This is a genomic window from Rubrivivax sp. JA1026 (assembly GCF_011065555.1).
In the GTDB taxonomy this organism is placed as follows: domain Bacteria; phylum Pseudomonadota; class Gammaproteobacteria; order Burkholderiales; family Burkholderiaceae_C; genus Rubrivivax; species Rubrivivax benzoatilyticus.
The window spans coordinates 1-112,653 of sequence record NZ_JAALCQ010000008.1 but is presented as its reverse complement, the minus strand read 5'-3'; the positions used below and the strand labels follow the sequence as shown (position 1 = coordinate 112,653).

The following is a 112,653-nucleotide window of genomic DNA, read 5'->3' as shown; positions in this document are numbered from 1 at the left end:
GGAACAGGAACAACGGCATCCACAGCCCGCCCAGCACCGCCAGCGCCAGGAACACCAGGTTGGTCACGGCCATCGCCGCCTGCGCGGACAGGCGCAGCCCGATGAGCAGCCCCAGCAAGCCCGTCGGCAGCGCCGCGCCGATGTGCACCGCGGCCAGCGCTGCCCAGGCGACACGCGGCAGCACCACGCCGGCGCCCCAGGCGGCCAGCACGTACAGGCCGACGACGACCAACGCCGTGAACCCCAGGCAGACGGCGAGCTTGGCGCCCAGGAACAGCGACACCGGCAGCGGCGCGATCTGCTTGAGCGCCAGTTGCCCGGACTCGCGCTCCTGCGCGACGCCGGCCCCGAAGGCGAACAGTGCCGGGCCGAGCGCAGCGAACACGCCGTAGGTGGCCAGCAGGTAGGCGGCGTTGCCGCTGCCGGGGCGCATCAGCACGATGGCGAACAAGGCGTAGAAGGCCAGCGGCAGCGCCAGCGTCGGCACCACGAAGGCGGGCTGGCGCCAGGCCTTGAGCCATTCGGCGTGCGTCTCGGCGGCCAGCAAGGCAGCGGCGCTCACCGGGGCACCCTTGGGCCTGGCAGCCGGTCCCGTCGCGCGGGAACGAGCCCGGACGGGTCCTGAGGGCTCACTGCGGCCGGGCGGTGCAGCAGGTCAAGCACGGCGTCCTCCAGCCGGGTGGCACCGAGCTCGAGCTCGCTCACCGTGTCGTCGGCCGCCAGCAGCGCACGCAGCGTCGTTTCGGCGGCCTGGGTGCGCAGCGCGACGCGCCGGCCGCGGGCTTCGGCCGCCGTCACGCCCGGCAGCGCGCGCAGCCGCTCCAGCGGCAACGCACTGCGGCACTGCAGCGACTGCCCCGCCACCTGGGCGCGGATGCGCGCCGGCGAGTCGTCAGCCAGACAGCGGCCGCAGGCCAGCAGCAGCACGCGGTCGGACAGCGCCTCGGCCTCGTCCAGCAGGTGCGTCGTCAGCAGCACGGCCGCGCCCTCGTCAGCCAGCGCGCGCACCGCCTGCCACAGCGCCCGGCGCGACTCGGCGTCCAGCCCGGCGCAGGGCTCGTCGAGCACCAGCACGCGCGGGCGGCCGCACACGGCCAGCGCGAACTGCACGCGGCGCTGCTCGCCGCCCGACAGCGCGCCATAGCGGCGGCTGGCCAGCGCTTGCAGCCCGGCCAGCGCCAGCGTGCGCTCCAGCGGCCGCGCACCACGGTGGTAGGCGGCCTGCAGCCGCAGATGCTCGGCCACGGTCAGCTGCGGGGCCAGCGCCGCGCTCTGCAGCATGGCGCCGGTGGCCGCACGCGCCGCGAGGCTGCCGGGCCGCAGGCCGCAGACCTGCACGCGGCCGGCCTGGGGACGCCACCGGCCGAGCAGCAGGCCGACGAGAGTGCTCTTGCCGGCGCCGTTGGGGCCTAGCAGGGTGGTCACGCTTGCGGACTCCAGCGACAGGCTCAGGCCGTCCAGCGCCTTCACCGGGCCGTGGCAGTGCACGACATCGCGGGCCTCGACGGCCGCCGCCTCCTCCATCGCCGCTCTCCTGGGCTTCGACAGGGTGCCAGTGTGGCCGGGCGGCGCGGCGCGCGACAGTGAACGGTGTCAGGCGCCTGGCATGACAGATGTCATCCAGGGCGGCGCCGTTCAGCCCGGCTCGCGCAGCCGCCTGGCCGCCGCCACCATCTGCTCCAGCGCCGGGATCACCTCGGCCCACTGGCGCGTCTTCAGGCCGCAGTCGGGGTTGACCCAGAGCCGCTGCGGCGGGATGCGCCGCGCCGCCTTCTGCATCAGCGCGACGATGTGCCCGCAGCTCGGGATGTTGGGCGAGTGGATGTCGTAGACGCCGGGGCCGATCTCGTTGGGGTAGTGGAAGTGCTCGAAGGCGTCGAGCAGCTCCATGTCCGAACGCGAGGTCTCGATCGTGATGACGTCGGCGTCCATCGCCGCGATCGCCGCGATGATGTCGTTGAACTCCGAGTAGCACATGTGGGTGTGGATCTGCGTCTCGTCGCGCACGCCGTTGGCGGTGATGCGGAAACACTCCACCGCCCAGTCCAGGTAAGCCGGCCAGGCCGAACGCCGCAGCGGCAGGCCTTCGCGCAGCGCGGCCTCGTCGATCTGGATCACGCGCACGCCGGCGCGCTCCAGGTCCAGCACCTCGGCGCGCATCGCCAGCGCCAGCTGGCGGCAGGTGTCGGCACGCGGCTGGTCGTCGCGCACGAAGGACCAGTTCAGGATCGTCACCGGGCCGGTCAGCATGCCCTTCATCGGCCTGGCCGTCAGCGACTGGGCGTAGGTGCTCCAGTCCACCGTCATCGGCCGGGGGCGGGCGATGTCGCCGAACAGGATCGGCGGCTTGACGCAGCGCGAGCCGTAGCTCTGCACCCAACCGAAGCGGCTGAAGGCATAACCGTCGAGCTGCTCGCCGAAGTACTCGACCATGTCGTTGCGCTCGGCCTCGCCGTGCACCAGCACGTCCAGGCCCAGCGCCTCCTGCACCTGCACCGCATGCGCGATCTCGGCGCGCATCGCGTCGCGGTAGGCGCCCTGCTCCAGCCGCCCGGCCTTGAACTCGGCGCGCACGCGGCGGATCTCGGCGGTCTGCGGGAACGAGCCGATCGTCGTCGTCGGGTACGGCGGCAGTTTCAGCCACTCGGCCTGGCGCTCGGCCCGCACCGGATATGCGCTGCGGCGGCGGCCCATCCCGGCGTCGATCGCGGCCACGGCCGCGCGCACCTCGGGCCGGCGCACGCGTGCCGAGGCCCGGCGCGTGGCCGCCGCGTCGCGGTTGGCCTGCAGCTCGGCCTGCACCGCGGCGCGGCCTTCGCGCAGCGCGCGGCCCAGCAGCCGCAGCTCGTCGAGCTTCTGCAGCGCGAACGCGAGCCAGGACTTCAGCTCGGCGTCCAGCCCGTCCTCGATCGACAGGTCCACCGGCACGTGCAGCAGCGAGCACGACGGCGCCAGCCACAGGCGCTCGCCCAGGCCGGCGGCCAGCGGCTCCAGCCAGTCGAGCAGCGCCGTCAGGTCGGTCTTTCAGATGTTGCGGCCGCTGATCACGCCCAGCGACAGCACGCGTCCGGCGGGCAGGCGCGCCGCCAGGGCCTCGGCCTCGTCGCGCGCGGCGACCGCGTCGACGTGCAGCCCGGCCACCGGCAGGCCCAGCACGAGCTCGGCGTTGTCCTGCAGCGGGCCGAAGTAGCTGGCCAGCAGCAGCCGCACGCCGCAGTCGGCGAAGGCCGCGTAAGCCGTGCGCAACGCGTCGCGCCAAGGCGCGTCCAGGTCGGTGGCCAGCACCGGCTCGTCGATCTGCACCCAGGCCACGCCGTCGGCGGCCAGGCGGCGCAGCAGCTCGGCGTAGACGGGCAGCAGCGCCGGCAGCAGTGCCAGCCGGTCCGAGCCGTCCTTGGACTTGCCCAGCGCGAGGTAGCTGACCGGCCCCAGCAGCACCGGCTTGGCGGCCACGCCCTGTGCGCGGGCCTCGGCCAGCGGGGCCAGCAGCCGCGAGGCGTCGAGCACGAAGCGCGTGCCGGCGTGGAACTCGGGCACGATGTAGTGGTAGTTGGTGTCGAACCACTTGGTCATCTCGCCGGCAGCGACACCGCCGGCGCAGCAGCCGGCTTCGGCCGCCGGGGCAGAACGCCCGCGCGCGACGCGGAAGTAGACGTCCAGCGCCTCGCCGCCGTGTCCGCGTGCGCGCTCGGGCACGTTGCCGAGCATGAAGCTCGTGTCCAGCACCTGGTCGTAGAACGAGAAGTCGCCCACCGGCACCAGGTCCAGGCCGGCCTGCTGCGCCCAGTGGCGCTGGCGCAGTTCGGCACCCAGCGCCTGCAGGGTCTCGGGCGAGGACTCGCCCTTCCAGTAGGCCTCGAGCGCGAACTTGAGCTCGCGCCGGGCGCCGATGCGGGGGAAACCGAGGTTGTGCAGCGTGGTCATGGAAGTCGGGAGGTCGTGATGGAGCGGGCGCATCCTAGGCAGCGCCATCCATTACGTAAAATGGTCATTCCTCACCGATCCATGAGCCACATTCACCGATCATGATCGAGCGCATCCACCTCGCCATCGTGCTGGAGGTCGAGCGCCTGGGCTCGCTGACGGCCGCCGCCGAGCGCCTGTGCCTGACGCAGTCGGCACTCAGCCACAGCATGCGCAAGCTCGAGCAGCAGCTGGGCACCGACATCTGGCGGCGCGAGCACCGCAGCCTGCGCCTGACGCCGGCCGGCCAGCAGGTGCTGGCGCTGGCGCGGCGCGTGCTGCCGCAGCTGGAGCAGGCCGAGGCGCAGCTCGGCCGCATCGCACGCGGCGAGCGCGGCACGCTGCGCATCGGCATGGAGTGCCACCCCTGCTACCAGTGGCTGCTGAAGGTCGTCGAGCCCTATCTGGCGGCGTGGCCCGAGGTCGACGTCGACGTCAAGCAGAAGTTCCAGTTCGGCGGCATCGGCGCGCTGTTCGGCTACGAGATCGACGTGCTGGTGACGCCCGACCCGCTGTACAAGCCCGGGCTGCGTTTCGAGCCGGTGTTCGACTACGAGCAGGTGCTGGTCGTGCACCGCGGCCACCGTCTGGCCGGCGCGCGCCAGGTGCAGCCCGGCGACCTGGCGCAGGAGGTGCTGATCACCTACCCCGTCGCGCCCGAGCGCCTGGACGTGTTCACGCGCTTTCTGACGCCGGCCGGCGTCGCGCCGCGCCAGCACAAGACGATCGAGACCACCGACATCCTGCTGCAGATGGTGGCCAGCGGCCGCGGCGTGACGGCGCTGCCGCGCTGGCTGCTGCCCGAGGCCGCGCCGCAACTGCCGCTGGTGGCGCTGCGCCTGGGCGACCGGGGCGTGCACAAGCAGATCCACCTCGGCGTGCGCGAGGCCGACGCCGACGTCGGCTACCTGCGCGGTTTCGTCGACCAGTCGCGGGCGGTGGCGGGCGGCTGATCGCCCGGGCGCCGGCAGGCGCTAAGGCGGCAGCGCGCCGGCAGGCGCTAAGGCGGCAGCGCGCCGGGTGCCGGCGGCGGCAGGCCGGCCTGCCCCAGGCGCAGCCGCTGCTCGGCCAGATTCAGCATGCGCAACAGCAGTGGCGAGCCGGCCGACGCACCGCGCGCGGCGGCGTGTTCCAGCAGCAGCCGGCGCAGTTCGGCCGCCTCCTGCAGCTCCTGCGGCTCGACGACCGTGACGGCGACGCCACGGCGCACCCAGGCCTGCAGCAGGCCTTCGTGCTGCAGCACCTTCATCGCCTCGCGCACCGGCGTGCGGCTGACGCCGTAGTCGCGCGCGATCGCGAGTTCGTCCAGCGCCTCGCCGGGCGCCCACTCCAGCGCCAGCACACGCGCGCGCAGGCTCTCGGCGATCGCGTCGCACAGCGCCGCCCGCGGCAGGCGCGGCACGTCGGCCCTGGTCTCGTCCATCGGTGGCAAGGCCTCAGACATAACGCCGCTCCAGCGCGTCCCACTCGGGCTTGCCGACCAGACGCTGGCGCTCGGCGAACGGCGTCACCAGCCCGCTCGACTCATGCAGCTGGCGCGTGTCGCGCAGCGCCGTCAGCGCGCGCTGCATGCCGAGCACCGCGCCCTGCAGCGCCGCGTTGGCGTAGAGCACCAGGCCGTAGCCCAGCCCGGCCAGCTCGTCGGCGCCGAAGATCGGCGTGCGCCCGCCGATCACCATGTTCATCAGCTGCGGCAGGGCCAGCCGCTGCGGCAGCGCACGCACCTCGTCGGCCTGGGTCACCGCCTCGACGAACAGCAGGTCGGCGCCGGCCTCGGCAAAGGCCTGGGCCCGTTCGACCGCGGCCTCGAAACCCTGGGTCGCGGCGGCGTCGGTGCGCGCCATGATCAGCAGCCCGGGGTCGCGGCGCGCGTCGACGGCAGCCTTGATCTTGCCGACGGCCTCGTCCAGCGGGATCACGTCCTTGCCGGCGAAGTGGCCGCAGCGTTTGGGCGCCACCTGGTCCTCCAGCTGGATGCAGTCGGCACCGGCACGCTCCAGCGTGCGCACCGCGTGGTGCACGTTCAGCGCGTTGCCGAAGCCGGTGTCGGCGTCGACGATCAGCGGCAGCTCCACGGCATCGCGAATGCGCGCGGTGTGCTCGGCGATCTCGGCCAGGCCCATGAAGCCCTGGTCGGGCAGACCGAACCACATGTTGGTGACGCCGGCGCCGGTGACGTAGACGGCCTCGAAGCCGAGGTCGGCGACGATGCGCGCGGACAAGGCGTTGAAGGCGCCGGGGACGAGCACGCCGCGGCGGGCCTCGGCCAGCGCCCGAAGGCGGCTGCGGGTGGACATGGTGGACCTCAGAAGCTGTCGGCGGGCACGCGGACCCGGCCTTCCATCAGGATGCGGGCGCTGCGGCTCATCACCGCGCGCGTGACGAGCCAGCGGCCGGCCTCGGTGCGCACCTGCGCGCCGACACGCAGCAGACCCGCCGGGTGACCGAAACAAAGGCGCTCGCGTGCGCCGCCGCCAGCGGCGCGGCTGACCAGCGTGCCCGGCACCGCGGCGGCGGTGGCGATGGCCACCGCGGCGGTGCCCATCATCGCGTGGTGCAGCCGGCCCATCGACAGCGCACGCGCCAGCAGGTCGATCTCGGCGGCTTGCACGCGGCGCCCGCTGGACGTCGTGTAGTCGGCCGGCGGCGCGACGAAGACGATCTTGGGCGTGTGCTGGCGCAGCAGCGCGTCCTCGGGCGAATCGATCAGCCCCATGCGCAGCGCGCCGGCGACGCGGATGGCCTCGAAACGCGCCAGCGCCGCCGGGTCGCCATTGATCGCCTCGCGCAGCTCGGTGCCGCGGCAGCCGACCGCCTGGGCCTCGACGAAGACGGTCGGGATGCCGGCGCTGATCAGCGTCGCCTGCAGCCGGCCGACGCCGGGCACCTCGATTTCGTCGACGAGGTTGCCGGTCGGGAACATCGCGCCGTCGTCGGCGGCCGGGTCCAGGAACTCGAGCACGATCTCGGCGGCCGGGAAGGCGACGCCGTCGAGCACGAAGTCGCCCTCCTCGCGGACCTGGCCACCGGCCACCGGCACCTGCACCAGGATGGTCTTGCCGATGTTGGCCTGCCACAGGCGCACGGTGCAGATGCCGTCGTGCGGCACCCGCTCCGGCGCGACGTAGCCGGCGTGCACGGCAAAGGCACCGGCCGCGGCCGACAGGTTGCCGCAGTTGCCCGACCAGTCGACGAGGTCGCGTTCGATCGCGACCTGGCCGTAGAGGTAGTCGGCGTCGTGGCCGGGGCGCGTCGATGGCGCCAGGATCACGCACTTGCTGGTGCTGGACGTGGCGCCGCCCAGGCCGTCGATCTGCGTGCCGTAGGCGTCGGGGCTGCCGATCACACGCTGCAGCAGCCGGTCGCGTGCGGCGCCGGGCACACGCGCCGCCTCGGGCAGGTCCTCGAGGCGGAAGAACACGCCTTTGCTGCTGCCGCCGCGCATCACCGTGGCGGGAATTCGCAGCGTTGCCGCGGTCGTCATCGTTGGGTCTCCAGGAAGTCTTGCGCGAAACGCTGCAGCACGCCGCCGGCGCGGTAGATCGAGACGTCCTCGTCGGAATCGAGGCGGCAGCGCACCGGCAGCATCTCGCTGCGGCCGTCGCGGCGCTCGATCAGCAGTTCGAGCCTTGCGGCCGGGGCCGGCTCGCCGACCACGGTGTAAAGCTCGCTGCCGTCCAGGCCCAGCGTCAGCCGCGTGTCGCCGGGCTCGAACTCCAGCGGCAGCACGCCCATGCCGACGAGGTTGCTGCGGTGGATGCGCTCGAAGCCTTCGGCCAGCACGACCTCGACACCGGCCAGGCGCACGCCCTTGGCGGCCCAGTCGCGCGAGCTGCCCTGGCCGTAGTCGGCACCGGCGACGACGATCAGCGGCTGGCGGCGCTGCTGGTAGGTCTCGATGGTCTCCCACATGCGCATCACCCGGCCTTCGGGCTCCAGCCGCGCCAGCGAGCCGCGGCGCACGCTGCCGTCGGCGGCGCGCACCATCTCGTTGGCCAGCGTCGGGTTGGCGAAGGTGGCGCGCTGCGCGGTCAGATGGTCACCGCGGTGGGTGGCGTAGGAGTTGAAGTCCTCGTCGGGCAGGCCCATGCGCGCCAGGTACTGGCCGGCCGCCGAGTCGGGCGTGATCGCGTTGGACGGCGACAGGTGGTCGGTGGTGACGTTGTCGGGCAGCACGGCGAGTGCACGCAGCTGCGCCAGCGTGCGCTCGCCGGCCAGCGCGCCGTCCCAGTACGGCGGGCGGCGGATGTAGGTCGACCGCGGCCTCCAGGCGTACAGCGGGGCGACCTTCGAGCGCTCGCGCGCGCCGAACATCGGCCGGTAGACCTGCACGAACTGCTCGGGCCGCACCGCGCGCGCGACCAGCGCGTCGACCTCCTCGTCGTCGGGCCAGAGGTCCTGCAGCCGGATCTCGCGGCCGTCGACGACGCCGAGCACGTCGTGCTCGATGTCGAAACGGATGGTGCCGGCGATCGCGTAGGCGACGACCAGCGGCGGGCTGGCCAGGAAGGCCTGTCGCACCTGCGGGTGGATGCGGCCGTCGAAGTTGCGGTTGCCCGACAGCACCGCGGTGGTGAACAGGTCGCGCTCGGCGATCTCGCGCCGGATCGCCGGCTCCAGCGCGCCCGACATGCCGTTGCAGGTGGTGCAGGCGAAGCCGACGATGCCGAAACCCAGCGCCTGCAGCTCGGCCAGCAGCCCGGCTTCGCGCAGATACAGCTCGGCGACACGCGAGCCCGGCGCCAGCGAAGTCTTGACCCAGGGCTTGCGCACCAGCCCCAGCCGGCGCGCGTTGCGCGCCAGCAGCCCGGCAGCGACGAGGTTGCGCGGGTTGCTGGTGTTGGTGCAGCTGGTGATCGCGGCGATGACGACGGCGCCGTCGGGCAGCTGCCCGCGAGCCTCGGCGGCACGGGCCTCGTCCAGGCCGGTGGCGATGCCGCGCGCCTTCAGCGCCGTCAGCGGCAGCCGCCGGTGCGGCTGGCTGGGCCCGGCCAGCGTGCGCTCGACGCTGCCGAGGTCGAAGCTCAGCGTGCGCTCGTAACGCACCGCCGCCAGCGTGTCGGCCCAGAGCCCGGCAGCACGCGCGTAGGCCTCGACCCGCGCCACCTGCGCCGGCTCGCGCCCGGTCAGGCGCAGATAGGCCAGCGTCTGTGCGTCGATCGGGAAGATCGCCGCGGTCGCGCCGTACTCGGGCGCCATGTTGGCAATCGTCGCCCGGTCGCCGACCGACAGCGCGGCGGCGCCTTCGCCGTGGAACTCGAGGTAGGCGCCGACGACCTTCTCGCGGCGCAGGAACTCGGTCAGCGTCAGCACGATGTCGGTGGCGGTGATGCCCGGGCGGCGGCGGCCGCACAGGCGCACGCCGACGATCTCGGGCAGCCGCATCCACGAGGCGCGGCCGAGCATCACGTTTTCGGCTTCGAGCCCGCCGACGCCGACGGCGATGACACCCAGCGCGTCGACGTGCGGGGTATGCGAGTCGGTGCCGACGCAGGTGTCGGCGAAGGCCAGCCCGTCCTGCACCTGGACCACCGGCGACATCGCCTCCAGGTTGAGCTGATGCATGATGCCGTTGCCTGCCGGGATCACGTCCACCCCGTCGAAGGCCTGCCGGCACCACTCGATGAAGTCGAAGCGGTCCTCGTTGCGGCGGTCCTCGATCTCGCGGTTGCGGCGCAGCGCGTCGGGGTCGTCACCGCCGCACTCGACGGCCAGCGAATGGTCGACGACCAGTTGCACCGGCACCACCGGGTTGATCAGCGCCGGGTCGCCGCCGCGCTCGGCGACGGCCTCGCGCAGCCCGGCCAGGTCGACGAAAGCCGTCTGGCCGAGGATGTCGTGGCAGACCACGCGCGCCGGGTACCAGGGGAAGTCGCGGTCGCGCCGGCGCTCGACGAGCTGCCGCAGGCACTCGCCGACGATCGCCGGCTCGGCGCGGCGCACGATGTTCTCGGCGTGCACGCGTGCGGTGTAGGGCAGCGAGTCCCAGGCGCCGGGCGCCAGGGCCTCGACGGCGGCGCGCGCATCGACGTAGTCCAGCCCGGTGCCGGGCAGCGGCTTGCGGAACGGGGAAGTCATGGGTTCGTGCATCGCCGCCTTCAATGGCGCTCGGCCAGCGGCACGAAGGCCTGGCGTTCGGGGCCGGTGTAGTGCGCGCTCGGGCGGATGATCTTGTTGTCCTGGCGCTGCTCGATGACGTGCGCCGCCCAGCCGCTGGTGCGCGCGATGACGAACAGCGGCGTGAACATCGCCGTCGGCACGCCCATCATGTGGTAGCTGACGGCGCTGAACCAGTCGAGGTTGGGGAACATGCGCTTGGCGTCCCACATCACGGTCTCGATGCGTTCGGCGATGTCGTACATCTTGTGCGAGCCGGCCTCGTAGGACAGGCGGCGCGCGACGCCCTTGATGACCTCGTTGCGCGGGTCGGCGATGGTGTAGACGGGGTGACCGAAGCCGATGACCACCTCGCGCGCCTCGACGCGGCGGCGGATGTCGGCCTCGGCCTGGGCGGGGCCGTCGTAGCGCTTCTGGATCTCGAAGGCGACCTCGTTGGCGCCGCCGTGCTTGGGACCGCGCAGCGCGCCGATCGCGCCGGCGACGGCCGAGTAGACGTCGCTGCCGGTGCCGGCGATGACCCGCGCGGCGAAGGTGCTGGCGTTGAACTCGTGCTCGGCGTAGAGGTTCAGCGAGGTGTGCATCGCCCGCACCCAGCTCTCCTGCGGCTTCTCGCCATGCAGCAGGTGCAGGAAGTGGCCACCGATCGAGTCGTCGTCGGTCTCGACGACGATGCGCCGGCCCTGCGCGCTCCAGTGGTGCCAGTACAGCAGCATCGAGCCCAGCGAGGCCAGCAGCCGGTCGGCGATGTCGCGCGCGCCGGGCAGGTTGTGGTCGTCCTTCTCGGGCAGGATGCAGCCCAGCGCCGAGACCCCGGTGCGCAGCACGTCCATCGGGTGCGCGCTGGCGGGCAGGCGCTCCAGCGCCTCGCGCACGCTGGCCGGCAGGCCGCGCAGCGCACGCAGCCGCGTCTTGTAGGCGCGCAGCTCGGCCGCGGTCGGCAGCTTGCCGTGCACCAGCAGGTGGGCGATCTCCTCGAACTCGCAGACCTCGGCGATGTCGAGGATGTCGTAGCCGCGGTAGTGCAGGTCGTTGCCGCTGCGGCCGACGGTGCACAGCGCGGTGTTGCCGGCGGTCACGCCGGACAGCGCGACCGACTTCTTCGGCTTGAGCGTCGGCGCTGGCGAGGTGTTGTCGCTCATCGTGTCTCCTGGTGTTCGACGGCTGGCGTCGGCGCCCCGGGGGGCTGGAATGTTCGCAATGTTCGCTATGCTCCACACCTCCGGCAACGCTTGAAATAGCGAATGAATGCGAAGCCGTCTTCGTCGGTTTGCGAAGATTGCGAAGCGAAGACACCATGCGCAAGACCTTCATGGGCGTGCGTCTGCGCACGCTGCGCGAACGCAGCGGCCTGACGCAGGCGGCGCTGGCCCAGCGCCTGGGCCTGTCGCCGAGCTACCTGAACCAGATCGAGCACGACCAGCGCCCGCTGTCGGTGCCGGTGCTGCTGAAGCTGCAGGCCACGCTGGGCGTGGACCCGCAGTGGTTCAGCGAGGACGACGAGGCGCGCCTCGTGGCCCAGCTCCAGGAAGCCGTGGCCGACGGCGGCAGCGCCGAGCCGGTGGCCCAGGCCGAGTTGCAGGCGCTGGCGCGGCAGATGCCGGGGCTGGCGCGCCGCGTCATCGAACTGCACCGCCACGCGCACGACACCCGGCTGCGGCTGGAAACCGTGGCCGCGCAGGCCGGCGACCGCGGGCTGCTGGCCCAGGTCGGCCCGGCCCAGCCGCACGAGGCGGTGCGCGACTTCTTCTACGCCCGCCACAACCACGTCGCCGAGCTCGATGCACTGGCCGAGGCGCTGCATGCCGGGCTCGGCGTGGGCTCGCCGTCGGCCGCCGACCTCGCCCCGGCGCTGCAGCAGCGGCTGGAGCGCCGGCACGGCATTGCCGTGCACCTGAGCGTGCCGGACGAAGCCGCCGGCCTTCGCCGCTACGACCCGGTGCGCCGCACGCTGCGCCTGCATCCGGACCTGGCGCCCGGGCAGCGCGGCTTCCAGATGGCGGTCCAGCTGGCGCAGCTCGAAGCCGCCGCGCCCATCGACACGCTGGTTGCCGACCCGGCGCTGCCCTCCGACGAGGCCCGGTCGCTGGCGCGCATCGGCCTGGCGAGCTACTTCGCCGGCGCGCTGCTGCTGCCTTACGGCGCCTTCCTCGGCGCCGCCGAGGCGCTGGGCTACGACATCGAGCTGCTGGCGCGGCGCTTCGGCGTCAGCTTCGAGACCGTCTGCCACCGGCTGTCGACGCTGCAGCGCCCCGGCGCGCCCGGCGTGCCCTTCTTCTTCGTGCGTGTGGACCGCGCCGGCAACATCTCCAAGCGCCAGTCGGCGACCGACTTCCACTTCTCGCGCACCGGCGGCACCTGCCCGCTGTGGAAGGTCTACGAGGCTTTCGCCCAGCCCGACCAGGTGCTGACGCAGCTGGCGCAGATGCCCGACGGCCGGCGCTACCTGTGGATCGCACGCTGCGTGGCGCAGCACGACGGCGGCTGGGGCCGGCCCGGGCGCCGCTTCGCCGTCGCGCTGGGCTGCGACCTGCGCCACGCCGGCCGGCTGGTCTACGGCCGCGGCCTGGCGCTGGACCGCGCCGACGCCGCGGTGCCGATCGGCCCGGGCTGCAAGGTCTGCGAACGCCGCGACTGCGCCCAGCGCGCCTACCCGGCGCTGGGCCGCGAGCTGCGCATCGACGCCCACACACGCTCACGCGAGCCTTACGCCTCGACATGACGCAGGCGCGCCCGCCGTACACTCGCCCGCCCGTCGCCCCCCGGCGACACGAGGACCGACGACGATGATCGAACTGGCGCTGGTGGGCATCGGCACCGGCAACCCCGAGCACCTGACGCTGCAGGCCATGCGCACGCTGGCCGCGGCCGACCTGGTGCTGATCCCGCGCAAGGGCGAGGACAAGGCCGACCTGGCCGAGCTGCGGCGCACGATCTGCGCCGAGGTGCTGCGCGACGCGAAGACCGTCGTCGCCGAGTTCGACCTGCCGGTGCGCGATGCGGCCACCGCCGACTACCGCCGCCGCGTCGACGACTGGCACGACGCCATCGCCGAGGTCTGGATGCAGACGATCGCCGCACACCCCGGCGCGCGCCGCGTCGCGCTGCTGGTCTGGGGCGACCCGTCGCTGTACGACAGCACGCTGCGCATCGCCGCGCGGCTGCAGCCGCCGCCGCAGGTGACGGTGGTGCCCGGCATCACCTCGGTGCACGCGCTGACCGCGGCGCACGCGATCCCGCTCAACGAGATCGGCGCGCCGTTCGTCGTCACCACCGGGCGCCGGCTGCGCGAGGACGGCTGGCCGCCGGGGGTGGACACCGTCGTCGTGATGCTCGACGCCGGCGGCGCCTTCGAGGCGCTGGACCCGCAGGGCGTCGAGATCTGGTGGGGCGCCTACGTCGGCATGCCCGAGCAGATCACCGTCGCCGGGCCGCTGGCCGAGGCGGCGCCGAAGATCCTGGCCGCACGCGCCGAAGCGCGTGCGCGCCACGGCTGGATCATGGACATCTACCTGCTCAGGCGGCGCGCCGGCTGAACGCCGGGGCGCTACGGCCGGATGCGGCGCGCCTCGAGATAGAAGCGCTTCTCGTCGGCCTCGCCCATCGAGAAGCTCTTGCGCGGCAGCGGCCCGTGCTGCGCCACACGCGCGATCAGCTCGCTCTTGCCCAGCGTCGCCAGGTGCAGGCCGGCGTGGCCGTCCTGGGCGGCCAGCCGCGCCAGCGCGTCGTCGCCGTGCACGTAGTCGACCTCCTGCGCCCCGCCCTGCGCCAGCAGCGTGTCGACGAAACCCTGGAAGCTGGCGACGTCGAGCTGCGCCGCCGGCGCGCCGTGCACGACGACCAGCGCGTGGCGCCCGCCCGGCTGCAGCAGGCCGGCGGCGTGCAACGAGCGCGGCTGGGCGGCGAGCGCGGCGCGCATCGCCGTGGCGTCGGGCTGCTCGACGATCTGCACGCGCTCACCGAAGTGCGCCGCCAGCGCGGCGCGCAGCTCGGCCCGCACGCCGATCAGCAGGCGGTGGATCGGCGCGAACTCCATCGCCGGGTCGTGGAGGTTCTCCACCTCCACCAGCGCCCAGCGCGCCGGGTGCTCGGGGCCGGCGGTGGCCTTCAGGCGGTCCCAGTTGGCCTTGGCGGTGGCCAGCGAGTGGTTGCCGTCGCCGACCGCGAACAACATGGGCGCCGTGCCCGCCGGCAGGCCGTGGCGCGCAGCGAAGGCGTCGGCGTCGCCCAGCGCCTGCAGCGCGGCCAGGGCCTGCGCCTGCAGCGCCGCGTCGGGCGCGAAGCCGGCGACGCGGCCGCCGCCCAGCATCAGCGCCGTGTCGTACAGCGGCGCCAGGCGGTCGCGCTCGGCGGCCAGCGGCTCGATGACGGTGCGCGCCGGGTCGTCGATCAGCACGAGGATGTGCGGCAGCTCCAGCTCGGCGTCGCGGCGCACCTCCAGCCGCGGCGCGATGCGCTCGACGATCGTGCCTTCGGTCGGCCGGATCGCGCTGGCCGAGCCCGGTGTGTAGTCGTACTGCTCCAGGTCCAGCTCCAGCATCAGCCCGCGGCGCACGCGGCCGTCGGCCAGCGTGCGCTCGACCAGCACCGTGCCGGCGTGCGGGCGCAGCAGGCCGCTGGCGGCGTAACGCCGCATCGCCGCCTGGATGCCGGCGATGCGCTCGCGCTTGTCGGCGCTGGCGAGAAAGACCTCGGGGTAGATCAGCCGCAGCGCCGACGGCGCGTCGCCGACGGCCTGCTCGACCTGCTGCCAGTAGCCGGGGTCGCTGGTGTACTGGTCGCAGGCGATGACGCTCCAGCGCTGCAGATCGAGATCGGCGCGCGGGAGCAGCAGCTGCGGGGGGCGGAAACTGGGGACGGGCATGAGGGGATGATGCCGCAGGGGCGGGCCGGCGCTGGCCCGTGCCACGGCTATCCTGCGCTGATGGTGCTGCGTGGGCTGGCCAACGGCGAGGGCTTCGATGCGTCGGCTTCGGGGTGGAGGGAGCTTTTATGGGGCACGGATGGGTGAGCCGCCCGGCTGTCTCGAGCGAAGAAGCCTCCGAGGAGGCCGGGGCAGCCCTGCCTGCCGGCACCCGATCACGCCCGCCAATGTCTGACGAGCTCTACTGCAAGGTCTACCTGGCCGGTGCCGCCGACAGTGCCGCTGCGAAGGCCGCGATCAGCGCCGCCACCGGCCAGCTGTTCGAGCGGCGCGGCGCGCAGGTGGCCGGGTTGAGGGTCGAGGTCTTCGACAACGGCCAGCCCGGCTGGGAGGCCAGCGACGCCGACGACGACTTCCTGCACTGGCCGGTCTACCTCGAGATCGAGCCGATGGACGCGGACATGGCTCTGCCGGCCTTCATCGCGGCGCTGGCCGGGCTGCTGAACCGTCTGGATGCGCACGGCCTGCGCAGCATGGCCAGCTGCGACTTCGAGGACGAACTGGCCGCGGCGCGACAGGCGCGCGGCTGAGAGTCCGGGCGGTTGGCAAGCGATCGGTCGCATGGCGCTTGTCGAGCGCCGCCTTTCGACCCAGAGCAGTCACTCACCGTGTGCGGCGGCGGTCAACCCAGTGCCGGCCTCCCGAGGCGGCTCTGCGCATCGGTTGGATGCGATCCTCAGGCGCCCCGCCTTCGCCTACGCAGCTCGCGCCGACACGGGCCAACTCAGCCATACCGAGCTGCCGCCGCTCGGCAGCGCTTGGCTGCCCACACGCCCACCGTGCGCCTCGGCGATCGCCTTGACGATCGCCAGCCCCAGCCCGCTGCCGCCGCTGCGGCGCGAGCGCGACGGCTCGCCGCGGCGGAAGGCCTCGAAGAGCTGGCCGTCCAGCTCGGGCGGGATGCCGGGGCCGCCGTCTTCGACCGCCAGCGTCGCCCAGCCTTCGTGCAGGCGCGCCTGCACGCGCAGCGGGCCGGGGTCGGCGTGCATCAGCGTGTTCTCCAGCAGCGCCATCAGCGCCTGGCGGATGCGCACCGGGTCGCAGTCGACGGCGGTCGGCAGCTCCAGATCGAGCGCGAGCGTGAAACCGCGCGCCGCCAGCCGCGCGTCGACGGCATGCACGACGGCCGCGATCTCCGCGCCCAGGTCGGCCGGCGTGCGCTGCAGGTCGAGGTGGCCGCTGTCGGTGAGGCTCAGCACACGCAGGTCCTCGATCAGCCGGTTCAGGCCCTCGACCTGGCGCAGCAGGCTCTCGAAGAGCTGCGGCTCCGGCGTGAACACGCCTTCGGTCAGCCCCTGCATCCGCCCGCGCAGCACCGTCACCGGCGTGCGCAGCTCGTGCGCGATGGCGGCGCTCCAGAAGCGTCGCTCCTCGGCCATGGTCTGCAGCCGCTCGGCCATCGTGTTGAAGTCGCCGACCAGGCGCGAGGCCTCGCCCAGCGACGGGTCGTCGCTGGCGGCGCGTGCCTGCAGATTGCCTTCGGCGACCTCGCGCAGGCTCTCGGCCACCGAGTTCAGCGGCCGCAGGATGCGGCGCGACAGCCGCGTCGCCGCCAGGATCGCGATCGCCAGCGCCGCTGCCGTCGTTGCCAGCATCCAGGCGATCTCGACGTCGTTGGGCAGCCAGCTGTCGGAGATGCTGGACGGCGAGTAGGTCATGAAGAACGCGTAGAACGCGTACGAGCCCAGCACCGACAGCAGGATGACGGCCAGCGCCAGCGCGGCCATCGCCAGCACGATCTGGCGCTTGAGCCCCGAGCGCGCGTCGCTGCTCATTCGCCGCTCGACAGCCGGTAGCCGACGCCGCGGATGCTCTGCGGCGATCCCGTCAGGCCGCAGGCTTCGAGCTTGCGCCGCAGCTTGCTCAAGTGGCTGTCGACGGTGCGTTCCTGGGCGTCGCCTTCGGGCAGGCAGCTGCCCAGCAGCTCCTCGCGCGAGTGCACGCGCCGCGGCGCCTGCGCCAGGCAGGCGAGCAGGCGGAACTCGGTGGCCGTCAGGTTCAGCGGCCGGCGCTCGCCGTCGACGAGCACCGTCGCCTCGTGGTTCTCGCGGTCGATCTCGAAGGCGCCGGCGCGCAGCACCGGCTGGGCTGCGGCGGCACGCCCGAAGCGGCTGCGCCGCAGCACGACCTGCACCCGCGCCACGACCTCGGCCGGGTTGAAGGGCTTGACGACGTAGTCGTCGGCGCCGACGCGCAGCCCGGTCAGCTTGTCGATGTCCTGGTCCATCGCCGTCAGCATGATCACCGGCGTCTGGCCGCGGTGGCGGATCTCGCTGAGCACCTTCCAGCCGTCCAGCCGCGGCATCAGCACGTCCAGCAGCACCAGGTCGGGCTTCAGCGACAGGTGCATCGCCAGCGCCTCGCGCCCGTCGCGGGCATGCACCGTGCGCAGGCCGCTGCGGCCCAGGTAGGCGGCGAGGATCTCGGCGATCTCGCCCTCGTCCTCGGCGATCAGGACGAGCGCGTTCAGCGGCTCGGCGGCGGGGATGGGCATCGTTACTCCTCGTGGCGCTCCATCGTATCTCCACAAAACCTCGATCGTCCGTCAGCCTGACGTCACGACACTGCCACGCCTCGACGCGCCGAGCCTTCCTCGGCGCGCGCTCTGGATGTGGACATGAACGACAACTGGACTCGGCGGGCGGCGCTGGTGGCCGCGGTGGTGGTGGCGGGCTGTGCGCCGGCCGACGACGAGACGGGCCCGGCGGCCGCGCCGCGGGTGACGGTGCAGACGCTGGCGCCGGCCGATCTGGCGGTGACGGAGGACCTGCAGGGCCGTGTGGCCGCCTGGCGCAGCGCCGAGATCCGCGCGCAGGTCGGCGGCATCGTGCAGCAGCGGCTGTTCGAGCAGGGGGCCGAAGTCGAGGCCGGCAAGCCGCTGTTCCAGATCGACCCGCGGCCCTTCCAGGCCGAACTCGAGATGGCCGCGGCGTCGCTGCAGCGCGCCGAGGCGGCGCTGGCGCGGGCGCAGCTGCAGGAGCAGCGCCTGGCACCGCTGGTGGCGGCCGAGGCCGTCAGCCGCCAGGCGTACGACGACGTCGTGAGCGCCCGCGAGCAGGCCGCGGCCGAGGTCGCGCTGGCGCGTGCAACGCTCGCACGCCGCCGGCTGGACCTGCAGTTCACCACCGTCACGGCGCCGATCGCCGGGCGCATCGACCAGGCCCTGGTCAGCGAAGGTGCGCTGGTGTCGGCCGGCGACACGGCGCCGATGGCGCGTGTGCAGCAGATCGACCGCGTCTACGTCGACCTGCGGCAGCCGGCCACCTCGGCTGCCGCCGCATTGCCGGCAGCGGCCGAGGTGCAGATCCTCGATGCACGCGGAGCGCCGAACGGCCTGTCCGGGCGGGTGCTGATGTCGGGCATCGACGTCGACATCGGCACCGGCGAGCGGCTGCTGCGGGTGGCCGTCGCCAACCCGCAGCGCCAGCTGCTGCCGGGGCAGTTCGTCCAGGCGCGCCTGACGCGGGCGCACTACGACGCGGCGCTGACGCTGCCGCAGCACGCGGTGTTCCGCGTCGGCGGCCAGGCGCAGGTGTGGGTCGTCGACGCGCAGCAGCGCGCGCACGCGGTGCCGGTCGAACTCGGCGAACTGGTGCAGCGTCGATACCGTGTCGCCGCCGGGCTGCAGGCCGGTCAGAAGATCGTCGTCGCGGGCGGTGAACGCCTGCACGAAGGCGCGGTGGTGGCGGCGCGGCCCTGGACCGAGTCCCAAACCGCTGTCGCCGTGCGGCGCTGAGCCGGAGCACCGCATGCCGCAGTTCTTCATCCAGCGCCCGGTGTTCGCCTGGGTCATCGCGCTGTTCATCGTGCTCTTCGGGCTGATCGCGATCCCGCAGCTGCCGATCGCGCGTTATCCGTCGGTGGCGCCGCCTTCGGTGTCGCTGTACGCCAGCTATCCCGGCGCGACGCCGCAGACCTTGGCCGACTCGGTCGTCGCGCCGATCGAGCGTGAGCTCTCGGGCGTGCGCAAGCTGCTGTACTTCGAGTCCTCGGTCGACTCGTCCGGCACGGCGCAGATCACGGTCACCTTCCAGCCCGGCACCGATCCCGAACTGGCCCAGGTCGACGTGCAGAACCGCATCAAGGCCGTCGAGCCGCGGCTGCCGCAGGCGGTGCGCCAGAACGGGCTGCAGGTGGAGTCGGCCAGCTCGGGCTTCCTGATGCTGGTGGGCCTGGTGTCCGACGACGGCCGCCACGACGCGCTGGCGCTCGACGACTACATGGCGCGCCACCTCGTCGAGGAGCTGCGCCGCATCGACGGCATCGGCCGCGTGCAGCTCTTCGGCGCCGAGCAGGCGCTGCGCGTCTGGGTGCTGCCCGAGCGCCTGGCCGCCCACGGCCTGACGATGGGGGACGTGGCGCAGGCCATCGAACGCCAGAACGCACAGATCGCGCCCGGGCGCCTGGGCGACGAGCCGGCGCTGCCCGGGCAGCGCGTCAGCGTGCCGCTGACGGTGCAGGGGCAGCTGTCATCACCGGAAGAGTTCGCGGCCATCGTGCTGCGTGCCGGCCGCGACGGCTCCAAGGTCGTGCTCGGCGACGTCGCGCGGGTCGAGCTGGGCGCGCAGTCCTACGCCTTCTCCAACCGCGAGAACGGCCTGCCGGCCACCAGCGCCGCGCTGCAGCTGTCGCCGGGCGCGAACGCGGTGCGTGCCGCGCAGGCGGTGCAGGACCGATTGACCGAGCTGGCGCCGACGCTGCCGGCCGGCATGCGCCACACGGTGTCGTTCAACACCGCGCCGTTCGTGAAGATCTCCATCGAGAAGGTGCTCTACACGCTGGCCGAGGCCATGGTGCTGGTCTTCCTCGTGATGTACGTCTTTCTGCAGAACCTGCGCTGCACGCTGATCCCGGCGATCGTCGCGCCGATCGCGCTGCTGGGCACCTTCGCGGCGATGCTGGCGCTCGGCTTCTCGATCAACGTGCTGACGATGTTCGGCATGGTGCTGGCCATCGGCATCATCGTCGACGACGCCATCGTCGTCGTCGAGAACGTCGAGCGCCTGATGGCCAGCGAAGGCCTGTCGCCGAAGGCCGCGACGGCCAAGGCGATGCAGGAGATCACCGGCGCGGTGGTCGCGATCACGCTGGTGCTGACGGCGGTGTTCATCCCGATGGCGTTCGCCAGCGGCTCGGTGGGCGTCATCTACCGCCAGTTCAGCCTGTCGATGGCGCTGTCAATCGGGCTGTCGGCCTTCCTGGCGCTGAGCCTGACGCCGGCGCTGTGCGCCACGCTGCTGCAGCCGGTGTCGGCGGCGCACCCCCGCTCGCGTTTCTTCGCCGCCTTCAACCGCGGCTTCGAGCGCCTGACCGGGCGCTACGGCCGCGGCGTCGCCGCGCTGCTGTCGCGCGGCGGCCGCGTGATGGCGATGTTCGCGGCGCTGTGTCTGCTGCTGGTGCTGGCCTGGCGCGAGCTGCCCTCGTCCTTCCTGCCCGAGGAAGACCAGGGCTACTTCATGACCTCGATCCAGCTGCCTGCCGACGCCACCGCCGAACGCACGCTGGACCTCGTCAAGGCCTTCGAGGCCCACGTCGCGACGCGCCCGGCGATCGCCTCCAACCTCGTCGTGCAGGGCTTCAGCTTCTCGGGCTCGGGGCCGAACGCGGCGATGGCCTTCACGACGCTGAAGGACTGGGACCAGCGCGACGGCGCCACCGCGACCGAGGAGGTCTGGCGGGTGATGGAAGCGCTGCAGGACACGACCGAAGGCCAGGTGATCAGCCTGATGCCGCCGGCAATCGACGAACTCGGCACCTCCTCGGGTTTCACGCTGGTGCTGCAGGACCGAGCCCAGCAGGGCCAGGCGGCGCTGAAGGCCGCCGAGGCGCAGCTGCTGGCGCTGGCCGCGAAGAGCCCGCTGCTGCGCGAGGTCTACGCCGACGGCCTGCCCGCCGGCAGCAGCCTGCGGCTGGACATCGACCGCCGCAAGGGCGAGGCGCTGGGCGTGTCCTTCGACGCCATCAGCCAGACGCTGTCGGCGGCGATGGGCTCGCTCTACGTCAACGACTTCCCGCACGACGGCCGCATGCAGCAGGTCATCGTGCAGGCCGATGCGTCGGCGCGCATGCAGCTCGACGACGTGCTGCGGCTGCAGGTGCGCAACACCGCCGGCGGCATGGTGCCGCTGCGCGAGCTGGTGACACCGGTGTGGAGCGAAGCGCCGCTGCAGATGCAGCGTTTCCAGGGGCTGCCGGCGACGCGCATCGCCGGCAGCCCGGCGCCGGGCGTGTCCAGCGGCAAGGCGATGGCCGAGATGGAACGCCTGGCGGCGCAACTGCCGCCGGGCTACACGGTCGCGTGGACCGGGCAGTCGCTGCAGGAGCGCCAGTCGGCATCGCAGGCGCCAATGCTGATGCTGCTGTCGGCGCTGGTCGTCTTCCTCGTGCTGGCGGCCTTGTACGAGAGCTGGTCGCTGCCGCTGTCGGTGATGCTGGTCGTGCCGCTGGGGCTGGTCGGCGCGGTCGCAGCGGTGGTGCTGCGCGGCCTGCCCGACGACGTGTTCTTCAAGGTCGGGATGATCACCATCATCGGGCTGTCGGCGAAGAACGCGATCCTGATCTGCGAGTTCGCGCGCCAGCTGCACGCCCAGGGCCACGGCCTGGCCGACGCGGCGCTGCAGGCGGCGCGGCTGCGGCTGAGGCCGATCCTGATGACCTCGCTGGCCTTCACGCTGGGCGTGCTGCCGCTGATGCTGGCCAGCGGCGCCAGCGCCGCGACACAGCACGCCATCGGCACCGGCGTCTTCGGCGGCATGCTCAGCGCCACGCTGCTGGCGGTGTTCTTCGTGCCGGTGTTCTTCGTCCTGATAGTCGGTGCCACCGAACGCTGGCAGCGCTGGCGTGGCCGCCAGGCCGGGCAGCCGCAGCAGCGGGAGGCCTGACGATGCGAACCGCGTTTTTCGCCCTGCTGCCGCTGCTGGCCGCCTGTGCCGGCGCGCCGACGCCGATGCCGGCACCCGACGCCGGCCTGCCCGCGGCCTTTCCGCTGGCGGCCGAGACCGAATCCGAATGGCGCGGCGTCTTCGCCGACCCGGCGCTGCAGCGCCTGACGGCCGCCGCGCACGAACACAACCGCGACCTGCGGCTGGCGGCGCTGAACGTCGAGATCGCACGAGCGCAATACGGCATCGAACGTGCGGCGCGCCTGCCGGCCGTCGCGCTGGAAGCCGGGGCGCAGCGCGAACGTGCGCTGGCCAGCGGCGGCGACAGCGCCAGCACACGCTCGCAGCAGGCCAGCCTCGGCCTGGGCCTCAGCGCCTTCGAACTCGACTTCTTCGGCCGCGTGAAAGCCCTGTCCGACGCCGCGCTGGCGCGTTACCTCGCCAGCGAACACGGCCGGCGCGCGGCCGAGCTGGCGCTGGACGGCGCCGTGGCCGACGCCTGGTTCGCCCAGCGCCTGGCGCTGGCCCAGCGGGACCTGGCCGAGCGCACACACGAGGACTGGCGGCAGACGCTGGCGCTGCTGCGAATGCAGCGCGAGGCCGGCCAGAGCAGCGCGCTGGACCTGGTGCAGGCCGAAGGCGAGCTGGCCTCGGCCGAAGCCGAGCTGCAGGCCCGCCGCCGGGCGCTGGAGCAGGCCGGCAACGCGCTGCGGCTGCTGGTCGGCACGGCGCTGCCCGGCGAGCTGCCGCCGCCGCTGGCACTGGACGCACCGCCCGTGGCCGTGCAGGCCCCGGCGGGCCTGCCGTCGCAGCGCCTGCTGCGCCGGCCCGACCTGCAGCAGGCAGAACAACTGCTGGCCGCGTCCCAGGCCGAGGTCGGCGCCGCCCGCGCGGCTTTCTTCCCGCAGATCACGCTGACCGCGGCGCTGGGTGTCGCCAGCCCGTCGCTGGACGCGCTGTTCGGCGACGGCCGCCGTGTCTGGCGGCTCGCGCCGCAGGCCAGCCTGCCGCTGCTCGACGGCGGCCGGCGGCGGCAAGAGCTGCGGCTGGCCGAGCTGCGCCGCAGCGAGGCGCTGGCGAGCTACGAACGCAGCATCCAGACCGCGTTCCGCGAAGTCGCCGACGCGCTGGCTGCGGCCGCCACGCTGGGGCCGCAGATCGAGGCCCAGTCGCGCGCCGTCGCCAGCGCCGCGCGCCGCGTCGAGCTGACCGAGCTGCGTTACCGCGCCGGCCTGGAGGGGCGGCTGGAGCTGCTGGACGCGCGGCGCCAGCAGCACGCGGCGCAGCTCGCGCTGCTGGAACTGCGCCGCGCCGAGCTGGGCAACGCCGTGGCGCTGTTCCTGGCCTTGGGCGGCGAGGCGCCGGCAGGCCGTGGGCGTGAGTCGCTCAACGACTGACCCCGTCGCCGCGCGGCGAGCTGGTCCGCCCAGTCAGCAGCATCTGTTGGTCGCCGCTTCCGACGGCCCCGGTCTGCGGCACCGACCGCGGCGGCCAGACAGCGCCAAGGGCCTGCCGACGCCTCCGACACCAGCGCGGAGGCCGACCCGGGGCCGCCGTCGGCCCTGACCTCCCGCCGGCGCAGCCGCCTTCAGGCCCGTCGGCGCCGAGCCTGCAGCGACAGCACCACGGCCAGCGCCAGCAGCACGAGCAGCAGCGTCGCCGGCTCGGGCACCTCGGCCGCCGCCAGGGCCAGCGGGCGGCCGTTGAGCAGCAGGTCTGCCGCCGCCAGCCCCAGCACGCGGTGGGCTGCCGTCGTCGGGTGGATGCTGTCCCAGAACACCGTCGTCGCCGCCGCAGCACAGGCGCTCTCGAAGATCAGCAGCGTCACCCGGCGGCAGGTGCCCGTCGTGTCGGTGAAGCCGTAGGACGCGGGGTCGTCCAGCAGGTCGTTGAAGGTCGAGTAGACGTCGAAGTAGTAGATCGACGCCTGGCCCGACAGGCCCAGCAGCATCGCGTGCAGCGCGTCGTTCCAGGCCACCGTGGCCGCCGACGCCGAGGCTTCGCGGGCGCTGCCCCGGTTCTCGGGGATCTTGCCCAGGTCGGGCAGGTTGGGGATCAGGAAGGTGGACGCCCCCCGCCCGATCAGCCCGGTCAGCATGCCCTGCAGGTTGCCGAGGCTGGCGGCGATGCCGGCCAGCGGGTCGGGGTTGCCGACGAGGTCGCGGATGTCGTTGCCGCCGCCCCAGAGCACGTACAGCGCGTCGGCATCCGCACCGCCCGGCTGGCGCGCGTTGTACTGGGCGTACTGGGTCAGCAGGCCGGCCGACGGCAGCCCGGCGTCGTCGATCAGCGCGCCGCCATAGGCGAAGTTGGTGTTGGACGCGCCCGAGACACGCGACGCGGTGGCCACCGGCACGCCGATCGCCGGGGCCATGTACTCGTGCCAGACATTGCCGTTGGAGAAGCGCCCGTTGGCGCCGTACCCGGCCGGCACCGCGATGATGTTGCTGGAGCCCAGCACGTTGCGCACGTTGCCGGTGTCGGACAGGCTGTCGCCGAACACGACCATGCTGCTGAACGTCGGCGCCGCCCCCGCGGCGCCCGCCATGCCCAGCGCCACGGCCGCGGCGAGCCCGCGTGTCCAGCGCCCCATCGTCTGCCTGATGCCCATGTCCGTCTCCGTTGTTCGTTGTGTCGGTCCGGGTGCCGCCGCTGACGGCGACGGCAGCTTTCATCCTAGGGGTGACGCGGCCGGCGCCGACGCCGGCAGACCCCCGGCTGAGCGGCCGGGATGACCGGGGTTGACGGCGCCGCGGTGCGCGTGATGAGCCGGCGTGCGCCGACGCTCAGGGCCGGGCGGCGGGGGCGGCCAGCTCCAGCACCCGGCGCGGCTCGCCCGGCAGCGCCTGCACCACCTGCACGGGCAGCAGGCCGCCGCGCGCGGCGGCCACCAGCGGATGCGACGGCCAGCCCAGCGGCGCGCCGGCCGGCGTGCGGGCGCGCAGGGCGTCCAGCACCGCGGCGCCGGCCTGCAGGGCCTGCAGCACCGCGTCGCCGCCGGGCACCCGGCCGGGCGGCACGACGCAGGCCCGGCCGACCTGCCGGCCACCGGCCTCCAGCCCGATCCACTGGCAGCGCAGCCCCGCGACCACGTCCGCGCGGCCGAGCGCGGGCCGTGCGTCGGCCGCCGTCACGGCTTCGACGGCGGCCCAGGGCCCGCGCGGACGCAGCAGCTCGGCCAGGCGCAGGCGCGCCCGCGGCTGCTCGTCGCGCGGCAAGGCCTCGACCAGCTGCTGCAGCGAACGCGCCGCCTCGGCCTGGCGGGCCGCCAGCGTGTCCAGGGTCTCGTCGTTCATGACCAGCGGCGTGCCGGTGTCGGGATCGGCCAGGCTCAGCACGCCGCTGCCGCGGTCGTAGCGTGCGACGAGGCGGCCGGCGTCGTCGCGCCAGTCCACGCGCTCGGGCCGGACCTCGAAGCTCTCGGCCGCGGGCGCCTCGGGGCCGCCGGCACGGTAGACCAGGCGCGGCGGCTCGCCGGCCGCGGCGGCGGTGCCGGAGGACAGCCCGCCGGCCAGCAACAGCATCGTGGTGGCTTGCATGCCGGGCAGCATAGGCCGGGTGCCGATCCCCCCGCGCCGGCGGCGGGCGCGGGGTGCCGCGTGGTGCACGGACGCCGGCGGCTTCAGCCCCGGCCGGCGGGCCGGCGCCTCAGCGGCCGGCCTGCATCAGATGGCGGGCCAGCGCGTGGTAGGCGGGCAGCGACGTCGGGTCGTTGGCGTGGTTGCCCGCCACCGGGTGCGAGGCAAAACGCGCGATCACCATCTCGGCCCTCGGGTCGATGTACAGCGCCTGCCCGTGCACGCCGCGCGCCGCGAAGGCGCCGTGTTCGTTGTGCGTGATCCACCACATGCTGCGGTAGCTCCAGCCCGGCAGCAGCGCGTAGCCGGCCTTGGCGAAGTCGGCCTGGCGGCCGCCGCGGCGGATGTCGGCCACCGCCGCCGCCGGCACGATCTGGCGCCCGTTGAAGCGGCCGTCGTTGCGCATCATCTCGCCGAAGCGCGCCAGGTCGCGCAGCCCCGTGTTCAGGCCGCCGCCGGCAAACGGGGTGCCGGTCGAGTCGACCGACATGTAGCCGTCCTGCTCGGCGCCCAGCGGGCGCCAGATGCGCTCGGACAGCAGCTGGGCGACCGAGCGCCCCGTCACGCGCGCCAGAACCCAGCCCAGCGCGTCGGTGTTGACGGTGCGGTAGTGGAACGCCTCGCCATGCACGCCCTGCGGCTTCACGGTCTGCAGGTACTCGTAGTAGCTGCGCGGGCCGCTGTAGTCCTGGGGCTTGGGCAGCGGATTGCCGGCCGCGCCATGGGCCCACACGTCGGCGTTCGGGTCGGCGTAGTCCTCGCTGAACTTGACGCCGGTGGTCATGTCCATCAGCTGGCGCAGCGTGGCACTGCCGAAAGCCGAGGCCGCCAGCTCCGGCACGTAGTGGTCCACCCGCCGGGCGGGGTCCAGCGTGCCGTCCGCGACGAGCATCGCCGCCAGCGTGCCGACGAAGGTCTTGGTGACCGACATCAGGCCGTGCTGGCCATCGGGCTCGAGAACGCCGAAATAACGCTCGTAGACGATGCGGCCGCGATGCAGCACGACGATGCCGTCGGTGTAGTTGGCGTCCAGCGCCTGGCGCCAGGTCATGCTGCGGTCCGTGCCCAGCGGCGTGAAGCGCACGCCGTCGAGGTCCTCGCGCAGCGCCACCGGCAGCGGCGCCGCCGGCCCGAGCCCGCGCGAGACCGCCACCGTGGGCATCAGCTGGCGGAAGTTCGACGCCGTCCAGCGCAGCGCCGGGAAGCGCCAGTACGAGCCGTCCTCGAAGCGGATGATGCGGTCCGGCGGCGGCGGCGCACCGACCATCCAGCCCAGCCGGGCCGGGTCGCTGGCCTGGGCGTCCGGGAAGCCCGACGCCACGCCGGCCGGCTCGGGGGCGGCCCGCGCGGAACACAGCGCCAGTCCCAATGCCAGGGCCAGCAGACGGCAAGCGAGAGCACTCATGGCCACTCCTGTGGTTTGTGTCGGCGCCAGCCTAAGACAAACCGCTGCAACGGAGCGTTACGCCGAGCGCGGACGGGGCTGTCTGCCCCCGTCATCGGCGGGTCGGCCAGGCTCAGCCCGCCGGCGCGACGAGGTGGAAGAAACTGCCGCTGACGCGCCCGCCGCCGTCCAGCACGCGCCACGAGCCGGTCTCGGCGACCTCGCGCCCGTCGGCATCGGTGATGCGCGCCAGCGGCGCGTCGGGCTGGGCCAGCACGCTGGCGTAGTGGAACTCGTGGCCGCGCAGCCGCGTGCCGGCGGCATGACCGGGCAACGGCGCCTGCAGCTCGGCCAGGCGGTAGCCCAGGTGCAGCCGGCGCTTGCGGAACGAGGTTTCCAGCCCCAGCAGCCCGGCCATCGCGTGGCGCGTGCCGTCGGCGTCTTCGAGCACGCTGCCCAGCGCCATGTAGCCACCGCATTCGCCATGAACGGGGCGCGTGCGCGCGAAGGCGCGCAGGCCGTCGCGCCAACGCGCCGCGGCGGCCAGGCGGCCGGCGTGAAGCTCGGGGTAGCCGCCGGGCAGCCAGCAGGCGTCGGCGCTGTCGTCGGGCGCTTCGTCGGCCAGCGGCGAGAACGGCAGCAGCGCCGCGCCGGCGGCGTGCCAGGCGTCCAGCAGGTGCGGGTAGGCGAAGGAGAACGCGGCGTCGCGCGCCAGCGCGATGCGTGCGCCTGGCGGTGGCAAGGGCTGCAGCGGCTTGGGCTCGCAGGCGCCCGCGGCGGCGGCACGCAGCGCGTCCAGGTCGACGTGTTCGGCGACCAACCGGCCGAGTGCGGCCAGCGTCGCGGCGCGTTCGGGCAGTTCCTCGGCCTGCACCAGGCCCAGGTGGCGTTCGGGCAGCGCCACGGCGGCGTCGCGCGGCAGCGCGCCGAAGACGCGGAAGCCCGCAGCCTCGACCGCGCTGCGCACGGTGGCCTCGTGGCGTGCGCTGCCGACGCGGTTCAGCAGCACGCCGGCGATCTTGACGCCCGGGCGCAGACTGGCGAAGCCCAGCGCCACGGCGGCGGCCGACTGCGCCTGGCCACGCACGTCCAGCACCAGCAGCACCGGCCAGCCGAAGGCTTCGGCCAGGTCGGCGCCGGCGCCGCGGCCCCATTCGCCGGGTGTCACGGCGCCGTCGAACAGGCCCACCGAGGCTTCGGCCAGCAGCAGGTCGCAGCCCTCGGCGGCGCCCAGCAGCCCGGCGATGCGCTCGCGGCCCATCGCCCAGCTGTCGAGGTTGAACGAGGCGCGGCCGGCGGCGGCGGTGTGGAAGGCCGGGTCGAGGTAGTCCGGGCCGTTCTTGAACGGCTGCACGGCCAGCCCGGCGGCGCGCCAGGCGGCCAGCAGGCCCAGCGTCACCGTCGTCTTGCCGCAGCCCGAGGCGGGCGCTGCGACCAGCAGCCCGGGCGGGATCATCGGGTCTCGGGGAAACGCGGCGAGGCGCCCGTCGGCCGGTAGCGCCGGTCGTAGTCGACGGCGTAGAGCCGGCTTTCGTCGAAGTCTTCGGTGCCCAGCGTGCGGCCGACGAGGATCAGCGCGGTGCGCTCCATCTCGGCGCCGACGGCCGCGTCCAGCGTCGCCAGCGTCGCGCGCACGATGCGCTGGTCGGGCCAGCTGGCGCGCCAGACCACGGCCACCGGGCAGTCGTCGCCGTAGTGCGGGCGCAGCTCGGCGAGGACCTGGGCCAGCACGTGCACCGACAGGTGGATGGCCAGCGTGGCGCCGGTGGCGGCGAAGGCGGCGAGGTTCTCGCCTTCGGGCATCGCGCTGGCGCGGCCCGAGGTGCGTGTCAGCACCAGCGACTGGGCGACGCCGGGCAGCGTCAGCTCGGCGCCCAGCGCGGCGGCGGCGGCGGCGAACGATGGCACGCCGGGCGTCACGTCATAGGGGATGCCCAGCGCACGCAGGCGGCGCAGCTGCTCGCCCATCGCCGACCAGATCGACAAATCGCCGGAATGCAGGCGCGCGACGTCCTGGCCACGCGCGTGGGCGGCGGCGATCTCGTCGACGATCTGGTCCAGGCTCAGCGGCGCGGTGTTGACGATGCGGCAGCCCGGCGGGCAGTGCGCGAGCACGCCTTCGGGCACCAGCGAACCGGCGTACAGGCACACGGGGCTGGCGGCGATCAGGTCGCGGCCGCGCAGCGTCAGCAGGTCGGCGGCGCCGGGGCCGGCGCCGATGAAATGGACCGTCATCGTTCGTCCTTCGCGGATTGGGCCAGGGCCGCGGTCGCCAGACCGTCGGCCGACACGGCGCGCGCGCCCAGCAGCCGCGCGCCGGGGCCGGCGCCGGCCAGCGCGGCGGCTTCGGCCAGGCTGCCGGCGCCGGTGAGGCGGCGCACACGCGCCGACTCGGTGAGGGTGGCTTGCGTCGCCAGCAGCGCTTCGGGCAGCGCCAGCACCGGCAGGCCGGTCTCGGCGGCCAGCGCCTGCATCGCCGGCGCGCCGGCCTTGCGCTCGCTGGTCGCCAGCGCGTCGGCGCCCTGCCCGCCCGCGGCGGCGAGCGCCGCACGCAGCGACTCGACACCGGCGCTGCTGCGGAAGCCGAGGCCGACGACTTTCATCGGGTGACGGTCCACTGCACGACCGGCCGCGCCGGCTGCCAGCCCCGCATGCGGCCTAGCGGCGCGGCACGCGCGAGTTCGATGCGCAGCAGCTCGCCGCCGTGGCGGGCGTGCAGCGTCGCCAGCAGCGCCTCGGTCTCCAGCGTCACGCCGTTGGCGACCAGGCGCGCACCGGGGGCCAGGCGCGCCCAGATGGCGTCGAACACCGCCTGGTCCAGGCCACCGCCGACGAACACCGCGTCGGGCACCGGCAGCGCGTCCAGCGCCTGCGGCGCGTGGCCTTCGACGACCGTCAGACGGTCCTGCAGGCCGAAGCGGCGCACGTTGGCTTCGATGTTGGCGACCCGTTCGGCGCGTGTCTCGACGGCCAGCGCGCGGCCGCCGGCGAGGCAGAACTCGATCGACACCGAACCCGAACCGGCGCCGACGTCCCACAGCAGCTCGCCCGGGCGCGGTGCCAGCGCGGCCAGCGTCAGCGCCCGCACCGGCGACTTGGTGATCTGGCCGTCGTGCGCGAACAGCGCCTCGGGCAGGCCGGCGCATCGCGGCAGCGGCCGGCCGCCGGCGGCTTCGACGGCCAGCAGCGCGGGCGAGACGGCGTCTTGCAGCGCGTAGGCCGCGGCGGTGCTCTCGCGCACACGTTCGTTCGGGCCGCCCAGCGCTTCCATCAGCCAGACGCGGCTGGCGCCCCAGCCGTGCTCGGCCAGCCAGGCGGCCAGCGCCGCGCCGGCGGCGCCGTCGCGCAGCAGGCACAGCGCGCGTGCGCCGTGCGCCAGGTGCGGCAGCAGGCGTTCGAAAGGCGCGGCATGCAGGCCCAGGCAGATGGTCTCTTCCAGCCGCCAGCCCAGGCGCGCCGCGGCCAGCGACACGCAGCCGGCGGCCGGATAGGCGCGCCATTCACCCGCCGCCAGCCGCGCCGTCAGCGTGCCGCCGGCGCCGTGCCAGAACGGGTCGCCCGAGGCCAGCACGGCGACCGGCCGGCCGCGCAAGGCCAGCACCGGCGCGACGTCGAAGGGCACCGGCCACTCGCGGCCGCGCGCGCCGGCGTCGGCCAGCGCGAGGTGGCGGGCGCCACCGAAGACAATCTCGGCTGCGCCGAGCGCCGCACGCGCGGGCGCACCGAGGCCGGCGAGGCCGTCCTCGCCGAGACCGATGATCGAGAGCCAGGGTTCAGACATGACACGCGTCCTCTTGTTGGGAGGCACCACCGAAGCCAGCCGAATGGCCGCCGCGCTGGCGCGCGACGGCGTCGAAGCGGTGTTCTCGTACGCCGGCCGCACCGCGGCGCCGGTGGCCCAGCCGCTGCCGATCCGGGTCGGCGGCTTCGGTGGCGCCGACGGCCTGGCGGCCTGGCTGCGCGCCGAAGGCATCAGCCACGTCGTCGACGCGACGCACCCGTTCGCGGCGCAGATGAGCCGCAACGCGGTGGCCGCGTGCGCCGCCACCGGCACCGCGCTGATCGCGCTGGAGCGCCGGCCCTGGGCCGCCGGCCCGGGCGACGACTGGACGCACGTGGCCGACCTCGACGCCGCAGCTGCGGCGCTGCCTGACGAGCCCGAACGTGTCTTCCTCGCGATCGGCCGCCAGCACCTGGCGGCCTTCGCGGCCAAGCCCCGGCACCACTACCTGCTGCGCCTGGTCGACCCGCCCGAAGGTGCGCTGCCACTGCCCGACGCCGAGGCCGTGATCTCGCGCGGGCCTTTCGGTTACGACGACGACCTGGAACTGCTGCGCTCGCGCCGCATCACGCGCATCGTCACCAAGAACGCCGGCGGCGAAGGCGCACGCGCCAAGCTCGACGCGGCGCGCACGCTGGGCCTGCCGGTGATCGTCGTCGACCGCCCGGCGCTGCCGCCGCGCGAGAGCGTCGAGACCGTCGCCGAGGTGCTGGCCTGGCTTCATGCCGAACGCGGCGTGTAGACCCAGCGGCCAACGCGGCGCGTCGCCGAGTTGCCGACCAGCACGACGGTGCGCATGTCGGCCATCTCGGGCGTCGCTTCGGCCAGCGTCACGGTGACGAGCTGCTCCTCGGGCGTCGAGACGGCGCGTGCGAAGGTGATCAGGCGCTCGCCGCCGCAGGCTTCGCGCAGCAGTTCGAGCACGCGCGCGAAGCCTTCGGGCCGGCTGCGCGAGCGCGGGTTGTAGAACGCCATCGCGAAGTCGGCCTGGGCCGCGGCGCGAAGGCGCGCCTCGATCAGCGCCCAGGGCTTCAGGTTGTCCGACAGGTTGATGGCGCAGAAATCGTGGCCCAGCGGCGCGCCGGCACGCGCGGCGGCGGCCAGCATCGCGGTGATGCCGGGCAGCACGCGGATGTCGAGCTGCTGGTGCTGCGGCGCGGCTTCCAGCGCCTCGAACAGCGCCGAGGCCATCGCGAACACGCCGGGGTCGCCAGAGGAGACGATGACGACCCGCGCGCCGGCTGCCGCCAGCTCCAGCGCGTGGCGCGCCCGTTCGAGCTCGACGCGGTTGTCGCTGGCGTGCAGGCGCAGCCCGGGGCGCGCGGCGACACGCGCGACGTAGGGGATGTAGCCGACGATGTCGGTGGCCTCGGCCAGCGCGGCGCTGACTTCGGGCGTGACGAGAGCGTCGGAGCCGGGCCCCAACCCGGCGACGGTGACCCAGCCGCTCATGCCCGAACCTCCGGCCGCCGCCCGTGGCCGTGCACCAGCACGATCGCGAAGTACGGGCAGTCCTCGGGGTCGGCGTCGGCCAGGCGCAGCACACGCTCGCCGGGCATCGTGCCGCGTTCGACCAGCCAGGCGGCGTCCAGCCGGCCGGCGGCGGCCAGCGCGCGCCGCACCTTGGGCAGGTTGCGGCCGGTCTTCATCACCACCAGCGCGTCGGCGGCGCGCATGCGCGCGACGAGCTCGGCCTCGGGCATCGTGCCCGGCAGCACGGTCATCACGTCGTCGCCCCAGGTGATCGGCTCGCCGGTGGCGTGCCAGCAGCCGGCCATGCCGGGGATGCCGGGGATGACCTCCAGCTCGACCCGCCCGCGCAGGCGCACGTACAGGTGCATGAACGAGCCGTAGAAGAAGGGGTCGCCTTCGCAGAGCACGACGACCTCGCCGGGCAGCGCCACGAGGCGCTCGGCCCAGTCGTCGTAGAAGGCGGCGAGCGCGTCGTTGTATTCCTCGCCGTCGACCGGGAGTTCGGTCGTCACCGGGTACTCCATCGCCAGCTCGACGGCCTCGGGGTGCAGCAGTTCGGCGGCGATGCGCCGCGCCTGGCCCGGGCGGCCGGCCTTGCGGAAATAGGCCACCTGGCGCGCGGCACCGATGGTGCGTGCGGCGCGCAGGCTGACGAGGTCGGGGTCGCCGGGGCCCAGCCCGGCGCAGATCACCTTGGCCACCGCCCTACTCCTTGCGGCTGGCCAGCGCGTTGATCGCCGCCACCGTGATCGCCGAGCCGCCGAGCCGCCCTTCGACGACGACCGCCGGCACCGGCGGCGCGTCGATCAGCGCGGCCTTGGATTCGGCGGCGCCGACGAAGCCCACCGGGCAGCCGATGATCGCCGCCGGCCGCGGGCAGGCCGGGTCTTCCAGCATGTTGAGCAGGTGGAACAGCGCCGTCGGCGCGTTGCCGATCGCGACCACCGCGCCGGCGAGCATCGGCCGCCAGAGTTCCAGCGCCGCGGCCGAACGCGTGTTGCCCATCTTCGCGGCCAGCGCCGGCACCTCGGGGGCGTCGAGCGTGCAGACGATGCGGTTGTCGGCCGGCAGCCGGGCGCGCGTGATGCCTTCGCTGACCATGCGCGCGTCGCAGAGGATGGGCGCGCCCGCGGCCAGCGCGGCGCGTGCCGCGGCCGCCATGCCGGGCGTGAAGCGCACGTGGCGCTCCAGGCCCACCATGCCGGCGGCGTGGATCATGCGGACGACGACCGGCTCCTCGTCGGCGTCGAACCGCGCGAGATCGGCTTCGGCGCGGATGGTGGCGAAGGAGCGGCGGTAGATCGCGGCGCCGTCGGTTTCGTAGACGTGGGGCATGGGGGACGGGGGTTCAGGCCTTGGCGCCGCTGAACACGGGGCGCAGCAGCGGGCCGAGGATGGTCGGGACGAAGGCGGCGAGGAAGACGATCCAGCCGGCACACCAGAGCTGCGCCGCCAGCGCCACCGGGTTGTCGAGCCAGCCGTGGAGGAAGGGCGCGGTGGTGCGCAGCCAGGCGCCGAGCCAGACCAGCGCGTAGGCCGTGGGCAGCAGCCGGCCAGCGTCGAGCGTGCCGCCGTCGCCGCGCCGCGCCGCCGCGCGCGAGGCGATCGACAGCACCATGCCGGCCATCGCGCCCATCGTCAGCGCGTGCACCGCGTCGCGTTCGGGCCAGAACTCGGGCGCCAGACGCGAGACGCCGACGACGACCAGGCCGACGATCAGCGAGCCGAAGGTGGTGTGCATCATCACCAGCAGCGTGTTGCCGCCCACCGCACGCGAGCGCCAGCCCGCAAAGCGCCAGGCCTGCACCGCCGCGGCGACGATCAGCGCCCAGCCGCTGGCCGTCTCGGCGCCGGCCAGCGTCAGCCCGAGCGCGAGGTACAGCGTGACCAGGCCCAGGCGGTTGGCCAGCCGGTTCTCGTGCGGCGGCGCGGCGGCCGAGCCGCTCTGGCGCAGCCAGTTTGCGGTGAACGCCGGGATCATGCCGCCGGCGATGATCGCGACCTTCATCGCGAAGAACATCACCGCGGCGCGTTTCAGCGCCACGAGGTCCAGCGCCCAGGCTTCGCGCGCGGCGACGACGAGCAGCGCGTCGACCACGCCCAGCGCGAGGATCGCGCCCGGGAAACCCAGCTTGTTCCAGACCCGTGCGGCGGCGATGTCGCGCAGCAGCCAGAAGGTCACGGTGCCGAAGTACAGCGCGCCGGGCGCCAGCAGCAGCGCCAGCGGCAGGCGCTCGGCCTGCAGCATCACCAGCCGCGCCGCGACCCAGAAGGCGACGAGCAGCATCAACGGCCGGCCGGCGATCATCGGCCGCGAGGTCCAGCTCGTCACCGCGGTGAGGAAATAGGCCGCGACCGAGGCGCCGCCGAAGCCGAACACCATCTCGTGCACGTGCCAGACGGTCGGCGTGCCCAGCGTCGGCATGCCGAGCCCGGGCCACCACCACCAGCCCCACTGCCACCAGAACAGCGCCGCCAGCGCCCACAGCCCGGCCATCAGGAACAGCGGCCGGTGCGGCGCGAACCAGAGGGCGGACAGCGGGGACGGAGCGGGTTGTTCTGTGGATCGAGCCATCGGCTAATACGGCAGCCGCAGCCAACCGATCGAATAGCGCGCCCCGGCACGACGGCCTGCGGGGCGCCAGCGGTCGTCAGGGCAGACACCCTGGGCGAGGCAAGCGCCGGATTTTATGGGGCGGCGTCCGGCGCAGCCGGAGTTTTGCGCTGCAGCAGCGGCCGCAGGCCGACGACGCCGCCGACGACGATCAGCGCCGGCGTGCGCACCCGCTGCTCCAGCGCGAGCTGCGGCAGCGTCGTCACGGTGCCGGTGATGCAGCGTTCGTCGGGCAGCGTGGCGCGTTCGACGACGGCCGCCGGCGTGTCGGCCGGCAGACCGTGGGCGACCAACTCGCGGCAGATCAGCGCCAGCGTGCCGACGCCCATGTAGATGACCAGCGTCTGCCGCGGCCGCGCCAGCGCCGCCCAGTCCAGGTCGATGCCCTGGCCGTCGGCGCGCAGATGGCCGGTGGCGAAGACCAGCGCCGCGGCGTGATCGCGGTGCGTCAGCGGGATGCCGGCGCTTGCCGCCGCGCCCTGCGCGGCGCTCAGGCCCGGGATGACGTCGAACGGCACGCCGGCTTCGGCCAGCGCGATCGCCTCCTCGCCGCCGCGGCCGAAGATGTAGCCGTCGCCGCCTTTCAGCCGCACCAGCGAGCGGCCCTCGCGCGCCAGGCGCAGCATCAGGGCGATGATCTCGTCCTGCGGCAGCGCGTGCCGCGACGCCTGCTTGCCGACGTACAGCCGCTCGGCCGACGCCGGCGCCAGCGCCAGGATCTCGTCGCTGACCAGCGCGTCGTAAAGCAGCAGCGAAGCGCCCTGCAGCGCCTTCAGGCCCTTGAGCGTCAGCAGTTCGGGGTCGCCGGGGCCGGCGCCCAGCAGGGTCACGCGGCCGCAGGCGGGGCCGGCTTGGATGTCACGCTGCATCGTCGAGATTCGTTCAACCCGCGGACCGGAAACGACAACGCCACCCGAAGGTGGCGTTGCGTGTTGTCTTGGTGGGCGGTGCAGGGTTCGAACCTGCGACCCCTGCCGTGTGAAGGCAGTGCTCTACCGCTGAGCTAACCGCCCGGCTGGCCTGACCTCTGAAGAACAGCGATCAGCGCCGGTGAGCCTCGCATTATGCCATGGTTTGGCGCCAGATGGTGCGTCCGTTGCTCGCTTTGTCGAGTTCGGCCAGAACGGCCTCGTGCGCGGCAGCTTCTTCGTCGCTCGCCACCAGCACCGGCAGCGTGAACTGCGACAGGTCGATGGCCGCCACCTCGAGAGCCGTGCCGCCCTCTTGCGCGTCGTCGATGACCAGCGAGTCCTGGCCGCGCGTCATGCGGATGTAGACCTCGGCCAGCAGCCCCGCGTCGAGCAGCGCGCCGTGCAGCGCACGGTTGCTGTTGTCGACTTCCAGCCGCTTGCACAGCGCGTCCAGCGAGTTCGCCTTGCCGGGGAAGAGTTCGCGCGCCATCACCAGGCTGTCGGTGATCGTGCAGCCCAGCTCCACCAGGCGCGGCTTGCCCAGGCGGGTGAGTTCGGCGTCGAGGAAGCCGACGTCGAACGCGGCGTTGTGGATGATCAGCTCGGCGTCGCGCACGAACTCGATGAACTCGTCGGCGACGGCAGCGAACAGCGGCTTGTCGGCGAGGAACTCGTCGGTCAGGCCGTGCACCTTCACCGCCTCGGGGTTGCTGGATCGCTCCGGGTTCAGGTAGTGGTGCAGCGTGCGGCCCGACAGGCGCCGGTTCAGCATCTCGATGCAGCCGACTTCGACCAGGCGGTCGCCGTCGACGGCCGACAGGCCGGTGGTTTCGGTGTCGAGGAAGATCTGTCTCATCGCGCCGATCCTACCGCCCGGCCCGACCAGACCCACAGGAACACGCCCCCCAGCACCATCGGCACGCACAGCCACTGGCCCATGCTCATGTTCAGCGCCAGCAGGCCCAGGAAGCTGTCGGGCTCGCGGAAGTACTCGGCAACGAAACGCAGGCAGCCGTAGCCGATCAGGAAGGCGCCGGAGACACGCCCGGTGGGCCGCGGGTGGCGCGCGTACAGCCACAGCACGACGAACAGCAGCAGCCCTTCGAGCGCGAACTGGTAGAGCTGCGACGGATGCCGCGGCGTCAGGCTGGCACTCTGCGGGAACACCATCGCCCAGGGCAGCGACGGGTCGGCGGCGCGGCCCCACAGCTCGCCGTTGATGAAGTTGCCGATGCGCCCCGAGGCCAGCCCGGTGGGCACGCAGGGCGCGACGAGGTCGGTCACCTGCAGGAAGGGCCGCCCCTTGCGGTGCGCGAACAGCGCCATCGCACCGATGACGCCCAGCAGCCCGCCGTGGAAGGACATGCCGCCCTTCCAGACCTGCAGGATCTCCAGCGGGTTGGCGAGATACTCGCCCGGCTTGTAGAACAGCGCGTAGCCCAGGCGGCCGCCGACGATGACGCCGACGACGCCGTAGAACAGCAGATCCTCGACGTCCTGCTTCGTCCAGCCGGCCTGCACGAACTGCGGCTGCGCCGCGCGCAGCCGAGCCAGCAGCAGGAACAGCCCGAAGGCGACCAGGTAGGTCAGCCCGTACCAGTGGATCTGGACCGGTCCGAGCGCGATCGCGACCGGATCGAATTGCGGATGCACCAGCATCGGGAGCGGCCTTTCGTGTCGTCGTGGCGGAGAGCGGCGATTGTGCCGTCGCCATCGAAGGCCACCCTGACGCGGGCGTGAATCAGGCCGGAAAAGGAATCGAGGGCCGACGCCCATGCGTCGGCCCCCGGTTCCGGCGGACCGTCACCTCGGTGACGTGCGTTCGCCCCTCATAGACCCGGCTCGCGCCGCCGCGGCTCCTTGCCGGCCGAGCCGGAAGAACCCCCGCGACGCAGTTCGTGCACATGCTTCTGCTGGTTCGGGTTGAGCCCCAGCGCGTCGATGTCGCGCTGGCGCCGGGCACGTTTGCGTTCCTCGATCTTCTCCTCGGCACGCCGCCGCGTCAGCCCCGAGGCGTCGGCGAAGGCCCACCAGGCCGCGGCCGCGCCGAAAGGCAGCGCGATCCACGCCCAGTGCCACTCCGAGACGGGCTCGATGCCGGCCAGGGACAGGCCCAGCAGCACCAGCCCGATGACCAGGAACCACATTCTTCGCTCTCCGGCGACCCGCTACCATGCTGACGATGACTGTAGCCGAAGCTCAGCCGTCGATGAGAGCCATCGTGATGACGCTTTGCGCAATCGCACTGTGCTCGTCGACTCCGGCACGCGCCGACGCGGACCTGGCGCGAAAGCGCCTGTGCATGGGCTGCCACGACGTCAGCGCCAAGCGGGTGGGGCCGCCGTTCAAGGACATCGCCGCGCGCTACGCCGGCCAGGCCGACGCGCCGCAGCGCCTGGCGCAGGGCATCCGCGAGGGCAGCGCCAAGGTGTGGGGCCCGGTGCCGATGCCGGCCAACCCCAAGGTCACGCCCGACGAGGCCCGCCGCCTGGCCGCCTGGGTGTTGTCGATGCGCTGAACGCGGACAGGAAAAAGGGGCTCCGAGGAGCCCCTTTCCACACGCCGGCCGAGGGATCAGTTCGTCTGCGACAGCTGATCGAGAATCGCCGGATTCTCGAGCGTGGAAGTGTCCTGCGTGATCGCCTCGCCGCGCGCGATCGAGCGCAGCAGGCGGCGCATGATCTTGCCGCTGCGCGTCTTGGGCAGGTTCTCGCCGAAGCGGATGTCCTTGGGCTTGGCGATCGGGCCGATCTCCTTGGCCACCCAGTTGCGCAGCTCGTTGGCGATCTTCTTGGCCTCGTCGCCGGTCGGGCGCGGACGCTTCAACACGACGAAGGCGCAGATCGCCTCGCCGGTGGTGTCGTCCGGACGGCCGACGACCGCGGCCTCGGCGACCAGCTCGGTGTGGCTGACCAGCGCCGACTCGATCTCCATCGTGCCCATGCGGTGGCCCGAGACGTTGAGCACGTCGTCGATGCGGCCGGTGATCGTGAAGTAGCCGGTCTTCGGGTCGCGGATCGCGCCGTCGCCCGCCAGGTAGTACTTGCCGTGGAAGTCGGCCGGGTAGTAGCTCTTCTTGAAACGCTCCGGGTCGCCCCAGATCGTGCGGATCATGCTCGGCCACGGCTTCTTGACGACCAGGATGCCGCCCTGGCCCCAGGGCACGTCCTTGCCGGTCTCGTCGACCACCGCCGCCTGGATGCCCGGGAACGGCAGCGTGCACGAACCCGGCACCAGCGTCGTCACGCCCGGCAGCGGGGTGATCATGTGGCCGCCGGTCTCGGTCTGCCAGAAGGTGTCGACGATCGGGCAGCGGCCGCCGCCGACGTGCTTGTGATACCACTCCCAGGCCGCCGGGTTGATCGGCTCGCCGACCGAACCCAGGATGCGCAGCGAGGACAGGTCGTAGTTCTTCGGGTGCACCGCCTCGGTCGCCTCGGCGGCCTTGATCAGCGAGCGGATCGCCGTCGGCGCGGTGTAGAAGATGCTGACCTTGTGGTCCTGGATCATCTTCCAGAAGCGGCCGGCGTCCGGGAAGGTCGGCACGCCCTCGAAGACGATTTCGGTGCCGCCCAGCGCCAGCGGGCCGTAGGTGATGTAGGTGTGGCCGGTGACCCAGCCGATGTCGGCGGTGCACCAGAAGACGTCGTCTTCCTTCAGGTCGAAGGTCCACTTGGTGGTCAGCGCCGCGTGCAGCAGGTAGCCGCCGGTGCTGTGCTGCACGCCCTTGGGCTTGCCGGTCGAGCCGCTGGTGTAGAGCAGGAACAGCGGGTGTTCGGCCTCGACCCACTCGGGCTCGCAGACCTCGCTCTGGCCGGCCACGAGGTCGGCCAGCCACAGGTCGCGCGAGGCGTCGAACGGGATGTCGGCGCCGGTGCGCTTGTGCACGACGACGTGCTTGACGCTGCCGCAGCCGCCCAGCGCGATCGCCTCGTCGACGATGGTCTTCAGCGGCAGGGACTTGCCGCCGCGCTGCTGCTGGTCGGCGGTGATGACGGCCACCGCGCCGGTGTCCTCGATGCGGTCGCGCAGCGACTGCGCCGAGAAGCCGCCGAAGACCACCGAATGCGTGGCGCCGATGCGCGCGCAGGCCTGCATCGCGGCCACGCCTTCGACGCCCATCGGCAGGTAGATGACGACGCGGTCGCCCTTCTTCACGCCCAGCGACTTCAGGCCGTTGGCCATCTTGCTGACGATGGCCAGCAGCTCGCGGTAGCTGACGCGGCGCACCTCGCCGCCGTCGGCCTCGAAGACGATCGCCGTCTTGTCGCCGAGGCCGCGTTCGATGTTGCGGTCCAGGCAGTTGTACGAGGCGTTCAGCGTGCCGTCGGCGAACCACTTGAAGAACGGCGCGTCGGACTCGTCGAGCACCTGCGTGAACGGCGTCTTCCAGCTGATCAGCTCGCGCGCCAGACGCGCCCAGTAGCCCGCGTAGTCGGCCTCGGCCTCGGCGCACAGCGCGTCGTAGGCAGCCTGTCCGGAGACGTGAGCGCGAGCGACGGCGTCGGCCGGCGGCGGGTAGAGGGAGTACTCGGTGGGAGCGTCGGCGCTCGACATGATGTCAGTCTCCTAGATTTGATGGCTCGGTTCGGTGTCGACCGATGGCTCGGAAGGTAGGCAAGGGCTCTTACGAACCGCTTACTCTCCCGTCCGGCGCCGTGAAGCGGGTCTGTCCGCGCTCAAGGCGCGAACTACAATTTACGTCATCGCGCATTCGCGCCCTTCCCCCCTCTCATGAAGCCTGAAAACACCGGCGCGGTCCCGAAGCTGGGGCCCCTGCCAGCGCTGATCTTCGCCAGCCGCTGGCTGCAGCTGCCGCTGTACCTGGGGCTGATCCTCGCCCAGGCGGTCTACGTCTTCAACTTCTGGGTCGAACTGGTCCACCTCATCGAGGCGGCCTTCGGCGACCAGCACGCGCTCGAGCTGCTGGTCAAGAACATCGGCTACAAGAGCGAGACCGAGGTCACCGGCCTCAACGAGACGATCATCATGCTGGTCGTGCTGGCGCTGATCGACGTCGTGATGATCAGCAACCTGCTGATCATGGTGATCGTCGGCGGCTACGAGACCTTCGTCTCGCGGCTGCGCCTCGAAGGCCACCCCGACCAGCCCGAGTGGCTGAGCCACGTGAACGCCTCGGTGCTGAAGGTGAAGCTGGCCACGGCGATCATCGGCATCAGCTCGATCCACCTGCTGAAGACCTTCATCAACGCCGCGAACTACTCGGAGAAGGTGCTGATCTGGCAGACCGTGATCCACATCGCCTTCCTGTTCTCGGCGCTGGCGATCGCGCTCGCCGACCGCGTGATGGTGCACGCCCAGCACGCCAACGACTGACCCAACGGACGACCCGCCCATGACCACGACGATCCGCCAGGCCGACCTGATCGAATCGGTCGCCGCCGCGCTGCAGTACATCTCGTACTACCACCCGGCCGACTTCATCGCCCACCTCGCACGCGCCTACGAGCGCGAGCAGAGCCCGGCGGCCAAGGACGCGATCGCGCAGATCCTGACCAACTCGCGGATGTGCGCGGAAGGCAAGCGCCCGATCTGCCAGGACACCGGCATCGTCAACGTGTTCCTGAAGATCGGCATGGACGTGAAGTGGGAAGGCTTCACCGGCTCGATCCAGGACGCCGTCGACGAAGGCGTGCGCCGCGGCTACAACCACCCGGACAACAAGCTGCGTGCGTCGGTGCTGGCCGACCCGATCTTCGAGCGCAAGAACACCCGCGACAACACGCCGGCCGTGGTCTTCATGGAGGTCGTGCCCGGCGACAAGGTCGACGTGACGGTGGCCGCCAAGGGCGGCGGCAGCGAGAACAAGAGCAAGGTCTACATGCTCAACCCCAGCGACTCGATCGTCGACTGGGTGCTGAAGACCGTGCCGACGATGGGCGCCGGCTGGTGCCCGCCGGGCATGCTGGGCATCGGCGTCGGCGGCACCGCGGAGAAGGCCGCGCTGCTCGCCAAGGAGTCGCTGATGGACGACATCGACATGCACGAGCTGCTGCAGCGCGGCCCGGCCAACAAGCTGGAAGAGCTGCGCATCGAGCTCTACGAGAAGGTCAACGCGCTGGGCATCGGCGCGCAAGGCCTGGGCGGCCTGACGACGGTGCTGGACGTCAAGATCAAGACCTGGCCGACGCACGCCGCGAGCAAACCGATCGCGATGATCCCGAACTGCGCCGCGACGCGCCACGCGCACTTCGTGCTCGACGGCTCGGGCCCGGCCTTCCTGGAGCCGCCGAGCCTGGACCTGTGGCCCGACGTGCACTGGGCGCCCGACTACAACAAGAGCGAACGTGTCGACCTGAACACGCTGACGCCGGCGCAGGTGGCGAGCTGGAAGCCGGGGCAGACGCTGCTGCTGAGCGGCAAGATGCTCACCGGCCGCGACGCGGCGCACAAGCGCATCCAGGACATGCTCGAACGCGGCGAGCCGCTGCCGGTGGACTTCACCAACCGCGTCATCTACTACGTCGGCCCGGTCGACCCGGTGCGCGACGAGGTCGTCGGCCCGGCCGGCCCGACCACCGCGACGCGCATGGACAAGTTCACCCGCATGATGCTGGAGAAGACCGGCCTGATCGCGATGGTCGGCAAGGCCGAACGCGGCCCGGTGGCGATCCAGGCGATCAAGGACAACCAGAGCGCCTACCTGATGGCCGTCGGCGGCGCCGCCTACCTCGTGTCCAAGGCGATCAAGGCGGCCAAGGTCGTCGGCTTCGCCGACCTGGGCATGGAGGCGATCTACGAGTTCGACGTCGTCGACATGCCGGTGACGGTGGCGGTGGATGCCGGCGGCACCAGCGCCCACCAGACCGGGCCGCAGGAATGGCAGGCGAAGATCGGCAAGATCCCGGTCGTCGTCGCCTGAAACAGGAGACCCGGTGACGCTGCGTTTCGAGGTCCATCCCGACAACCCGCAGCCGCGGCTGCTGAAGCAGGCCGCCGAGCTGCTGCGCGGCGGCGACGTGCTCGCCGTGCCGACCGACTCGAGCTACGCGCTCGTCTGCCGGCTCGACGACAAGGCCGCCGCCGAACAGCTGCGCCGGCTGCGCGGCATCGACGACAAGCACCTGCTGACGCTGCTGTGCCGCGACCTGTCGGAACTCGCCAACTACGCGCGTGTCGACAACCGCCAGTACCGGCTGCTGAAGCTCGGCACGCCGGGGCCCTACACCTTCATCCTCGACGCCACGAAGGAAGTGCCGCGGCGCGTGTCGCACCCCTCGCGGCGCACGATCGGCCTGCGCGTGCCCGACCACCAGGTCACGCAGGACCTGCTGGCCGTCTACGGCGAGCCGCTGCTGGCGACGACGCTGATCCTGCCGGGCGACGACGAGCCGCTGAACGACGTCGACGAGATCCAGGACCGGCTGGGCAAGCTGCTGCCGGCGATCATCGACGCCGGCGCCTGCCCGATGGAGCCGACGACGGTGCTGGACATGACCGCCGAGGACCCGGTGCTGGTGCGCCAGGGCCGCGGCGAACTGTCGCGCCTGGGGCTCTGACTTACTGCGCGACGCCGCTGGCCCAGGCCGTGCGGATCAGCCGGCCGCAGTTCACCGAACCGAGCGCGCCGTTGGGTGCCACGCGCGCGACGATGCCGTAGCGGGTCTTCGTCGCGTCGATCCACGGGTAGAAGCCGAAGGCGCCCGGGCTGCTGAACGCGCCGTCACCGACCTTCGGGTCGTCCTCGACCCAGTGGCCCACCGAGTAGTGCCAGCTCTCGCTCAGCGGCAGCGGCGCGTACACCGCGCTGGCGCAGGTGGCGGGGTTGGTGCAGACCGGGCCGCTGCCGAGGAGCGATTTCATCTGCAGCTTGCCGCCGAGGATCTTGCGCAGGAACAGCGCGTAGGCGTCGGTGGAGATCACCGCGCCGCCGGCCATCAGCGGCTGCGAGAACGACAGCGCGATGTCGCTGCCCAGCTTGGCCTTGAACTCGGTGGCCAGCGCCTTGGTCGTCAGCGCGCCCAGGCCGACCAGGCTGGCGTGCTTCTCCATGTGGCCGCCGTCATACTTGAACACGCCGTCGTAGGCCGGGGTGTACACGCCGTTGCTGCCCGACGCGAGGCAGGCGTCAACGCTGGCCAGGCCGCTGCAGCTGCCGAGCGAGGCATAGCCGGAGCTCATCGACAGGAACTTGCGGTCGCTGGCCGTCAGCGCCCCGGCGCGCAGTTGCGCGACGTAGCCGCCGTACAGCCACTTCGAGGCTGACGCGATGCTGATCGGCAGCGTCGACTTCGGCGCCGTCGTCCCGGCGTCGGCCACCGAACCGCTGACCTGGCGGCCGGCGGCATTGCCGATCTCCCAGTAGAACGGGCGTGCCTGGGCGCAGGCGTTGCGGGTGCTGGCGGCCGTGGCCTTGGCCGCGGCGATGCGCTCGGCGTCGGACACCGTCGCGCTGGTGGCCGGCGGGGGCGGCGCTGCCGGTGCCTTCGGGCGCCGCAAGGCCGCCGCCGTCACCCGGGCGGCGGCGGTGTCGCCGGAGGCCTGGGTGTCGACATCGGCATCGGCATCGGCATCGGCATCGGGCGCGGCGTCGGCTGCGTCCCAGGCGAGCGCGTCGGAGCGGGTGTCCAGCAGCGCCGAGGCGGCGGCGAGTTCGCTGTCGGCGAGAGCGTCGACGGCAGCCGCGTCGGCTGCGGCGGCATCATCGCCGTCGGAGCCGCCACCGCAGGCGGCCAGCGCCAGCAGACAGGCCAGCGCGACGAGATGCCGGGAGGTGTTCACGGGGTGCATGCCCCGATCTACGACCCTCCCCCGGGCGCCTTAAGCCGTTGCGGATTCAGCGATCTGCAAGCAGATGTGTGCGCCGGCGCGACGCCACGGTGTCAGAGCGCGGCGGTGACCACCAGCTCGACCTTCCAGCCCGGGCGCGCCAGCGCGGCCTGCACGGTGGCCCGCGGGGGCGCGGCGCCGGCCGGCAGCCAGGCTTCCCAGACCTCGTTCATCGCCGGGAAGTCGGCCAGGTCGGCGATGAAGATCTGCACCATCAGCAGGCGCGACTTGTCGCTGCCGGCGCGCGCCAGCAGCGCGTCGATCGCGGCCAGCACCTGGCGCGTCTGGCCGGCGATGTCCTGCGTGTCGTCGGCGGCCACCTGGCCGGCGAGGTAGCAGACGCCGTTGTGCACGGCCATTTCCGACAGGCGCGGGCCGACGTCGAAGCGCTGGATCATTTGCGGTGTCCTTTCCGGCCGTGGCCGGACTTGGGTTGCGAGGTGTGGAGGTGACGCGGCGGATGCGCCGACGCCTTGGTGTGCGAGGCCGCCGGCGCCGCCTTCTGGCCGATCTTCGACTCGGTGCCGGCCAGCAGCTTGCGGATGTTGCCCTCGTGCCGCCAGACCAGCAGCAGGCTCATGCCGACGATGGCCAGCATCGAGAGGTCGACACCCCAGACCAGCGCCTGCACCAGCGGCGCGCAGAAGGCCGCGGCGATCGAGGCCAGCGACGAGTAGCGCGTCGTGAAGGCCACCAGCAGCCAGACCGCCAGCACCGCGGCGCCGAGCGCCGGGTTCAGGCCGAGCAGCGCGCCGGCGGCCGTGGCCACGCCCTTGCCGCCCTGGAAGCGGAAGAACACCGGCCACAGGTGGCCGACGAAGGCCGCGAGGCCGACGAAGGCCGCGACCGTCGGCGCCAGGCCCCAGCGCGCACCGAACAGCACGACGGCCAGCACCGGCAGATAGCCCTTCAGCGCGTCGAACAGCAGCGTCATCAGCGCCGCCTTCTTGTTGCCCGAACGCAGCACGTTGGTCGCGCCGGGGTTGCCCGACCCGTAACTGCGGGGGTCGGCCAGCCCCATCGTGCGGCTGACCAGAACGGCGAAGGACAGGGAACCGAGCAAGTAGGCGGCCAGGATCGCGGCCGCCGCAGGAAGCGAGAACATGGGGCGCAAGTGTAAGGTCGCCGGCGGCCCCGCTCCCCGCGCGACGGCGACGCCGCGGCGACAACGCGAGCCGGCCGGGGCGGGTACATTGTTTGCTGCATCCACTCGCCCGGCGCGTCGACCATCCGGTCATTCGTGAGATGATCGGCGCCAGGCTCGCGAAGATATGACGACAGGCCGGGGACTGCCGCCCCGGAGCCATGTCATCGGGCGGGAGGATGCCCCGAGAGCCCATTTTTCGACGACAACCCGGCAGCGCCGAATGCAACGAAAAACAATCACGACGGCCCAGGCGGCGGAGCGCCTCGGGGTATCGCCACAGACGATCCAGAAGTGGGTCGACGCCGGTCACCTGCCGGCCTGGAAGACGATGGGCGGGCATCGCCGCCTCGACGCCGAGGCCGTCGAACGCATGGTCGCCGAACGGCGTGCGCGTTTCGAGGCCGCCGACGGCGTCGAGTCGATCATGCTGGTCGAGGACGATCCGGTGACCGCGGCGCTGATCGAGTCACACCTGTCGGACCTGCGCCCCGACGCCCGGCTGCGCGTCTTCGCCGACGGCTTCACCGCGCTGCTGGACGCCGGCCGCGACGTGCCGGACTGGCTGATCACCGACATCGACCTGCCTGGCCTCGACGGCCTGCAGATGATCCGCAAGCTGCGCGAGAACCCGGCGACGCAGAAGATGCGCATCGTGCTGGCGACCAGCCACACCGGCGCGTCGCTGGAGCGCTTCGGGCCGCTGCCCGACGGCATCCCGCTGCTGATGAAGCCGGTGACGCCCGAGGCGCTGTCGGCGGCGATGGCCGGCTGATCAGCCGGCGAGCGCGCAGTGCACCGGCCGGGCGCCGACGGCGCCGGGCAGCACACGCGGGTCGATGCCGACGAGGAAACCGCGGCGGCCGCCGTTGATCAGGATGCGCGGCAGCTCCAGCACGCTGGCCTCGACGTAGACCGGCATCGTCTTCTTCGTGCCGAACGGCGAGGTGCCGCCGACGAGGTAGCCGCTGTGGCGCTGCGCGACCTCGGGCTTGCAGGGCTCGACCGACTTGGCGCCGATCTCGCGCGCCAGGTTCTTCGTGCTGACCTGGCGGTCGCCGTGCATCAGCACGACGAGCGGGTGGGCGTGTTCGTCCTGCATCACCAGCGTCTTCACGACCTCGTGCTCGGCCACGCCGAGCTGGCGCGAGGACTCGGCGGTGCCGCCGTGGTCGACGTAGTCGTAGACGTGTTCGCTGAACTCGATGCCGGCACGGCGCAGGAACTGCGTCGCCGGCGTCTCGCTGACATGGGCGTTCTTCTTGGCCATGGGCTCACTGGGCAGGGTCGCGGTGGCGCCAGCGGATCGCGTCGATCTCGGCCAGCAGTTCGGGCGACAGTTCGACCGACCAGGCGGCGACGTCCTCCTCGAGCTGGGCGATGCTGGTGACACCGATGATGGTGCTGGCGACGCGCCAGCTGCGGTAGCAGAAGGCCAGCGCCAGCTGCGTGGGCGTCAGGCCGTGGCGGCGCGCCAGCGCGTTGTACTCGCGCGCCGCGACCAGCGCCTCGTCACGCGCCCAGCGCTGCAAACGCATGCTGGCGAACTGCGCCAGGCGGCCGGTGGCCGCCGGCGCGGCCTCGAAGCCGGTGGCGTCGTACTTGCCGGTCAGCGCGCCGAAACCCAGCGGCGAATACGCCAGCAGGCCGACACCGCTGCGGTGCAGCGCCTCGTCCAGGCCGTTGTCGACGCTGCGGTTGACCAGCGCGTACGGGTTCTGCACGCTGACCACCCGCGGCAGGCCGTGCTGCTCGGCCAGACGCACGAACTCCAGCAGCCCCCACGGCGTCTCGTTGGACAGGCCGACGTGGCGCACCTTGCCGGCCTTCACCAGGCCGGCCAGCGCTTCGAGCTGCTCGCGGATGCCGGTCTGCTCGCGGTCCTTGGCCGGGTCGAAGTACAGGCCGCCGAACATCGGCGCGTTGCGGTTCGGCCAGTGGATCTGGTAGAGGTCGATGACGTCGGTCTGCAGCCGCGCCAGGCTGGCGTCGCAGGCGGCGACGATGTCGGCCGGCGCCAGGTCGAGCGCGCCGCCGCGGATCCAGTCCATGTTGCGCGACGGCCCGGCGACCTTGCTCGCGATCACCAGGCGATCGCGCAGCCCGGGCCGCGCGGCCAGCCAGCGGCCGATGATGGCCTCGGTCGCGCCCTGGGTCTCGGCGCGTGCCGGCACCGGGTACATCTCGGCAGCGTCGAGGAAGTCGATGCCGAGTTCGACGGCACGGTCGAGGATGGCGTGGGCGTCGGCTTCGCCCACCTGTTCGCCGAAGGTCATCGTCCCGAGGCAGATCCTCGAGACGCGGGGGCCGTCGCGGCCCAGGGTCGTGGTGTCCATCGGCGAGAGTGTGCCTCGCCGCGCGGAGGTTCGCCGCACGCAGGGCCGGCGTCAGCAAGGCCGGGGTCAGGTCTCACGCGAAAGGCCGGGGTCAGAAAGGCCGGGGTCAGGTCTCGCGAGACCTGACCCCGTTGAACCGAGGCAGGCCGAGGCAGTCCGGGGTCAGGTCCTGCGGGACCTGACCCCGTCTTCCGTTGTCTTCCGCGCCCCGCGCCTCACCCGCCCCGGCGCGCCCGTTCCTCCTCCTGCAACCGCAGCACGCGGCGCTGCACCTTGCCGGTGGTCGTCATCGGCAGCGCGTCGATGAACTCGATCTCCTTCGGGTACTCGTACGGCGCCAGGCGCTCGCGCACGTGCTGCTGCAGTTCGCCGACCAGCGCCTCGTCGCCCTGCACGCCCGGCGCCAGCACGACGTAGGCCTTGACCACCGCGCCGCGCTCGGCGTCGGGCTTGGGCACGACCGCGGCGTTGGCCACCGCCGCGTGCTTGACGAGGCAGTTCTCGATCTCGCTCGGCCCGATGCGGTAGCCGGCGGCCTTGAAGACGTCGTCGCTGCGGCCCTGGTACCAGAGGTAGCCGTCGGCATCCATCACCGCGGTGTCGCCGGTGCGGCACCAGCTCGCCGCCGGGTCGCCGGTGTACTTGGCGCGGGTCGCGGCGTCGTTGCGCCAGTAGCCGAGGAAAAAGATCGGGTCGGGGTCACCGTGGCGGTCCAGGCGATGCAGCGCGACGTCGCCGGGCACGCCGGGCGGGCACTCGCGGCCTTCGTCGTCGATCACGGCGACACGGTGGCCCGGGTAGGCGCGGCCCATGCTGCCGGGGCGCGCCGGCCAGCCGGGCACGGCGCGACCGGCCTCGTCGACGCTGCGCGCGCAGTTGCCGACGATGTAGTTCATCTCGGTCTGGCCGAACATCTCGTTGACCAGCACGCCCAGCGCGTCGCGGCACCAGGCGAAGACGGCGTCGCCGACGGCCTCGCCGGCGCTCATCACGGCCTCGAGCTTCAGCGCATAACGCTCGGCCGGCGCGGGCACCGCCTTCATCATCGCCTTCAGCGCCGTCGGGAACAGGAAGGTGTGCGTGACGCCGTGGCGCTGCATCAGCTCGAACGCGCGTTCGGGCTGGAAACGGCCGCGGAAGGCGACGATCTCGCGGCCGAAATACAGCGTCGGCAGCAGCGCGTCCATCAGCCCGCCGGTCCAGGCCCAGTCGGCCGGGCTCCAGAACACCGCGTCGCCCTGGAAACCGTTCTGGCTGCAGACGAAACCCGGCAGGTTGCCCAGCAGGGCGCGGTGCGGGATCAACGCGCCCTTGGGCGGGCCGGTGGTGCCGCTGGTGTAGATCAGCACCGCGGCGTCGTCGGCACGCGTGCGTACGGGCTCGAAGCCGGCCGCGCCGCCAGACAGCAGCGCGCGCCAGCCGCAGTCGGCATCGCCCTCGGCCGCGCCGACGCCGACGATCAGCGCCAACGCCGGGCATTCGGCGCGCAGGCGCAGCAGGTGCGCGAGCGTCGCCTCGTCGGCCACCGCCACACGCGCCCCGCTGTCGGCCAGACGCCAGGCCAGCGCCTCGGGACCGAACAGCACCGACAGCGGCATCGCCACCGCGCCCAGCATCGCCACGCCCATCTGCGCGACGGCGGTCTCGGGGCGCTGGGCGAGCACGATCGCGACGCGGTCGCCGCGCCCCACCCCGCGCGCCTCCAACCCGGCGGCAAAAGCCCGCGCCTGGGCCTCGAGCTCGGCGTAACCCAGCGTCCCCGCGGCGCCGCCCTCGTCTTCCCAGCGCAGCGCGTTGCGGCCACTGGCGGCCCAGCGCGTGCAGCAGACCTGGGCGATGTTGAACTCGTCGGGCACCTGCCAGCGCCAGGCGCGGTGCAGGAAATCATGGAAATCGGTGGAATCGCCCGGGACGGTGTCGTGCATCGGCCCAGCTTAGGAGCAGCCCGTCGCGGCGCGAACCCGGTTCAACACCGAGAACGGTCAAGTTCGGCGGCGCGGCGCCGAAATGCCTCCAGAGCAGGCCCAGGCTGCCCGTCAGTGCCGCGGCCGAAGAACACACCGGACCCCCATGTCCTACACCGCTCTCGCCACCGTCGCGCACCGCATCCAGGTCGGCCAGCCGCTGCCCTTCAACGTGCGCAATGCCGACCTCACGCTGCTGCTGGCGCGCGGCCACCGCGTCGCGACCCCGGCGCAGCTGCAGGCGCTGCTCGAACGCGGCGCGCTCGTCGACCTGACCGAGCTGCTAGGCGACCGCGAACGCCTGGCGCAGCTGCCGCGTGAGCAGCTGCCGAGCTTCTGGCGCGACGGCCTGGGCCGCGTCGCCGAGGTGCTGCAGGCCACGCCGGCGCCGGGTTTTCGCGATGCGCTGGACGGCGCCGCGCAGCCGGTGCTGGCGCTGATCGAACGCGACCCTGACCTGGCGATCTTCCAGGTGCTGCGCCAGGAAGGCGGCGACCGCGCGGCCTACGGCGTGCGGCGCTCGGTCGGCGCGGCGATCACCGCCTACCTCGTCGCGCGCCGGCTGCACTGGGACGCCGAGGCCCTCGAACGCACGTTCAAGGTCGCGCTGACGATGAACCTGGCGATGCTCGAGCTGCAGGGCGAACTCGCCGAGCAGCGCACGCCGCTGACGCCGGCGCAGCACGCGGCGCTGCTGCGCCACCCGCTGCGCGGGCGCGAGATGCTGGAGCAGGCCGGCATCACCGACCGCCACTGGCTGCAGGCCGTCGAGCGCCACCACGAGGCCGAGGACGGCAGCGGCTACCCCACCGGCATGCGCGACGTCGGCGAGATCGCCTCGCTGGTGCGGCGCGTGGACACCTACACCGCCAAGCTCGCCGCGCGCGGCCACCGCGGCGCGCTGGCCGCCGACATCGCCGGGCGCCAGATGTTCATGCAGGATCCCGGCCACCCGATGACGCTGGCGCTGGTCAAGGAGTTCGGCATCTACCCGCCGGGCTGCTTCGTGCGCCTGGTGTCGGGCGCGATGGGCGTCGTCGTCGGCCGCGGGCCGACGGTGGCGACGCCGATCGTCGCCTGCCTGATCGGCCCTGGCGGCCGGCCGCTGCCGGCACCGCAGCGTGTCGACACCGCCGAGCGTGTGCACACGGTCTCCGGCGTCGTCGGCGACCACGCCTTCGGCCGCGAGTTCACGGCCGACGAGCTGATGCAGCTGGCGCTGGCCTGATCAGCGCGCGAAGCGCTGCAGCGCCTCGCCGCTGACGCGGCAGATGCGCCAGTCGGGCAGCACCGTCGCGCCCATGCGGCGGTAGAAGCCGATCGCGTTCTCGTTCCAGTCGAGCACGCTCCACTCGAAGCGGCCGCAGCCGCGCTCGACCGCCAGCGCGCCCAGGTGCTCCAGCAGCGCCTGGCCGATGCCGTGGCCGCGCCAGGCCGGCTGCACGTACAGGTCCTCCAGGTACAGCCCGGGCCGGGCCATGAAGGTCGAGAAGTTGGTGAAGAACAGCGCGAAGCCGATGACCTCGCCGCCGCCTTCGGCGACGACCGCCTCGGCCACCGGGCGTTCGCCGAACAGATGCGGCTCCAGCGCCTCCGGCGTGGCCTGGCAGACGTGGGACAGACGTTCGAACTCGGCGAGTTCGCGGATCAGCGCGGTGATGGCCGGCAGGTCGCGCCGCTCGGCCGGGCGCAGGGAGAAGGCGGGCGTGGTCATGGCGGCATTGTCGCGTGCAGGACCGGCGCGCCGGCCGCGCGGCGCCTAGCATCGGCCGCATGGACACCGCCTGCTACACGCCACGCCGCCTGCCCGCTGCCGAGACCGTCGCGCTGCGCGGCCTGCGCTGCCACGTCCGCCGCTGGGGCGACAGCGCGCCGGCCGGCACGCGGCCGCTGGTGCTGCTGCACGGCTGGATGGACTGCGGCGCTTCGTTCCAGTTCCTGGTCGACGCGCTGGCCGAGGCCGAGGGCATCGAGCGCCAGATCTTCGCGCCCGACTGGCGCGGCTTCGGCCTGACCGAGGCGCCGCCGACCGACACCTACTGGTTCCCCGACTACCTGGCCGACCTCGACGCCCTGCTCGACGCGCTGGCGCCCGACGGCGCCGTCGACCTGCTCGGCCACAGCATGGGCGGCAACGTCGCGATGAGCTATGCCGCGCTGCGCCCGCAGCGCGTGCGCCGGCTCGTCAACCTGGAAGGCTACGGCCTGCCGGCGACCACGCCCGAGGACGCACCGGCGCGCCTCGTGCAGTGGCTCGACGAGCTGAAGACGGCGCCGGTGCTGCGCGACTACGCCGACGGCGCCGAGGTCGCCGCGCGGCTGAGGAAGAACAACCCGCTGCTGCCCGCCGACAAGGCGGCCTGGCTGGCGAGGCAGTGGTCGGCGCCGACGCCCGAGGGCCGCCGGCGGCTGCTCGCCGACCCGGCGCACAAACGGGTCAACCCGATGCTGTACCGGCGCGAGGAGGCGGTCGCGACCTGGCGCCGCATCACCTCGCCGCTGCTCTTCGTCGAAGGCGACCGCGGCGAGTTCGAGACCTGGTGGGGCCACCGTTACCCGCGCGAGGACTTCGAGTCCCGCCTGGCCGTCGTGCCGCGGCTGGAACGCGAGCGTCTCGCGCCCTGCGGCCACATGGTGCACCACGACCAGCCCGAGGCGCTGGCGCGGCGGCTGGTCTCGTTCCTCGGGGGATCTCCGGCAGATCCCGATGCGTGCCTGTGCACATCGGCATGAGAAAATGGCTGTTTGCGCCCGCTGGGCGCCAATCCCAAGAAGACACATGGACATCGAACACATCAACTCGATCGGCACGCTGCTCGCCGACCTGAGTGCCCGCACCGAGCAGCTCCGGGGGTATCTTTGACTACGACCGCAAAGCTCTGCGGCTGAACGAAGTCAATGCCGCGCTGGAGAACCCCAGCGTCTGGAACGAACCCAAGCGCGCCCAGGAACTGGGGCGCGAGAAGAAGTCGCTGGAAGACGTCGTCGGCACGATCGACCACCTCGCCAGCAACCTGTCCGACAACCTCGAGCTCTACGAGATGTCGAAGGCCGACGAGGACTTCGACGGCATCGCCGCGATCGAGGTCGAGGCCCACGCGCTGCGTGAGATCGTCGAGCGGCTGGAGTTCCGCCGCATGTTCGCCAACCCGGCGGACCCGAGCAACTGCTTCATCGACATCCAGGCCGGCGCCGGCGGCACCGAAGCCTGCGACTGGGCCAGCATGCTGCTGCGCCAGTACCTGAAGTACTGCGAGAAGAAGGGCTTCAAGGCCGAGGTCATGGAAGAGACCGAAGGCGACGTGGCCGGCATCCGCAGCGCGACGCTGAAGATCGAGGGTGACTACGCCTTCGGCCACCTGCGCACCGAGACCGGCGTGCACCGCCTCGTGCGCAAGAGCCCGTTCGACTCCGCGGGCGGGCGCCACACCAGCTTCGCCAGCCTCTTCGTCTACCCCGAGGTCGACGACTCGATCGAGATCGAGATCAACCCGGCGGACGTGCGCACCGACACCTTCCGCGCCTCGGGCGCGGGCGGCCAGCACATCAACAAGACCGACTCGGCGGTGCGCCTGACGCACATCCCGACCGGCATCGTCGTGCAGTGCCAGAACGACCGTTCGCAGCACCGCAACCGCGACGAGGCCTGGGCCATGCTGCGCAGCCGGCTCTACGAGCACGAGATGCGCAAGCAGATGGAAGCGCAGCAGAAGCTCGAGGACAGCAAGACCGACGTCGGCTGGGGCCACCAGATCCGCAGCTACGTGCTCGACCAGAGCCGCATCAAGGACCTGCGCACCGGCGTGGAAATCAGCAACACGCAGAAGGTCCTCGACGGCGACCTCGACCCGTTCATCGAGGCCAGCCTGAAGCAGGGCCTGTGATGGCGGCGCGCCGCTACGCCGCGCTGCTGCTGGACATGGACGGCACGCTGCTCGACAGCATGCCGATCCACCAGCAGGCCTGGGGCCGCTGGCACGCGGAGCTGGGCCTGCCGTTCGACGACGCCCGCTTCTTCGAGCAGACGGCCGGCCGCGCCAACGACGAGGTCCTCTCGGGCCTGTTCCCGGCGATGCCGGCGGCCGAACGCGCGGCGCTGGCCGAACGCAAGGAAGCGCTGTACCGCGAAGCCGCGGCCGGCGCGCTGCAGTACGTCGCCGGCGCCCAGGCCTTTCTGCAGCAGGCGCGCGCGGCGGGCTTCAAGCTCGCCGTCTGCACCGCGTCGCCGGCGGTCAACCTGAAGATCGCCTTCGATCGTTTCGGGCTCGACCGCCTTGTCGACGCCGTCGCCAGCCCCGCCGACGGCCTGCGCGGCAAGCCGCACCCGGACATCTTCGTCGAAGCCGCACGCCGCCTGGGCGTCGCCGCGGCCGACTGCCTCGTCTTCGAGGACGCGCCGCTGGGCGTCGAAGCCGCGCGCCGCGCCGGCATGGACGCCGTGGCGCTGGCCACCACCCTGCCGCCGAGCGCCTTCGACGGCTATCCGAACCTCCTCGCCACGATCCCCGATTTCGTTGGCGTCGACCCGACCACTTTCATCCCGCGAGAACCCCACCATGCGTGAAGGCCCCGCCACCGTCGTGCACCGCCAGGACTACGCCGCCCCGGCGTACTGGATCCGCAAGGTCGAGCTCTGCTTCGACCTGGACCCCGTCAAGACCATCGTCTCGAGCAAGCTGCACATCGAGCGCAACCCGGCCGCCGAGCCGCAGCCGCTGAAGCTGCACGGCGAGGACATCACCGTGCTGCGCGTGATGGCCGCCGGCGAGAGCGTGTCGTTCCGCCACGAGGACAAGCTGCTCGTCATCGACAACCCGCCGGCCGGCGAGCAGTTCGTGCTCGAGATCCGCAACACCTGCAGCCCCGAGAAGAACACCCAGCTGTCGGGCCTGTACACCTCGGGTGGCGGCTTCTTCACGCAGTGCGAGGCCGAGGGTTTCCGCCGCATCACCTACTTCCTCGACCGTCCCGACGTGATGGCGGTCTACACGGTGACGCTGCGCGCCGACAAGAAGAAGTACCCGGTGCTGCTGTCCAACGGCAACCTCGTCGAGCAGGGTGAACTGGACGGCGGCCGCCACTTCGCCGTCTGGCACGACCCCTTCCCCAAGCCCAGCTACCTGTTCGCGCTGGTCGCCGCCGATCTCGTCTGCCGCGAGCAGAAGATCCGCACCCGCGCCGGCAAGGAGCACCTGCTGCAGGTCTTCGTGCGCCGCGGCGACCTCGGCAAGACCGAGCACGCGATGGCCTCGCTGGTGGCCTCGGTGGTCTGGGACGAAGCCCGCTTCGGCCTGCCGCTGGACCTCGAACGCTTCATGATCGTCGCGGTCGAGGACTTCAACATGGGCGCCATGGAGAACAAGGGCCTGAACATCTTCAACACGAAGTTCGTTCTGGCCAGCCCCGCCACCGCGACCGACGTCGACTTCGCCGGCATCGAGAGCGTCGTCGGCCACGAGTACTTCCACAACTGGACCGGCAACCGCATCACCTGCCGCGACTGGTTCCAGCTGTCGCTGAAGGAAGGCCTGACGGTCTTCCGTGACCAGGAGTTCTCGATGGACATGGCCGGCTCGCCTTCCGCGCGCGCCGTCAAGCGCATCGAGGACGTGCGTGCGCTGCGCGCCAGCCAGTTCCCCGAGGACGCCGGCGCGATGGCGCACCCGGTGCGCCCGGACAGCTACGCCGCGATCGACAACTTCTACACCGCCACCGTCTACGAGAAGGGCTCCGAAGTCGTGCGCATGATGCAGACGCTGGTGGGCCGTGAAGGCTTCGAGCGCGGCATCACGCTGTACTTCGAGCGCCACGACGGCCAGGCCGTGACCTGCGACGACTTCGCCCAGGCGATCGCCGACGCCAACCCCGGCAGCGAGCTCGCCACGCGGCTGGAGAGCTTCAAGCGCTGGTACTCGCAGGCCGGCACGCCGCGGCTGAAGGCGCGTGGCGTCTACGACGCCGAAGCCCGCCGCTACACGCTGACGCTGACCCAGTCCGCCCTGCCCTCGCCCGGCCAGCCGACCAAGCAGCCCTTCGTGATCCCGGTGCTGGCCGCGCTGCTGGGCCGCGACGGCCGCACGCTGGCCGCCGAGCGCCTGCTGGTGCTCGACAGCGCCGAGCAGCAGTTCGTCTTCGAGGACGTCGACGCCGAACCGGTGCCGTCGCTGCTGCGCGGCTTCAGCGCGCCGGTGATCCTGGACGACGGCCTGGGCGACGCCGAGCTGCTGACGCTGCTGGCCCATGACAGCGACGCCTTCAACCGCTGGGAAGCCGGCCAGCGCCTGGCGCTGGCGCGCCTGCTGGCGGCGGTCGAACAGGCCGCGCCGGTGACGCTGGACGAGGCTTTCGTCGAGGCGATGCGCACCGTGCTGCGCGACCCGGCACTCGACCCGGCCTTCAAGGAACTGGCGCTGACGCTGCCCAGCGAAGGCTACGTCGCCGAGCAACTGGCCACCTTCGACCCGCAGCGCATCCACGCCGTGCGCGAGCACTTCCGTGAACAGCTGGCCAGCACGCTGCACGCCGACTGGGCCGAGGCTTTCGAGGCCAACCTGGTGCACGAAGGCTACGCGCCGACGCCGGCCCAGGCCGGCCGCCGCGCGCTCGCCAACCTGGCGCTCGCCATGCTGTGCCTGCACGCCGTGCGCAGCGGCAACCCGGTGTGGCCGGGCCGCGCCTACCAGCGTGTCAAGGACGCCAGCAACATGACCGACCGCATCGGCGCGCTGGCCGCGCTGGTGCACTCGCACTCCGAGCTGGCCGAGCCGGCGCTGGAGCGCTTCCACGCCATCGCCGGCGGCGAGCCGCTGGTCGTCGACAAGTGGTTCGCGCTGCAGGCCCAGGCCAGCGAGCCGGTCGGCGCCGGCCACGGTCGTTCGTTCGCGCGCGCCAAGGCCCTGCTCAAGCACCCGGACTTCTCGCTGAAGAACCCGAACCGCGCACGCAGCCTGATCTTCCAGCTGTGCATGAACAACCCGGCCGCCTTCCACCGCGCCGATGCCGCCGGCTACGTGTTCTGGGCCGAGCGCCTGCTGGAGATCGACCCGATCAACCCGCAGCTGGCCGCCCGCCTGGCGCGCGTGATGGACCGCTGGACGGCGCTGGCCGAGCCCTACCGCAGCGCCGCGCGCGAGGCGCTGGCGCGTGTGGCCGCCAAGCCCGACCTCAGCGACGACGTGCGCGAGGTGCTCGGCCGCGCGCTGGAGGCCCAGCAATGAAGCGCGTCAGCCTGACCCAGTACCTCGTCGAGCAGCAGCGCGAGCACGGGATGATCCCGGGCCAGCTGCGCCTCTTGATCGAGGTCGTCGCACGCGCCTGCAAGCGCATCGCGATCGCCGTCAACAAGGGCGCGCTCGGCGACGTGCTCGGCTCGGCCAGCAGCGAGAACGTGCAGGGCGAGGTGCAGAAGAAGCTGGACATCATCAGCAACGAGGTGCTGATCGAGGCCAACGAGTGGGGCGGCCACCTCGCGGCGATGGCCAGCGAGGAGATGGACTCGATCCACGTCGTGCCCAACCGCTACCCGCAGGGCGAGTACATGCTGCTGTTCGACCCGCTGGACGGCTCGAGCAACATCGACGTCAACGTCTCGATCGGCACGATCTTCAGCGTGCTGCGCAAGGTCGGCCACACGCGCGGCGTCAGCGAGGACGACTTCCTGCAGCCCGGCAAGCACCAGGCCGCGGCCGGCTACTGCATCTACGGCCCGCAGACCCAGCTGGTGCTGACGGTGGGCAACGGCGTCGTCGCCTTCACGCTGGACCGCGAGACCGGCTCCTGGGTGCTGACGCAGTCGGACATCCGCATTCCCGAGGACACGAAGGAATTCGCGATCAACATGTCCAACATGCGCCACTGGGCGCCGCCGATGCGCCGCTACGTCGAGGAATGCCTGGCCGGCAAGACCGGCCCGCGCGGCAAGGACTTCAACATGCGCTGGGTGGCCAGCATGGTCACCGACGTGCACCGCATCCTGATGCGCGGCGGCATCTTCATGTACCCGTGGGACCAGCGCGAGCCCGAGAAGCCGGGCAAGCTGCGCCTGCTCTACGAGGCCAACCCGATGGCCTTCCTCGTCGAGCAGGCCGGCGGCGCGGCGACCAACGGCCGCGAGCGCATCCTCGACGTCGTGCCGTGCAAGCTGCACGAGCGCGTGTCGGTGATGCTGGGCTCGCGCAACGAGGTCGACCGCGTCACCGCCTACCACCAGCAAACCGAGTGAAGCCTGACAATCCCCTGTTCTAGGTATTCCTGATCGGGCGGGCACTAGACTTCCCGGTGACGCTCACCGGCCCGCCCCTCCAGACCATGCTGCCCAAGACGATCGCCCTCGTCGACGACGACGCCGACTTCACCGACACCTTCGCCGCCTTCCTGCGCCGCGAGGGGGTCGAGGTCCGGGTGTTCGCCGACAGCAACGACCTGCTGGCCAGCGAATCGCCGTTCGGCTGGGACTTCTACGTCATCGACCTGATGCTGCCCGGCGTCGTCGGCGAGGAGCTGATCCGCATCCTGCGCCGGCGCACCGACGCCGGCGTGCTCGTCGTCTCGGGCAAGGTCGGCGCGTCGACCTTCGCCACCGTCGTCGACGCCGGCGCCGACATGTACCTCGAGAAGCCGGTCTCGATGGAGCAGATCCTGCTCGTCATCCGCGCGCTGCAGCGCCGCGCCGTGATGCGCGGCCAGCGCGACCAGAGCTGGGTCGTCGACCTGCGCGCCGCGCAGTTGCAGGCCCCGGACGGCGCCCGGGTCGAGCTGAGCGACACCGACCTCACGGTGCTGCGCTGCTTTCTCGACGCCGAGGGCGGCGTCGTGACACGCGACACGCTGATCCAGCGCCTGGGCCGCGACAACACCAGCACGCTGGACAACACGCTGCACGCGACGATCTACCGTCTGCGCCGGCGCATCGAGAAGGCCTCGACCAGCCTGGTGCCGCTGCAGTCCGAGCCGCGCATCGGCTACGTCTTCCGCGCGCCGCTGAAGTCGCTTTGAGGCCTTGGCGGCGGCGCGTCAGCCGCCGTCCTCCTGCCCCTGCGGCACGGTCAGCGTGAAGACGCTGCCGCCAGCATCGCTGCGCACCTCGGCCGTGCCGCCCTGCAGCTGCAGCGCGCGGCGCACGATGAACAGCCCCAGCCCCTGGCCGTGCACGTCGTGGCGGCCGCGCACGCCGCGTTCGAACACCCGCGGCAGCAGCGCCGGCGCGATGCCGGGCCCCTCGTCGGCAACCTCGAAGACCACCGCCAGCGGCTCCTCGCTGTCGACGATGCGCAGCGTCACCGGCGTGCCCGGCGTCGCGTAGGCCAGCGCGTTGGCGAGCACGTTGCGCAGCGCCAGACGCATCAGCCCGACGTCCATCGCCGCGGTGCGCACGGCGCTGTCGCGCTGCAGGCGCACCCGCGGGCGCTCCTCCTCGGGCAGGTCGCCGAGCACGAGGCCGACCAGCATGTCCAGATCGGTGTCGCGCAGCGGCGGCGCGCGGTCCTCGATCATCCGCGTCGACACGGCCAGCGTGTTGTCCAGCGAACGCGTGATCTCGCGCAGCACCCGGCGCGCGCGGTCCAGCCCGGGCACCGCCGGCACCGCGCCGTGCATGGCGTCGGCCACGCCCTGCAGCACGGCCTGGGCGTTGTGCAGCGGCTGGCGCACCTCGTGCGAGATCACGCGCAGCAGCTCCTGGCGCTCGTCGGACAGCGCACGCAACGCCTGCGCCTGCTGCTCGGCCAGTTCACGCTGCTCGGTGACTTCGGCGAGCTGGGCGCCGCGCAGCCGCGCCCGGCGTTCGGCCATCTCGATCGCGAAACCGACATAACCCAGGTTGGCCCACAGCGCCGTCAGCATCCAGGCCAGCAGCAGCAGCTCGGTGTCGAAAGCCGTCGCCAGCTGGCTGGGGCTGGCGCCGAGGCCGCTGAAGACGGCGGCCAGCCGCGCCAGCAGCAGCAGCGCGACGACCCCGTAGGCCCAGCCCACCATCGCCGCGCTGCGGCTGGCCCGCGCACGGCTCAAGGCCCGCGCCTCGTGCCACAGCGCCAGCGAGGCCAGGGTGTTGAACGCCAGGTTGCCGAGCACACGCCAGCGTGGGTCGACCGCGTCGAGCAGCGGCACCGCCGTGCAGGCCAGCGTCACCAGCGCCGCCAGCATGCCCCAGGGCAGCGGCCGCTCGCGTTCACGGTGCAGCGCCGCCCAGCGCAGCGCGAAGCCGGCATAACCGAAGATGTTGGCGGCGACGATCGCCGGCAGGTGCGGCAGCGCCCCGCGCGCGGCGTAGACCAGCATCATCACGCCGGCCATCGCCGAGCCGGCGCACCACAGCAGCGTGCTGCGGCGGTCGTGGCGCCCGGTCAGCACGGTCCAGACCGCGGCCGCCAGGCCGAGGTGGATCAGTCCGACCAGCACCCAGGTCGTGGCGACGTCCAGCGGCAGCGGTGCAAGCATGGCGGCGGAGGATAAGGGCGGCCCGGCGGTGCGCCGCGGCGCTCAGCGCGCCAGCCGCGACGCCGGGTCCAGCAGCTCGACCAGCAGGTCCTCGTGGGCCTGACGCCACTGCGCCATCTCGGCCGCACCGGGCGCGCGGATGACGAGCTCGCGCATCGTCGCGTGGATCAGCGGCGACAGCGCCAGCCACGGCGCCCGCGACAGCACGCTGGGCGTGGCGCCGGCGGCCTCGCGCGCGGCCAGCGCACGCTGCAGCACCGCCTCGTACGGGCCGATGACCTGGCGGTCCCAGAGCTCCAGCAGATGGCCGACACGCTCGCGCTCGGCGATCATCAGCCACAGCACGCGCAGGCCGGCCGGGTCGGCGATCTGGGCGTACAGCCGGTCCACCAGCCAGGCCGCGAACTCGCGTGTCGGCACGCGGGCGTCGGGTTCGGGCATGCCCTCCAGCGAAGGCATCGCCAGCGAACGCCGCAGCAGCGCCTCGAACACCGCGTCCTTGCTGTCGAAGTGCGCGTACAGCCCGCCCTTGGACAGGCCGGCACGGCGGGCGATGTCGTCCATGCGCGTGTCGCCGTAGCCGCGTTCACAAAACTCCACCAGCGCCGCGTCGAGGATCTGCTGGACGCGGACCTCGGGCGACAGCCGGCGGCGCGGCGCGCTGGCGGGGGCCTGGGCGGGTTCCATCGCGCAATGTTATCTCGCGGCCAGGGCCACGGTTCACTAACGACTCATGAGTCGCTAAGATCCATCTCCGAGGAAGGACTTCGCATGATCCGAACCCTGGCGGATGCCGTACCCCGCCGCGTGCCGCGCCGGCCACTGGCCGCGCTGGCGCTCGCCGCACTGGCCGCCGGCTGCGCCGCACCACCCGACCGCGGCGCACCGCCGGTGCCGCCGGCCGCGCCGCCCGGCGTGATCCGCGCCGCCGACGCCGGCGCCACCGTGCCGGGCTGGCGCGAGTACTTCGCCGAACCCGGCCTGCAGGCGCTGATCGCCCAGGCGCTGGCGAACAACCGCGACCTGCGCATCGCCGCGCGGCGCGTCGACGAAGCCGCCGCCGGCTACGGGCTGCAGCGCGCCGACGAAGGGCCGACGATCGGCCTGCAGTCGCGCGGCATCCGCTACCACACGCCGGCCGACCTGAGCCTGACGCGCCAGGCCGGCACGGCCGGCGCGCAGAGCGCCGGCCTCGGCTTCTCGAGCTGGGAAGTCGACCTCTTCGGCCGCCTGCGCGCGCTGTCGGACAGCGCGCGTGAACGCTGGCTGGCCAGCGAGGCCGCACGCCGCGCCGTCGAACTGCAGCTCGTCGCCCAGGTCGCCGACGGCTACTTCGGCCTCTGCGAGCTGGACGAACGCCTGGCGCTGGCACGCGAGACGGTGGCCAGCCGCCGCGAGAGCCTGCGCATCACCAGCCGCCGCGTCGAGGTCGGCTCGAGCTCGAAGCTGACGCTGCTGCAGGTGCGCACGCTGCTGACGCAGGCGCAGTCGCTGGTGGCGACGCTGGAACGCGAACGCGCCGCGCAGCTGGAAGCGCTGGCGCTGCTGGCCGGCGCGAGGCCGGTGCTGCCCGAGCCGCTGCCGCGCCTGGACACTCTGGCCGCACTCGCACCGCTGGCGCCCGGGCTGCCGGCGACGCTGCTCGAACGCCGGCCGGACCTCGTCGCCGCCGAGGCCCAGTTGCGCGCCAGCCGCGCCAGTGTCGCCGCGGCGCGGGCCGCCTTCTTCCCGCAGGTCACGCTGACCGGCCAGTGGGGCAACGCCAGCGCCGAGCTGTCGGGGCTGTTCGAGGCCGGCAGCCGGCAATGGCTGTTCACGCCGTCGATCGCGCTGCCGCTGTGGGACTGGGGGCTGCGCGCACGCAACCTCGATCTCGCCGAGGCGCGGCGCGACATCGCCGTCGCGCAGTACGAGAAGAGCGTGCAGGCGGCGTTCCGCGACGTGGCCGACGCGCTGTCGGCGCGCCACTGGGTCGACGAGCAGGTGCTCATCGCCGGCGACGCACTCGCCGCGCAGCGCGAACGCGCCCGGCTGGCGCGGCTGCGCTGGGACACCGGCTCCTCCAGCTTCCTCGACGTGCTCGACGCCGAACGCGACCTGCTGGCCGCGCAGCAGGCCGAGGTGCAGGCGCGCCGCGGCGCGCTGGCCGCCCGCGTCGCGCTGTTCGCCGCGCTGGGCGGCGGCACGGCCGCCACTCCTTCTTCCGAACCGGATCACCTCACGCCATGAACGCAGCACTCCGCAAGTACTCGACCTGGATCGTGCTGGCCGCCGTGGTGGCCGCGGTCGCCGTGCTCGCGCTGAAGGCGCGCGGCAACGGCGACGAGCCCGGCCTGGTGTCCGGCAACGGCCGCCTCGAAGCCACCGAGATCGACGTCGCCGCCAAGATGGCCGGCCGGGTGGAACGCATCAGCGTCGCCGAAGGCGATTTCGTCCGCGCCGGCCAGCCGCTGGCGACGATGCAGACGAGTTCGCTGCAGGCCCAGCACGACGAGGCGACGGCGCGGCTGGCGCAGGCCGAGAGCACGGTGGCCAGCGCCCGCGCCCAGGTCGCGGTGCGCGAAGCCGACCGCCGCGCCGCCGAGGCCCAGGTCGCGCAGCGCGAGAGCGAGCTCGACGCGGCGACGCGCCGGCGCGAACGTTCGGCCTCGCTGCAGGCCGAAGGTGCCTCGTCGGCGCAGGAAGTCGACGACGACAACGCGCGTGTACGCGGCGTGCAGGCGGCGCTGGTCGCCGCGCGCGCCCAGGTCGCCGCCGCCGAGGCCGCGGCCGCGGCCGCACGCACCCAGGTCGACGGCGCGCTGGCGACCGTCGAGGCGGCGCGCGCCACGGTGGCGCGCATCCGCTCCGAGCTCGACGACACGGTGCTCGTCGCGCCACGCGCCGGCCGCGTGCAGTTCCTCGTCGCCCAGCCGGGCGAGGTGGTCGGCGCCGGCGGCAAGGTGCTCAACCTCGTCGACTTGGCCGACGTCTACATGACCTTCTTCGTGCCCGAGGCCGCCGCCGGCCGGCTGGCGCTGGGTTCGGAGGTGCGCATCGTGCTCGACGCCGCGCCCGGCGCGGTGATCCCGGCGCAGGTCAGCTTCGTCGCCAGCACCGCGCAGTTCACGCCGAAGACGGTGGAGACGGCCAGCGAGCGCCAGAAGATGATGTTCCGCGTGAAGGCGCGCATCGCGCCCGAGCTGCTGCAGCGCTACCGCGATCAGGTCAAGACCGGCCTGCCCGGCGTCGCCTGGGTGCGCACCGACCCGGCGCAGCCCTGGCCCGAACACCTGGCGACGAAGGTCAAGCCGTGACCGAGCCCGTCGTCCGCGCCGAAGGCCTGACGCTGGCCTATGGCGCGGTGCAGGCGCTGGCCGACGTGTCGCTGGCCTTGCCGGCGGGCTGCCGGGTCGGGCTGATCGGCCCCGACGGCGTCGGCAAGTCCAGCCTGCTGTCGCTGGTGGCCGGCGCGCGCGCGCTGCAGCAGGGCCGGCTGCAGGTGCTGGGCGGCGACATGGCCGATGCCGCGCACCGCAGCGCCGCCTGCCCGCGCATCGCCTACATGCCGCAGGGGCTGGGGCGCAACCTCTACCCGACGCTGTCGGTCGAGGAGAACCTGCAGTTCTTCGGCCGGCTGTTCGGCCACGGCGCCGACGAGCGCCGCCGGCGCATCGACACGCTGACCGCGGCCACCGGCCTGGCGCCCTTCCTGGACCGCCCGGCGGGCAAGCTCTCCGGCGGCATGAAGCAGAAGCTGGCGCTGTGCTGCGCGCTGATCCACGACCCGGACCTGCTGATCCTGGACGAGCCGACGACCGGCGTCGACCCGCTGTCGCGCGCCCAGTTCTGGGACCTGATCGACTCGCTGCGCGCCGACCGGCCGCAGATGAGCGTCGTCGTCGCCACCGCCTACATGGAAGAGGCCGAACGTTTCGACTGGCTGGTGGCGATGGACGGCGGCCGCGTACTGGCCACCGGCACGCCGGCCGAGCTGCGTGCGCGCACCGGCTGCGCGGCGCTGGAACAGGCTTTCATCGCCCTGCTGCCCGAGGAGCGCCGCCGCGGCCACCGCGCCGTCGAGGTGCCGCCGCTGGCCGAAGGCGGCGAGGACGAGATCGCCATCGAGGCCCAGGGGCTGACGATGCGTTTCGGCGACTTCACCGCGGTCGACCACGTCGACTTCCGCATCCGCCGGGGCGAGATCTTCGGTTTCCTCGGCTCCAACGGCTGTGGCAAGTCGACGACGATGAAGATCCTGACCGGCCTGCTGCCGGCCAGCGAAGGCCGCGCCTGGCTCTTCGGCCACGAGGTCGACGCCGCCGACATCGGCACGCGCCGGCGCGTCGGCTACATGTCGCAGGCGTTTTCGCTCTACGGCGAGCTGACGGTGCGCCAGAACCTGGTGCTGCACGCGCGGCTGTTCCAGATGCCGGAGGAGACGATCGCCGAGCGGGTCGACGAGATGCTGGAGCGCTTCGACCTGCAGGCCGAAGCCGACACGCTGCCCGAGACTCTGCCGCTGGGCATGCGCCAGCGCCTGTCGCTGGCGGTGGCGATGGTGCACCGGCCCGAGCTGCTGATCCTCGACGAACCGACCTCGGGCGTCGACCCGATCGCGCGCGACCGCTTCTGGGAGCTGCTGATCGAGCTCGCGCGCCGCGACCGCGTGACGATCTTCATCTCCACGCACTTCATGAACGAGGCCGAGCGCTGCGACCGCATCTCGCTGATGCACGCCGGGTGCGTGCTGGTCAGCGACCGGCCGCAGGCGCTGCGCGAGGCGCGCGGCGCGGCGACGCTGGAGCAGGCCTTCATCGCCTGGCTGCGCGAAGCCGGCGGCGGTGACGCCGCGGCGCCCGCGCCCGCCGCGCCGCAGCCGGCCGTCACGCCGCCGCCCGTGCCGGCGGCGGCGCCCCGGCGCCACGCCTGGTTCAGCCTGCGACGGCTGCTGAGCTACAGCTCGCGCGAGGCGCTGGAGCTGCGCCGCGACCCGGTGCGCGCGACGCTGGCGCTGCTGGGCACGGCGATCCTGATGTTCATCGTCGGTTACGGCATCAGCATGGACGTCGAGGACCTTCCGTTCGCCGTGCTCGACGGCGACGACACCGTGCTCAGCCACGACTACGCGCTGCAGATCGCCGGCAGCCGCTACTTCATCGAGAAACCGCCGCTGGCCGGTCATGACGACATCGACCGCCGCATGCGCGCCGGCGAGATCGCGCTGGCCGTCGAGATCCCGCCCGGCTTCGAACGCGACCTGCTGCGCGGGCGCACGCCGACGCTGGGCGTGTGGGTCGACGGCGCGATGCCGACACGCGCCGAGACCGTGCGCGGCTACGTGCAGGCCATGCACCGCCAGTGGCTGGCGACCCAGGCCCGCGAGCGCCTGGGCGCGACGCTGGCCGCGCCGAGCTCGATCGAGCTGCGCTACCGCTACAACCCCGACGTGCGCAGCCTGCCGGCGATGGTGCCGGCGGTGATCCCGCTGCTGCTGCTGATGATCCCGGCGATGCTGGCCGCGCTGTCGGTGGTGCGCGAGAAGGAGCTGGGCTCGATCGTCAACCTCTACGTCACGCCGGTCACACGCGCCGAGTTCCTGCTCGGCAAGCAGCTGCCCTACGTGCTGCTGGCGATGCTGAACTTCGTGCTGATGTGCGTGCTGGCGGTCACCGTCTTCGGCGTGCCGATCACCGGCAGCTTCGTGTCGCTGGCGCTGGCGGCGCTGCTGTTCGTCGTCATCGCCACCGGCTTCGGGCTGCTGGCGTCGACCTTCACGCGCACGCAGATCGCGGCGATGTTCGTCACCATCATCGGCACCGTGCTGCCGGCGGTGCAGTTCTCCGGCCTGATCCACCCGACCAGCTCGCTCGAAGGGCTGGGCCGCGCGATCGGCAGCGTCTACCCGGCGACGCACTTCCTGACGATCAGCCGCGGCATCTTCGCCAAGGGGCTGGACGTGGCCGACCTGGCGCCGTCGTACTGGGCGCTGGCCGTCACCGTGCCGGTGGTGCTGGGGCTGGCCCTGGTGCTGCTGAAGAAGCAGGAGCGGTGATGAACAAAGCCTGGTTCGCCACCGTCTACCGCCTGGGCATCAAGGAGTTCTGGAGCCTGCTGCGCGACCCGATGATGCTGGTGCTGATCGCCTACTGCTTCACGATGGCGATCTACGCCGCGGCCACCGCGATGCCCGAGCCGCTGCACAACGCCACCATCGCCATCGTCGACGAGGACGACTCGCCGCTGTCGCAGCGCATCACGCAGGCCTTCTACCCGCCGCAGTTCCGCCCGCCGGTGCCGCTGACGATCGCCGAGGTCGACCCGGCGCTGGACCGCGGCAGCACCACCTTCGTGCTCGACATCCCGCCGGGCTTCCAGCGCGACGTGCTCGCCGGGCGCCAGCCGGCGATCCAGCTCAACATCGACGCCACGCGCATCAGCCAGGCCTTCACCGGCGGCGGCCACGTGCAGCAGATCGTCGCCACCGAGGTGGCCGAGTTCGTCGCCCGCCAGCGCGGCGGCGCGGCCACCGGCGTCGACCTGGCGCTGCGCATGCGCTTCAACCCGAACCTGGAGTCGATGTGGTTCGGCTCGCTGATGGAGCTGATCAACAACGTCACGATGCTGTCGATCATCCTCACCGGCGCGGCGCTGCTGCGCGAGCGCGAGCACGGCACGCTGGAGCACCTGCTGGTGATGCCGGTGACGCCGGCGCAGATCATGGTCGCCAAGGTGTGGTCGATGGGGCTGGTGGTGCTGGCGGCGGCCTGGTTCTCGCTGGCCTTCGTCGTGCAGCGGGTGCTGCAGGTGCCGGTCGAAGGCTCGATCGCGGTCTTCCTGCTGGCCGCGGCGCTGCACCTGTTTGCCACCACCTCGCTGGGCATCTTCCTGGCGACGCTGGCGCGTTCGATGCCGCGCTTCGGCATGCTGCTGGTGCTGGTGCTGCTGCCGCTGCAGCTGCTGTCCGGCGGCGTGACGCCGCGCGAGAGCATGCCGGCGCTGGTACAGGACGTGATGCTGGCGGCGCCGACGACGCACTTCGTCTCGGCCGCGCAGGCGGTGCTCTACCGCGGTGCCGGGCTGGACGTCGTCTGGCCGCAGCTGCTGGCGATCGCGGCGATCGGCGCGGTGCTGTTCGGCATCTCGCTCAAGCGCTTCCGGGAGTCGATCACGGGGCTGGCTTGAGGCGAGCCAGCCCGTTCTGAGACGCCGGCGCCACGCCGGCCGCGCTCCGGAGCCCGCACACCGCGCGGGCCGCGCACCGCAGCGGTGCCCACGCTCTACACTGGCGCGTTTGCCCGTTCATCACCCCGACACACACCCATGACCCGAGTCGTCATCAGCGGCACCGGCCTGTACCGCCCGCCCCACGTCATCAGCAATGCCGAGCTGGTCGAGGCCTACAACCGCTACGCCGAACTGCAGAACGAACGCCACGCCGAGGCCATCGCCGCCGGCGAGCGCCAGCCGATGGCCTCGTCCAGCGTCGAGTTCATCGAGAAGGCCTCGGGCATCAAGCAGCGCTACGTGCTGGTGAAGGACGGCGTGCTGGACCCGGCGCGCATGTATCCGCGCTTCGAGCCGCGGCCCGACGAGCAGCTGTCGCTGATGGCCGAGATCGCCGCCGACGCCGCGCGCCAGGCGCTGGCCGCGGCCGGCAAGACCGGCGCCGACGTCGACATGGTGCTGTGCGCCGCGTCGAACATGCAGCGCGCCTACCCGGCGATGGCCATCGAGATCCAGAACGCGATCGGCGCCGGCGGCTACGGCTTCGACATGAACGTCGCCTGCTCGTCGGCGACCTTCGCGCTCGAACAGGCGGTCAACGCGGTGAAGTCGGGCAGCGCGCGCTGCGTGCTCGTCGTCAACCCGGAGATCACGTCGGCGCACATCGAGTGGCGCGACCGCGACTGCCACTTCATCTTCGGCGACGTCTGCACCGCGCTGGTCGTCGAAGCCGCCGACACCGCCACCTCGGCCGACCGCTGGGAGGTGCTGGGCACCAAGCTGGCGACCAAGTTCTCGAACGCCATCCGCAACAACTTCGGCTTCATGAACTCGGCCGAGGACACCGACCCCGACGCGCGCGACAAGAAGTTCCGCCAGGAAGGCCGCAAGGTCTTCAAGGAAGTCGTGCCGATGGCCGCGGCGCACATTGCCGCGCACCTGGGCGCGCTGGGCCACGAGCCGACCGCGGTGCGCCGCTTCTGGCTGCACCAGGCCAACGTCGGCATGAACCAGCTGGTGCTGAAGAAGCTGGTCGACCACGAGGTCGGCGACGACATCGCGCCGCTGATCCTGGACGAATACGCCAACACCGCGTCGGCCGGCTCGATCATCGCCTTCCACGAGCACCGCGCCGACCTGGCGGCCGGCCACCTGGGCGTGATCTGCTCGTTCGGCGCCGGCTACTCGATCGGCAGCGTCGTCGTCCGCAAGGTCTGAACGCCAGCCACGCGACGGTCACGGGAGCGGGGCAGACTGCGGCGCGCGCCGCAGCGCCCACCCCGACGACGACCCACAGCCCTGTCCTGCGCCGCAGCGCACGTTCGCTCGGCGTGCTGGCCGTGCTGGCCGCCACCGCCGCCATGGCCGGCTGCGCCAGCCGGGCGGTCGTGCCGCCGCACGCGGCGCTGGCCTCGGCCGCCGAACTCGCCCCCGGCGACGGCCTTGCCGACACGCGCCAGCCGCTGTCCTACCGCGCGCCCGACACGCGCTGGGCCGACTACTCGCAGGTGATGCTGACGCCGGTGGCGCTGTACGCCGGGCACGATGCCGGCTTTCACGACGCCAGCGACGACGACAAGCGCGAGGTGCTGGCGGCGCTGCAGTCCTCGTTCGCGGCGGCGCTCGGCCGCCGCTACACGCTGGTCGCACGGCCGGGCCCGCGCACGCTGGCGGTGCGTGTCACGCTGACCGGCTTCGAGAAGAACACGCCGGTGCTGGCGACGCTGACCAAGCTGCTGCCGCTGGGGCTGATCCGCAACACGATCAAGAGCGCCAACAACGAGCAGGGCACGCTGTCGGGCTCGCTGAGCTACGCCGTCGAGGTCTACGACGCGTCGACCGACCGTCTGCTGCGCGCCTTCGTCGCCCGGCGCTATCCGAACGCGATGAACGTCGCGGCCACGCTGCGCACGCTGGACGCGGCACGCAGCGCCGCCCGCGACGGCGGCCTGGCCCTGCTCGACGAGCTGCGCTGACCCCGCGCCGCCGAGGCCCGAGACAAACAAAAAGGGCCTGGCTGAAAGCCAGGCCCTTTTGCTGTCTGGTGCCGGTGAAGAGAGTCGAACTCCCCGACGCAGCGCCCGTTATCCTTAAGAATCAAGTACTTAGCTTGTCACACGGGGCTGTCAGTGACACAGACCTGTGACACAGGAAGTCTAGCTGGCTCACGGAGGGGAAGCCAGGGGCAAAAGCAGGAGCGCGTGCCCGAGGTGGCAAAAAAAACAGGGCCTCGCGCAAGCATCCTGCACCCATACATCAGATGCCTTGACTCACCTGTGGCGCCGACCTAGCGACGCCCCCGCACTGGGACGATTGACCTGCGGCGACCGTGCTTGTGCAATCAGTATCCGCAGTAGCTCAATGCCGCCCCGCGCGAGCAGGCTCAGCACGGGCAGGCCTCCATAAAAAGCCGCCAAGTCATGAACGACAACACGATTTACGGAATCTTCCTAATCGCCTACATTTTTCCTTACGGCGCTTGGATGATCGCCCGGGACCAGAAGATCGAGATCCTAAAGCAGTTCTATCCCGGCAGGGCGGATCAGAGTTTACTGGAGCGACGGGAATACTCTATAGGCGGAATATGGTCAGCGGGCTTAGCGGTAATCCTGACAGGGTGGAGCTTGCACTGGGACGCCATCCTAACGATTCTCCTCGTTGGCGCAGCCTGGATAATCTGGGGCGCGGCCAGCCGCATGAAAATGCTAAGAAGTTTGCTGCAGAAGCGAAACGCCCGCGCGATAGTAGCAGCGACCGGCCTTTGGTGCGCCAGCGTCGGCGGCTGGTATCTCATATTCGCGGACAGGTACGGCTTTGAAGCTGGCGAAGCTGCACTAATAGCCGCAATCCCCGTTGCAATTGGACTGCTTGCCTACGCCGCCTTCTTATGGATTAAGAGGGCACCTCATCAGTAGCGGTACGCGACTTTGGCTGGGGTTACGTCTGCCGACTCAACAGGGCATCGACGCTCAGTGCCTAAGCCACTTGGCTAATCTCCGCGCAGTACCGTTTAACCGTACTCGCCGAGAGGCCCCAGTGAGCAGCGGTGACCGCGATGCTGGCTCCGTTCTCCGTTCGCCAGCGAGCCACTGCGGCTGCGTCGGCCTCCTTGGGCCGCCCCAGGCTCACCTTGCCCCGGTGCGTGCGTCCGGTGCGCTCCAGATGCTCCCTCGCGGTCGCTCGGCCCGCCTCGGTCCTCTCGGCGATCCTGCGGCGCTCCATGTCGGCCACCTGGGCCAGGACGGCCAGGATCAGTTCGCCGACGCCCTCGCCCATCGTGCCCAGGCCGCGGACCTCGACGGACACGCCCCGCTTGATGAGCTGCCGCACGGTGGCCTGAACGTCCAGGGCATCGCGCCCCAGGCGATCCACCGCGTAGACGTGGACCGAGTCGCCCTCTCGGACGTACCCCAGCAGGTCAGCGAAGCCGGGGCGCTGGGCGGCCGGGACGGCCCCGCTGATGCCTTCGTCCTTGAACTCGCGGTCGAAGCCGCCACCCATTGCGGCCCTTTGAGCTTCGATGCTCTGGTCGGCCGTCGAGACCCGGTAGTAAGCGATGCGTGCCATCCTCGGAGCGGATCAGAAGATACGGACGCATTCTGAACCAGCTCACAAGCCGCGATCAAGTACCTTTTGAGCCATCTCAGAGGGCTCCCGTCGGCCCGGCTCAGAACTTAGAACTTCTGGCCCAGCGTGCCCTTTAGCACCGCCTCGGACTCTCCTCGCCGGGGGAAAGCACATCGGGCTCCGGCAGACCGAGCGCCAGCCGCCACGACCTTCGGGCCGCATAGAGCGCCGAAGATGGCGCCCCAGTACCCAACCCTTGCCCGACCAGAGATCGAGGCCCTAAGGGGCTGTATTCGGCCCAGACGGGCATCCGCCGGCATCGACCTCCCCCCGGGGGCCATCCGTCCAGGCGACCGGCCCTGGGCTTTGCTGGAGGCGACGGGGGGAGTGGCGTCGAAGACGGCGGCAAAAGTGCTTCCGCGAATCTCCGGAGATCACCAAGTCCGGGATGCCGACGCCTGCCTCAAGGGGCCGACCTCCCCGCTTCGCCGCAACCAAGAGGTTCCCTTTGGAGTTCCTCTTAGGTTTATATCTACTGGTCATCTCTCCCGGTAGAACCTGAATAGGAGACCACGGGGAGCCAATAGGTCGCCCTACAGGAAACCTTTAAGTCCCCCCAGTCTTCACTGTCGCCCGACCGAACTCTTCAGCGGGGAGGGCGGGCTAGGCCCGACCCACGTCGGAGGCCCCCTCGGCCGCCCTGCGCTGCGGCGGAAGGCCCGTCGTGGCACCCAGGCGGGACGCTTCGCGCGACCTCTGGCCCGATGCTCTGGATCGCCGGCCGGCTGGCCTGGGCTCAGGGGACGCCGACGCCCCGGAAGCGCCGGCCCGGCCCCCGCTGGGTGTCCATGCGGGGCGGACGTAGACCCGGGGGAGCTGCAAGGTCGGGTAGGTCAGCTTGTTGACCCACTCGGCGAGCGCCTCGGTCGCATGCGTGTAGACCCTGCGGCCGGTGGACCCCCCTGGGCTGTGCCCGATGATGAGGTCGATGACCTCGTCAGGGACTGAAGCCGCCGCAAGACGTGAACGGACGGTGTGCCGCAGGTTGTGTGCATCCTTGCCGGCGCCCTTCTCGAAGCCCAGGGAAGCACGGTAGCCCGAGTACCAAGTCGAGAAGTAGCTGCCCGCTCGGTAGTTCTCCGGAACAGCGATGGCCGGGAACAGTTGCTCCCCGCCCAGTTCCCGGATGGCGTCCACGTACTCGACGAACCCGAGGCGGATCAATTCCCGGTGTATCGGCACCTTCCGGATGGAAGGAGCGGTCTTGACCCACTGCTCCGGTGCTTCGTCTCCCGTCGGGGCCGGCCGGATCTTCAAGACCGGGACGCTGGCAGGCGCGTGCAGGCCGTCCTCCATGACGATGTCATCGACCCGGAGCTGGCACAGTTCGGTGAGTCGGGCTCCGGTGTACAGCGCCAGCAACGGCACCCAGTAAGCCGCGTCCAGGCCCGCCTTGCTGGCGCTGGGAAGCCGGTATTGCTGGAACAGCAGCCCGCCGAAGAGCCGCGCGATCTCTGCCAGCGAGAAGCCTTCTCGAAACGGCGAAGTCAGCTTGCCGTCGACCTTGACGCCTTCGAACGGGTTCACCTCGATGACCTGATCGCCCAGGGCCAAGCGGAAGAGCGACCGTACCCATTCCAGATGGTCACGCGCGGTCTTGGCAGAAATGCCGCGCCGACCCAGCCAGTCTGCGAAGCCCTGGGCGTGCTTGCGGGTGACCAAGTTCACCCGCTGGACCAACAGGCTCCCCTCGGCGCATTTCTCGGTGCAGTAGGCACGGAAGAGATCGGCTGCACGGCGCACCTTCCGAGCCGTATCTTTCTTTCGCCCAGGCTTGCCCGCCCACTGCTCGACCAGCGACTCCAGCGTCACCACCTTGGCGGCCGCCTGGGGCTCGGGCTCGGCGAGCCTGCGGATGCGCTTCCGGTAGGCCTCGCGCTCGGGGTAGTCGACTGCCGGGCCGGCCGCGACCTCTAGCAAGAGGTGCTGAAGCACTTGGTAGTGGTCACACGCCGCGTTGATCAGGCGGTCGCGCCAGCCTGTCGGGAAATCGCTCAGCGCGACGCCATGGGTTCGGAGCGCATCGGCCAGCAGCGGCCCCGCCAAACTCCACTTGTCGTCGCGGGTAGCCCACTCCAGGGCATCGAGGCCTGCATCTGCCGCCATCACGGCGTTCTGCCGCCGGTCTCTGTCCCAGAGCGACGCACCGCGGCTCTCTTCCTCAATCGTCCGCAGCACGACCTCACCCAAGGCACGCTCGACCTCGCCCATCGTCAGGGGCGCCCGCTCCTCGTAGCCCGTCAGGCCATCCCGATCAGGCTTAGCACGCCCGGCGCGGACGTCCTCGAAGTGTTGAAAGGCGGCGGAGCGGAAACGAAGCAGCCTCAGTCGCGCTTCGGCCTTGCTCTCGGTCTTGAGGGTGCGCCGCAGGGGCGTCGACCCGAACAGATGCTGGAGATCCTTCGGGATGACCACTCGGCCCCACCAGATGGAGCCGCGCCGGTACAGGCCAGGTTCGCGCACGTCGTCTGCTTCGTCGGTCAAGAGGTTGACTGACACAGGCGAGTGACACAAAAACAAAGCCCCGATGCCGCCCTAAGTGCTTGTCCTAGGAGGGATCGGGGCCGAATGTGGTGCCGGTGAAGAGAGTCGAACTCCCGACCTTCGCATTACGAATGCGCTGCTCTACCAACTGAGCTACACCGGCGGCGTAAGCCCGCCACTATAGCACGGTTTGCCGAGGTTCCCGCAAGAGCCTCGTGCAACAGCTCGCTTTCCCAGGCACGGCGGGCCACGCGGCAGCAGGCCCGATACCCGCACACCACCAACGGGAAAGAGAGGGCGCCGAGAACCCGACAGGAACGCTAGGTATAGTTCGCGACTGCGCAGTCACCAAATGACCGGCGCGTTTGTCTGCTCTAGCGTCCCTCTTCACTACCGTCGGAGAAACTGCCATGCGTCACGAAACTGCCATTGCCAAAGAGACCGAACTGCGCCAGCTGGACCGGCTGGCCCTGCTGGCGATTCTCGCCATCAGCCTGGTTCCGCTGCTGCCCTACGCGCTGACCCCGCAGGGGCTGTAAGGCCGGACGGGCCCCGCGAGGCCCGGTTCCGGCAGACGACGCCCGGGCCGCGACCCGGGCGTCGTCGTTTTCAGCGCCGCCGCGGCGTCCTCAGCGCCTGCAGCGCCGCCTGCACGATGCTCGCCGCGTCGACCTCGAAGAACTCACGCAGCCGCCGCCGCGTGTCGCTGCGGCCGAAGCCGTCGGTGCCCAGCGTCACATAGCGTGCGTCGACGTATTCGGCGATCAGCTGCGGCCAGGCGCGCACGTAGTCGGTGGCCGCGACCACCGGCGCATCGCCGGCCAGCAGGCGCTCGACGTGCGACACACGCGGCTCGGCGAGCGGTTCGAGGCGGTCCAGCCGCCGGCATTCGGCGGCCTCGCGCGCCAGCTCGGCGAAGCTGGTGGCGCTGAACACCTCGCAGGCGATGCCGTGCTCGGCAGCCAGCGTGCGCGCCGCCGCCTGCACCTCGCGCAGGATCGCGCCCGAGCCGATCAGCCGCAGCCGTACCGGGCCGTCGCCGTGGGTCTCCAGCCGGTACAGCCCGCGCAGCAGGTCGTCGCGCACGCCTTCGGGCAGGCTGGGCATCGCGACGTTCTCGTTGGTCAGCGTGACGTAGTGGAACTCGTCGTGCTGCTCGACCAGCATGCGCTGCAGGCCATGCTCCAGGATCACCGCCAGCTCGCCGGCGTGCGCCGGGTCCCAGGCGCGGCAGGTCGGCACGGTGGCGGCGACGACGAGGCTGGAGCCGTCCTGGTGCTGCAGGCCTTCGCCGCCCAGCGTCGTGCGCCCGGCGGTGGCGCCGAACAGGAAACCGCGTGCACGCTGGTCGGCGGCGGCCCAGATCAGGTCGCCGACACGCTGGAAGCCGAACATCGAGTAGTAGATGTAGACCGGCAGCATCGGCAGCCCGTGCACCGCGTAGCTCGTCGCCGCGGCGATCCACGAGCTCATCGCGCCGGCTTCGTTGATGCCTTCCTCCAGCAGCTGGCCGTCGGCCGACTCGCGGTAGTACAGCATCGAGGCCGCGTCCTCGGGCTCGTAGCGCTGGCCGCCCGGCGCGTAGATGCCGATCTGGCGGAACAGGCTGGCCATGCCGAAGGTGCGCGCCTCGTCGGCGACGATGGGCACGACACGCGGGCCCAGCACCGGGTCCTTCAGCAGGCCGCCGAGCAGGCGCACGGCGGCCATCGTCGTGCTCATCTCCTTGCCGTCGGCGTCCAGCGCGAAGCTGCCCCAGGCCGCCAGCGGCGGCACCGGCAGCACCGGCGCGGCCGGGTTGCGCCGCGGCAGCGGCCCGCCGAGCGCGGCGCGGCGCTCGCGCAGGTAGCGCATCTCGGGGCTGTCGTCGGCCGGCTTGTAGAACTTCAGCGCCGCGACGTCGGCGTCGTCCAGCGGCAGCGCGAAGCGGTCGCGGAAGGCCTTCAGCGCCTCGACGTCGAGCTTCTTGGCCTGGTGCGCCGTCATGCGGCTCTCGCCGGCGCCGCCCATGCCGTAGCCCTTCTTGGTCTTGGCCAGGATGACGGTCGGCCGGCCGCGGTGCGCCTGCGCGGCGGCGAAGGCGGCGTGCAGCTTGCGCAGGTCGTGGCCGCCGCGTTTCAAGGCGTCGATCTCGGCCGGGCTCATGTGCGCCACCAGCCGCTGCACCTCGGGGTTCACGCGGAAGAAGTGCTCGATGTTGTAGGCGCCGTCGTTGGCACCCAGCGTCTGGTACTGGCCGTCGACGGTGCCGGCCAGCGCCTTCAGCAGCACGTGCTGCGTGTCGCGCGCGAACAGCGCGTCCCAGTCGCTGCCCCACAGCACCTTGACGACGTTCCAGCCGGCGCCTTTGAACAGCGACTCCAGCTCCTGGATGATCTGGCCGTTGCCGCGCACCGGGCCGTCCAGGCGCTGCAGGTTGCAGTTGACGACGAAACACAGGTTGTCGAGCTGCTCGCGCGCGGCCAGCGTCAGGCCGGCGATCGACTCGGGCTCGTCCATCTCGCCGTCGCCGAACACGCCCCAGACGCGCCGGCCCTCGGTCTGCAGCAGCCCGCGCGCCTGCAGGTAGCGCATGAAACGCGCCTGCCAGACGGCGTTCAGCGGCCCCAGGCCCATCGAGCCGGTGGGGAACTGCCAGAACTCGGGCATCAGCCAGGGGTGCGGGTACGAGCACAGGCCCGGGCCGGCGATCTCCTGGCGGTAGTTGGCGAGCTGCTGCTCGCTCAAGCGCCCTTCGAGGAAGGCGCGGGCGTAGATGCCCGGCGCCGAGTGCGGCTGGAAGAAGACGAGGTCGCCCGACTGGCCGTCGGCGCTGCCGCGGAAGAAGTGGTTGAAGCCGGCCTCGAAGATCTCGGCGGCCGAGGCATAACTGGCGATGTGACCGCCGAGCTCGCCGTAGGCCTCGTTGGCGCGCACGACCATCGCCAGCGCGTTCCAGCGCAGCACGGCGAGCAGCCGCTCCTCCAGCCGCAGATCGCCCGGATAGGCGCCCTGGCGCTCCAGCGGGATCGTGTTGCGGTAGGCCGAATACGGCGGCACGTGCGGCACGACGCCCAGCTGCTGCGCCTGGCGCTCGAGCTGCTCGAGCAGATACAGGCCGCGCTCGGGCCCGGCGTCGGCGACGACCGCCTGCAGCGCTTCCAGCCATTCCCGCGTTTCCTGCGGGTCGAGATCGGGGGATTCAAGGGATTCGGGTGCACCCATCGCGGCTCCATGCCGGCCTCGTGGGCCGGGGGCCGCAAGTCTAGGACGGACGCGCGCCGCCGGGGCGCGGCGGGGGCGATGGCGTGTCGCCGCCCTCGGCCAGCACGCGGCGCAGACGGCCGGCGATGCGCGCGGCCGGGCTGCGGCCGTTGCGGAAGGCGTCGAGCAGCGCGGCCAGCGCCGCCTCGTCGTCGGCGGCCGCGGCCGGGGCTGACGGGGCAGGCTCGTCCGACGGGACGGCCGGGGGGATGGTTCGGGTCATGGGTTTCCTTGGGCGGCGGCATCGGCCCGCCACGCTGCGCATCGTCGGCCGCACCGGGCCGGCGTGATGCGCCGAACAGCGTGCCGAATCGGGCCGTCGATGACGCCGTGTTGCGCGGCGGCGCCGTCAGCGCCGCGGGATCGTCGCCTCGATGCCGGTCGTGACGCCGGCCGGCGCCAGGCGCAGCTCGCCGCCCCACTGGCGCACGATCTCGGCGGCGATCGCCAGCCCCAGCCCGCAATGGCCCTGGCCGCTGCGCGCCGGCGACAGGCGCACGAAGGGCTGGCGCGCCAGCTCGAACTCGGCGGCGCTCATGCCGTGGCCGTGGTCGAGCACACGCAGCAGCGCCCCGCCCTCGTGCTCGACGAGCTCGACACGCACCGGCGCGCGGCCGTAGGCCAGCGCGTTGTCGACGAGGTTGCCGACCAGCCGCTGCACCGCCAGGTCGGCCACCGGCCAGTCGATCGGCGCGATCCGGGCCTCCACCGGGTCGCCGTGCTCGACATGGCGGCGCACCACGTCCTCGACGCTGCGCGCCAGCGGCGCGGCGCGGCCCACGGCCTCGGCACGTTCGAGCTGCACGTAGGCCAGGAACTGGTCGACGATGCGCTCCAGCGAGCCCAGGTCGGCGACCAGCGCGTCGGCCACCGCCGGCTCGCACTGGGTCTCGGCGCGCAGGCGCAGCCGCGCCAGCGGCGTGCGCAGGTCGTGCGACAGGCCGGCCAGCAGGTTCTGGCGCGTCTGCCGCCCGGCCTCGGCGACCCGCACCAGCGAGTTGAACGAAGCCGCCAGCGAACGCAGCTCCTCGCTGCCGCGGCCGTGCTCGGCGATCGGCGCCAGCGGCGCGCGCTGGCGCGCGATCTCGTCGGCCAGGCGCCGGATCGGCCGCGCGACATAACGCGCGGACAGCAGCAGCGCGCCGAACACCAGCGCCGACAGCACCGCCAGCCAGGCCAGCAGGGTCTCGAACAGCACCGGCCGCGGCAGCCGGTCGTGGAACTCCAGCCACCAGCGCTGGCCGTCCACCGTCATGCCCACCAGCAGCGTGCGCGCGCCCGCCGGCCCAGGGCCGCGGTGGACCTGCGCGTCGGGCCCGAGGCGGCGCTGCAGCTCTCGCCGGATGCCGTCGAGCGCGGCGCTGCCGCCGGGCTCGACGAGCGCCGGCACCGCCGGCCGCGGCGCGCCGGCGTCGGCCGGGCCGTCGCGCCCGGGTTCGTCGCCGCCCGGCGCCCAGGGCGGCGCGACACCGACCTGGACCCGATCGCCGGACAGCCGCCGCGCCAGCGCCGGACGGTCGGGCGCCGCGGCAGCGGCCAGCGCGGTGGCGATCGTCGCCGCGTGGGCCGCGGTCTCGTGGCCGAGTTCGTCGAGCACCGGCTGCAGCCACAGGTGCAGCACCAGCGCCTGCGTCAGGAAGGCCAGCGCGCCGACCAGCGCGACGCCGGCCGTCAGCCGGCCGACCAGCGTGCCGGGGGTGGCGGCGCCCACCTCAGGCCGCGGCCAGGCGCTGCAGGTGCGGCACGAACATGTAGCCGTGGCCGCGCACGGTCTGGATGTAGCGCGGCATCGCCGGGTCGGGCTCGACGATCTTGCGCAGCCGCATCACGGCGACGTCGGCGGTGCGCGCCAGCAGCTCCTCGCCGCGCGTGTGCGACACCGACAGCAGGCGCTCGCGCGAGATCGGCACCTGCGGGTTGGCCACCAGCTCGGCGAGGATCGAGTACTCGACGGTGGACAGCACGCGCAGCTCGCCGTCGACGGCGTGCAGGCTGCGTGTCGCCGGCACGAAGGTGTGCGCGCCGATGCGCACCTCGCGCTCGCCGGCCAGCGGCACGCCCGGCAGCGTGCCGCTGCGGCGCAGCACGGCGCGGATGCGCGCCAGCAGCTCGCGCGCCGAGAACGGCTTGCCGAGGTAGTCGTCGGCGCCCATCTCCAGCCCGAGCACGCGGTCGACCTCCTCGGTGCGCGCCGTCAGCAGGATGATCGGCACGCGGTCGCCCTCGGCGCGCAGGCGGCGGCAGGCGTCGACACCCGACTCGCCGGGCAGCATCACGTCGAGCACGATCAGGTCGGGCCGGCGGCGGTGGATGCGCCGCATCATCTCCTCGGCGCTGGCCATCGCCGTCACCGACAGCCCCTGGCGCTCCAGGTAGGCCGACAGCATGTCGCGCATCGCGGGGTCGTCCTCGACGACGAAGAGGTGGTGCGGGGTGGTGTCCATCGGCGGCAGCCTAGCGGCGCCGTGTTGCTGCATGTAGCGCAGCGTTGACGCTCCGTTTCGCGGCCCCGAGGCAGGCCGACACGCGGCGTCATCGTGCGTCGCCGCCGGCAACACGCAGGCAATGTTCGCGTCGCGCGCGGGCGCTGCAATCGCCCCGCGGCGCCATGCCGGGCGCCGGACCCTCGAAGGAACGACGATGACGCTTTCCCCGATCACGCGGCGCGGCCTGGCCCTGCTGTTCGCGGCCTCCGCCCTGCTGCTGTCCGCCTGCGGCGGCGGCGGCAGCAGCGGCGGGCCCGCCCAGCTGCGTGTGTTCAACGCCAGCACCGACGTCGACTCGATCGACGTCGACCTCGACGGCACGACCGAGTTCTCGGCCGTGGCCGCCGACACGATCACCGACTACGGCTCGTTCGACGCCGACAGCTACACGATCAAGGTGCGTGCCACCGGCAGCAGCGCGGCGCTGGTCACCGGCAGCTACACGCTGGCCAAGAAGAAGCACTACACCGGCATCGTCTGGGGCCGCAGCGGCGCGCTGAAGTTCATCACGCTGCCCGAGGACGAGGACACCGACGACATCGACGACGGCTACGGCCAGCTGCGCGTCTACAACGCGACCACCGACGCCGGCTCGCTGGACGTCTACCTGACGCAGCAGGACGCCGACCTCGCCGACGCCAGCGCGCTGGCCAGCAGCGTCTCGGCCGCCACGCTGGGCAGCTACAAGGACGTCGGCGCCGGCACCTACCGCCTGCGCGTGACGACGGCGGGCGACCCCGACGACGTGCGCCTGGACGTCTCCGGCATCACGATCAACGAAGCCGAGTACGCGACGCTGGTCATCACCGCCGGCAGCGGCGGCGTGCTCGTCAACGGCGCCGTGCTGGTGCAGCAGGGCGGCCTGGCGCAGGCGCGCAACACCCAGGCGCGCATCCGCGTCATCGCCGGCGCCGAGGCGCGCGGCACGGTGAGCGCGTCGCTGGACGGCGGCACGCTGGCCACGCTGGTCTCGCCGTCGGTCGGCAGCTACCAGCGCATCGCCGCCGGCAGCGCCGAGCTGACGGTGCGGGTGGCCGGCAGCGTGGTCGGCACCACGACGCAGACCTTCAAGCCCGGCGCCGACTACACGCTGCTGGCCTACGGCAGCGCCGGCAGCGACGCCGCCTACCGTCTGGTCAGCGACGACAACCGGCTGCCGACCGCCTCGTCGCGCTACCGCATCCGGCTGGTCAACGCCGCGGCGACGAGCGGCGCCACGACGCTGTCGGTGGACTACGCCGCGCTCGTCAACGACGTCTCGCCGGGCCAGGCCTCGAGCTTCGTCACCGCGACGACGAACAGCGACGCCCGCGTGGACGTCACCAGTTCCACCGGCGGCGACTACCTGTACACGCTGACCGAGGCCAGCCTGCAGTCCTACGGCGTCTACACTGTCTTCCTCCTCGGCGGCAACGCCGCGCCGACCGGGGTCTTGCGCAAGGACCGCTGACTGGAATCCGCCCCGCCCTCCCGCCTGGCCTGGCGCCTGACGCTGCTGCTGTCGGTGTGCGGCGTCGCCTGGCTGGCGTTCACGCCGCACCCGCCACCGCAGGCCGACACCGGCTGGGACAAGGCCAACCACGCGCTGGCCTTCGCCGTGATGGCGCTGGCCGCGCGGCTGGGCTGGCCGGCGGCGCGTGCCGCCACGCTGGCCGCGGCGCTCGCCGGCTACGGCGTGCTGATCGAGCTGGTGCAGGCCGTCGTGCCGGGCCGCAGCGCCGAGCCCGCCGACGTGCTGGCCGACCTCGCCGGTGTCACGCTGGTGCTGGGCCTGGCCGGGTGGTGGCGTCGCCGGGCCGGCAACTGAATGTTTTTACAGTAGTGGCTCGGCCCATGAGCCACTGACGCCGCACACTGTCTCCAACGTCGGGCATCGGGCCCGGCGCGCACCGGGAGACCGTGATGAACCAGGCGATCCTCGACTTCGACCTGCAGGCCCAGGCCAGCGACCGTGCCGGCTTCGAGCTGGGGTGGGACCACGCGCGCCACGGCCTCGTGCCGCCGCCGGGCCTGCTGCTCGACGGCACGCCGATCGGCCAGGGCTGGCGCGCCGGCAAGGCCGTCTTCGGCCGGCGCACGCTGGCCGCCACGCGCCTGGTGCGGCGCTGGCTGGCGCTGCGCACCACGGCCTGGCGCCAGGGCGAGGCGCTGGACCCGGCACGGCTCACGCTGCGCCACCTGGCGGCCCTGGAGACGGCGCACTGCCCGGTGACGCGGCGGGCGCTGGGCGGCGCCGCCGGCGGCGACGATGCGCCGGTGGTGGCCCGGCTCAACGCCGCGGCCGGCTACACGCCCGGCCGGCTGGCGATGCTGTGCACCCAGGCCGCCGCCGCACTCGAGGGCCTGGACGCCGGCGCGCTGCTGCGCCGCGCGGTGCAGGCCGACGCCGGGCTGGCCGACGCCCCCGGCGGCCTGACGCCGGCGCAGGGCTGGCGCCTGGCGGTGCTGGCCAGCTTCGCGACCACGATGCCCTTCACCGAGGCGGTGCGTGTGCCGCTGCGCGTGCTGCCGCCGCCGGGCGCCGAGGTCGTCAACCCCGTGCAGCAGCTGCAGGCGCTGGTGACGCTGCAGTTCGTGTCGGCCGGCTGGAGCGAGCGCATCCGCCGCCTGGCCGCGCTGCTGCCGGCCGCCGGCGGCGACGCGCTGCGCCACGACCTGCAGCTGCTGGCCGGCGCGCTGGCCGCCCGCCTGCTGGAGGCGCGTGCCGGCACCGAGCCGCTGGCGGTGCGCCGCGCGCTGGAAGACGCCTGGGCCGACCGGCGCGTCAACCAGCGCTGGCAGGCCTTCGCCCACGCGCTGGGCGAGGCGGGGGTGCACACGCTGCTCGGGCGGGCCTTGCAGGCGCCGGCCGCCGCGGCACGCAGCGCCGCGCCGGCATCGCCGGCCGACGGCGCCGTGCGCCCGGTGCTGCCGCGTGTGGCCATGGCGCCGGCGCGTGCGCTGCGGCTGGTGGCCGCGCCGCGGCGCGCGGCCGGCGGGGGCGCAGCGCGCGCCTGAGGCGGAGCCGCAGCGTCAGCGGTAGCGCCGCTCCAGCCAGGCGAGCAGCGTGCGCAGCGTCTGCGCCTCGCCGCCGGCCGGGCGGCCGGGGCGTGCGGTGTCGTTCCAGGCGTAGAGATCGACGTGCAGCCACGGCAGCGCCGGCGGCACGAAGTCCTCGAGGAACAACGCGGCGTTGATCGCGCCGGCCTGCGGGCCGCGGCCGGTGTTGACGATGTCGGCGATCTCGCTCTCGATGCCGCCGTGATAGTCGCGCCAAAGCGGCATGTGCCACAGCGGGTCGTGCAGCGCGAGGCCCAGGTCGACGAGCTCGCGCGCGGTGGCCGTGTCGCGGCAGAACAGCGCCGGCAGCTGCGCGCCGAGCGCCACGCGCGCAGCGCCGGTCAGCGTCGCCAGGTCGATCAGCAGATCGGGCTGGGCTTCGGCGGCGCAGGCCAGCGCGTCGCAGAGGATCACGCGGCCTTCGGCGTCGGTGTTGCCGATCTCGACGTGCAGGCCGCTGCGCGTGCGGATCACGTCGCCGGGGCGGTAGGCGTTGCCGGCGATGGCGTTCTCGACCGCCGGGATCAGCAGCGTCAGCCGCACCGGCAGGCCCAGCGCCATCACCAGCTGCGCCAGGCCCAGCGCGTTGGCCGCGCCGCCCATGTCCTTCTTCATCTGGCGCATGCCGTCGGGCGACTTGATGTCCAGCCCGCCGGTGTCGAAGCACACGCCCTTGCCGACCAGCGTCAGCTGCGGGTGCTTGGGGTCGCCCCAGTGCAGCTCGATCAGCCGCGGCGCACGCGCAGCGGCGCGGCCGACGGCGTGGATCGCCGGGAAGCCGGCCTTCAGCAGCGCGTCGCCGACGGTCTGGCGGAACTCGGCGCCGTGCTGCTCGGCGACCAGCTTCACGGCTTCGGCCAGCTCGGCCGGGCCCATGTGCTCGGCCGGCGTGTTGACCAGGTCACGCACCGAGGCGATGGCCGCGGCCAGCAGCAGGCCGCGCTGGGCGGCCGCGCTCTTGGGCAGCTGCAGCGTCGCCGGCGCACGCGCGGCCGGCTTGTACAGGTCGAAGCGGTAGGCGCCCAGCTCCCAGGACATCGCCGCCACCTCGGCCGGCAGCTCCAGCCCGTCGGGCGACAGGCGATAGCGGCCTTCGGGCAGCGCCCGCGGCAGTGCCGCCAGCGCCCACGGGTGATCGGCCGCGCGCACGCCGGCCCAGACCTCGGCGATGGCGCCGTCGGCCGCCGGCACCAGCACGTGGCTGTCGGGCGCGGCGCTGAAGCCGGTGGCCTCGAGCCAGCGGCGCGTGGCCGCGGGCGCGGCGTCGAGGCGGGCGGCCAGGCCGGCGCGGTCGACGACACGCACGGGGATGGCGGAGGCGGCAGGTTTTTTCAGCTGGACGGACATCGGCGGCAGGCCGCACGCGGCGGCAGGACGAAAGCGGCGATTGTGATCGGTACCGGCCACCGGACGCGGGCACGGGGGCGGCGCTTGCGGCATCATCCGCGCCCCGATGAGCCCCCGCCCTGCCCCGCCCGCCGCCGCCCCGCGGCTGTTGCTCGCCCCGATGGAGGGCCTGCTCGACTGCAGCCTGCGCGACGTGCTGACGCGTGTCGGCGGCGTCGAGCTCTGCGTCTCGGAGTTCATCCGCGTCACCGACCAGCTGCTGCCGGCGCGGGTGTTCACGCGCATCGCCCCCGAGTTGCTGGCCGGCGGGCGCACCGCCGCCGGCACGCCGGTGCGCGCGCAGCTGCTCGGCGGCGACCCGGTCTGCCTGGCCGAGAACGCCGCGCGCCTGGCCGAGCTGTCGCCGGCCGGCATCGACCTGAACTTCGGCTGCCCGGCGCCGGTGGTCAACCGCCATCGCGGCGGCGCGGTGCTGCTCGACGAGCCGGAGCTGGTGCATGCCATCGTCGCCGCGGTGCGGCGCGCGGTGCCGGCCGCCGTGCCGGTGACGGCCAAGATGCGCCTGGGCCACCTGGACACGTCGCGCATGCTGGACTGCGCGCACGCGATCGCCGACGGCGGCGCCGCCGAGCTGGTGGTGCACGCACGCACCAAGGCCGAGGGTTACCGGCCGCCGGCGCACTGGCACCGCATCGCCGAGATCCGCGAGGCGGTGGCGCTGCCGGTGGTCGCCAACGGCGAGGTCTGGACGGTGGACGACGCGCGCCGCTGCCTGGCCGAGAGCGGCTGCGACGCGCTGATGCTGGGCCGCGGCATGGTCGCCGACCCGGGGTTGGCGCGGGCGATCCGCGGCGAGCCGGTGCCCGGCTGGGCGGCGCTGCAGCCGGAGCTGCGACGCTTCTGGGCGAGCGTCAGCGCGCGTGTCGAGCCGCGCCACCGCGCGGGGCGGCTCAAGCAGTGGCTGGGGCTGATGCGGCGGCGCTTTCCGGAGGCCGGCGAAGCCTTCGCACGCATCCGCGAGAGCAACGACGCGCGCCGCGTCGAGGCGCTGATGTTCGGCGAGGCGGCGCCGGCCGCCGCCGGCGCGCCCGCCTGAAGGCTCAGGCCGCGGGAGCGGCCGGGGCGTCCGCCGGCGCGGCGGCGGGCTGGCGCTGCAGGTGCCAGTCGAGCAGCTTGCGCATGTGGCCCAGCGACACGAAGTGGGCGTAGATCAGCCCGAGCAGGCCGCTCTTGAGCAGCTCGTGCGTGGTGGCCGCGTCCAGCGCCTGCACCTTCTCGTTGTCCACCGTCAGGAAGCCGTCGACGCTGAGCTTGCTGCCGTCGGGCAGCGTGGCGTCGAAGCGCATCGGGCGCAGCAGGTCCAGGTCGCGCAGGCGGCGGCACAGCACGCGCGTGCGCTGCGTCTCGCCTTCCAGCGCCTCGAGCTGGGCGCGCGCGTTCTGCAGCACCTCGCCGGGCTTGCCGTCGGCGTCGAACATCGGCACGCCGTCGTCGGTGCCGACGCCGCTCCAGGCCGAGTCGAAGCAGACCGCGAAGTTCTCGGCGTCCATCCGGCCCAGGCACATCGGGTAGCCGCGCAGCGACGCCGGCATGTAGTCGGCGCGCCAGCGGCCCTGCTCGAGGAACAGGTTCTGCTTGGGCTGCAGGCCGAAGACGGCGATCGGCGCGATGGCCGCCTTGCCGTCGTCGTCGTTGCCGGTGCGCACGAAGAAGATCGGGTAGTCGCGCGCGGCGTCGACGAACTCGATCGCGGCGATGAAGCACGAGTTGAGGTCGGCGGCGACGCTCCAGTCGGTCACCGGCAGCGCCAGCTTCAGCGCGCGGTGCTCCTTGAGGTCCACCGGCACCGGCTTGCGGTGCAGCAGCGGGATGATCATTCGTTCTCTCCTGTGTTGTCGGTGCGCGAGACGAGCACCTTGTCGACACGTTTGCCGTCGAGGTCGACGACCTCGAAGCGCCAGCCCTGCCAGCTGACGGCGTCGGCCGTCTTCGGCAGCCGGCCCAGCAGCAGCATCACCATGCCGGCCAGCGTGTTGTAGCGGCCGCGCTCCTCGTCGGGCAGGTCCTTCAGCTCGAGCCGGTCCTTGAACTCGGGCACCGGGATCAGCCCGTCCATCAGCCAGCTGCCGTCCTCGCGGCGCACGGCCCAGGCGTCCTCGTCGGTCTGGTTGCCGAACTCGCCGGTGATCGCCTCGAGCAGGTCGCGCTCGGAGATCACGCCCTGCACGGCGCCGTACTCGTCGACGACGAACACCAGGTCGGCCCGCGACTGGCGGAAGTGCTCCAGCAGCTCCATGCCCGACAGCGTCTCGGGCACGAAGACCGGCGGCGTCAGCAGCGTCTGCAGCTGCGGCGTCTCGCCGCGCGACAGCGGCTGCAGCAGCACGTGCGCGCCGAGCACGCCGATGACGTCGTCCAGGCTGCCGCGGCACACCGGGTAGCGCGAGTGGCCGTGCTCGGCGATCTGCGCCAGCACCTCGTCGATCGGGGCGTCGGCCTCGAGCCAGACGATCTCGGCACGCGGGATCATCATCGAGCCGATCTGGCGGTCGTCCAGGCGGAAGACGTTGCGCACCATCTGGTGCTCCTGGGCCTCGATGACGCCGGCGTCCAGGCCTTCCTCCAGGCTGGCCGCGATCTCCTCCTCGGTGACGGCACGCTGCGTGTCCTCGCGGATGCCCAGCAGGCGCAGCACCGCCTGCGTCGAGGCCGACAGCAGCAGCACCAGCGGCCGCGCGGCCAGCGAGATCCAGGTCATCGGCCGCGCCACCAGGCGCGCCACCGTCTCCGGGTAGAGCTGGCCCAGGCGCTTGGGCACCAGTTCGCCGAAGATGATCGTGACGATCGTGATCAGCACGACGACGATCGCCGTGGCGCCGATGCGTGCGCTGTGCTCGTGCACGCCGAGCGTGATCAGCCAGTCGCCCAGCGGCGCCGAGAACGCGGCTTCGCCGACGATGCCGTTGAGGATGCCGATGGAGGTGATGCCGATCTGCACCACCGACAGGAAACGCGTGGGGTCGTCGTGAAGGGCCATCGCGGCCCGGGCGCCGGGGGCGCCGTCTTCCACCATCACCTGGAGCCGGATCTTGCGTGACGCGGTGAGCGCCATCTCCGACATGGCGAAAACGCCGTTGAGCAGGATGAGGAAGACGAGAAGCGAAACGTCCATTAGAGCCGCCGCGACACGGCGGCGACGGGCTGTGGGGAGGCGCGCGAGCGTAGCAGAATCCGCGCCATGATCTTCTTCGCTGGCGACGTGCAGGGTTGTGCGGACGCATTGGAACGCCTGCTCGCCGAGATCGGCTTCTCCCCCTCGCGCGACCGCCTGGTGGTGCTGGGCGACCTGGTCAACCGCGGCCCGCAGAACCTGGCCGTGCTGCGCCGGCTGCGCGACCTCGGCGACGCCGCGGTCTGCCTGCTGGGCAACCACGACCTGCACACGCTGGCCGTGGCGCACGGCGTGCGGCCGCTGCACCGCAACGACACGCTGGGCGAGATCCTGGCCGCGCCCGACGCCGACGCCTGGGTCGACTGGCTGCGCCAGCGCCCGCTGGCGCACGTCGAGGCCGGCTGGTTGTGCGTGCACGCCGGCGTCGTGCCGCAGTGGGACACGGCCAGGACGCTGGCGCTGGCCGCCGAGGTGCAGGCCTGCCTGCGCGGCCCGGCCCTGCCGGCCTTTCTGCAGCGCATGTACGGCAACGAGCCGGCGCGCTGGGACGACGGCCTGCAAGGCGCCGACCGGCTGCGGTTCGTCGTCAACACGCTGACGCGCATCCGCTTCTGCCGCGCCGACGGCACGCTGGACTTCAAGACCAAGGACGGCGCCGCCGAGGCGCCGCCGGGGCTGATGCCGTGGTTCGAGGTGCCCGGCCGCAAGACCACCGGCGAGCCGATCGCCTTCGGCCACTGGAGCACGCTGGGCCTGGTGGTCGAGCCCGATCTGATGGCGCTGGACACCGGCTGCGTCTGGGGCGGCCGCCTCAGCGCGGTGCGCGTCGACGGCGGCCGGCAGGAGCTGGTGCAGGTCGGCTGCAGCCAGGCGCAGCGGCCGGGCGCCTGAACCGGCGCCGAAGGGCCGCGCGCCGACCTAGAATCGAGGGCTCCGGCGCAAGGCCGGACGACCCTGGAAGCGTGGCAGAGTGGTCGATTGCACCGGTCTTGAAAACCGGCGACGGGCAACCGTCCGTGAGTTCGAATCTCACCGCTTCCGCCAGACATCCAATGGCAACAGGCACTCGGGACGCCCTTGAGGCCTCGCCTGCCATACGGCCAGCCCTGGCAGACAGTTCAGCGGCAGCGGACGAGTCCCGTCCGATCATCTCTGGCTGCGCGTCGGCGGCCCGTTCGCGCAGACCGACGATTCAAGTGCGTCCGACCGAGATCCTCGCTCTCGGGACGGCCGCTGCGTCGGCGAACGCTCCACCATCCCTGATGCAACGTTGCCTCCGTGGGCGCAGCGAGGTGCTGCGCACGCGCACGCCCTGAACCGGCGACGCGTACTTTACCTTTTCTAGCCAAGAACTTTCCAATTATTCCGTCGCCGCTTTACCATTCGCGCATGAACAGCCCAGACACGACCCTCATGCTTCGGCTCGTCGACGAGGACCCGCGCAATGTTGCGGGGAGGCTGGCGAGTGCCCTGAACATCTCGCGTCAAGCGGCCAGCGCGCGACTCCAGAAGGCCATGAAGGCTGGGCTGCTGGGACGAGAGGGGCACGGGGCCGGCGTTCGCTACGAGCTGCAAACCTTGAAGGAGGTTCGGCAGAGTTTTGACCGTGTCGGGTTATCGGAAGACAGGGTGTGGCAACAGCACCTGCACCCTTTGGTGGCCGATCTCGCGGAGAACGTGCGCGATGTCTGGCGCTACGGCATGACGGAGATGATCAACAACGCCGTCGATCACTCCGGATCGCCGCAGGTGCACATCCGCATGCGACGAAACGGGTTGTTCACGCAGGCCTGGGTCGTGGACGATGGCGAAGGGATCTTCCTGCGCATCCAGAGGGCGCTTGGGCTGTTCGACCAGCGAGAGGCGATCCTCGAGCTGGCCAAGGGGAAGTTCACGACCGATCCCGACAACCACTCGGGCGAAGGCATCTTCTTCTCGTCGAAGGTGTTCGACTGCTTCGACATCCGGTCCGGGCGACTGCACTTCGCGCACGACTCGGACGAGGCCGATGTTCTGCTCGAATCGAATGGGGATGCACCGGGGACCACGGTGCTCATGAAACTGGCCAACGACAGCACGCGCACCACGCGAGAGGTGTTCGACAAGTTCGCCGTGCCCGACGAATACACCTTCGCCAAGACGATCGTGCCGGTTCGCTTGGCTCAGCACGAAGGCGAGAAGCTGGTCTCCCGGTCTCAGGCCAAGCGCCTGACGATGCGGTTCGATCGCTTTCAGACGGTGATCCTGGACTTTGCTGGCGTCGCCGAGATCGGCCAGGCGTTCGCCGACGAAGTGTTCCGGGTGTTCCAGCGAGCGCACCCGCAGACCACTCTGGTCCCGACCAACATGACGCCAGAGGTGAAGTCGATGGTCTCCCGGGCCCGGGCCGCGAGCCGCGCCTCCTGAGGTACACGACGCGCGCATCGCTTGCAAACCCCGCTGCGCCGTCCATCTTGCGTCGCCCAGTGGCCTGCGGAGGACGAGCAGGCGGGGGCGATCGGCGATCAGGTTTGCACCCCGGCTCCGCGGTCACAGCGCGAGCGGTACGGCCGGCCTCCCTTCACGGCCCCGCCATCCCCTTCGCCGCCCTGCCCCCGATTCAGCGGACAATCCCCCCATGGACCTGCATGTGCCGATCACCCTCACCGACGAACTCGCCGACGACGTCGTCACCGCCAGCGCTCGCCTGAACCTCGCCAGCGGCGAGATCGGGCGCATCGAGTACCACGACTGGGATGTCGCCACCCAGGGCCACCCCTGGGAGCGCGACGACTACGAGTTCACCAGCGGCACGCTGTCCAACGCCGGCAAGGACGTCGAGTTCGGCGTCACCGTCAACCGCACCTCCGGGCAGTACTCGGTCAGCGCCGACGAACTGCTGGAGATCAAGGTCAAGGCCGCGCAGCTGTTCGCCGGCATCAGCGGGACGGATCTGGCCGGACGCACCGGCCGCACGCACTGAGCGGCCGGCACGGCGCGCGGCACGCACCAGCGCCGTGATGCCGTCGCCGACTCGGGCCGGGCACGGCAGCGCCGTCGAGGTGCTGCTGGCCTTCCTGAAGCTCGGCCTGACCTCGTTCGGCGGCCCCGTCGCGCACCTGGGCTACTTCCACGCCGAGTTCGTCGGCCGCCGCCGCTGGCTGGACGAACGCAGCTACGCCGAGCTCGTCGCGCTGTGCCAGTTCCTGCCGGGCCCGGCCAGCAGCCAGGTCGGCATGGCGCTCGGGCTGCTGCGCGCCGGCTGGGCCGGCGCGGCGATGGCCTGGCTGGGCTTCACGCTGCCGTCGGCGCTGGCGCTGATCGCATTCGCCTACGGCATCGCCGGCCACCCCGGCCTCGCCGCGTCGGGCGCGGTGCACGGGCTGAAGGTGGTGGCCGTGGCCGTCGTCGCGCAGGCGGTGTGGACGATGGCGCGCACGCTGTGCCCCGACCGGCCACGCGCGGCGCTGGCCCTCCTGGCCGCGCTGGCGACGCTGGCGCTGCCGTCGGCGCCGGGCCAGTTGGCGGTGATCGTCGCCGCGGGCCTCGTCGGCTGGCGGCTGCTGAAGCTGCCGCCAGCGCCGCCGGGGCCGCAGGCGGTCTGGCGCGTGCCGCGCGCGGCCGGCGTCGCGGCGCTGGCGCTGTTCGCGGCGCTGCTGCTCGGGCTGCCGCTGCTCGCCGCGGCCACCGGCTCACCGGGCTGGGCGCTGGTCGACGGCGTCTACCGCGCCGGCGCGCTGGTCTTCGGCGGCGGCCACGTCGTGCTGCCGCTGCTGCAGGCCGCCGTCGTGCCGTCCGGCGCGGTCGACGACGCCGCCTTCCTCGCCGGCTACGGCGCGGCGCAGGCGGTGCCCGGGCCGCTGTTCACGTTCGCGGCCTACCTCGGCGCGGTCGCGCAGGGGCCGCTCGCGGGCTGGGTCGGCGGGCTGGTGTTCCTGGTCGTGATCTTCGTGCCGGCGTTCCTGCTCGTCGTCGGCGCGCTGCCGTTCTGGGACACGCTGCGCCGGCGTGACGCGGTGCGCGCGGCGATGGCCGGCGTCAACGCCGCGGTCGTCGGCATCCTGCTGGCGGCGCTGTACGACCCGGTCTGGACCACCGCCATCGGCAGCCGCGCCGACTTCGGCCTGGCGCTGGCGGCCTTCGGGCTGCTGGCCTGGGGCCGCGTGTCGCCGGTGATCGTCGTCGCGCTGGGCGCGGCGGCCGGCGCGCTGCTGGGCTGAAGGGCCCGCAAACGCCGCCGCCGAGCGGCCCGGACGGAACACGCGGCGCGCCTCGCGCTCGAACGTAGACTCGATGGGTCGCGGCCGAACCGTCGCACAAATCTGATGACGCCCGCGCCGCAGCACCGGCCGGCCCAGGGGAGAACGCGCCCGCCGTGAACTACAAGCACCTGCACTACTTCCTGCAAGTCGCCGAGACCGGCAGCGTGGCGGCGGCCAGCCGGCAGCTGCACCTGACGCCGCAGACGATCAGCGGCCAGATCCAGCTGCTGGCCGACCGGCTGGGCGGGCCGCTGTTCGAGAAGGTGGGCCGGCGGCTGGAACTCACCGACACCGGCCACCTGGCGCTGGGTTACGCGCGCGAGATCTTCTCGCTGGGCGCCGAACTCGAGGCCGCGGTGCGCGAGCGCACGCTGAAGGGCCGCACGCTCGAGTTCCGCGTCGGCGTGGCCGACGCGGTGCCCAAGTCGATCGCCTACCACCTCGTCGAGCCGGCGCTGAAGGTGGCGCAGCCGGTGCGCATCGTCTGCCGCGAATGGCGCCTGGACCGGCTGCTGTCCGAGCTGGCGATGCACACGCTGGACCTGGTGATCGCCGACGCGCCGGTGCCCCACTCGGTCAGCGTCAAGGCCTTCAGCCACCACCTGGGCGGCTCGGCGATCGGCGTCTTCGCGGCGCCGTCGCTGCTGGCCGGCGGCGAGCCGCCCTTCCCCGCCTGCCTGGACGGCGCGCCGCTGCTGATGCCCGGCGAGGACACGGCGGTGGGCCAGCGGCTGCGCGCCTGGTTCGAGAGCCAGGGGCTGGGGCCGCGCGTGGTGGCCGAGTTCGACGACAGCGCGCTGGCGCAGGAGTTCGGCCGCCAGGGCGTGGGCTACCTGCTCGCGCCGGCGGTGCTGGCCGACGAGATCCAGTCGCGGCTGCAGGTGCGCTGCGTCGGCACGATCGACGAGGTGCGCGAGGACTTCTACGCGATCTCGGTCGAGCGGCGCATCACCCACCCCTGCGTGCTGGCGATCACGCGCTCGGCACGCGCCGAGCTGTTCCACACGCTGCAGGGCGGGCGTGGCGCGCGCGCGGCGGCGCGCCGTGCCGGGGAGGCCGGCGCGTGAAGCCGCTGCGACGCTGGCTGCCCGACGCCGAGTCGATCCGCGCCAACCGCTGGCTGCGCTGGCTGGGCCCGGCACTGCACCACCCGCGGCTGTGGCACCTGAGCCGGCGCGGCCTGGCGCTCGGCATGGCGCTGGGCTTCTTCTTCGGCCTGCTGGTGCCGCTGGCGCAGATCCCGCTGAGCGCGGCAGCCGCCGTGGCATTGCGCGCCAACGTGCCGGCCGCGGTGGCCAGCACGCTGGTGACCAATCCGCTGACCTTCGGCCCGCTGTACTACGCCGCCTGGCGCCTGGGCAGCGCCGTGCTCGGCGAGCCCGAGCCGCCGCCGGCGCTCGTGGAGGCCGAGGTCGAGCCCGACGCCGACGCCGGCTGGTGGCAGCAGGCGGTCGGGCGCATCCTCGGCGTCGGCAAGCCGCTGCTGCTGGGGCTGGCGCTGATGGCCACCGGCGTCGGCATCACGACCTACTTCGTGGTCTCGGCCGTCTGGCGGCTCAACGTGCTCTGGAAGCGGCGCCGGCGGCAGCGCTGAACGCGGCGCGTTCAGTCCGCGACCATGCTCCAGCAGCCGCGCACGTAACGCTCGAAACCGCCGTCGTCGGCGAAGCGCCAGAGGTGCAGCCAGTCGTGGTGGACCAGCCGGTGCACGGCGGCGTGGCCGGCGATCACACGCTCGATGGCCGCGGCCGGCGCGTCGATCACCACCGTCAGCCGCAGCGGCTCGTGCCGCCAGCGGCTGCCGTCGTGCAGCGACTGCCGCGCCAGGCCGATGCGCAGGTCGCCGCCGTTGCCCTCGAAGACGCCGATGCGGCCGCCGACGACGTTGTGCAGCAGCTTGTTGCCGCTGCCCAGGCGCTGCGGGTCGCAGGTCGACGCGTGGTACTGCCAGTTGATCCAGTGCGTGACCAGCATCGGCGCGGTCATCAGCAGCTCCAGCACGCTGCCGTCGGCGTCGTGGGCCGGGTCGTAGTCGTGCAGGAAGACGCGGCCGTCCAGCGCGGCGCCCCGGCTGCGCGAGCGCGGCGCGATGAGGAAGGCGGCGTTGCCGGCCAGGCCCCACTCGGGCCGGGTCTGCGCGCCGTCGTTGGCGCGCCGGCGCAGCTGCTCGAGCAGGGCCGCGTGCGGCCGCCGGGCATCGAGCCCCAGCGCCGCCGCACGCTCGCGGCGCACCTGGTCGCCGGCCTGCACGAACACCGCCTGCAGGCGCGCCCAGCGGGCCCGCGCGGCGGCGTCCAGCAGGTCCAGGTCCAGCCCCTCGATCTCGTCGGTGGTGGTGTTGTGCAGCGCGGCGACGAAGGCCATGTCGGCCGGCATGGCGATGCCCCGGGCGCGCAGGCCCGCGCACACCGCCGGCTCGTTGAGCAGCCGCGCCAGCACGCGCGCGTTGACCTCGCCGGTCTGGCCGCAGCAGGCGCCGCAGTCCAGCGCCGCGGCCTGCGCGTTGTTCGCGCTCTGGCTGCCGTGGCCGACCAGCAGCACCAGCGGCGCGAGGCCGCGGTCCAGCCCCATCGTGTGCAGCACGCGCGCACCGAGCTCGACCTTCGCGCCGAGGTCCAGGCCAGCCAGCACCGGCCGGCACAGCGGCCGGTAGCGCGGCGCGTGGCCGGCACCGTCGAGCGGGCGCCGCGCGGCCGCCGGCGGGCGCAGCCATTGCGCCAAGCGACCCAGGTAGCCGAGCCCGACCGCCTCCACCGACGAGAAGGCCGCGTTCGGCCAGACGGTGCCGGCGCCCCAGCGCCCGGCCGCCGCGAAGCGCCCGAGCCGCGCCCGGCGCGCCGGGGCCTGCAGCGTGTCACCCGCCGGGCCGAAGTCGGCCGCCGTGGCGGCCACACGCTCGCTCACGTCCAGCACCGGCGCCAGCAGCCCGGGCAGCTGCGGGCGCCGGGCCTCGGTGGCCAGCGGCGTGTAGGCCACCGGCAGACCGAAGAAGCCGGCGAAGCCGATCGTCTGCACGGCCGGCCAGACCGACTCGACGGCACGCCGCAGCCGCTCGCTGCGCACGTCGATGCAGAACGCCGCCTGGACTTCGATGCCCGCCGCGGACACCGGCTCGACCGGTGCCGGCGCGACGGCACGAAGCCGGCGGGCCAGGTCGCGCTGGTAGCCCGCCTCGTACGCGAGCTGCCAGACCTCGTCGACCCGCAAGGCGTCCTCGGCCTGCTGCAGCCGCCCGGGCGCACCTTCCCACTCCACCTGCAGCGCCACGAAAGCCCGCTGCGCCGCGCGGTCGTCGCGGCATTCCAGCAGGATCGCGCCCCAGGCCAGGCGGATGGCGAGCAGGTCGCGCAGGTGCTCGTCGTCGCGGCCGGCCAGGCGCGCCTCCCAGGCGAGATAGGCGCACCACGAGGCCCAGCCGTTGACCGTCAGCAGCACCGCCTCGAGGTAGTCGGCCCAGGCCTTCTCGGCCAGGCCGAGCCGGCGCAGCACCCAGCGTTCGGCCTGCACGCGCGTGGCGGGCAGCGCGGCCAGGCCGCGCGCCAGCTCGGGCAGGCCCATCAGCGCGCCGATGCCGTGGTCGTGGGTCAGCGTGTCGCGCCAGAAGGCGTAGAGCCCGCCCGGGCGCTCGGGCTGCCAGTCGGCCTGGTGGCGGTCGAAGTAGGCGGCGCAGACCTGGCTCACCTGGTGGGTGACGGCCTGGCGCCACGACAGCCGGCGCCGGCCCTGCGGATCGTCGTCGAGCACGTCGATCAGCAGCGGCAGCCGGGGCAGCCCGGGCGCCCGGTCGAGGGCCGCCACGGCCTGGGCGGCGTCGAGACCGGCGGCGCGGGCGTCGGGGTGCCGGGCCAGCGCCGCGTCGAGGTCGGCGGCGCTGATGCGGCCCGAGGCCCAGGCCTCGCGCAGCCGCTCGCGCGGCGGGAAGACACGGATGTCGCCCAGCACCGCCAGCCGCGCGGCCACGCGGCGCACGCTGCTGCCGATGCGCTCCCAGTGCGGGTTGACGGCGATGGCGCGATCCAGCGGCCAGGCCGGCGCGATGGCGCGGCAGGCCTGGGCGCAGGCGGCGTCGATGCGCCGGTCGACGTCGGCGTCGGACGGCCGCGGCGGCTCGCGGTGGGCGGACGGTTCGGTGCCGGGGGCCAGCAGGGTCTGCATCACGGAATCCTCGTCTCGGGTCCATCGGTGGCGGCGGTCCAGCGGGTCGGCCACAGGCGCAGCACGGCGCGTGTCGCGACCTCGTCGACGTAGAAGCCGGCGTAGCTCCAGCGGCGCCAGAAGGCCAGCGCCGCCGGGCGGGCGTGCAACAGCACCAGGCTCGCGTAGAGCAGCGCCAGGCCGGCCAGCGCCACGACGCCGGCCGGCCCGTCGGGCGTGTCAACCGGGCCCAGCGGCAGCGCGTGACCGGCGACGGTGGCCGCCGCCAGCGCGGCCACCATGGCGGCACCGGCGAGCGCGCCGTGCAGCGCCCCGGGAGCGTCGGGATGCCGGCTCGCCGGCTGCCAGAACAGCGGCGCCCAGGCCAGCGCCAGCACGCCGCTCCACCACCACGGCCAGGCCGGCACCGGCACCAGCTCGGCCTGCAGCGCGAGCAGGCCGGCGATCACCGCCGCCGACGCGAGCGGCGCGACGACGAGGCTGGCCAGCGCCGGCTCGGCGCCGCCGTGCATCGTGCGCAGCCGCGCCGTGTCGACGGCCGAGGAGGCGGCGAGGAAGGCATGCGCCTTGTACAGCGAGTGGCCGAGCAGGTGCAGCAGCGCCAGCGTGTACAGGCCCAGGCCGCACTCCATGACCATGAAGCCCATCTGGGCCACCGTCGACCAGGCCAGCCGCACCTTGACGCTGGCGCGCGTCAGCATCACCAGGCCGGCGAGCACCGCGGTGGCCAGGCCGATGCCGACCAGCAGCCAGCGCGCCAGCGGCACCGCGTCCAGCCAGGGCGCGAAGCGGATCAGCACGTAGCCGCCGAGGTTGATGACACCCGCGTGCAGCAGCGCCGACACCGGCGTCGGCGCTTCCATCACCTGGATCAGCCAGCCGTGCACCGGCAGCAGCGCGGTGCGCAGCACGACCGCCAGGACGAGACAGACGGCGCCGGCCTGCAGCGCCGCCGACGGCGCCGCGGCCTCGAGGTGGCGCCCCAGATCGGACAGCGAGCCGGAGCCGACCTCGGTCCAGGCCAGCGCTGCGGCGGCGACCAGCAGGACGTCGGCCAGACGGTCGGCGACACGCTTCTTGTGCGCCGCCAGCAGCGCGAACGGCCGATCGCGATAGAAGCACAGCAGGTGCTGCAGGCACCCGCCGACGCCGGCCCAGGCGGCAATCAGCACCAGCCAGTGGTCGGCCAGCAGCAGCACCTGCACCGCGGCGAGCACGCCGGCGAGCGCGGCCACGTAGCGCGGCTGGCCGGGCTCGCCCTGCAGATAGCGCGACGAGAACACGCCGATGACGGTGCCCAGCAGCTGCACCAGCAGCGCCATCCAGGCGCCGGCCAGCGTGACGGCCAGCCCCGGCAGCGGCAGCGCGGCCGTGCCCGGCCCGGCGGCGAGCTGCAGGCCCAGCGCGGCGGCGGCGGCGGCGACGCCGGCCACCGCGAGCACCCGCCAGCGCGCCCAGGCCGCCGCCACGTCGGCGTCACGCCGAAGCGGCACGGCGGCGAGCATCAGCACGGCCGGCAGCAGGCTGCAGGCCGGCCACAGCAGGCTCACGAGCTTCATCGTCGGGTCTCCAGCAGACAGGCCAGGCGATGGTGCCGGCCGCCTCACGTTCTGTAAAATTCATTGATGCGAACGTTTTGATCTTTTATAAAGAATGATTTACGTCGAGCAGCTGAACTTCCACCACCTCCTGTACTTCTGGCGTGTCGCCAAGGCGGGGCACCTGACGCAGGTGGCGAAGGAGCTGCACGTGTCGCAGTCGGCGCTGTCGAGCCAGATCCGCCAGCTCGAGGAGCGTCTGGGCGAGCCGCTGTTCGAGCGCACCGGCCGCCGCCTCGTGCTGACCGACACCGGCCAGCTGGTGCTGTCCTACGCCGAGAACATCTTCGGCATGGGCCAGGACCTGCTGGGCCGGCTGCAGGGCCGCGGCCAGGGCACGGTGCGGCTGCGCGTGGGCAGCGTCGCGACGCTGTCGCGCAACTACCAGGAGAACTGGATCCGGCCGCTGCTCGCCGACCCGGCGGTGACGCTGACGCTGGAGTCCGGCATGCTCGACGAGCTGCTGCGCCGCCTGCTGCAGCACCAGCTCGACGTGGTGCTCGCCAACGAGGCGGTGCCGGCCGACCCCGACCGGCCGCTGCACTGCCGTTTCCTGGGCAGCCAGGCGATCTCGCTCGTCGGCCCGGCGGCGGCCTGGCAGGGGCGCAGCCTGCGCATGCCCGAGGACCTCGGCGGGCTGGAGCTGGCCGTGCCGGGGCCGCGCCATGCGCTGCGCGGGCAGTTCGACGCGCTGTGCGTGGCCGCCGGCGTCGCCCCGCGCCTGCGCGCCGAGGTCGACGACATGGCGATGCTGCGCCTGGTGGCGCGCGACAGCGGCTGGCTCACCGTGTTGCCCGAGGTCGTGGTGCAGGACGAGCTGCAGGCCGGCGTGCTGGTGACCGTCGGCCGCTCGGCGCAGCTGCAGGAGAACTTCTACGCCATCACGACGCTGCACCGGCACCGCATGGAACGGCTGGAGCGCCTGCTCGCGCCGCATCCGGCGCCGTCCGCCCAGCCTTGACGAGTTGTCAACGCTGGCCGGGGGGCCTCTTCGGCCGCCCGGGCCTGCGCGAGAATCCCGGGTCGGCCCGCCCCGCGGCGCGGGGCCGTCGCCGCCAGGACAACCCCAGCCACGAGTGCCGCCCATGCCCGCCTACCGTTCCAAGACCTCCACCGCCGGCCGCAACATGGCGGGCGCGCGTTCGTTGTGGCGCGCCACCGGCATGAAGGACGGCGACTTCGACAAGCCGATCATCGCCGTCGCCAACAGCTTCACCCAGTTCGTGCCCGGCCACGTGCACCTGAAGGACCTGGGCCAGCTCGTCGCCCGCGAGATCGAGGCCGCCGGCGGCGTCGCCAAGGAGTTCAACACCATTGCGGTGGACGACGGCATCGCGATGGGCCACGACGGCATGCTGTATTCGCTGCCCAGCCGCGACATCATTGCCGACTCGGTCGAGTACATGGTCAACGCGCACTGCGCCGACGCGCTGGTGTGCATCTCCAACTGCGACAAGATCACCCCGGGCATGCTGATGGCCGCGATGCGGCTGAACATCCCGGTGGTCTTCGTCTCCGGCGGCCCGATGGAAGCCGGCAAGACGCGGCTCGCCAACCCGGCGACGCAGACCGTCGAGTTCCGCAAGCTCGACCTGATCGACGCGATGATCATGGCCGCCGACCCCAAGGTCTCCGACGAGACCGTCGCCGAGGTCGAACGTTCGGCCTGTCCGACCTGCGGTTCTTGCTCGGGCATGTTCACCGCCAACTCGATGAACTGCCTGACCGAGGCGCTGGGCCTCTCGCTGCCGGGCAACGGCACGGTGGTGGCCACGCACGCCGACCGCGAGCAGTTGTTCAAGCGCGCCGGCCGCCTGGTCGTCGAACTCGCCAGGCGCTACTACGAAGGCGGCGACGAATCGGTGCTGCCGCGCGCGGTGGGCTTCAAGGCCTTCGAGAACGCGATGACGCTGGACATCGCGATGGGCGGCTCGACCAACACCATCCTGCACCTGCTGGCCATCGCCCAGGAAGCCGGCATCGAGTTCACGATGGCCGACATCGACCGCCTGTCGCGCTCGGTGCCGCAGCTGTGCAAGGTGGCGCCGAACACGAACAAGTACCACATCGAGGACGTGCACCGCGCCGGCGGCATCATGGCCATCCTCGGCGAGCTCGACCGCGCCGGCAAGCTGCACACCGACGTGCCGACGGTGCACGCGCCGACGCTCAAGCACGCGCTCGACGAATGGGACATCGCGCGCGCGCCCAGCGACGCGGTGAAGACCTTCTACCTCGCCGGCCCGGCCGGCATCCCCAGCCAGGTCGCGTTCAGCCAGGCCAGCCGCTGGCCCAGCCTGGATCTGGACCGCGCCGAAGGCTGCATCCGCGCCATCGAGCACGCCTTCTCGCGCGAAGGCGGCCTGGCGGTGCTGTACGGCAATCTCGCCGAGGACGGCTGCGTCGTGAAGACCGCCGGCGTCGACGACAGCCTGCTGGTCTTCGAAGGCCCGGCGCACGTCGTCGAGAGCCAGGACGAGGCCGTCGAGCACATCCTCGGCGACCGGGTGTTGGCCGGCGACGTCGTCGTCGTGCGTTACGAAGGCCCGAAGGGCGGCCCCGGCATGCAGGAGATGCTCTACCCGACGAGCTACATCAAGAGCAAGGGCCTGGGCAAGGCCTGCGCGCTGCTGACCGACGGCCGTTTCTCCGGCGGCACCTCGGGGCTGTCGATCGGCCACTGCTCGCCCGAGGCCGCGGCCGGCGGCACGATCGGCCTGGTGAAGACCGGCGACCGCATCCGCATCGACATCCCGAACCGCCGCATCGACGTGCTCGTCGACGAGGCGACGCTGGCCGCGCGCCGCGCCGAGCAGGACGTGCTCGGCTGGAAGCCGGCGCAGCCGCGCCCGCGCAAGGTCTCGGCGGCGCTGAAGGCCTACGCGCTGCTGGCCACCTCGGCCGACAAGGGCGCGGTGCGCGACCTATCCAAGCTGGAAGGCTGAACGGGGCCGGGCCCGGCGCCCGGCTAACACCGATTCGCGCCGCGCGCTGCATGCCGCAGCGGCGCACTCGGTTGCGACAGCGCAAACACCGTTCGCGCTGGCGGGGCCCGCGTACACTTGTTTGCAATGTCGTGGACCTGCGTCAACCGCCGCATCACCGCCTGGCTGTCGTGCCTGGTGCTGCTGTTCGCGGCGCTGGCACCGTCGATCTCGCATGCGCTGCAGTCTTCTCGCGGCGCGGGCTGGGTGGAGGTCTGCACCGCCGAAGGCTCGCGCTGGGTCGCCGCCGGCGCCGAGGACAGCGACTCGCTGCCCGCCCAGGCCCATGGTCTGGAGCACTGTCCTTTCTGTTCGCTGCACGCGCCCACGCCGGGCCTGCCGCCGGCCGACCGGCTCGTCGTGCCGCCCGCCGGCCGCGACGCCACCCTGCCCCCCGCCTTCCTGCACGCGCCGAGCACGGCGCACGCCTGGCGCAGCGCCCAGCCGCGCGCGCCGCCGTTCGCGCTGAGCTGAACGAACGACGGGCCACCGTACGCCGCAGCCAGCGGCGCGGCGCACGCCCGTGCATCCCCGCGGCGGACTGACCGCCACAGGACCCACCGGACGAGCTGCAGGCCAGCGCGACATGCGCGGCCGGCGGCCGCCATGCACGTCCGCCGCAGCCCGCCCCCACGCGGCCCCGTGACACGCGGGCTCGCGATCCGAACACGAGACTCCCATGACCCGACAAGGCTTCATTCTTTCCGCCCTGCCCCTGGCCGCCCTCGCCACGCTTGCCGCCTGCGGCGGTGGCGGCGGCAGCGACGACGACACGCCGAAGACCGTCACGATCGAGTTCGCCGCCGTCGCCGGCAACACGCCGATCGGCTGCGGCAGCACCGTCAGCGGCCTGGGCAGCGGCGGCGTCGACGCCAAGCTGCAGGACTTCCGCTTCTACGTCTCCAACGTGAAGCTGGTGAAGGCCGATGGCACGGAGGTCGCGCTGACCCTGCCGGCCGACGACGACTGGAACCACAGCGCCGGCGGCAACGCCGTGACGCTGATCGACCTCGAGGACGGCAGCGGCGGCTGCAGCGCCGGCACGAGCGCAACCCACACCAGCGTCACCGGCACCGTGCCCGCGGGCGACTACGTCGGCGTCAGGATGACGATGGGCGTGCCGTTCCCACTGAACCACACCGACTACGCCTCGGCCCCGGCGCCGCTGGACGTGCAGGCCATGGCCTGGAGCTGGCAGTCGGGGCGCAAGTTCGCCAAGATCGAGGTCGTCGACCCCGACGGCAGCACCGGCACCTGGGCAGCACACAGCTTCTACGTGCACCTGGGCTCGACCGGCTGCAGCGGCAACCCGGCCAACGGCGAGACCGTCTCCTGCGTCGCCGCCAACCGCATGGACTTCGCGCTCGCCGCCTTCGACCCGGCGACGCAGAAGATCGCCGTCGACCTGCGTGCGCTGCTGGCCGGCAACGACATCACGCGCAACCAGGCCGGTGCCCCGGGCTGCATGTCCGGCGGCACCGACCCCGAGTGCGCCGCGGTGTTCCAGGCGCTGGCCATCGGCTGGAACGCCGACGGCAGCGGCAGCGGTCTGCCGGTCGACGGCGGCGCGGCCCAGACGCTGTTCCGGGCGGTGGCCAAGTGAAGCGCGGCGCCCCCGTCATCGCGGCGGGCGCCGCTGCCGTCGTGCTGGCCGCCGTCGCGGCCTGCGGCGGCGGCGGCACGACGCTCAGCGAGGAGACCGGCGGCAGCGCCGCGTGGACCTGGACGCTGCCGGCCCACTTCCCGGAACCCAAGGTGCCGGCCGACAACCCGATGTCGGCCGCCAAGGTCGAGCTCGGCCGCTTCCTGTTCTACGACCCGCGCCTGTCGGGCAACGGCCAGCAGTCCTGCGGCAGCTGCCACCTGCAGGCGCTGGCCTTCACCGACGGCCGCGCCACCGCCGTCGGCTCCACCGGCGAAGCCCACCCGCGCGCGGCGCAGCACCTGTCCAACGTCGTCTACAACGCCACGCTGACCTGGGCCAACCCGTCGCTGGTGACGCTGGAGCGGCAGATGGAGACGCCGCTGTTCGGCGAGCGCCCGGTCGAGATGGGCGTCAACGACGCCAACAAGGCCGCGGTGCTGCAGCGCCTGCGCGAGGACCGCGGCATCGCCGGCTATCCGGCGCGGTTTGCCGCGGTCTTCGCCGGCGAGGCCGAGCCCGTCAGCTGGGCCAACGTCATCAAGGCGATCGCCGCCTTCGAACGTTCGCTGATCTCGGGCCGCAGCCGCTACGACCGCTGGCTGGCCGGCCAGGCCACGCTGTCCGACACCGAGCAGCGCGGCATGAAGCTGTTCTTCGGCGAGAAGGCCGAGTGTTTCCACTGCCACGGCAGCTTCAACTTCAACGACCAGATCGTGCACGCGCGCAGCCGCATCGTGGAGACGCCGTTCCACAACACCGGCCTCTACAACCTGGGCGGCACCGGCGCCTATCCGGAAGACAACCGCGGCGTCTTCGAACTCACCGCCAGGGCCGCCGACATGGGCGCCTTCCGCGCGCCCAGCCTGCGCAACGTCGAGGTCACGGCACCGTACATGCACGACGGCAGCATCGCGACGCTGGCCGAGGTCGTCGCCACCTACGCCGCCGGCGGGCGCCACATCGCCACCGGCCCCCATGCCGGCGACGGCCGCGCCAATCCCTACAAGGACCCGCTGGTCAGCCGCATCGATCTCGACGCGCAGGAACAGGCCGACATCGTCGCCTTCCTGAAGACGCTGACCGACCACGACTTCCTCACCGACCCGAACCATGCCGACCCGTTCGCCCAGAACTGAGGCGCTGTGCGCCCTGGCCGCCGCCTTGCTGGCCGGTGCCGCACAGGCCCACGAGGCGGGGGCCGACCCGCTGCCCGAGGACCCCGGCTGGCGCGTCGGCGCCGCCGCCGCCGTCTTCGCCGCCGATGCCGACCATCGCTGGCCCGCCGCCACGCTGCCCGGCGTGCTGCTGCGCGGCAGCCCCCCCGACGACCAGCGCGGCGGCCTGACGCTGGAGCACGCGACGCTGGACGCCGCGGCGCGCTTCACGCCCCACCTCGGCGCCGCCGCGGCCATCGGCTGGCACGACGGCGACGGCGCCCACGTCGAAGCCGCCGGGCTGCACCTGCGCTGGGCCGGCCACGGCGGCGAGTACACGCTGCAGCTGGGCCGCGACACCGTGCGCCTGGGCAGCGTGATCGACCGTGCCGGCCACTACGACCGCTTCGTCCAGACGCCGCTGGCCAAACGTGCCGTGTTCGACGACGAGTGGATCGACGACGGCGCCGCGCTGGCCTGGCGCGACCCGCTGGCCGACGGCCTGCGCGGTGTCGAGGCCGGGCTGTGGCGCGGCCGCGTCTTCCCCGGCGGCGAACACGGCCCGCTGGTGCCGTCGCTGCGCCTGCACCTGGGCTGGGGCCACGTCGACGCGCAGCTGAGCGCGGCGCGGTTCCAGCCCGACGCACGCGGCTCGGCGGTGGCCACCGTCGGCGCGCCGGCGCACACCCACGGCACGCTGGACTGCCGCGCCAGCCTGCAGCAGCGTGTCTGCTTCGACGGCACGGCCGACGTGCTCGCCGCCAGCCTGCAGTGGGAGAACGACGCCGGCGACTGGACGCTGGCCGCCGCCGGCATGCTGCGCCGCGAGCGCGGCGAGCTCTACGCCACCGACGGCAGCGCCGGGCTGCGTTCACGCGTGGCCGGTGGCTGGCTCGACGCCGCCTGGCGCGCGGCGCCGGGCTGGACGCTGGCCGGCCGCCTGGAGCGGCTGGTGCCGCGCCAGAAGCTGGCCGGCGCCGGCACCGTGTCGCTGGCGCGCGCCGCGGGTTTCGACGCCGCCGGCAGCCGCCAGCGCGCCACCGCCGCGGCGCTCTGGACCTGGCGTCCGGGCCTGACGCTGGCGCTGGAGACCGGGCGCGAGTGGGGGGCCGGCGCCTCCCTGTCGCAGCTCGCGCTGCGACTGATCTGGAGCGAACCCGACCTGAAGGAGATGCGGCCGTGAAGGCCGACGACACCCCCGGCCGCGGACGCCTGACGCGCCGCCGTTTCGTCCTGCTGCTGGCCGCCACCCCCTGCGCCGGCGGCGCGCAGGCGCACGGCGCACGCGCCGGCGATCTCGCCATCGACCACCCGTACGCGACGCCGACGCCTGCCGGGCTGGCCACCGGCGCGGTCTACTTCCGCACGATCGAGAACCGCGGGCGCACGGCCGACCGCCTGCTCGGCGCGTCGACGCCGCGCGCCGAACGCGTGGAGATCCACCGCAGCACGATGGACGGCGACGTGATGCGCATGCGTGCCGTGCCGGCGCTGGAACTGCCGGCCGGCGCCGGCGTGCGGCTGCGCCACGGCGAGGCCGGCGCCCACCTGATGCTGTTCGGCCTGTCGGCGCCGCTGCGCGACGGCGAGCGTTTCCCGCTGACGCTGCGTTTCGAGCATGCCGGCAGCGTCGAGGTGAACGTCTGGGTGCAGACACCGCGCGGCGGCGCTCATCGGCACTGAACGGACGCCGCCCTCGGGGGCGGCGTGACGCCGTTCACGCCGCCGCGCACAACAGAATCATAAAAATCATTTCTAATATCTAGTAGCACAAACCGCGGCTACAGGCCGCAGATTGCGCAACTCGCCAGGCGACTGAGCACGGTGCTGCTGTCAGCTTGCTCACGCTCGGGGGGCACTCCTAATCAATTTTGAGGACGTCGCGCCGAAATAGCGGTCAGGCCGGTGGACGGCCGGGACAGCGCCAAGGCCCCGAGTGGGCCCCAACACGACGGATACCACGATGCTCACCCACCTCAAGATCGGCCAGCGCCTGGCGCTCGCCTTCGGCCTCCTGCTGGCACTGCTCGGTGCCATGGCCGCGCTGGCGGCGTTCCAGATGTCGCGGCTGGCGGACAACTCGACCTACTACGCCGTGAACCTCGTGCCGTCGTACGAGGCCGAACATGCGATGGTGATCGCGCTCGCCGACGCCCGGCGCTACGAGGCCCAGCACATCCTGTCGGAGCAGGCCAGCGACATGGACCGGCTCGAGGCACTGATCGCCGAGCGCCACAAGACGGTCAACGCCGAACTCGACCGCTACGAGAAGTCGCTGCTCTCCGACGATCAGGATCGGCAGTTGCTCGGCGAAGCGCGCAAGACCGTGGGTGCCTACGTCGCGGCCTGGCCGGCGCTGCAATCGGTGTCGCGCCAGATGGCCTCCGACCCGGCGAAGGGCCAAGAGGCGACGGCCTTGTTCGTCGGCGCCTCGCCGGCGTACGAGGCGGCGCAGACCGCGCTCGGCCGCTGGTGGGACTACAACGTCAAGCTGTCCGAGCAGCAGGCTGAGCGCGCCGCAGCCACCTATTCGAGCGCCCGGCTGGCCTTGATCGTGATGGTCGTCGCGGCCTTCGCACTGGGCATCGGCGCCGCGGTGCTGATCACGCGCTCGATCGTCCGGCCGCTGCACCGCGCCGTCGAGGTGGCCGGCGCGGTGGCCGACGGCGACCTGAGCCGCCGCATCGACGCCGAGGGCCGCGACGAGATGGCCGATCTGCTGCGCTCGCTGGGCCGCATGAACGACAGCCTGGCCCGCGTCGTCGGCCAAGTGCGCGCCAGCAGCGACAGCATCGCCACCGGCTCCTCGCAGATCGCCAGCGGCAACGCCGACCTGAGCCAGCGCACCGAGGAACAGGCCAGCAACCTGCAGCAGACCGCGGCGTCGATGGAGCAGCTCTCCAGCACCGTCAAGCAGAACGCCGAGACCTCCCAGCAGGCCAACCAGATGGCCGCGGCGGCGGCCGCCGCCGCGGCGCGCGGCGGCGAGCTCGTCGGCACCGTCGTGACCACGATGCAGGACATCAGCAGCTCGTCCAAGCGCATCGCCGAGATCATCGGCGTCATCGACGGCATCGCCTTCCAGACCAACATCCTGGCGCTCAACGCCGCCGTCGAGGCGGCCCGCGCCGGCGAGCAGGGCCGGGGCTTCGCCGTCGTCGCCGGCGAGGTGCGCACGCTGGCCAGCCGCTCGGCCGAGGCGGCCAAGGAGATCAAGAGCCTGATCGGCGCCAGCGTCGAGAAGGTCGAGGTCGGGTCGCGCCAGGTCCAGGAGGCCGGCGAATCGGTGACGGCCATCGTCTCGGAGGTCCAGCGCGTGAGCCAGCTGATCGGCGAGATCACCAACGCCACCGTCGAGCAGTCCTCGGGCATCGGCCAGGTCGGTGACGCCGTCGGCCAGCTCGACCAGGTCACGCAGCAGAACGCCGCGCTGGTCGAGGAGAGCGCAGCGGCCGCCGAGAGCCTGCGCCTGCAGGCCGCGCGCCTGGCCGAGGTCGTCGGCGTCTTCAAGCTCGCCGCGGGCGGTGTCACGCTCGCCGACACGGCGCCGACGCCGCCGCGCGCGGCCCCCGCCCGGGCCACGGCTTCGGCACCGGCACCGCGTGCGACCGCCGTCGCCGCGCCGGCACCCGCGGCCCGGCCGCGTGCCGAGCGCGCCACGGCGCCGGCCGGCGAGGACGACTGGACCACCTTCTGATACCGGCCCGCCGGCGCACCGAAGGGGTGCACCAACCGGCCGGATCACGCGGCATCCTCACGATTTCATCGATTTTTGCCGGCACGAGGCGCCGATGAGGCGGACAATCGGGCTCCACGGCCGTCCCAAGCCCCCGAGGCCAGGGCCGGCGTCATGAATCGAGAGACCGAACCGGTGCCCCAGACCCACCGCGTCCCGACCGGACGCCCGACAACCGCCGGGCGCTCCGCCTCCGGGCACGCCAACGACGCCGAACTGCAGGCCGTGCACGACGCCGTGCTGCGACTGCTGAAGCTGCACCAGAACGCGCTCGACGCCATCTCGCAGGGCGTGCTGATCAGCGACGCCAACCGCCGCACCACCTACGTCAACGCCGCCTTCGTCAGCCTGACGGGCTACTCGGCCGAGGAGATGCTCGGCGGCAGCTGCGCCATGCTGCAGGGGCCGGGCACCGCGCCCGAGACGGTGCTGGCGATGCGCGAGGCGATGGAGCGCGGCGAACCCTTCCACGGCGAGCTGCTGAACTACCGCAAGGACGGCACGCCGTTCTGGAACGAGCTGAAGATCGTCCCGGTGCGCGGCGACGACGGCACGATCACCCAGTTCGTCGGTGTGCAGCGCGACGTCACCGCGCGGCGCGACGCGATGAACAAGCTGTCGCTGGCGGCGCGTGTGTTCGAGCAGAGCAACGAGGCGCTGGCCATCGCCGACGTGCACGGCCGCTTCGTCGCCGTCAACGAGGCGTTCACGCGCATCACCGGCTACACCGAGCGCGAGGTCATCGGCCAGAACCCGAGGCTGCTGAAGTCCGGGCTGCACGACGAGAGCTTCTACCGCCGCTTCTGGGAGGAGCTGCAGACGCGCGGGCGCTGGGAAGGCGAGATCTGGAACCGGCGCAAGAACGGCGAGGTGTATCCGGAGTGGTTGTCCATCGGCCGCGTCGTCGACGAGGGCGACCGCACGGTGAACTACGTCGCCTCGTTCAGCGACATCACCGCTCGCAAGCACGCCGAGGAGAACGTGCGCCGGCTGGCCTACTACGACCCGCTGACCGGCCTGCCCAACCGCGCGCTGCTGCAGGAGCGCGCCAGCCAGGCGCTGCAGATCGCGGTGCGCACCGGCGAGCCGGTGGCGCTGATGTTCCTCGACCTGGACCACTTCAAGAACGTCAACGACACGCTGGGCCACCCGATCGGCGACCGGCTGCTCGTCGCGCTGGCGCAGCGCATGCGCCCGGCGCTGCGCGACCAGGACACGCTGGCGCGCGTCGGCGGCGACGAGTTCGTGCTCGTGCTGCCCAGCACCGACGCGACCGGCGCCAGCTACGTCGCGCAGAAGCTGCTGCAGATCGTGCAGGAGCCGGTGCAGCTCGACGGCCACGACCTCACCGTGACGCCGTCGATCGGTGTCGCCGTCTTCCCCACCGACGCCGCCGACTACGACACGCTGTTCGCCTTCGCCGACGCGGCGATGTACCGCGCCAAGATGTCCGGCCGCGCGACCTTCAGCTTCTACACCGCGGAGATGCAGGCCCAGATGGCACGCACGCTGCGAGTGGAGAACGCGCTGCGCCGGGCGCTGGAGCGCGACGAGATGCAGCTGCACTACCAGCCGCAGTGCCAGGCCGCCGACGGGCGCATCGTCGGCGTCGAGGCGCTGCTGCGCTGGCAGCACCCGGAGCTGGGCTGGATCGGCCCGGCCGAGTTCGTGCCGCTGGCCGAGACCAACGGCCAGATCGCGGTCATCGGCCGCTGGGTGCTGGACACCGCGCTGCGCCAGCTGCGCGCCTGGCAGCTCGCCGGGCTGCCGCCGCTGCGCATGGCGGTCAACCTGTCGGCGGTGCAGCTGCGCCAGCCGGGGCTGGCCGAGCTGGTGGGCGAGCTGCTGCGCCGGCACGAGGTCGACCCGGCCTGGCTGGAGCTCGAGCTGACCGAGACCATGGCCTGGGACGACCCCGAAGGCTCGGCGCGCCAGATCGCGCGGCTGCGCGCGATGGGGCTGCGCATCGCGCTGGACGACTTCGGCGCCGGCTACACCTCGTTCTCGCACCTGAGCCTGTTCCAGGCGGGCACGCTGAAGATCGACCGCTCGCTGGTCGCCGGCATCGAGCGCGGCAGCCACCAGGCGAGCGTCGTCGCGGCCATCGTCAACCTGGCGCGCACGCTGCGCATGCACACCGTGGCCGAGGGCGTCGAGACGCCCGGCCAGCGCGAGGCGCTGCTGGCCGCGGGCTGCGAGTCGGCGCAGGGCTGGCTGTACGGCCGGCCGATGCCGGCCGAGGCCTTCGAGGCCCTGATTCGCGAACGCCAGGCACCACCGCCGGGCTGACGCGGGGCCGCCCCGGCAAAACTCCGAAGGAACCCCCGGGGAAATCTCGCCGGGATAACTCGAAGCGGTTGCCGCAAACCCCTTCGGCTGCCAAACTGTGGGCCGTGACGCGGCGCTGCCGGCGTATTTCGAGGGACCGAGGCTTTTCTCCATGAATTTCGTTGCGCTGAGCCTCACGCTGCTGCAGCAAACCTGCGTCTACCTCGTCGTGGCGTATCTCCTGGCGGGCACCCGGATATTCATCCCGCTGATGCACGTGACGATCCGGCTGCCGCAGCGCACGGCCTGCTACGTCGTCTGCTCGCTGTTCTGCATCATGGGCACCTACCTCGGGCTGCACATCGACGACTCGATCGCGCACACGCGCGCCATCGGCTCGGTGCTCGGCGGCGTGCTCGGCGGCCCGGTCGTCGGGCTGGCGGTGGGCCTGACCGGCGGCCTGCACCGCTACTCGCTGGGCGGCAGCTCCGCCCTGCCCTGCGCCATCGCCACCGTCGTCGGCGGCCTGATCGGCGGCGGCTACCACCTCTACATGATCCGCCGCGGCAAGGCCGCGACCGTCTTCCGCCCGGTGCCGGTGGCGCTGGTGACGCTGGCGTCGATCGTCGTCGAGATGGCGATCCTGCTGCTGATGCTGAAGTACCCGGCCAACTGGCACCTCGTCGAGCAGATCGCGATCCCGATGGCGGTGGCCAACACGCTGGGTGCCGGCATGTTCATGCGCATCCTCGTCGACCGGCGCAAGCTCTACGAACGCCAGTCGACGGTGTTCTCGACCAAGGCGCTGGCCATCGCCGCGCGGGTCGAGGGCCTGCTGCGCGAAGGTTTCGACCCCGACGCCTCGGCGCGCGCGGCGCGTGTCGTGAAGGTCATCCAGGAGGAGACCGGCGTCGGCGCGGTGGCGATGACCGACACCCGCCAGCTCGTCGCCTTCACCGGCATCGGCGCCGACCACCACCTGCCGGGCACGCCGATCGAGTCCAAGCTGACGCAGCAGGCGATCCAGCGCAACGAGGTCGTCTACGCCGACGGCAACGAGGTGCCGTACCGCTGCTCGATCCACGCCAAGTGCCCGCTGGCCTCGTGCCTGATCATCCCGCTGACCGACGAGGAGAACCAGGTCATCGGCACGATCAAGCTCTACGAGCCGCGCAGCCGGCTGTTCTCCAACATCAACCGCACGCTCGGCGAAGGCATCGGCCGGCTGCTGTCCAACCAGATCCTCGCCGGGCGCTACCTGCGCCAGCGCGAGATGCTGGCGCAGTCGGAGATCAAGCTGCTGCAGGCCCAGATCAACCCGCACTTCCTGTTCAACGCGCTGAACACGCTGATCGCGGTGATCCGCCGCGACCCCGAACGCGCCTGCACGCTGGTCTTCAGCCTGTCGACCTTCTTCCGCAGCAACCTCAAGCGCCCGAGCGAGGACGCGCGGCTGATCGAGGAGCTGGCCCACGTCTCGTCCTACCTGGAGATCGAGCAGGCCCGCTTCGGCGACCGGCTGCAGGTCGAGTTCGACGTGCCCGACCGGCTGCAGCACATGCGCCTGCCGGCCTTCTCGCTGCAGCCGGTGGTCGAGAACGCGATCAAGCACGGCACCTCGCAGCTGCTGGGCATCGGCCGGGTCAGGATCTCGGCGCGCCAGGAAGGCGGCGACCTGCTGCTGCATGTCGAGGACAATGCCGGCCTGTACAAGCCGCCGGCCGAAGGCAACGACGGCCTGGGCGTCAACCTGGTGCGCCGCCGCATCGCCAACCGCTACGGTGCCGGCTACGGCATGGACATCGAGTGCGAGCCCGAGGTCATGACCCGGGTCACGCTGCGCCTGCCGGTCTCGGCCGGTGACCTCTGAACGGTGAGCCCCGCATGAACGTCCTGATCGTCGACGACGAAGCCCCGGCGCGCGAGGAGATCGCTCGCCTGCTGTCCCGGGTGCCCGACGTGAACATCGTCGGCCAGAGCGCCAACGCCGTCGAGGCGCTGTCGGCGATCAACCACCTGCACCCCGACGTCGTCTTCCTCGACATCAACATGCCGCAGATCAGCGGGCTGGAGCTGCTGGGCATGCTCGACCCCGACGAGATGCCGCGTGTGGTGTTCCTGACGGCCTACAGCGAGTACGCGCTGAAGGCCTTCGAGCAGGACGCCTTCGACTACCTGCTCAAGCCCGTGGACCCGGCGCGGCTGGACGTGACGCTGCAGCGCCTGCGCCGCGACGCCGCGCCGACGGCCGACCTGGCCAAGCTCGCGGCGCCGCTGCGCCAGATCCCCTGCCCCGGCCACCAGCGCGTGCAGCTGGTCAAGGTCGAGCAGGTGGAGTACGTGAACTCCACCGGCACCGGCGTGTTCATCGTCAGCACCGACGGCGTCGAGCACTTCACCGAGCTGACGCTGCGCACGCTGGAGGAGCGCACGCCGCTGCTGCGCTGCCACCGCCAGTACCTCGTGAACCCGGAGCAGATCCTCGAGATCGTGTTCCAGGAGCTCGGCGGCGCCGAGATCGTGACCCACGGCGGCCGGCGCGTGCCGGTCAGCCGCCGCCTGCTCGGCGAGTTGAAGGAGAAGCTGGGCTTCGCCTGATCAGACCGCGCCGACGACGCGCGCGAACCAGCCCTGCACGCCCGGGCGCGCCGGCTCGACGTCGATGCGGCCGTCGGGCGTCAGGCGGTTCACCGCCATCGGCACGATCTCGGCCAGCACCTGGGCGGCGTCGGCCGGGTCCAGGTCGAGGCGGCGCACCAGCTTGTCGTAAAGGCGCTCGCCGAGCGCGCGGCGCATCGTCTTGCCGTCCATCGTGTTGTCGGCGCCGTGCGTGATCCAGCCGCGCATCGCCTCGCCGCAGCCTTCGGCGTCGAAACGCGCCGCCAGCGCCATCAGGCCGCCGTCGTGCTGGCGCAGCAGGCGCATCAGCGACTGGACGAGCTTGCTGTTCTCGCCACCACAACGCCGCGCCTTGCGCGCGAGCCCGATCGCCATTTCCTCGAATTCACAGCACATCTCGACCTCGACTGGTTTCAACCCGGTGTCTCGCCGGAGTTATCTCTGAGCCCAACATAACCCCCTGCGGGGAGACTGTCGAGTTTCCTCCGAGGGCGCCCCCGGCCAATACCCGGAAAACCGCCGGAGAAAACCCCTGAAAAATGCCGCTGGCGCCCGCCAGGCGACCGCCCGGGGGCCGCTGGCGACCGTTCGCCGGAAAATCCGGCGGGTGTCTCGCCAGCACCACGGCGAGCGCTCAGGCGCTCGCCGCCCGGCCGTCGATCTCGCGGTCCAGCGCCTGCGAGATCGCGCGCCAGGCCGGGCCGGCGACGCAGGCGCCGGCGTGGTCGTGCTCGACCTCGATGCGCCGGCGCAGCACGACCAGCGCGCACAGGTTCAGGCGCTGGCGCTCGGGGCCGTGCGGCACCCGCGCGGCAGCGCGGCGCAGGCCCTGACGGCGGTCCAGCGTCTCGCGGGCGACGGCCTGCACCGCGGCGGCGTCGCGCCAGTCGATGCCGAGCGCCAGAGCGGCACGCACCAGCGCACGCTCGGTGTCGCGCGCGGTGGCCTGGTAGTCGATGAATCCGGACATCACGTCCTCCACTCAGGCGGCCTGGCCGGCGCGGGCGCCGCGGCGGTACAGCCACCAGTAGGCGCCGGCGACGAGCAGCGCGCCGCCGACCCAGTTGCCCAGCGTCACGACGCCGAGGTTGACGAGGTACTGGCCCACCGGGATCTCGGTGGCCAGCCGGGCCTGCGCCGCGGGCTCGGCCCAGAAGCCGGCCGGCGCGAACCAGCGCACCAGCAGCCCGTAGGGCACGAAGTACATGTTGGCCACGCAGTGCTCGAAGCCGGCGGCGACGAAGGCCGTGATCGGCAGGAACATCGCGACGATCTTGTCGGTCACGCTGCGCGCGGCCAACGACAGCCAGGTCGCCAGGCACACCAGCACGTTGCACAGGATGGCCAGGCTGAAG

At 72.5% G+C, this 112,653-nt stretch carries 98 protein-coding genes, 3 tRNA genes and 1 pseudogene (1 of these 102 only partly in view); 50 read left to right on the top strand and 52 right to left on the bottom strand.

Annotated elements, in window-relative coordinates:
* The 3 genes and pseudogenes from G5B56_RS14270 to metE all read right to left on the bottom strand — a co-directional run.
* Positions 1-562: the 5' portion of an ABC transporter permease gene (locus G5B56_RS14270; protein WP_164963633.1), read on the bottom strand. 179 nt of this gene lie to the left of the window's left edge; only the first 562 of its 741 coding nucleotides appear in the window; its start codon is at positions 560-562; the stop codon falls past the left edge of the window.
* A complete protein-coding gene (locus tag G5B56_RS14265; RefSeq protein ID WP_164963632.1) occupies positions 559-1,524 on the bottom strand; it encodes an ABC transporter ATP-binding protein in 966 nt (321 codons plus the stop codon). Before G5B56_RS14265 ends, G5B56_RS14270 begins: the two co-directional genes overlap by 4 nt.
* A 111-nt stretch (positions 1,525-1,635) precedes the next feature.
* Positions 1,636-3,924, bottom strand: a pseudogene (metE, locus tag G5B56_RS14260) (5-methyltetrahydropteroyltriglutamate--homocysteine S-methyltransferase).
* 101 nt (positions 3,925-4,025) lie between these two features.
* Between metE and G5B56_RS14255 the strand changes: the two are divergent.
* The gene (locus tag G5B56_RS14255) at positions 4,026-4,916 is read left to right on the top strand and encodes a LysR substrate-binding domain-containing protein (RefSeq protein ID WP_164963631.1); all 891 of its coding nucleotides are present in this window, start codon (positions 4,026-4,028) and stop codon (positions 4,914-4,916) included.
* A gap of 47 nt (positions 4,917-4,963) precedes the next feature.
* On the opposite strand, the gene G5B56_RS14250 is transcribed toward G5B56_RS14255, so the two are convergent.
* Genes G5B56_RS14250 through prpC form a run of 5 tightly spaced genes read right to left on the bottom strand, consistent with a single transcriptional unit; the run spans position 4,964 to position 11,222 of the window.
* A complete protein-coding gene (locus tag G5B56_RS14250) occupies positions 4,964-5,386 on the bottom strand; it encodes a GntR family transcriptional regulator (protein WP_164963630.1) in 423 nt (140 codons plus the stop codon).
* Between the two features lie 13 nt (positions 5,387-5,399).
* On the bottom strand, positions 5,400-6,260 hold the full coding sequence (locus G5B56_RS14245; protein ID WP_164963629.1) for an oxaloacetate decarboxylase: 861 nt from the start codon (positions 6,258-6,260) through the stop codon (positions 5,400-5,402).
* 8 nt (positions 6,261-6,268) lie between these two features.
* Entirely contained in the window at positions 6,269-7,447 is a 1,179-nt protein-coding gene (prpF, locus tag G5B56_RS14240; RefSeq protein ID WP_164963628.1) for a 2-methylaconitate cis-trans isomerase PrpF, read from the bottom strand.
* Entirely contained in the window at positions 7,444-10,041 is a 2,598-nt protein-coding gene (acnD, locus tag G5B56_RS14235) for a Fe/S-dependent 2-methylisocitrate dehydratase AcnD (RefSeq protein ID WP_164963627.1), read from the bottom strand. The genes prpF and acnD overlap by 4 nt, the downstream gene beginning before the upstream one ends.
* Positions 10,042-10,061: 20 nt before the next feature.
* Positions 10,062-11,222 (bottom strand): 2-methylcitrate synthase, encoded by a 1,161-nt coding sequence (gene prpC, locus G5B56_RS14230; protein ID WP_164963626.1) that lies wholly within the window; start codon positions 11,220-11,222, stop codon positions 10,062-10,064.
* Positions 11,223-11,377: 155 nt separating this feature from the next.
* Between prpC and G5B56_RS14225 the strand changes: the two genes are divergently transcribed.
* Both G5B56_RS14225 and cobF read left to right on the top strand, forming a co-directional pair.
* Complete coding sequence (locus G5B56_RS14225; protein WP_164963625.1) at positions 11,378-12,802, top strand: short-chain fatty acyl-CoA regulator family protein; 1,425 nt, start codon at positions 11,378-11,380, stop codon at positions 12,800-12,802.
* Between the two features lie 64 nt (positions 12,803-12,866).
* Complete coding sequence (gene cobF / locus G5B56_RS14220) at positions 12,867-13,616, top strand: precorrin-6A synthase (deacetylating) (protein WP_009857572.1); 750 nt, start codon at positions 12,867-12,869, stop codon at positions 13,614-13,616.
* Between the two features lie 11 nt (positions 13,617-13,627).
* Here cobF and G5B56_RS14215 read toward each other — a convergent pair whose 3' ends face one another.
* On the bottom strand, positions 13,628-14,944 hold the full coding sequence (locus G5B56_RS14215; protein WP_164963624.1) for a DUF1015 domain-containing protein: 1,317 nt from the start codon (positions 14,942-14,944) through the stop codon (positions 13,628-13,630).
* Between the two features lie 227 nt (positions 14,945-15,171).
* Here G5B56_RS14215 and G5B56_RS14210 point away from each other — a divergent pair, with 227 nt between their 5' ends.
* The gene (locus tag G5B56_RS14210; protein ID WP_164963623.1) at positions 15,172-15,534 is read left to right on the top strand and encodes a hypothetical protein; all 363 of its coding nucleotides are present in this window, start codon (positions 15,172-15,174) and stop codon (positions 15,532-15,534) included.
* A 165-nt stretch (positions 15,535-15,699) separates the two neighbouring features.
* Here the strand turns inward: G5B56_RS14210 and G5B56_RS14205 are convergent, their stop codons facing one another.
* Together G5B56_RS14205 and G5B56_RS14200 are read right to left on the bottom strand one after the other, a co-directional pair.
* Positions 15,700-16,779 carry a HAMP domain-containing sensor histidine kinase gene (locus G5B56_RS14205; protein ID WP_164963622.1) on the bottom strand — a complete coding sequence of 360 codons (1,080 nt, stop codon included), beginning with the start codon at positions 16,777-16,779 and terminating at the stop codon, positions 15,700-15,702.
* The gene (locus G5B56_RS14200; protein ID WP_164963621.1) at positions 16,776-17,498 is read right to left on the bottom strand and encodes a response regulator; all 723 of its coding nucleotides are present in this window, start codon (positions 17,496-17,498) and stop codon (positions 16,776-16,778) included. The genes G5B56_RS14205 and G5B56_RS14200 overlap by 4 nt, the downstream gene beginning before the upstream one ends.
* A 123-nt stretch (positions 17,499-17,621) precedes the next feature.
* On the opposite strand from G5B56_RS14200, the gene G5B56_RS14195 reads away from it, so the two are divergent.
* Genes G5B56_RS14195 through G5B56_RS14185 form a run of 3 tightly spaced genes read left to right on the top strand, consistent with a single transcriptional unit; the run spans position 17,622 to position 23,282 of the window.
* Positions 17,622-18,740, top strand: coding sequence for an efflux RND transporter periplasmic adaptor subunit (locus tag G5B56_RS14195; protein WP_164963620.1), 1,119 nt, complete (start codon positions 17,622-17,624; stop codon positions 18,738-18,740).
* Positions 18,741-18,753: 13 nt separating this feature from the next.
* Positions 18,754-21,885 carry a multidrug efflux RND transporter permease subunit gene (locus G5B56_RS14190; protein ID WP_164963619.1) on the top strand — a complete coding sequence of 1,044 codons (3,132 nt, stop codon included), beginning with the start codon at positions 18,754-18,756 and terminating at the stop codon, positions 21,883-21,885.
* Positions 21,886-21,887: 2 nt separating this feature from the next.
* Entirely contained in the window at positions 21,888-23,282 is a 1,395-nt protein-coding gene (locus tag G5B56_RS14185; protein ID WP_009857581.1) for an efflux transporter outer membrane subunit, read from the top strand.
* Between the two features lie 191 nt (positions 23,283-23,473).
* Here G5B56_RS14185 and G5B56_RS14180 read toward each other — a convergent pair whose 3' ends face one another.
* The 7 genes from G5B56_RS14180 to cbiE form a co-directional block, all read right to left on the bottom strand.
* Complete coding sequence (locus G5B56_RS14180) at positions 23,474-24,496, bottom strand: SGNH/GDSL hydrolase family protein (RefSeq protein ID WP_009857582.1); 1,023 nt, start codon at positions 24,494-24,496, stop codon at positions 23,474-23,476.
* A 175-nt stretch (positions 24,497-24,671) separates the two neighbouring features.
* Positions 24,672-25,424, bottom strand: a complete 753-nt coding sequence (locus tag G5B56_RS14175) for a hypothetical protein (RefSeq protein ID WP_164963618.1) — start codon at positions 25,422-25,424, stop codon at positions 24,672-24,674.
* A gap of 109 nt (positions 25,425-25,533) precedes the next feature.
* Positions 25,534-26,868, bottom strand: coding sequence for a serine hydrolase (locus G5B56_RS14170; protein WP_164963617.1), 1,335 nt, complete (start codon positions 26,866-26,868; stop codon positions 25,534-25,536).
* Positions 26,869-26,980: 112 nt separating this feature from the next.
* Positions 26,981-28,303 carry a cobyrinate a,c-diamide synthase gene (locus G5B56_RS14165; RefSeq protein WP_164963616.1) on the bottom strand — a complete coding sequence of 441 codons (1,323 nt, stop codon included), beginning with the start codon at positions 28,301-28,303 and terminating at the stop codon, positions 26,981-26,983.
* Positions 28,300-29,082, bottom strand: coding sequence for a precorrin-4 C(11)-methyltransferase (gene cobM / locus G5B56_RS14160; RefSeq protein ID WP_164963615.1), 783 nt, complete (start codon positions 29,080-29,082; stop codon positions 28,300-28,302). The genes G5B56_RS14165 and cobM overlap by 4 nt, the downstream gene beginning before the upstream one ends.
* Entirely contained in the window at positions 29,079-29,450 is a 372-nt protein-coding gene (locus tag G5B56_RS14155) for a cobalamin biosynthesis protein (protein ID WP_164963614.1), read from the bottom strand. Before G5B56_RS14155 ends, cobM begins: the two co-directional genes overlap by 4 nt.
* Positions 29,447-30,628: a precorrin-6y C5,15-methyltransferase (decarboxylating) subunit CbiE gene (cbiE, locus tag G5B56_RS14150; protein ID WP_164963613.1), complete on the bottom strand. Its 1,182-nt coding sequence runs from the start codon at positions 30,626-30,628 to the stop codon at positions 29,447-29,449. Before cbiE ends, G5B56_RS14155 begins: the two co-directional genes overlap by 4 nt.
* On the opposite strand from cbiE, the gene G5B56_RS14145 reads away from it, so the two are divergent.
* Positions 30,627-31,370: a cobalt-precorrin-6A reductase gene (locus G5B56_RS14145; RefSeq protein WP_164963612.1), complete on the top strand. Its 744-nt coding sequence runs from the start codon at positions 30,627-30,629 to the stop codon at positions 31,368-31,370. The genes cbiE and G5B56_RS14145 overlap by 2 nt on opposite strands.
* On the opposite strand, the gene cobJ is transcribed toward G5B56_RS14145, so the two are convergent.
* The 9 genes from cobJ to G5B56_RS14100 form a co-directional block, all read right to left on the bottom strand.
* The gene (cobJ, locus tag G5B56_RS14140) at positions 31,349-32,080 is read right to left on the bottom strand and encodes a precorrin-3B C(17)-methyltransferase (protein ID WP_009856419.1); all 732 of its coding nucleotides are present in this window, start codon (positions 32,078-32,080) and stop codon (positions 31,349-31,351) included. The genes G5B56_RS14145 and cobJ overlap by 22 nt on opposite strands.
* A complete protein-coding gene (cobI, locus tag G5B56_RS14135; protein ID WP_164963611.1) occupies positions 32,077-32,802 on the bottom strand; it encodes a precorrin-2 C(20)-methyltransferase in 726 nt (241 codons plus the stop codon). The genes cobJ and cobI overlap by 4 nt, the downstream gene beginning before the upstream one ends.
* Before the next feature lie 4 nt (positions 32,803-32,806).
* Positions 32,807-33,436 (bottom strand): precorrin-8X methylmutase, encoded by a 630-nt coding sequence (locus G5B56_RS14130; RefSeq protein ID WP_164963610.1) that lies wholly within the window; start codon positions 33,434-33,436, stop codon positions 32,807-32,809.
* Between the two features lie 13 nt (positions 33,437-33,449).
* Positions 33,450-34,676 (bottom strand): NnrS family protein, encoded by a 1,227-nt coding sequence (locus tag G5B56_RS14125; protein WP_164963609.1) that lies wholly within the window; start codon positions 34,674-34,676, stop codon positions 33,450-33,452.
* Between the two features lie 113 nt (positions 34,677-34,789).
* The gene (cobA, locus tag G5B56_RS14120; protein WP_164963608.1) at positions 34,790-35,584 is read right to left on the bottom strand and encodes a uroporphyrinogen-III C-methyltransferase; all 795 of its coding nucleotides are present in this window, start codon (positions 35,582-35,584) and stop codon (positions 34,790-34,792) included.
* 69 nt (positions 35,585-35,653) lie between these two features.
* Positions 35,654-35,728, bottom strand: a tRNA-Val gene (locus G5B56_RS14115).
* A gap of 49 nt (positions 35,729-35,777) precedes the next feature.
* Positions 35,778-36,482, bottom strand: coding sequence for a DNA polymerase III subunit epsilon (dnaQ, locus tag G5B56_RS14110; RefSeq protein WP_164963607.1), 705 nt, complete (start codon positions 36,480-36,482; stop codon positions 35,778-35,780).
* Positions 36,479-37,285, bottom strand: coding sequence for a prolipoprotein diacylglyceryl transferase (gene lgt, locus G5B56_RS14105; protein ID WP_164963606.1), 807 nt, complete (start codon positions 37,283-37,285; stop codon positions 36,479-36,481). The genes dnaQ and lgt overlap by 4 nt, the downstream gene beginning before the upstream one ends.
* A gap of 170 nt (positions 37,286-37,455) precedes the next feature.
* On the bottom strand, positions 37,456-37,773 hold the full coding sequence (locus tag G5B56_RS14100; RefSeq protein ID WP_009856408.1) for a TIGR04438 family Trp-rich protein: 318 nt from the start codon (positions 37,771-37,773) through the stop codon (positions 37,456-37,458).
* A gap of 77 nt (positions 37,774-37,850) precedes the next feature.
* Here G5B56_RS14100 and G5B56_RS14095 point away from each other — a divergent pair, with 77 nt between their 5' ends.
* A complete protein-coding gene (locus tag G5B56_RS14095; RefSeq protein ID WP_240920818.1) occupies positions 37,851-38,144 on the top strand; it encodes a c-type cytochrome in 294 nt (97 codons plus the stop codon).
* Between the two features lie 56 nt (positions 38,145-38,200).
* On the opposite strand, the gene acs is transcribed toward G5B56_RS14095, so the two are convergent.
* On the bottom strand, positions 38,201-40,183 hold the full coding sequence (gene acs, locus G5B56_RS14090) for an acetate--CoA ligase (RefSeq protein WP_009856406.1): 1,983 nt from the start codon (positions 40,181-40,183) through the stop codon (positions 38,201-38,203).
* 177 nt (positions 40,184-40,360) lie between these two features.
* Here acs and G5B56_RS14085 point away from each other — a divergent pair, with 177 nt between their 5' ends.
* Genes G5B56_RS14085 through G5B56_RS14075 form a run of 3 tightly spaced genes read left to right on the top strand, consistent with a single transcriptional unit; the run spans position 40,361 to position 43,146 of the window.
* A complete protein-coding gene (locus G5B56_RS14085) occupies positions 40,361-40,963 on the top strand; it encodes a TIGR00645 family protein (RefSeq protein ID WP_009856405.1) in 603 nt (200 codons plus the stop codon).
* Positions 40,964-40,982: 19 nt separating this feature from the next.
* Positions 40,983-42,509, top strand: coding sequence for a fumarate hydratase (locus G5B56_RS14080; RefSeq protein WP_009856404.1), 1,527 nt, complete (start codon positions 40,983-40,985; stop codon positions 42,507-42,509).
* 13 nt (positions 42,510-42,522) lie between these two features.
* The gene (locus G5B56_RS14075) at positions 42,523-43,146 is read left to right on the top strand and encodes an L-threonylcarbamoyladenylate synthase (RefSeq protein ID WP_009856403.1); all 624 of its coding nucleotides are present in this window, start codon (positions 42,523-42,525) and stop codon (positions 43,144-43,146) included.
* A 1-nt stretch (position 43,147) separates the two neighbouring features.
* On the opposite strand, the gene G5B56_RS14070 is transcribed toward G5B56_RS14075, so the two are convergent.
* The 3 genes from G5B56_RS14070 to plsY form a co-directional block, all read right to left on the bottom strand.
* A complete protein-coding gene (locus tag G5B56_RS14070) occupies positions 43,148-44,377 on the bottom strand; it encodes a hypothetical protein (RefSeq protein ID WP_164963604.1) in 1,230 nt (409 codons plus the stop codon).
* Between the two features lie 92 nt (positions 44,378-44,469).
* Positions 44,470-44,814: a RidA family protein gene (locus G5B56_RS14065; protein WP_009856401.1), complete on the bottom strand. Its 345-nt coding sequence runs from the start codon at positions 44,812-44,814 to the stop codon at positions 44,470-44,472.
* Entirely contained in the window at positions 44,811-45,521 is a 711-nt protein-coding gene (gene plsY / locus G5B56_RS14060) for a glycerol-3-phosphate 1-O-acyltransferase PlsY (protein ID WP_009856400.1), read from the bottom strand. Before plsY ends, G5B56_RS14065 begins: the two co-directional genes overlap by 4 nt.
* 262 nt (positions 45,522-45,783) lie before the next feature.
* Here plsY and G5B56_RS14055 point away from each other — a divergent pair, with 262 nt between their 5' ends.
* Positions 45,784-46,335, top strand: coding sequence for an excisionase family DNA-binding protein (locus G5B56_RS14055; protein WP_164963603.1), 552 nt, complete (start codon positions 45,784-45,786; stop codon positions 46,333-46,335).
* Here the strand turns inward: G5B56_RS14055 and ybaK are convergent, their stop codons facing one another.
* The 3 genes from ybaK to G5B56_RS14040 all read right to left on the bottom strand — a co-directional run bounded on the left by ybaK (position 46,336) and on the right by G5B56_RS14040 (position 49,821).
* Positions 46,336-46,830: a Cys-tRNA(Pro) deacylase gene (ybaK, locus tag G5B56_RS14050; protein ID WP_009856398.1), complete on the bottom strand. Its 495-nt coding sequence runs from the start codon at positions 46,828-46,830 to the stop codon at positions 46,336-46,338.
* Between the two features lie 4 nt (positions 46,831-46,834).
* A complete protein-coding gene (locus tag G5B56_RS14045) occupies positions 46,835-47,896 on the bottom strand; it encodes an aldo/keto reductase (RefSeq protein WP_009856397.1) in 1,062 nt (353 codons plus the stop codon).
* A gap of 215 nt (positions 47,897-48,111) precedes the next feature.
* Positions 48,112-49,821: an acyl-CoA synthetase gene (locus G5B56_RS14040; protein WP_164963602.1), complete on the bottom strand. Its 1,710-nt coding sequence runs from the start codon at positions 49,819-49,821 to the stop codon at positions 48,112-48,114.
* Positions 49,822-49,966: 145 nt separating this feature from the next.
* On the opposite strand from G5B56_RS14040, the gene G5B56_RS14035 reads away from it, so the two are divergent.
* Positions 49,967-51,088, top strand: coding sequence for an HD-GYP domain-containing protein (locus tag G5B56_RS14035; protein ID WP_164963601.1), 1,122 nt, complete (start codon positions 49,967-49,969; stop codon positions 51,086-51,088).
* Here G5B56_RS14035 and G5B56_RS14030 read toward each other — a convergent pair whose 3' ends face one another.
* Positions 51,089-51,574, bottom strand: a complete 486-nt coding sequence (locus G5B56_RS14030; RefSeq protein WP_009856394.1) for a GNAT family N-acetyltransferase — start codon at positions 51,572-51,574, stop codon at positions 51,089-51,091.
* Positions 51,575-51,633: 59 nt separating this feature from the next.
* On the opposite strand from G5B56_RS14030, the gene G5B56_RS14025 reads away from it, so the two are divergent.
* The 6 genes from G5B56_RS14025 (at position 51,634) to G5B56_RS14000 (ending at position 58,854) form a co-directional block, all read left to right on the top strand.
* Entirely contained in the window at positions 51,634-52,593 is a 960-nt protein-coding gene (locus tag G5B56_RS14025; protein ID WP_164963600.1) for an alpha/beta fold hydrolase, read from the top strand.
* A gap of 46 nt (positions 52,594-52,639) precedes the next feature.
* Positions 52,640-53,744 (top strand): peptide chain release factor 2 gene (gene prfB, locus G5B56_RS14020; RefSeq protein WP_164963599.1). Its coding sequence is split into 2 segments (ribosomal slippage): positions 52,640-52,720 and positions 52,722-53,744, totalling 1,104 coding nucleotides; the frame shifts between segments, so codons are not numbered across the junction.
* Complete coding sequence (locus G5B56_RS14015; protein WP_164963598.1) at positions 53,744-54,424, top strand: HAD family phosphatase; 681 nt, start codon at positions 53,744-53,746, stop codon at positions 54,422-54,424. Before prfB ends, G5B56_RS14015 begins: the two co-directional genes overlap by 1 nt.
* Positions 54,417-57,077, top strand: coding sequence for an aminopeptidase N (gene pepN / locus G5B56_RS14010; RefSeq protein ID WP_164963597.1), 2,661 nt, complete (start codon positions 54,417-54,419; stop codon positions 57,075-57,077). Before G5B56_RS14015 ends, pepN begins: the two co-directional genes overlap by 8 nt.
* Complete coding sequence (locus tag G5B56_RS14005; RefSeq protein WP_009856389.1) at positions 57,074-58,081, top strand: class 1 fructose-bisphosphatase; 1,008 nt, start codon at positions 57,074-57,076, stop codon at positions 58,079-58,081. The genes pepN and G5B56_RS14005 overlap by 4 nt, the downstream gene beginning before the upstream one ends.
* A gap of 86 nt (positions 58,082-58,167) precedes the next feature.
* The gene (locus G5B56_RS14000) at positions 58,168-58,854 is read left to right on the top strand and encodes a response regulator transcription factor (protein WP_009856388.1); all 687 of its coding nucleotides are present in this window, start codon (positions 58,168-58,170) and stop codon (positions 58,852-58,854) included.
* A gap of 18 nt (positions 58,855-58,872) precedes the next feature.
* Here G5B56_RS14000 and G5B56_RS13995 read toward each other — a convergent pair whose 3' ends face one another.
* Together G5B56_RS13995 and G5B56_RS13990 are read right to left on the bottom strand one after the other, a co-directional pair.
* The gene (locus G5B56_RS13995; RefSeq protein WP_164963596.1) at positions 58,873-60,294 is read right to left on the bottom strand and encodes a sensor histidine kinase KdpD; all 1,422 of its coding nucleotides are present in this window, start codon (positions 60,292-60,294) and stop codon (positions 58,873-58,875) included.
* Between the two features lie 42 nt (positions 60,295-60,336).
* Complete coding sequence (locus G5B56_RS13990) at positions 60,337-60,981, bottom strand: TetR/AcrR family transcriptional regulator (protein WP_009856386.1); 645 nt, start codon at positions 60,979-60,981, stop codon at positions 60,337-60,339.
* A gap of 84 nt (positions 60,982-61,065) precedes the next feature.
* Between G5B56_RS13990 and G5B56_RS13985 the strand changes: the two genes are divergently transcribed.
* The 7 genes from G5B56_RS13985 (at position 61,066) to G5B56_RS13955 (ending at position 70,415) form a co-directional block, all read left to right on the top strand.
* Positions 61,066-62,523, top strand: coding sequence for an efflux transporter outer membrane subunit (locus G5B56_RS13985; RefSeq protein WP_164963595.1), 1,458 nt, complete (start codon positions 61,066-61,068; stop codon positions 62,521-62,523).
* Positions 62,520-63,590, top strand: a complete 1,071-nt coding sequence (locus tag G5B56_RS13980; protein WP_164963594.1) for an HlyD family secretion protein — start codon at positions 62,520-62,522, stop codon at positions 63,588-63,590. Before G5B56_RS13985 ends, G5B56_RS13980 begins: the two co-directional genes overlap by 4 nt.
* The gene (gene rbbA, locus G5B56_RS13975) at positions 63,587-66,328 is read left to right on the top strand and encodes a ribosome-associated ATPase/putative transporter RbbA (RefSeq protein WP_164963593.1); all 2,742 of its coding nucleotides are present in this window, start codon (positions 63,587-63,589) and stop codon (positions 66,326-66,328) included. The genes G5B56_RS13980 and rbbA overlap by 4 nt, the downstream gene beginning before the upstream one ends.
* A complete protein-coding gene (locus G5B56_RS13970; protein ID WP_164963592.1) occupies positions 66,328-67,458 on the top strand; it encodes an ABC transporter permease in 1,131 nt (376 codons plus the stop codon). The genes rbbA and G5B56_RS13970 overlap by 1 nt, the downstream gene beginning before the upstream one ends.
* 138 nt (positions 67,459-67,596) lie before the next feature.
* On the top strand, positions 67,597-68,718 hold the full coding sequence (locus G5B56_RS13965; RefSeq protein WP_164963591.1) for a beta-ketoacyl-ACP synthase III: 1,122 nt from the start codon (positions 67,597-67,599) through the stop codon (positions 68,716-68,718).
* Positions 68,719-68,831: 113 nt separating this feature from the next.
* On the top strand, positions 68,832-69,476 hold the full coding sequence (locus tag G5B56_RS13960; RefSeq protein WP_240920817.1) for a DUF3313 domain-containing protein: 645 nt from the start codon (positions 68,832-68,834) through the stop codon (positions 69,474-69,476).
* A 444-nt stretch (positions 69,477-69,920) separates the two neighbouring features.
* Positions 69,921-70,415: a hypothetical protein gene (locus G5B56_RS13955; protein ID WP_164963590.1), complete on the top strand. Its 495-nt coding sequence runs from the start codon at positions 69,921-69,923 to the stop codon at positions 70,413-70,415.
* 61 nt (positions 70,416-70,476) lie between these two features.
* Here the strand turns inward: G5B56_RS13955 and G5B56_RS13950 are convergent, their stop codons facing one another.
* The 3 genes from G5B56_RS13950 to G5B56_RS13940 form a co-directional block, all read right to left on the bottom strand.
* Positions 70,477-71,067: a recombinase family protein gene (locus tag G5B56_RS13950; protein ID WP_164963589.1), complete on the bottom strand. Its 591-nt coding sequence runs from the start codon at positions 71,065-71,067 to the stop codon at positions 70,477-70,479.
* Between the two features lie 663 nt (positions 71,068-71,730).
* A complete protein-coding gene (locus G5B56_RS13945) occupies positions 71,731-73,611 on the bottom strand; it encodes a DUF6538 domain-containing protein (RefSeq protein WP_164963588.1) in 1,881 nt (626 codons plus the stop codon).
* 87 nt (positions 73,612-73,698) lie between these two features.
* Positions 73,699-73,774 (bottom strand) — tRNA-Thr (locus tag G5B56_RS13940).
* Between the two features lie 247 nt (positions 73,775-74,021).
* On the opposite strand from G5B56_RS13940, the gene G5B56_RS20035 reads away from it, so the two are divergent.
* Entirely contained in the window at positions 74,022-74,150 is a 129-nt protein-coding gene (locus tag G5B56_RS20035; protein WP_009857462.1) for a hypothetical protein, read from the top strand.
* A 70-nt stretch (positions 74,151-74,220) separates the two neighbouring features.
* Here the strand turns inward: G5B56_RS20035 and mdeB are convergent, their stop codons facing one another.
* The 4 genes from mdeB to G5B56_RS13920 form a co-directional block, all read right to left on the bottom strand.
* Entirely contained in the window at positions 74,221-76,815 is a 2,595-nt protein-coding gene (mdeB, locus tag G5B56_RS13935) for an alpha-ketoglutarate dehydrogenase (protein ID WP_164963587.1), read from the bottom strand.
* Between the two features lie 40 nt (positions 76,816-76,855).
* On the bottom strand, positions 76,856-77,077 hold the full coding sequence (locus G5B56_RS13930; RefSeq protein ID WP_164963586.1) for a hypothetical protein: 222 nt from the start codon (positions 77,075-77,077) through the stop codon (positions 76,856-76,858).
* 126 nt (positions 77,078-77,203) lie between these two features.
* Complete coding sequence (locus G5B56_RS13925) at positions 77,204-78,565, bottom strand: HAMP domain-containing sensor histidine kinase (protein ID WP_164963585.1); 1,362 nt, start codon at positions 78,563-78,565, stop codon at positions 77,204-77,206.
* A gap of 1 nt (position 78,566) precedes the next feature.
* The gene (locus tag G5B56_RS13920) at positions 78,567-79,298 is read right to left on the bottom strand and encodes a response regulator (RefSeq protein ID WP_164963584.1); all 732 of its coding nucleotides are present in this window, start codon (positions 79,296-79,298) and stop codon (positions 78,567-78,569) included.
* A gap of 196 nt (positions 79,299-79,494) precedes the next feature.
* On the opposite strand from G5B56_RS13920, the gene G5B56_RS13915 reads away from it, so the two are divergent.
* The 3 genes from G5B56_RS13915 to G5B56_RS13905 all read left to right on the top strand — a co-directional run bounded on the left by G5B56_RS13915 (position 79,495) and on the right by G5B56_RS13905 (position 82,337).
* The gene (locus G5B56_RS13915) at positions 79,495-80,790 is read left to right on the top strand and encodes a DUF4397 domain-containing protein (RefSeq protein WP_009856094.1); all 1,296 of its coding nucleotides are present in this window, start codon (positions 79,495-79,497) and stop codon (positions 80,788-80,790) included.
* Positions 80,791-80,844: 54 nt separating this feature from the next.
* A complete protein-coding gene (locus G5B56_RS13910; RefSeq protein ID WP_164963583.1) occupies positions 80,845-81,147 on the top strand; it encodes a VanZ family protein in 303 nt (100 codons plus the stop codon).
* A 95-nt stretch (positions 81,148-81,242) separates the two neighbouring features.
* Positions 81,243-82,337: a hypothetical protein gene (locus tag G5B56_RS13905; RefSeq protein ID WP_164963582.1), complete on the top strand. Its 1,095-nt coding sequence runs from the start codon at positions 81,243-81,245 to the stop codon at positions 82,335-82,337.
* Positions 82,338-82,352: 15 nt separating this feature from the next.
* On the opposite strand, the gene G5B56_RS13900 is transcribed toward G5B56_RS13905, so the two are convergent.
* Positions 82,353-83,726 carry a M17 family metallopeptidase gene (locus G5B56_RS13900; protein WP_164963581.1) on the bottom strand — a complete coding sequence of 458 codons (1,374 nt, stop codon included), beginning with the start codon at positions 83,724-83,726 and terminating at the stop codon, positions 82,353-82,355.
* Positions 83,727-83,832: 106 nt separating this feature from the next.
* On the opposite strand from G5B56_RS13900, the gene G5B56_RS13895 reads away from it, so the two are divergent.
* Positions 83,833-84,822 carry a tRNA-dihydrouridine synthase gene (locus tag G5B56_RS13895; RefSeq protein ID WP_164963580.1) on the top strand — a complete coding sequence of 330 codons (990 nt, stop codon included), beginning with the start codon at positions 83,833-83,835 and terminating at the stop codon, positions 84,820-84,822.
* 4 nt (positions 84,823-84,826) lie between these two features.
* Here the strand turns inward: G5B56_RS13895 and G5B56_RS13890 are convergent, their stop codons facing one another.
* Both G5B56_RS13890 and G5B56_RS13885 read right to left on the bottom strand, forming a co-directional pair.
* Positions 84,827-85,603 carry a SapC family protein gene (locus tag G5B56_RS13890; RefSeq protein WP_009857976.1) on the bottom strand — a complete coding sequence of 259 codons (777 nt, stop codon included), beginning with the start codon at positions 85,601-85,603 and terminating at the stop codon, positions 84,827-84,829.
* Positions 85,600-86,898 (bottom strand): hemolysin family protein, encoded by a 1,299-nt coding sequence (locus G5B56_RS13885; protein WP_009857977.1) that lies wholly within the window; start codon positions 86,896-86,898, stop codon positions 85,600-85,602. Before G5B56_RS13885 ends, G5B56_RS13890 begins: the two co-directional genes overlap by 4 nt.
* A 66-nt stretch (positions 86,899-86,964) precedes the next feature.
* Between G5B56_RS13885 and G5B56_RS13880 the strand changes: the two genes are divergently transcribed.
* The 7 genes from G5B56_RS13880 (at position 86,965) to G5B56_RS13850 (ending at position 92,733) form a co-directional block, all read left to right on the top strand.
* Positions 86,965-87,789 (top strand): symmetrical bis(5'-nucleosyl)-tetraphosphatase, encoded by an 825-nt coding sequence (locus tag G5B56_RS13880; RefSeq protein ID WP_164963579.1) that lies wholly within the window; start codon positions 86,965-86,967, stop codon positions 87,787-87,789.
* A 65-nt stretch (positions 87,790-87,854) separates the two neighbouring features.
* Positions 87,855-87,942 (top strand) — tRNA-Ser (locus G5B56_RS13875).
* A gap of 345 nt (positions 87,943-88,287) precedes the next feature.
* Positions 88,288-89,304: an STAS-like domain-containing protein gene (locus tag G5B56_RS13870; RefSeq protein WP_164963578.1), complete on the top strand. Its 1,017-nt coding sequence runs from the start codon at positions 88,288-88,290 to the stop codon at positions 89,302-89,304.
* 211 nt (positions 89,305-89,515) lie between these two features.
* Positions 89,516-89,860, top strand: coding sequence for a hypothetical protein (locus G5B56_RS13865; RefSeq protein ID WP_009857980.1), 345 nt, complete (start codon positions 89,516-89,518; stop codon positions 89,858-89,860).
* A gap of 37 nt (positions 89,861-89,897) precedes the next feature.
* On the top strand, positions 89,898-91,097 hold the full coding sequence (gene chrA, locus G5B56_RS13860) for a chromate efflux transporter (RefSeq protein WP_164963577.1): 1,200 nt from the start codon (positions 89,898-89,900) through the stop codon (positions 91,095-91,097).
* 155 nt (positions 91,098-91,252) lie between these two features.
* The gene (gene nhaR / locus G5B56_RS13855) at positions 91,253-92,206 is read left to right on the top strand and encodes a transcriptional activator NhaR (protein WP_164963576.1); all 954 of its coding nucleotides are present in this window, start codon (positions 91,253-91,255) and stop codon (positions 92,204-92,206) included.
* On the top strand, positions 92,203-92,733 hold the full coding sequence (locus G5B56_RS13850; RefSeq protein WP_164963575.1) for a DUF2062 domain-containing protein: 531 nt from the start codon (positions 92,203-92,205) through the stop codon (positions 92,731-92,733). Before nhaR ends, G5B56_RS13850 begins: the two co-directional genes overlap by 4 nt.
* An 11-nt stretch (positions 92,734-92,744) precedes the next feature.
* On the opposite strand, the gene G5B56_RS13845 is transcribed toward G5B56_RS13850, so the two are convergent.
* Entirely contained in the window at positions 92,745-95,294 is a 2,550-nt protein-coding gene (locus G5B56_RS13845) for a YbcC family protein (protein ID WP_164963574.1), read from the bottom strand.
* Positions 95,294-96,853 carry an NADH-quinone oxidoreductase subunit L gene (locus tag G5B56_RS13840; RefSeq protein WP_164963573.1) on the bottom strand — a complete coding sequence of 520 codons (1,560 nt, stop codon included), beginning with the start codon at positions 96,851-96,853 and terminating at the stop codon, positions 95,294-95,296. The genes G5B56_RS13845 and G5B56_RS13840 overlap by 1 nt, the downstream gene beginning before the upstream one ends.
* A gap of 97 nt (positions 96,854-96,950) precedes the next feature.
* Between G5B56_RS13840 and G5B56_RS13835 the strand changes: the two genes are divergently transcribed.
* The 11 genes from G5B56_RS13835 (at position 96,951) to btsR (ending at position 111,277) form a co-directional block, all read left to right on the top strand.
* On the top strand, positions 96,951-97,853 hold the full coding sequence (locus tag G5B56_RS13835) for a LysR family transcriptional regulator (protein WP_164963740.1): 903 nt from the start codon (positions 96,951-96,953) through the stop codon (positions 97,851-97,853).
* A gap of 124 nt (positions 97,854-97,977) precedes the next feature.
* Positions 97,978-99,837 (top strand): dihydroxy-acid dehydratase, encoded by a 1,860-nt coding sequence (gene ilvD / locus G5B56_RS13830; RefSeq protein WP_164963572.1) that lies wholly within the window; start codon positions 97,978-97,980, stop codon positions 99,835-99,837.
* Between the two features lie 126 nt (positions 99,838-99,963).
* Complete coding sequence (locus G5B56_RS13825; protein ID WP_164963571.1) at positions 99,964-100,350, top strand: DUF2946 domain-containing protein; 387 nt, start codon at positions 99,964-99,966, stop codon at positions 100,348-100,350.
* 205 nt (positions 100,351-100,555) lie between these two features.
* Complete coding sequence (locus G5B56_RS13820) at positions 100,556-101,479, top strand: MbnP family copper-binding protein (RefSeq protein ID WP_164963570.1); 924 nt, start codon at positions 100,556-100,558, stop codon at positions 101,477-101,479.
* The gene (locus tag G5B56_RS13815; protein WP_164963569.1) at positions 101,476-102,657 is read left to right on the top strand and encodes a methanobactin export MATE transporter MbnM; all 1,182 of its coding nucleotides are present in this window, start codon (positions 101,476-101,478) and stop codon (positions 102,655-102,657) included. Before G5B56_RS13820 ends, G5B56_RS13815 begins: the two co-directional genes overlap by 4 nt.
* Positions 102,632-103,858 (top strand): hypothetical protein, encoded by a 1,227-nt coding sequence (locus G5B56_RS13810; RefSeq protein ID WP_164963568.1) that lies wholly within the window; start codon positions 102,632-102,634, stop codon positions 103,856-103,858. Before G5B56_RS13815 ends, G5B56_RS13810 begins: the two co-directional genes overlap by 26 nt.
* Positions 103,855-104,358, top strand: a complete 504-nt coding sequence (locus G5B56_RS13805; RefSeq protein WP_164963567.1) for a copper chaperone PCu(A)C — start codon at positions 103,855-103,857, stop codon at positions 104,356-104,358. The genes G5B56_RS13810 and G5B56_RS13805 overlap by 4 nt, the downstream gene beginning before the upstream one ends.
* A 280-nt stretch (positions 104,359-104,638) precedes the next feature.
* On the top strand, positions 104,639-106,372 hold the full coding sequence (locus tag G5B56_RS13800) for a methyl-accepting chemotaxis protein (protein WP_164963566.1): 1,734 nt from the start codon (positions 104,639-104,641) through the stop codon (positions 106,370-106,372).
* A gap of 174 nt (positions 106,373-106,546) precedes the next feature.
* Positions 106,547-108,700 (top strand): bifunctional diguanylate cyclase/phosphodiesterase, encoded by a 2,154-nt coding sequence (locus tag G5B56_RS13795; protein ID WP_230247322.1) that lies wholly within the window; start codon positions 106,547-106,549, stop codon positions 108,698-108,700.
* Positions 108,701-108,851: 151 nt separating this feature from the next.
* Positions 108,852-110,549, top strand: coding sequence for a sensor histidine kinase (locus G5B56_RS13790; RefSeq protein WP_164963565.1), 1,698 nt, complete (start codon positions 108,852-108,854; stop codon positions 110,547-110,549).
* 14 nt (positions 110,550-110,563) lie between these two features.
* Positions 110,564-111,277: a two-component system response regulator BtsR gene (gene btsR / locus G5B56_RS13785; protein WP_164963564.1), complete on the top strand. Its 714-nt coding sequence runs from the start codon at positions 110,564-110,566 to the stop codon at positions 111,275-111,277.
* On the opposite strand, the gene G5B56_RS13780 is transcribed toward btsR, so the two are convergent.
* From G5B56_RS13780 to G5B56_RS13770, 3 genes are all read right to left on the bottom strand, one after another.
* Positions 111,278-111,673: a YidB family protein gene (locus G5B56_RS13780; RefSeq protein WP_164963563.1), complete on the bottom strand. Its 396-nt coding sequence runs from the start codon at positions 111,671-111,673 to the stop codon at positions 111,278-111,280.
* A gap of 259 nt (positions 111,674-111,932) precedes the next feature.
* Complete coding sequence (locus G5B56_RS13775) at positions 111,933-112,268, bottom strand: hypothetical protein (protein ID WP_164963562.1); 336 nt, start codon at positions 112,266-112,268, stop codon at positions 111,933-111,935.
* 12 nt (positions 112,269-112,280) lie between these two features.
* Positions 112,281-112,653, bottom strand: a 373-nt coding sequence (locus G5B56_RS13770) for a formate/nitrite transporter family protein (protein ID WP_206023525.1), incomplete at its 5' end; no start/stop codon positions are given.

Coding starts and splice junctions, on each gene's coding strand:
- G5B56_RS14265 (WP_164963632.1), bottom strand. CDS start 1,524: ATGGAGGAGGCGGCGGCCGTCGAGGCCCGCGATGTCGTGCACTGCCAC.
- G5B56_RS14255 (WP_164963631.1), top strand. CDS start 4,026: ATGATCGAGCGCATCCACCTCGCCATCGTGCTGGAGGTCGAGCGCCTG.
- G5B56_RS14250 (WP_164963630.1), bottom strand. CDS start 5,386: ATGGACGAGACCAGGGCCGACGTGCCGCGCCTGCCGCGGGCGGCGCTG.
- G5B56_RS14245 (WP_164963629.1), bottom strand. CDS start 6,260: ATGTCCACCCGCAGCCGCCTTCGGGCGCTGGCCGAGGCCCGCCGCGGC.
- prpF (WP_164963628.1), bottom strand. CDS start 7,447: ATGACGACCGCGGCAACGCTGCGAATTCCCGCCACGGTGATGCGCGGC.
- acnD (WP_164963627.1), bottom strand. CDS start 10,041: ATGACTTCCCCGTTCCGCAAGCCGCTGCCCGGCACCGGGCTGGACTAC.
- prpC (WP_164963626.1), bottom strand. CDS start 11,222: ATGAGCGACAACACCTCGCCAGCGCCGACGCTCAAGCCGAAGAAGTCG.
- G5B56_RS14225 (WP_164963625.1), top strand. CDS start 11,378: ATGCGCAAGACCTTCATGGGCGTGCGTCTGCGCACGCTGCGCGAACGC.
- cobF (WP_009857572.1), top strand. CDS start 12,867: ATGATCGAACTGGCGCTGGTGGGCATCGGCACCGGCAACCCCGAGCAC.
- G5B56_RS14215 (WP_164963624.1), bottom strand. CDS start 14,944: ATGCCCGTCCCCAGTTTCCGCCCCCCGCAGCTGCTGCTCCCGCGCGCC.
- G5B56_RS14210 (WP_164963623.1), top strand. CDS start 15,172: ATGTCTGACGAGCTCTACTGCAAGGTCTACCTGGCCGGTGCCGCCGAC.
- G5B56_RS14205 (WP_164963622.1), bottom strand. CDS start 16,779: ATGAGCAGCGACGCGCGCTCGGGGCTCAAGCGCCAGATCGTGCTGGCG.
- G5B56_RS14200 (WP_164963621.1), bottom strand. CDS start 17,498: ATGCCCATCCCCGCCGCCGAGCCGCTGAACGCGCTCGTCCTGATCGCC.
- G5B56_RS14195 (WP_164963620.1), top strand. CDS start 17,622: ATGAACGACAACTGGACTCGGCGGGCGGCGCTGGTGGCCGCGGTGGTG.
- G5B56_RS14190 (WP_164963619.1), top strand. CDS start 18,754: ATGCCGCAGTTCTTCATCCAGCGCCCGGTGTTCGCCTGGGTCATCGCG.
- G5B56_RS14185 (WP_009857581.1), top strand. CDS start 21,888: ATGCGAACCGCGTTTTTCGCCCTGCTGCCGCTGCTGGCCGCCTGTGCC.
- G5B56_RS14180 (WP_009857582.1), bottom strand. CDS start 24,496: ATGGGCATCAGGCAGACGATGGGGCGCTGGACACGCGGGCTCGCCGCG.
- G5B56_RS14175 (WP_164963618.1), bottom strand. CDS start 25,424: ATGCAAGCCACCACGATGCTGTTGCTGGCCGGCGGGCTGTCCTCCGGC.
- G5B56_RS14170 (WP_164963617.1), bottom strand. CDS start 26,868: ATGAGTGCTCTCGCTTGCCGTCTGCTGGCCCTGGCATTGGGACTGGCG.
- G5B56_RS14165 (WP_164963616.1), bottom strand. CDS start 28,303: ATGATCCCGCCCGGGCTGCTGGTCGCAGCGCCCGCCTCGGGCTGCGGC.
- cobM (WP_164963615.1), bottom strand. CDS start 29,082: ATGACGGTCCATTTCATCGGCGCCGGCCCCGGCGCCGCCGACCTGCTG.
- G5B56_RS14155 (WP_164963614.1), bottom strand. CDS start 29,450: ATGAAAGTCGTCGGCCTCGGCTTCCGCAGCAGCGCCGGTGTCGAGTCG.
- G5B56_RS14145 (WP_164963612.1), top strand. CDS start 30,627: ATGACACGCGTCCTCTTGTTGGGAGGCACCACCGAAGCCAGCCGAATG.
- cbiE (WP_164963613.1), bottom strand. CDS start 30,628: ATGTCTGAACCCTGGCTCTCGATCATCGGTCTCGGCGAGGACGGCCTC.
- cobJ (WP_009856419.1), bottom strand. CDS start 32,080: ATGAGCGGCTGGGTCACCGTCGCCGGGTTGGGGCCCGGCTCCGACGCT.
- G5B56_RS14130 (WP_164963610.1), bottom strand. CDS start 33,436: ATGCCCCACGTCTACGAAACCGACGGCGCCGCGATCTACCGCCGCTCC.
- G5B56_RS14125 (WP_164963609.1), bottom strand. CDS start 34,676: ATGGCTCGATCCACAGAACAACCCGCTCCGTCCCCGCTGTCCGCCCTC.
- cobA (WP_164963608.1), bottom strand. CDS start 35,584: ATGCAGCGTGACATCCAAGCCGGCCCCGCCTGCGGCCGCGTGACCCTG.
- dnaQ (WP_164963607.1), bottom strand. CDS start 36,482: ATGAGACAGATCTTCCTCGACACCGAAACCACCGGCCTGTCGGCCGTC.
- lgt (WP_164963606.1), bottom strand. CDS start 37,285: ATGCTGGTGCATCCGCAATTCGATCCGGTCGCGATCGCGCTCGGACCG.
- G5B56_RS14100 (WP_009856408.1), bottom strand. CDS start 37,773: ATGTGGTTCCTGGTCATCGGGCTGGTGCTGCTGGGCCTGTCCCTGGCC.
- G5B56_RS14095 (WP_240920818.1), top strand. CDS start 37,851: ATGACGCTTTGCGCAATCGCACTGTGCTCGTCGACTCCGGCACGCGCC.
- acs (WP_009856406.1), bottom strand. CDS start 40,183: ATGTCGAGCGCCGACGCTCCCACCGAGTACTCCCTCTACCCGCCGCCG.
- G5B56_RS14085 (WP_009856405.1), top strand. CDS start 40,361: ATGAAGCCTGAAAACACCGGCGCGGTCCCGAAGCTGGGGCCCCTGCCA.
- G5B56_RS14080 (WP_009856404.1), top strand. CDS start 40,983: ATGACCACGACGATCCGCCAGGCCGACCTGATCGAATCGGTCGCCGCC.
- G5B56_RS14070 (WP_164963604.1), bottom strand. CDS start 44,377: ATGCACCCCGTGAACACCTCCCGGCATCTCGTCGCGCTGGCCTGTCTG.
- G5B56_RS14065 (WP_009856401.1), bottom strand. CDS start 44,814: ATGATCCAGCGCTTCGACGTCGGCCCGCGCCTGTCGGAAATGGCCGTG.
- plsY (WP_009856400.1), bottom strand. CDS start 45,521: ATGTTCTCGCTTCCTGCGGCGGCCGCGATCCTGGCCGCCTACTTGCTC.
- G5B56_RS14055 (WP_164963603.1), top strand. CDS start 45,784: ATGCAACGAAAAACAATCACGACGGCCCAGGCGGCGGAGCGCCTCGGG.
- ybaK (WP_009856398.1), bottom strand. CDS start 46,830: ATGGCCAAGAAGAACGCCCATGTCAGCGAGACGCCGGCGACGCAGTTC.
- G5B56_RS14045 (WP_009856397.1), bottom strand. CDS start 47,896: ATGGACACCACGACCCTGGGCCGCGACGGCCCCCGCGTCTCGAGGATC.
- G5B56_RS14040 (WP_164963602.1), bottom strand. CDS start 49,821: ATGCACGACACCGTCCCGGGCGATTCCACCGATTTCCATGATTTCCTG.
- G5B56_RS14035 (WP_164963601.1), top strand. CDS start 49,967: ATGTCCTACACCGCTCTCGCCACCGTCGCGCACCGCATCCAGGTCGGC.
- G5B56_RS14030 (WP_009856394.1), bottom strand. CDS start 51,574: ATGACCACGCCCGCCTTCTCCCTGCGCCCGGCCGAGCGGCGCGACCTG.
- G5B56_RS14025 (WP_164963600.1), top strand. CDS start 51,634: ATGGACACCGCCTGCTACACGCCACGCCGCCTGCCCGCTGCCGAGACC.
- G5B56_RS14015 (WP_164963598.1), top strand. CDS start 53,744: ATGGCGGCGCGCCGCTACGCCGCGCTGCTGCTGGACATGGACGGCACG.
- pepN (WP_164963597.1), top strand. CDS start 54,417: ATGCGTGAAGGCCCCGCCACCGTCGTGCACCGCCAGGACTACGCCGCC.
- G5B56_RS14005 (WP_009856389.1), top strand. CDS start 57,074: ATGAAGCGCGTCAGCCTGACCCAGTACCTCGTCGAGCAGCAGCGCGAG.
- G5B56_RS14000 (WP_009856388.1), top strand. CDS start 58,168: ATGCTGCCCAAGACGATCGCCCTCGTCGACGACGACGCCGACTTCACC.
- G5B56_RS13995 (WP_164963596.1), bottom strand. CDS start 60,294: ATGCTTGCACCGCTGCCGCTGGACGTCGCCACGACCTGGGTGCTGGTC.
- G5B56_RS13990 (WP_009856386.1), bottom strand. CDS start 60,981: ATGGAACCCGCCCAGGCCCCCGCCAGCGCGCCGCGCCGCCGGCTGTCG.
- G5B56_RS13985 (WP_164963595.1), top strand. CDS start 61,066: ATGATCCGAACCCTGGCGGATGCCGTACCCCGCCGCGTGCCGCGCCGG.
- G5B56_RS13980 (WP_164963594.1), top strand. CDS start 62,520: ATGAACGCAGCACTCCGCAAGTACTCGACCTGGATCGTGCTGGCCGCC.
- G5B56_RS13970 (WP_164963592.1), top strand. CDS start 66,328: ATGAACAAAGCCTGGTTCGCCACCGTCTACCGCCTGGGCATCAAGGAG.
- G5B56_RS13965 (WP_164963591.1), top strand. CDS start 67,597: ATGACCCGAGTCGTCATCAGCGGCACCGGCCTGTACCGCCCGCCCCAC.
- G5B56_RS13955 (WP_164963590.1), top strand. CDS start 69,921: ATGAACGACAACACGATTTACGGAATCTTCCTAATCGCCTACATTTTT.
- G5B56_RS13950 (WP_164963589.1), bottom strand. CDS start 71,067: ATGGCACGCATCGCTTACTACCGGGTCTCGACGGCCGACCAGAGCATC.
- G5B56_RS20035 (WP_009857462.1), top strand. CDS start 74,022: ATGCGTCACGAAACTGCCATTGCCAAAGAGACCGAACTGCGCCAGCTG.
- mdeB (WP_164963587.1), bottom strand. CDS start 76,815: ATGGGTGCACCCGAATCCCTTGAATCCCCCGATCTCGACCCGCAGGAA.
- G5B56_RS13930 (WP_164963586.1), bottom strand. CDS start 77,077: ATGACCCGAACCATCCCCCCGGCCGTCCCGTCGGACGAGCCTGCCCCG.
- G5B56_RS13920 (WP_164963584.1), bottom strand. CDS start 79,298: ATGGACACCACCCCGCACCACCTCTTCGTCGTCGAGGACGACCCCGCG.
- G5B56_RS13915 (WP_009856094.1), top strand. CDS start 79,495: ATGACGCTTTCCCCGATCACGCGGCGCGGCCTGGCCCTGCTGTTCGCG.
- G5B56_RS13905 (WP_164963582.1), top strand. CDS start 81,243: ATGAACCAGGCGATCCTCGACTTCGACCTGCAGGCCCAGGCCAGCGAC.
- G5B56_RS13900 (WP_164963581.1), bottom strand. CDS start 83,726: ATGTCCGTCCAGCTGAAAAAACCTGCCGCCTCCGCCATCCCCGTGCGT.
- G5B56_RS13895 (WP_164963580.1), top strand. CDS start 83,833: ATGAGCCCCCGCCCTGCCCCGCCCGCCGCCGCCCCGCGGCTGTTGCTC.
- G5B56_RS13890 (WP_009857976.1), bottom strand. CDS start 85,603: ATGATCATCCCGCTGCTGCACCGCAAGCCGGTGCCGGTGGACCTCAAG.
- G5B56_RS13885 (WP_009857977.1), bottom strand. CDS start 86,898: ATGGACGTTTCGCTTCTCGTCTTCCTCATCCTGCTCAACGGCGTTTTC.
- G5B56_RS13880 (WP_164963579.1), top strand. CDS start 86,965: ATGATCTTCTTCGCTGGCGACGTGCAGGGTTGTGCGGACGCATTGGAA.
- G5B56_RS13870 (WP_164963578.1), top strand. CDS start 88,288: ATGAACAGCCCAGACACGACCCTCATGCTTCGGCTCGTCGACGAGGAC.
- G5B56_RS13865 (WP_009857980.1), top strand. CDS start 89,516: ATGGACCTGCATGTGCCGATCACCCTCACCGACGAACTCGCCGACGAC.
- chrA (WP_164963577.1), top strand. CDS start 89,898: ATGCCGTCGCCGACTCGGGCCGGGCACGGCAGCGCCGTCGAGGTGCTG.
- G5B56_RS13845 (WP_164963574.1), bottom strand. CDS start 95,294: ATGCAGACCCTGCTGGCCCCCGGCACCGAACCGTCCGCCCACCGCGAG.
- G5B56_RS13840 (WP_164963573.1), bottom strand. CDS start 96,853: ATGAAGCTCGTGAGCCTGCTGTGGCCGGCCTGCAGCCTGCTGCCGGCC.
- ilvD (WP_164963572.1), top strand. CDS start 97,978: ATGCCCGCCTACCGTTCCAAGACCTCCACCGCCGGCCGCAACATGGCG.
- G5B56_RS13825 (WP_164963571.1), top strand. CDS start 99,964: ATGTCGTGGACCTGCGTCAACCGCCGCATCACCGCCTGGCTGTCGTGC.
- G5B56_RS13820 (WP_164963570.1), top strand. CDS start 100,556: ATGACCCGACAAGGCTTCATTCTTTCCGCCCTGCCCCTGGCCGCCCTC.
- G5B56_RS13810 (WP_164963568.1), top strand. CDS start 102,632: ATGCCGACCCGTTCGCCCAGAACTGAGGCGCTGTGCGCCCTGGCCGCC.
- G5B56_RS13800 (WP_164963566.1), top strand. CDS start 104,639: ATGCTCACCCACCTCAAGATCGGCCAGCGCCTGGCGCTCGCCTTCGGC.
- G5B56_RS13790 (WP_164963565.1), top strand. CDS start 108,852: ATGAATTTCGTTGCGCTGAGCCTCACGCTGCTGCAGCAAACCTGCGTC.
- btsR (WP_164963564.1), top strand. CDS start 110,564: ATGAACGTCCTGATCGTCGACGACGAAGCCCCGGCGCGCGAGGAGATC.
- G5B56_RS13780 (WP_164963563.1), bottom strand. CDS start 111,673: ATGGCGATCGGGCTCGCGCGCAAGGCGCGGCGTTGTGGTGGCGAGAAC.
- G5B56_RS13775 (WP_164963562.1), bottom strand. CDS start 112,268: ATGTCCGGATTCATCGACTACCAGGCCACCGCGCGCGACACCGAGCGT.